Origin of the sequence: Burkholderia sp. BCC1208 (genome assembly GCF_902833095.1) — a bacterium.
GTDB lineage: Bacteria > Pseudomonadota > Gammaproteobacteria > Burkholderiales > Burkholderiaceae > Burkholderia.
Map to the genome: position 1 here is coordinate 800,668 of NZ_CADFDY010000001.1, position 111,883 is coordinate 912,550.

Genomic DNA, 111,883 nt, shown 5'->3' on the forward strand with positions numbered 1-111,883 from the left:
GATCGGCGAAGGTCAGCGATTCGAGGCGTTTCGCGAGGCGCAGCACCGGCTCGTTCGTGTAGCCGTTGCCGATGTGCCAGAGCTTGCGGCCTTGTTCGTCCAGCACCTTCAGCAGTTCCGGATGGCCGTGGCCGAGCGACGTCACGGCGATGCCGCACGCGAAATCCACGTACTCGCGGCCGGCCGTGTCCCACACGCGGGAGCCCTCTGCGCGATCCGGCACGAACGGGGCGGGGGAAAATACCGGCACCATCACTTCGTCGAATGTCTGGCGGGTCACGGTCGAGGTCGTCATGGTCGTTCCTTTCGGTTTCGTAAGAGGGTTCAACAGGATCAAGTTTAGGTAAGGGTGACGCAAGCGTCTTGCGGAATTGCGACGGGTTCTATCGGAAGGTTTTGGTTTTTGCCCTTCTCGGGGGGAGTTGCTGCCGCTTGGCGGTATTTTGGGGCTTTTGCTGGTTTGGCGGTCCGCTTGCGTTCTTCGCGAAATACCCGCGATCGTGTCGGTCTATTAGCGTCGCCCCTGCGCGGGGCAGCGGTCACTTTTCTTTGTCTTGCCAAAGAAAAGTAACCAAAAGAAAGGCGCCCGAAAACGCATGACCTCCCGGTGCCATCGCCACCAAAGTGGCCACCATCTAAGTGTCCGCGCCAGTCACGAACCCGGAGTGGTTCGAGCAATGGTTCCGACACCACTCACTACACCACGGAGCGGTATACCGCCCGCTAGCTCCATCCTCGCTTCGCTCGGCCGACAGGTCCATCCCCACCCATGCCGGCATCGCCCATTCTTGCAAGGAACCTTCTATGCTTTCGACACGGAGGAAATTTGCTGTGCCCGCAAGAAAATTGGGGGCCGCAAACACGTCGCTATCGCGAGAACACCGATGTCGAACGATCCGGCCACACAAATGTCGAGAGCAGAAAAAGTGCCTGGCAGTCGACTGATCGTGGAGAGGCGCGAACGCCCCGCCCGCTCGGAAGTACTTTGCAGCCGAGCGTAGCGAGGATGGAGCTAGCGGGCGGTATACCGCTCCGTGGTGTAGTGAGTGGTGTCGGAACCATTGCTCGAACCACTCCGGGTTCGTGACTGGCGCGGACACTTAGATGGTGGCCACTTTGGTGGCGATGGCACCGGGAGGTCATGCGTTTTCGGGCGCCTTTCTTTTGGTTACTTTTCTTTGGCAAGACAAAGAAAAGTGACCGCTGCCCCGCGCAGGGGCGACGCTAATAGACCGACACGATTACGGGCATTTCACGAAAACCGCAAGCACACCGCCAAACAAACCAAAACCAAAACCAAACCAAAACCAACCTCAATCCTTCCCCCGCTCGACGAGCGCCCCTCCCCGAGGTTCACTGCCCCCGCCGGTCTGCTTTTCGAGCCAGGCTCGCCGATCCTCCCGCGGCGTGACGCCGAACCTCTCCCGATAAGCATTAGAAAAATGCGCAGCAGAAGAAAACCCACAGGCGAGCGACACTTGAACGACGGACTTACTGGTCCGCTGCAACTGCGTCCTCGCCTTGAGCAACCGAAGATTGAGGTAATACTTGGAGGGCATCGCCCCGAGATACTGCCGAAAGAGCCGCTCCAACTGTCGGCGCGACACGCCGACCAACCCGGCGATCTCATCGGTCGTCAACGGATCCTCGACATTGGCCTCCATCAACAGCAACGCGTCATTCAACCGAGGATGCCGCTCGCCCGGCGCCGTAACGAAAGGAATCCGCTGCCGCTCCTCGCCGCTGCGCAGCGCCCCGACCCCCAACGCATCGGCAATCCGCTCCGCGAGGTCCGCCCCATGTTCCCGGCCAATCATGGCCAGCATGAAATCGACGGTCGCCTGCCCACCGGCACAGGTCGCCCGATCGCGATCGATCTCGAAGATCTGCTGCGTGACGATCGACCGCTCGAATTGCTCGGCAAACTGCTGATACGTCTCCCAGTTCACGCTCACGCGATACCCGGAAAGCTGCCCCGCCATCGCGAGCCACCACACGCCGTGGTGAATGCCGGTCACGACGGGCGTGCGCTGCCCGACCCGAGCGAGACTCGCGAGAAACAACCGGTAATCGGCAAACTGCTGGAACCGCTCCGACACGACGATCAACCAGTCGCACGCAATCGCATCGTTGAACGCCGCATCGGCATGCCATTGCGCGCCGCCCGCGAGCGGCACCGGTCGCCCGTCCCACGAACACACCTGCCAGCGGTACAAAAGCCGTCCGTCGATCTCGTTCGCGAGATTCAGCGCATCGACGATCGGACCCACACCCGACATCGACACGGGCGGCAATGCAACGATCGCCACCTGCATCGTGCGGGTGGCGCCTGCGGGACGGGACACCGGTACCACGGCTGAAACCTGCCCCGTCGCGTTACTTGAGGCTGCCCGACAGGAACTGCTTGAGCCGCTCGCTCTGCGGGCGCACCAGCACTTCCTTCGGATCGCCCTCTTCCTCGGTCCGCCCCTGATGCAGGAACATCACGTGGTTCGACACGTTGCGCGCGAATCCCATCTCGTGCGTGACGACGATCATCGTGCGGCCTTCCTCGGCCAGCTTCTGCATCACCTTCAGCACTTCGCCGACGAGTTCCGGGTCGAGCGCGGAGGTCGGCTCGTCGAACAGCATCACGTCCGGATGCATCGCGAGCGCGCGCGCAATCGCCACGCGCTGCTGCTGGCCGCCGGACAGATGCGACGGATACTGCTTCTCGACGCGCGGTGCGAGGCCGACTTTCTCGAGATACGCGCGCGCACGCTCCTCGGCGTCCTTCTTCGAAATGCCGAGCACGTGCACGGGCGCTTCCATCACGTTCTCGAGCACGTTCATGTGCGCCCACAAGTTGAAATGCTGGAACACCATCGCGAGCTTCGTGCGAATGCGCTGCAGCTGCTTGTGATCGGCGACTTCGAGCGCACCGGCGCGGTCGGTCTTCGTGCGCACGGCCTCGCCGTCGACGACGATCTGCCCCGCATTCGGCCGCTCGAGGAAATTGATGCAGCGCAGGAACGTGCTCTTGCCCGAACCGCTCGCGCCGATGATGCTGATGACGTCACCGGCCTTCGCGTTCAGCGACACGCCCTTGAGCACCTCGTTGTCGCCATAGCGCTTGTGGATGTCGAGCGCCGCAAGCTTGGTGGCAGCGCTCGTTTGAGTGATCTCGGCCAACTGGCTCTCCTCGAGTGAATTCAATGACGGGCGGCCGCGAGATACGCAAGCCAGTGGCGCTCCGCGCGGCGAAACGCCGCGACGAGTGCGAAAGATACCGCAAGATAGATCAGCGCGGCGATCCCGAACGACTGGAACGCCATGTAGGTCGCGGAATTGGCATCGCGCGCGACCTTCAGGATGTCCGGCACGGTCGCCGTGAACGCGACGGTCGTCGCGTGCAGCATCAGGATCACCTCGTTGCTGTACAGCGGCAGCGCGCGGCGCAGCGCCGACGGCAGGATCACGCGGCGGTACATCGTGAACGGCGTCATCCCGTACGCGCGCGCCGCCTCGACCTCGCCGTGCGGGATCGCCCTGATCGCACCGGCGAAGATCTCGGTGGTGTATGCGCAGGTATTCAGCGCGAACGCGAGAATCGCGCAATTGAACCCGCTGCGGAAAAACGCGTCGAGCAGCGAGTGCGAGCGCACGAACTCGAGGCTGTACATGCCCGTGTACATCAGCAGCAACTGCACGTAGAGCGGCGTGCCGCGGAACACGTACGTGTAGAACCGCACGGGCATCGACACCCACTTCTTCTTCGACACGCGCGCGACCGCGAGCGGCACCGCGCACACGAAGCCGAACGAAATCGACGCAACGAGCAGCCACAGCGTCACCGCGAGGCCGGACAGGCGCTGGCCGTCCCAGAAAAGGAACGCCTTGCCGAATTCCTGGAGGATCTCGATCATAGTTCTGCGTGCCGCACGCCCATGGAATAACGCTTCTCGAGCTGGATCAGCACGAGGTTGGAGACGGTCGTGATCGCGAGATAGATCAGCGCCGCGACGAGGATGAAGAAGAACATGTTGAACGTGCTCTTGCCGGCGTCCTGCGCGGCCTTCACGACGTCCGCGAGACCGATGATCGACACCAGCGCGGTCGCCTTCACGAGCACCTGCCAGTTGTTGCCGATGCCCGGCAGCGCGAAGCGCATCATCTGCGGAAACATGATTCGCGCGAACACGCGCGCGCCGCTCATCCCGTAAGCCGCGCCGGCTTCGAGCTGGCCGCGCGGCACCGACAGGAACGCGCCGCGAAACGTTTCGGTGAAGTACGCGCCGTAGATGAAGCCGAGCGTCAGCACGCCGGCCACGAATGGATCGATGTCGATCTGGTTCCAGCCGACGAGGTCGGTGAACTGGTTCAGCCAGATCTGGATGCTGTAGAACAGCAGCAGCATCAGCACGAGATCGGGCACCGAGCGGATCAGCGTCGTATAACCGGTCGCGATCGCTCGCAGCACCCGGTTGTGCGACAGCTTCGCCACCGCGCCGATCAGCCCCAGCGCCACCGCGGTGGCGAGCGACAGCACCGACAGCTCGATGGTCTGCACGGTGCCGGCCCAGAGGACAGGACCAAAGCCGTAAAGGAACACGCGCGTCTCCAGAATTGAATGAATGCCGACGCGTATGCGTGTCCCGCGCCGGGCTGACGCGGATAGTCGCAAGCGAAATTGATTGCCTCAAATCACCGTGCGCGCGGTTGCTGCGCCGCAGCAATTCGTCCCACCATTTGCGTGTACGGCCTACGCCACTGTTTCAAAAGGAAAAAAAACGCTCCCTGACAGTCTCATGACACGCCGGGAAGCGGGCTTTTTGCAATTTTCCGGTCGCTTTTTCGATATAGCCGCGAACTGGCCATCGAGCCGAATGGGCATGTGCGGCCCCACGCCACACAATCGCTCGCTCATGCCCGCCACGCGATGCACGCCGATTCGATGTCAGCCGCGGCGACGCCCCATTTTCGCATCTACAAAAACCTCTTGCCACCTCATGTTTTCGCATCCACAATTAGTCGAAATTCCGTTCATTTTCGACGATGCCAAGGATCTGTCGAACCGACTGAAACACGGCATATCGCTGCGAATGGCCGAATTCGCCGAGTGGGAAGCAGCGCGCGTGTGGCCGGACGTCCGTCGCGATTACGGCGAGGCGCGCTGGATCTGTCTGGTGCCGATCGGCACGCGCCTTCACACGGCGATCGTCGTCCCGCGCGGCCGCGCGCTGCGTATCGTCAGCCTGCGAAAAGCCAACAACCGAGAGATGATTCGATATGAAGAAGGCGGTTAAATTCATACGCAACACGCCCGAGGAAGAAGCAGCGATCGCACGCGGCATCGCCGCCGATCCGGATGCCCATGAACTCAGCGACGAAGAAATCGATGCGATGGAGCCGTTCGTCGAGGTCGTCGCGAAGAAGTTCGGGCGCCCGAAGCTCGAGCACCCGAAGGAGCAGGTCAGCATCCGCTACGACGCCGACATCCTCGCCGCGTTTCGGGCGGACGGCCCCGGCTGGCAGACGCGCATGAACGACGCGCTGCGCGACTGGCTGAAGAAGCGCCGCGCGTGAACGTCACCGCCCTTTCAGGATGTCGGAGCGCGAAGTCGTATAGACGAGCCCGTCCGGGCCGAAATGGACGTTGAAGAACGCGTCGGTGTTGACACCGTCCTCGAGCCAGCGCCAGCTCCAGACCGTCTCGGGCTTCAGCGGATATTGCGCGATGTCGCCGGGCTTGCCGAGCAGGCGTCGCACCTCGTCCTCGTTCATCCCCGGGCGCACTTTCGCGAAATTCTCGGCGGTCAGCACCTGCGTCGCGCCCGTGTAGCGCCCGTTCGCATCGAGGTCGACGAACCAGGTCTGGTTGCCCATCGGGCCGCGCGGATATTCGAGACGCTTCGAGCCGTCAGTGAACGTGCGCTCGGTCTCGGGCTTGCCCATCGTGCCGCGCACATCGGCCTCGGTCGATTCGCCGACCTTCAGCCCCTTCAGCAGCAGCGGCGCGGGCTTGATCGCGTTGAAGAAGTCCCTGATACGTTGCACGTTGAACTCGCCTTGCTTGTCGTCGCAGCCAGTCAGCACCAGCGCGGCGGCCAGCATCGTTACTGAAAGCAGCCGGAAACGGAAGATCATCGGAAGGAATGCGCGTGGAGAAAACACGCGGCAAGGATACCCGCGCGGCGCCAAAAGCGCGAGACGGGCCGTGCGGCCCGTCTCGTGTTCAATGCGTCGTTTCGGTTTCGGTCCGGGTTTCGGACGCCCGGTTCGCCGGCGGCGGCGTGCGCGGCCCGGCCGACGGCACGCCCAGACGGCGGCGCGTGCGCATCAGCTCGGCAAGCTGCCACGAGCCGAGCGCGAGGCAACCGAACAGCACCTCGCGCCCGCGCTTGACCACCGCGAGCGACAGCGCCGCCTCGCGGTCGACGCCGAACATCTGCGCGAGCAGTACGACGGTCGCTTCCTGCACGCCAAGCCCGCCCGGCACCATGAACGCCGCATGCCGCACCGCCTGCGTCATCGCCTCGATCGCGATCGCGCCGCCGATCGACACCGGATGGCCGAGCAGCGCGAGCGCCCAGTAGATCTCGAGCGCACCGAGCACGTAGCCGGCCAGTTGCCAGAAGAAGGTGCTGAACAGCAGGCCCGTGCGCGACATCAGCGAATCGATGTCGGCGTCGAGCCGGCGACCGTCGACGCCCTGCAGCAGCCGATGCGAATCGCCGAGCAGGCGGCCCGCGAAACGCTCGATCGCATGGAAGATACCGCCGCGCCGCATCAGCACCACGCCGAGCACCGGCAACGGCAGCGTCAGCAACAGCGCGAGGCCGATCGTGCCGCCGCCCATGTTGTCGGTCGTCGCGAGCAGCAGCACGAGGCCGAGCGCCGCGAACGCATACTGCACGACGATCGTCACGAGCACCTCGACGATCACCGACGCAGTCACACGGCTCGCGTCGGGCACCTGCCAGCGCGCGAGCCGGATGCCGACGATCTCGCCGCCGATCCCGACCACGGGCAGCAGCCGGTTCACGGCCTCGCGCACGGTCGCGATCCACCACAGGAACGGCAGCGAGCTGCGCCGGTCGAGCAGCAGGTGCCAACCGTACGCATCGAGCAGCAGCGGCAGCGCGTGGAACGGCACCAGCCACAGCAGCGCGTAGCCGGCGCGCGCGAGCATCTGCGACACGTCGCCGATGCCTTCGTGCAACCCCAGCGCGAGCAGGATGCCGATGCCGATCGGCCAGCCGAGCCACTTGATCCACTTGCTCATGACGGCTGCGCTCCCGGTGCGCGCGACGCGTGCGCGCCGCGCCGTGCCGCGGGCTCGCCGAACACGTCGGCAAAGCCGCCGGTCGCGACGCCCGCCGCCTTCAGCGCGGCGGCGACGCGCGGCGACAGCAGCGCATCCAGTTCGTCGGCGGGACGGTAGCCGGCCATCGTCGGCGTGATCGGGCCGTCGCCGGCTTCGGCCGGATGGCAGTAGATCTCGCCGACGCCCGGCGGGAGCTTCGCGAGCGCGTCGAGCAGCACGGCCTCGTCCATCGCGCCCGTATGCTCGATGCCGACCACGTAGTCGTTGTGCGCGAGCCCGGCCCGGTCGAGCCGCGCGCGCACCAGCGCGATCCACGGCTTGAGCAGCGCGGGCGCGCCGGTTTCGTACGGCAGCCGCACCGCGCGCAGCCCGTAGTCGCGGCCGATCTCGACGATCATCGACAGCACGGTCGGATGCAGATGGAAATGCTTGTGCGCGTTCACGTGGTCGAGCGGCAGGCCGCTCGCCGCGAACGCATCGAACTGCGCACGGATTTCGCGGCGCAGTTGCGCACGAACGTGCGGCAGGAAGAAGAAGCGACAGCCGTCCTTCGCCATCGCGTCGCCGAATCGCCCGTCGGGGCCGACGAGCGCGGGAATGTCATGCGCGGGCAGCGTGGCCGGCCCGTCCGCGAGCACCAGATGCAGGCCGACCGCGAGCGACGGCAGCCGCCGCGCGCGTTCGATCGCATCCTGCGCCGCGGGCGCACCCACCATCAGGCTGGCGGCGTTCAGCACGCCGTCGCGGTGCGCACGCTCGACCGCCGCGTTGACGCGCGGATGCAGCCCGAAGTCGTCCGCGGTGAAGATCAGCGCCCGCGCCGCCCGCTGCGTCGCCACGAATCAGGCCTCGTGCGCGCGCAGGAAGCGGAAGAACTCGACACCTTCGCGCAGGCGGCGCTTCATCATGTCCCAGCTCGTCAGCATCTCGCGCACGATCTCCCAGATCTTCGACGGACGGAAGTAGAACTGGCGATAGAACTGCTCGAGGTGGTGATAGATCTCGTCGCGCGACAGATGCGCGTAGCCGATCGCCGCGAGCTGCACGCCTTCCTTGCTCACCAGGTTGATGGTCTTGTTCTCTTCCATCCAGCCGTTTTCCACGGCCTGCTTGTAGAGCGTCGTGCCCGGATACGGGGCGGCGAGCGAGACCTGGATCGTGTGCGGATTGATTTCCTTCGCATACTCGATCGTCTTCTTGATGGTCTCCTGCGTCTCGCCCGGCAGGCCGAGAATGAAGGTGCCGTGGATCTTGATGCCGAGCTTCTTGCAGTCCGCGCTGAAGCGGCGCGCGAAATCGGTGCGCACGCCCTTCTTGATGTTCACGAGGATCTGGTCGTCGCCCGATTCGAAGCCGACCAGCAGCAGGCGCAGGCCGTTTTCCTTCATGATCTTCAGCGACTTGTACGGCACGTTGGCCTTCGCGTTGCACGACCACGTCATGCCGAGCTTGCCCAGGCCAACGGCGATGGCTTCGGCGCGCGGCAGGTCGTCGGTGAAGGTGTCGTCGTCGAACATCAGTTCCTTCACTTCCGGCATGTTGTCGCGGATCCACTTCGCTTCCGCGAGCACGTTCTCGACCGAGCGCGTGCGGTACCGATGGCCGCTGACCGTCTGCGGCCACAGGCAGAACGTGCAGCGCGACTTGCAGCCGCGGCCCGTGTAGATCGATACGTACGGATAGTTCAGGTAGCCGATGAAGTAGTTGTCGATCTTCAGGTCGCGCTTGTAGACGGGCGCGACGAACGGCAGTTCGTCCATGTTCTCGAGGATCGGACGCGCTTCGTTGTGCTCGATCGAGCCGTCCTTCGCGCGCCAGCTCAAGCCCTGGATCTCGGGGAACGGCTTGCCTTCGGCGATTTCCTTGCAGGTGTAGTCGAATTCCTCGCGACACACGAAATCGATCGCGTCGCTCGCCGTGAGCGAGTTGTGCGGATCGACCATCACCTTCGCGCCCACCATGCCGACCAGCATCGTCGGCTTCATCTTCTTGAGATCCTGCGCGAACATCGCATCGGTCGGGAACGACGGCGTGCTCGTGTGAATGATCACGAGATCGTAGTCGTTGGCGATTTTCAGCGTTTCGTCGACCGACAGGCCGTCGGCCGGTGCGTCGACGACGCGGCTGCCCGGCACGAGGGCGGCCGGCTGCGCGAGCCAGGTCGGATACCAGAAGGAACGGATTTCGCGCTTCGCCTGATAGCGCGAGCCGGCTCCGCCGTCGAAGCCGTCATACGAAGGGGCCTGCAAGAACAGCGTTTTCATGAATGCTCCGGTAGCCTGCATAGTTCGTTTCGTTACAACGAATCAGTCAAAAAACCGCGGCCGCCATGCCGGCGCCCGCCTCTCTGTCATGTCGCGCCGCGCGCCTTCGCCTGCGACGCGCTCGGCCCGCGGGCCGGTTCGATCGACGGCCCTAGCGGCCGTCCACTGCTTCCACGGCCGCCGTCGCGCGTTCGCCGCCGACGACCGTCATTCTCGCGCCGCGCCACACGACGTGCGTGCCGAACGCGGCCGCGAGCCACTCGAGCGCGAGCAGCGTGTCGCGCACCGCGACGAGCGGCAGGTCGCGCCAGAACGCGCGCCAGCCGTCCTCGCCGCGCGCATGCAGCACGAGCCGCCCGAATGCGCCGACCGCGGCCGCGCCGCCCGCCAGCCAGCCGGCGAAGGTGCCGTCGAGGCGCAATGCGAGCGCCGCGCCGATCGCGAGCCACGGCACGGTAAACGTAATGAACAGGAACGCGAAGCCGGCCGGGTTCAGCGAACGAATCGTGCGCAGCCAGCGCGTCTCGCGGTGCCAGAGCGGCCCGAACGACGGTTCGATCACGTCGGTCGCGACCTCGACCTCCGACAGCACGGTGCGCCGCCCGAGGCGGCGCGGCAGCTCGGCCAGCCAGAAATCGTCGGCCAGCTCGTCCTTCAGCGCGAAGAGACCGCCGATCCGGTCGAGCGTGTCGCGCGTGAGCGCGAGCGTCGCGCCGAAGCCGAAGCGGCTCGAGCGGCCGAGGTGCGTGATCCGCACCGACGGCGCGAACCAGGCATCGACGAACTGCGCGCCGATCCGCGTCCAGAAGCCGCCGACGCTGCGCGCATGATACAGGCACGTGACGACCCCGACCGACGCGTCGGCGAGCGGCGCCGTCACGCGCTCCAGATAGTCGGGCTGCACCGCGATGTCGCTGTCCGCGATCACGATGCGGCCGTATTTCGCGCGCGCGGCGAGATTGATCAAGTTGCTGACCTTCAGGTTCTTGCCATGCACGCGCGCGTCGATCACGAGCGTGATGTCGCACTCCGGATGATCGGCGCGCAGCCGCTCGACGATGGCGATAGCCGGATCGGCGGACGATGCGACGCCGAACAGCACCTCGTGGCGAGGATGGCGCTGCACGCAGAAGGTCGCGAGGTTTTCGTACAGGTGCGGCTCGGCGCCGCACAGCGGCTTGAGCACGCTGACCGGCTCGAAGCCGTCGCGCGCCGCCGTGCGCGGCGTGCGCGGCCGCGGCGCGAAGGCCGCGACGAGCGCATAGCCGGCCGCGGCCAGCGTGAACGCGATCAGGAGCCAGTCGAGCAGCGTTGCGGTGGGCGTCATGCGCGACGCCTCCGGGCGACCTGGGCGCCATGGCGAACGCTCGAACGTGATTGAGCGTGATGCGGTTTTCCGACAACGACGAACGCGGGCACGACCCGACTCCTTGTTCCAGCAGCGTCTGTAATGGGGAGGCACGACCCGTGGTTCGGGTTCGGCCATGCCCGGCTTCGCGTGGCGTATCCCCGCGCAGCGCCAGGACGGCATGCGGGAAGACTCGAATGGCTCCATCGGCACAACATGGGCAGGCGCCGGATTTTAGCAGTCCGCGCCGCCCTGCGCTCGGCGCTACGAGAAACGGACTAGTGCGATTCCGGCAAAGCTGAGCGGTCGACGAACCCGATCGGCCCGGCCACGTTCACGTTAGCGTAAGCACTTTGCAGGCGTATTGCAGTCTTGAAAATCAAACGTTTCGTGCAAATTTGTATGTCGATGCGGTTTCATTTCCAATCGCCGTAAAGTTTGGTAATTAATCAGCGATTAGATTGATTTTTGCAACGATCGCCGCAAGCAACCCTGCACCCCTGTAAGGCGCATGGGTATCCGTGCGCCGCCAGCACGTTCCGGAACCCTTTGGCAAAATCCTTGGCGTTTGTTGCGTAAGCGCATCACCACGCCACCCCGTTTCGAAGGTCTTCCGATGACACCTTTTTCCGTACTCGATCTCGCCCCCATTCCGGCCGGCGCCGACGCCTCGCAAGCGTTCCGTAATACCGTCGACCTCGCGCAGCACGCGGAGCGCTGGGGCTACCGGCGCTACTGGCTGGCCGAGCATCACAACATGCCGGGGATCGCGAGTGCGGCCACCTCGGTCGTGATCGGCCACGTCGCGGGCGCCACGCAGACGATCCGGGTCGGCTCGGGCGGCATCATGCTGCCGAACCATGCGCCGCTCGTGATCGCCGAGCAGTTCGGCACGCTCGCGTCGCTGTATCCGGGGCGCATCGACCTCGGCCTCGGCCGCGCGCCCGGCACCGACCAGACCACGTCGCGCGCGCTGCGCCGCGACCTGGTCGGCAGCGCGGACTCGTTTCCGGACGACGTCGCGGAGCTGCAGCGCTACTTCGCGGAGCCGGTACCCGGCCAGCGCGTGCGGGCGGTGCCCGGCGCAGGGCTCGACGTGCCGGTGTGGCTGCTCGGCTCCAGCCTGTTCAGCGCGCAGCTCGCGGCGATGCTCGGGCTGCCGTTCGCGTTCGCGTCGCACTTCGCGCCGGATTATTTGATGCGCGCGCTCGAGATCTATCGCGCGCAGTACCGGCCGTCCGCCGCATGGCCGAAGCCGCATGCGATGGTCGGCGTCAACGTGTTCGCGGCCGAGACCGACGACGAGGCACGGCGCCTGTTCACGTCGCTGCAGCAGCAGTTCATCAACCTGCGGCGCGGCACGCCGGGCAAGCTGCCGCCGCCCGTCGACGTGCTCGAGGCGAACGAACTCGAACTCGCGACCGTCGCGCACTCGCTGTCGTTCGCGGCAGTCGGCTCGCGCGACACGGTGCGCGACAAGCTGCGCGAGCGCATCGCGCAGACGGGTGCCGACGAGCTGATCGTCACCGCGCAGATCTACGATCACGCCGCGCGGCTGCGCTCGTTCGAGCTGACCGCGCAGATCCGCGACGAGCTCGCGAACGAGGCAAGCTGACGGCGCGGCCGCTCGCCGCCTGCCCCCGCATCACTGCGGGTGCACGGCCTCGAGCCCGTCGAGCAGCGCCTTGTGGAAGGCGTCCGGGTCCTGGATCTGCGGCGCGTGTCCGAGCGCCGGGAATTCGACGAGCTGCGCGCCGGGAATCGCGGCCTGCGTGCGCTTCGCGAGCTCCGGATAGCGGCCGAGCTTCGCGTGCACGTCGGGCGGCGCGACGTCCTTGCCGATCGCGGTCGTATCCTTGTCGCCGATCATCAGCAGCGTCGGCACGCGGATCGCGCCGAATTCGTAGACCACCGGCTGCGTGAGGATCATGTCGTAGATCAGCGCGGAGTTCCACGCGACCGCGTCGCGGCCGGCGCCGCGATACATCCCGGCGAGCATCTGCACCCAGCGCTCGTACGACGGCGACCACTTGCCCGCGTAGTACGTGCCCTGCTCGTAGCGGCGGATGCCGTCGGCCGTGGTCTTCAGTTCGCGCGCATACCAGTAGTCGACCGACAGCGGCGGCACGCCGAGCGCCTTCCAGTCCTCGAGGCCGATCGGGTTCACGAGCACGAGCTGGTCGGTCGCCTTCGGATACATCAGCGCGTAGCGGATCGCGAGCATCCCGCCCGTCGAGTGGCCCAGGATCGTCGCCGACTTCACGCCGACCGATTCGAGCAGCGCGTGCGTGTTGCGCGCGAGTTGCTGGAAGCTGTACTGGTAGCGCTCGGGCTTCGACGACTTGCAGAAGCCGATCTGGTCCGGCGCGATCACGCGATAGCCGGCGCGGCTCAGCACGCCGATCGTGTCCTCCCAGGTCGCCGCACAGAAGTTCTTGCCGTGCAGCAGCACGATGGTGCGGCCGTTCGGGTGGGCGGGCTGCACGTCAAGGTACGCCATCTCGAGGGTTTCGCGCTGCGACACGAACGCGTACTCGTGCACGGGCGCCGGATACGCGAACCCTTCCAGGCGCGGGCCGTACACGGGCCCGTCGTTGGCGACGGCCGTCGCGGCGATGGCCGCAAAGGGCATCGCGCATGCGGCGGCGGCACTCGCGCCGAGCACGGCGGCGCGCGCGACGGACAACATCTTGCAAATCGAAAGCATGGCGATCACGGTGATTGGGGACGCGCGCGGGCAGCCGGGCTGCAGCCGTGCTGCGTCGCGCCCCGCGATTCTACGCGCTCGCGTGACGACGGCGCGCAACACTCCGGGGCCGCGCGACTTCCGCGCGTATGACGAACTCGGGTATCGTGTGACGTGACCCTGAAACGCGTGCAGGCGAATTCCCATGAAAAACGTCCTCAGCATTCAGTCGCACGTCATCTACGGCCATGCCGGCAACAGTGCGGCCGTGTTCCCGATGCAGCGTCTCGGCATCAACGTCTGGCCGCTCAACACCGTCCAGCTGTCGAATCACATGCAGTACGGCCACTGGGCCGGCAGCGCGATCGATGCCGCGAAGATGGAACAGCTCGTCGACGGCGTGGCCGCCATCGGCGCGCTCAAGCGTTGCGACGCGGTGCTGTCCGGCTTCCTCGGCTCGCCGCCGCAGGCACGCGCGGCGGTCGAGATCGTGCGCTCGGTGAAAGCGATGAATCCGAACGCGTGGTACTTCTGCGATCCGGCGATGGGCCAGACGGGCGGCATCCGGCCCGAGCCCGGCGTCGAGGAATTCATCGTCCAGGAAGTGCCCGCGCTCGCGGACGGCATGTCGCCGAACCACACCGAACTGCAGAAGCTCGCCGGGCGGCGCATCGAGACCGTCGCCGAAGCCGTCGACGCGTGCCGGGCGCTGATCCGCCGCGGCCCGAAGATCATCCTCGTCAAGCACCTGCACGACCGCAACAGCCCGGCCGACCGTTTCAACATGCTCGCCGTCACCGAAACCGAAGCGTGGATCGGCCAGCGGCCGCTGTATGCGTTTCCGCGCCATCCGGTCGGCGTCGGCGACCTGACCAGCGCGATCTTCGTCGCGTGCCGGCTGCGCGGCGACTCGGTGCGCGCCGCGTTCGAGCACACGCTCGCGGCCGTGCATGCGGTCGTGAAGGCCACCTACGACGCCCGCCGCTACGAACTCGAACTCGTCGCCGCGCAGGACGAAATCGCGCGGCCGAGCGAATGGTTCGGCGCGTGGGTGACCGACGCCTGATGCCTGACGCCTGACGCGTGCGCATCGCCATCCTGGCCGCTGCCGTCCTCTGCCGTCCTCTGCCGTCCTCTGCCGTCCTGGCCTTCCCTCTCCCGCCCCGCTATTCCGCTATTCCGCTATTCCGCTATTCCGCTATTCCGCTATTCCGCTATCCCGCTGTCCCGCTGTCCCGCTGTCCCGCTGTCCCGCTGTCCCGCTGTCCCGCCGCTCCCCGCTCCTCCGGCGTGCCACGCGCCGCCCGCCCGGCCCGCCGCCGCTTCCTCGCAGTTCGTGCGGCGACGCACCGCCGGCCGCGATCCGATCCACGCGTGCAAACGTTTCCGGACTTCACATGAATGACACCGATTCCTCGCTATGCTCGCGGCGGCACGAACCGGCGCAGCCGCATCCTGCGACCCGGCGCGCGCCGTTCCCGCAGGTCCCGCCAATCGGCTCCCCCTTTAACGCACGATAACGACCATGACCCGATCGAACCGTCGTGACTTCCTGCGCGTCGCCGCCGGCACTGCCGGCGCCGCCGCGCTGAACCTGTTTCCGCCCGTGATCCGCGATGCACTCGCGATTCCCGCGAACCGCCGCACCGGCACGATCCGCGACATCGAACACATCGTGATCCTGATGCAGGAGAACCGTTCGTTCGACCACTACTTCGGCACGATGCGCGGTGTCCGTGGCTTCGGTGACCCGCGCCCGCTGCGTCTCGCGAACGGCAAGTCGGTGTTTCACCAGCCGGTCGGCCCGGCCGAACTGCTGCCGTTCCACCCGGGCGCCGACAAGCTCGGCCTGCAGTTCCTGCAGGATCTGCCGCACGGCTGGCAGGACATGCACGCCGCCTGGAACAAGGGCCGCTACGACCAGTGGGTGCCGAACAAGGGCACCACGACGATGGCGTACCTGAAGCGCGACGACATCCCGTTCCACTACCAGCTCGCCGACGCGTTCACGATCTGCGACGCCTACCACTGCGCGATCCCCAGCTCGACCGATCCGAACCGCTATTACATGTGGACGGGCTACGTCGGCAACGACGGCACGGGCGGCGGCCCGGTGCTCGGCAACGACGAAAAGGGCTACGGCTGGACCACCTATCCGGAAGTGCTCGAACAGGCCGGCGTGTCGTGGAAGATCTACCAGGACGTCGGCACGGGGCTCGACGCAAACGGCTCGTGGGGCTGGACGCAAAACCCGTACATCGGCAACTACGGCGACAACTCGCTGCTCTACTTCAACCAGTACCGCACCGCGCTGCCCGGCACGCCGCTGTATGACAAGGCGCGTACCGGCACCAACATCAGCGCCGGCGGCACGCTGTTCGACGTGCTGCAGCAGGACGTGAAGAACGGCACGCTGCCGCAGGTGTCGTGGATCTGCGCGCCGGAAGCGTATTCCGAGCATCCGAACTGGCCCGCCAACTACGGCGCGTGGTACATCGAGCAGGTGCTGAAGGCGCTCGTGTCGAATCCCGACGTGTGGAGCAAGACCGCGCTCTTCATCACGTATGACGAAAACGACGGCTTCTTCGACCACGTGCCGCCGCCGTTCGCGCCGCAGTCGCGCGACAACGGCCTGTCGACGGTCGCGACGACCAACGAGGCATTCCCCGGCGACGCATCGCACATGGCCGGCCCGTACGGCCTGGGGCCGCGCGTGCCGATGCTCGTCGTGTCGCCGTGGACCAAGGGCGGCTGGGTCTGCTCGCAGACTTTCGATCACACGTCGCTGCTGCAATTCATCGAGGCGCGGTTCGGCGCGCAGTATCCGGTCACGGCCGCCAACGTGTCGCCGTGGCGTCGCACGGTGTGCGGCGACCTGACGTCGGCATTCGAGTTCGCGACCGCGGACGCCGCATGGCCGACGCTGCCCGACACGAGCGGCTACGCGCCGCCCGACCGCGTGCGCCATCCCGACTACATCCCGGTCCCGCCGGCGCTGCAGAAGCTGCCGAAACAGGAGGCCGGGCTGCGTCCGGCGCGTGCGCTGCCGTACGAGTTGTTCGTGCACGGCCGCGTCGAAGCCGCGAACGGCCAGTTCCGGCTGACCTTCGCGAACACGGGCCGGGCAGGCGCGGCGTTCCAGGTCCAGTCGCGCAATCGCGTCGACGGCCCGTGGGCATACACGGTCGAAGCCGGCAAACGCGTCGCCGACACGTGGAGCGCCGCCGCGTCGCTCGGCCTGTACGACCTCGACGTGTACGGCCCGAACGGCTTCTACTGCCATTTCCGCGGCCCGTTCGCGACCGGCGTCGGCAGCGCGAACGTCAACCCCGAGGTGATCTACGGCTACGACGTCGCGAACGGCAACATCACGCTGCGCCTGATGAACCGCGGCCACAAGGCCGTGCGGCTCAAGGTCACGAACGCGTACGGCCACGGTCACGCGCGCACGTTCGACCTCGCGCCGGGCGCGCACGTCGACGATTACTGGGACCTGCGCGGCAGCCACGGCTGGTACGACCTGACCGTCAGCGACGGCCGGCTGCTGGGCTTCCTGCGCCGCTTCGCGGGCCACGTCGAAACGGGCCGCCCGAGCACCAGTGACCCGCTGATCCGCACGACCGCATCGCACGACGACGCGGAAGCCGCATCGGACGCCCTGTCCGACTGACGCCGACCCGACGCGGCGCGGCCCCGGTGGGCCGCGCCGCTGCGTTTGCCCCGCTCCGCCCCCCTTCCTCCCCCGCCTGTTCCGTTCGCGACGGGAAACTCCCGATACCGGCCGCCCGCGCACGCGCGGAAGCTATGCGCAAATCCGCATCGAATGCGCGGCAAATTTCCAAGACCCGTGCATATCGGCGACCTATATATCGAGGCAATCGGGGCTCTTCGCGGAGCCTGACGGGAGATGTTCCGAGGATCACGATGCCGACCTCCCCGCCCGATTCGGAGAAGCGGTCGAACCGCCCGCCCGTCGCACGCGCCCGGCCCGCCCGAACGCGTGCGGTACCCACTCGCAGGTGTCGAACAAGAGGAACAACATGAAATTCCGTCATTCCCTGCTGTCGGTGTCGATTGCATCCGCGCTTGCCCTCCTCTCGCAACAGGCCGCCCAGGCTGCCGACGCAACCGACGTGAAGGTCGGCTTCGCCGCGCCGCTCACGGGCGTGAACGCCGGCTACGGCAAGGATCTGCAAAACGGCGTACAGCTCGCGCTCGACGACGCGGTCGCGCAGAAGGTGCAGATCGCCGGCAAGCCTGCCCACTTCAATCTCGTCGTGCAGGACGACCAGGCCGACCCGCGCATCGGCGTGCAGGCCGCGCAGGCGCTGGTCGACCAGAACGTGTCGGTCGTGGTCGGTCACTTCAACTCGGGGACGACGATCCCGGCGTCGGTGGTCTACGACAAGGCCGGCGTTCCGGTGATCGACCCGGCCGCGACCAACCCGACGCTCACGTCGCGCGGGCTCGCGAACATGTTCATGGTGATCGCGACCGACGGCCAGAATGCCGGCAACGCGGGCAAGTACGCGGTCGACGTGACGAAGGCGAAGCGCATCGCGATCATCGACGACCGCACCGCGTTCGGCCAGGGCGAGGCCGACGAATTCGAGAAGGCCGTGAAAGCCGCCGGCGGCAACCTCATCGGGCGCGAGTTCACCAGCAACCAGGCGGTCGATTTCCGCGCGCAGATCACGAGCCTGAAGGGCAAGAACCCCGACCTGATCTTCTTCGGCGGCCTCGATTCGCTCGCCGCGAACTTCATCAAGCAGATGCGGCAGCTCGGGCTGAACGCGCAGTTCGTCGGCGGCGGCGGCGTGAAGGACAACGAGTTCATCAAGATCGCGGGGCCGGCCGCCGAAGGCGCGATGGCGTGGGAATACGGCCGGCCGCTCGACGAGTTGCCGCAGGGGAAGGATTTCGAGGCGCGCTTCAAGAAGCGCTTCGGCGTCGACGTGCTGTCGTATGCGCAATTCGGCTACGACGCCGCATGGGCGGCGATCAAGGCGATGCAGGCGGCCGGTTCGACCGACCCGAAGGCCTATCGCCCGGCGCTCAAGAAAATCGACTTCGAAGGCGTGACCGGCCGTATCTCGTTCGCGAACGACGGCTCGCTGAAGAGTGGGATGTCGACGCTGTACCAGGTGAAGAACGGTGCGTGGAAAACGATCGTGACGAAGGGAGGCTGATCGACGAGGCAGGCGGCCGGCGGCGTCAACGCCGTCTGGCCGCGGAGATCGAGATGGTCATACCGATCTTGTATGACGACTGATGTTGAAGCGATGCGGCCGGGCTCGCAGCCGCGCGAGCCCCACGACGCAACGGTCAGCCGGCTTCGGCCTCGGCTGCCTCGTGCGCGCGGCGCAGCCGCTCGCGGCTGTTCGTGAGGTGCGTGCGCATCGCGGCGCGGGCGGCTTCCGGGTCGTGGCGCGCGATCGCCTCGTAGATGTCCTCGTGCTCGTGGTTCAGCCGGCCGACGTAGCGCTCGAGGTCGTCGCCGGCAAAGCGCGCCGAATTCACCCGCGTGCGCGGGATGATCGAGGTGCCGAGCTGCGTCATGATGTCGACGAAATAGCGGTTGCCGGTGGATTGGGCGATCTGCAGGTGGAACTGGAAGTCGAGCTGCGCGGTGTCGCGGCCGCCGCCCGCGCCCGTCGCGATCGCGTCGAGCGCGCGCCGCAGCGCGGCGAGGTCGGTATCGTTCGCACGCTGCGCGGCGAGGCTCGCGCACTCGCTTTCGAGGCTGATGCGCAGCTCCAGCACCGCGAGCACGTCTCGCAGCGTCGTGATCGTCGCGGGATCGATGCCGAGCGTCTGGCGGCGCGACGGCTCCAGTACGAAGCTGCCGATGCCGTGGCGCGTCTCGACGAGGCCGCTCGCCTGCATCCGCGAGATCGCTTCGCGCACGACCGTGCGGCTCACGCCCTGCGCCGCCATGACTTCGGTTTCGGTCGGCAGCTTGTCGCCGGGACGCAGCGTGCCGTTTTCGATCTGCACGGTCAGCGCGTCGACGACATCTTGTGCGAGGCTGCGTGCGCGACGGCGCGGCGCTGCGGGAAGCGTAGGCACGGACATGTGGCCGGTTCCTTTTTGAATGATCGTAATGTGAGCCGAGGGTTTACGCGGGGTTTGAGCGAAAGCCGATGATTCATTATACTGCGTCACAAGTCATCCGACGACTGATGATCGGCGCACGGATCTCCTGTCGACTCAGGTCGGCTGTTCAGCACCGCCCGGTCCCGTGCGTGACGATCGACCTGCGTTCGCGTTCTGCGCTCCGCCGGCCGGTTGTCGCTCCCACCCCTCTTTCGGGTTGCGTCGACATGCGGGGCTTGCGCGCCGCGCACGTCGGTTGTCGAATGATCGCACCTCCCGCCGCGCGCGGCAAAGCTTTTGCCGCACGGCATCGCCCACTCTTTCGCCATCGCCGCCCATGAACGCCGTCACTGCCTCGCCTTCCCACGACACGCCGCGCATCGTCGACCTGCAAGCGATTCCGGTCGCCGGCCACGACAGCATGCTGCTCAACCTGAGCGGCGCGCACGGCCCGTTCTTCACTCGCAACCTCCTGATCCTGAAGGACAGCGCGGGCCGCACGGGCGTCGGCGAAGTGCCCGGCGGCGAAAGCATCCGCCGCACGCTCGACGACGCGCGCGCGCTCGTCGTCGGCCAGCCGGTTGGCAACTATCACGCGGTGCTCAACGATGTGCGGCGCACCTTCGCCGACCGCGACGCGAGCGGCCGCGGGCTGCAGACCTTCGACCTGCGCACGACGATCCACGCGGTCACCGCCCTCGAAGCCGCGCTGCTCGACCTGCTCGGCCAGCATCTGGGCGTACCGGTCGCCGCGCTGCTCGGCGAAGGCCAGCAGCGCGAGCGCGTCGAGATGCTCGGCTACCTGTTCTACGTCGGCGATCGCACGAAGACGGCGCTCCCCTATCGCGACGGCCGCGGCGCGACCGACGACTGGACGCGCGTGCGCGACGAAGCCGCGCTGACGCCCGAAGCCATCGTGCGGCTCGCCGAAGCCGCGCATGCGCGCTACGGCTTCAACGACTTCAAGCTGAAAGGCGGCGTATTCGACGGCGCAAGCGAGATCGAAGCCGTGACGGCGCTCGCGGAGCGCTTCCCCGACGCGCGCGTGACGCTCGATCCGAACGGCGCATGGTCGCTCGACGAGGCCGTGCGGCTGTGCCGCGACCAGCATCACGTGCTCGCGTATGCGGAAGATCCGTGCGGCGCGGAGAACGGATACTCGGGCCGCGAGGTGATGGCCGAATTCCGCCGCGCGACGGGGCTGCCGACGGCGACCAACATGATCGCGACCGACTGGCGGCAGATGGGCCATGCGGTGCAGTTGCACGCCGTCGACATCCCGCTCGCCGATCCGCACTTCTGGACGATGCAGGGGTCGGTGCGGGTCGCGCAGATGTGCCGCGACTGGGGCCTCACGTGGGGTTCGCATTCGAACAACCACTTCGACGTGTCGCTCGCGATGTTCACGCACGTCGCAGCCGCGGCGCCGGGCCAGGTCACCGCGATCGATACGCACTGGATCTGGCAGGACGGCGAACGGCTGACGCGCGAGCCGCTGAAGATCGAGAACGGGCTGGTGGAAGTGCCGAAGCGGCCGGGGCTCGGCATCGACATCGACATGGATGCGGTCGCGCTCGCACACGAGCTGTACAAGCAGCACGGCCTCGGCGCCCGCGACGACGCGGCGGCGATGCAGTATCTGATCCCGGGCTGGACGTTCAACAACAAGCGCCCCTGCCTCGTACGCTGAGCACAGCGCGAGCCGGGCGGCGAAACCGCCCGATCGGATGGGAATCGGCAGGCATGATGCGGTGCGTGGTCGGTCCGGCTGGCGCCGGGCTTGAAACGCCTCGCGGGTGGAACGGGATCCGGATGGTTGTCGCCATGCCGGACCTGAGTGGCCGCACTTGGCTGGGCAGCCCTAGTTGGGCGCCCTAGCCGGGCGCCCCTAGCCGGGCGCCCCTAGCCGGGCGCCCCTAGCCGGGCGCCCCTAGCCGGGCGCCCCTAGCCGGGCGCCCCTAACCGGGCGTCCCTAACCGGGCGTCCCTATCCCCCGCGCCATCCCCGACGCGGCGAACACGATGACGATCACCAGCAGCGCCTGCCAGTGGCCGATCCGCACATAGGTGCGCGCACGGCCGATATCGGGCATCTGCTGCCGCCGCGCGGCAACACGCCAGCGGATCAGCCCCAGCATCGGCGCGATCTCGAGCAGCAGGATCAGCACGAGCGCAGTCATCTTCAGGTGAAAGAGCGGTTCGTGCAGGTAGTACGCGGTCCCTTTCTCGAAACCGCCGAACGCGCGCGCAAGGCCCGTCGCGATCAGCACGAGCGCGGACAGTCCCCAGACCGCATCGGCCTTGAACACGCCGGGCAAATCTGCCGCCTGCGCCGATGCGACGAGCCGGCGCAACGCGCGGTTACGCCCCGCGATCGCGGCAAACGCGACGCCGAACGCACTCAGGTGAATGGCAGCCAGCAACCAACGGACGATCATCGCGCCTCCTTGTCGCCCGCAACCGCTGCGGGCCCTATCAGACGATCTGCTTGAGCGCCGCGTCGAGCGCGAGCACCGCGACCCGATCGCCTTCGGTCGCGAGCGGCGTGCGCATCACGATCTGCCGGTTATGGCCGACAGCCGCCGGCGAATCCCACAGCAGTTCCACCTTCGGTCGATTGAACAGGCTGCCGCGGCGCGGCGGCACGACCGCCGGCTGCGCGCCTTGCTCGCCCGCGGCGGGCGCCACGCGGCCGGGCCAGCGCACCGACAGTTCGCGCGCGTCGTACTGGCCCACCTTGCGGCTTTCCATCCAGACGATCGCGGTGCGCGTCAGCACGTCGAGCGAAATCGCATACCGGCCGACCGCGAAGCGGCGCGCGGCCACGTTGGTCCGCCACAGCGGCCGCGGCCGGCAGATCCATACGATCGCCGCGTACAGCGCCGGCGCGGCGACGAGCCAGCCGTTGGTCGCCGTCACCGCATGCAGCGCACGGCGCCAGCCGGCCGCCCACGTGAACGCGCCGATCGACCACACGGCGAACAGGAGACCGATCAGCGCGAACACGCGCAGCGCCTGGCGCAGCCACTGCGGCAGCGGATGGAACGGCCGCTCGGCCCGTGCGGCGGCGCCCGGCAGCGCGAGCAGCAGGAAGATCAGGATGAGATAGATGAATGCCCACGGCGACGACACCATCGCCGACAGCGACGAGCGATAACCCATCTGGGACATCGAGAACAGCCAGCGCGCGAGCAGCACGAGACCGATCGCGCGCAACGCGAAGATCACGCCGGCGCCGGGGGCCGGCGCTGCGCGCGTGGTTTTCGTTCTCGCCAAGACTGCTCTCCTCTGGATATTCGTACTGGGCCGGATTTCACGGCACGGCCATTATAGGGACATTACCGTCTGGACAGATGGCCGGATGGCGTGCCGGGCCGCTTCGGAGGCCGTTCGCAGCGCCGGGCGCGGCGAGAATACAACAGATCCGCGCCGCAGATGTGACAACGCCCCGCCGGAAAACCCGGACGGGGCGTCGTGACGGCCGCGCGCCGCCATGCGGCGGCGGCCCGCGATCAGCTTGCGTTGACTTCGCGGAGCACCGTGCGGCGCTTCTGGCGCAGCAGTTCCTCGTAGCCCTTCACGTAGTTCTGCGCCATCACCTTCGACGAGAAACGGGCTTCGAACGCGGCGCGAACCTTCTCGCGCGGCAGCGTATCGAGGCGCTTGAGCGCGGCGACGGCCGACAGCTCGTCTTCGACGACGAAGCCCGACACGCCGTTGTCGATCACTTCCGGCACCGAGCCGCGCTTGAACGCGATCACCGGCGTGCCGCAGGCCATCGCCTCGATCATCACCAGGCCGAAAGGCTCCGGCCAGTCGATCGGGAACAGCAGCGCGTGCGCGTTGCCGAGGAATTCGGCCTTTTCGGACTCGCTGATTTCGCCGATGTACTCGACGTGCGGCAGCGCGAACAGCGGCTTGATCTTCTCTTCGTAGTACGCGCGGTCGGCCTTGTCGAGCTTCGCGGCGATCTTGATCGGCAGGCCGGCCTGCTCGGCGATGCGGATCGCCGTGTCGACGCGCTTCTCCGGCGAGATGCGGCCGAGGAACGCGAGGTAGCTCGGCTTCACGTTCGGGATCGGCGTCAGCAGGTTTTCCGGCAGGCCGTGGTAGACGGTCGACAGCCAGTTCGCCTGCGGCAGCGGGATGCGCTGGTTGTCGGAGATCGACACGACCGGCACGTCGCTGAATGCATTGAAGATCGGCTGCAGTTCCGGCAGGTCGAGACGGCCGTGCATCGTCGTCAGATGCGGGACCGGCTGGCGCGAGAACAGCGAGAACGGGTAGTAATCGATGTGGCAGTGCAGGACGTCGAACTCTTCCGCGCGACGGCGCACCTGCTCGAGGAGCAGCATGTGCGGGGCCATCACGTCGCGGATCGTTGGGTCGAGGCGCAGCGCCTGCGGCCAGCACGCTTCGAGCTTCGCGGAAGTTTGCGAATCGCCGCTCGCGAAGAGCGTGACGTCATGCCCCATCTCGACAAGTGCTTCGGTGAGGTAGGACACCACCCGCTCGGTGCCGCCGTACAGTTTCGGGGGCACCGCTTCGTGCAACGGAGCGATTTGGGCGATTCGCATGCGTAACTCCTAAAAAATCGGCAAAAAACCAGGTATGGGTCGGCAACCTGCCGGCGGTCCGGGCTGGATGCATGTCGTCCGAACATCGGACGAATCAGCCTGCCGGGAGCGTCGAAACCCGCGCTGCTCAAGGAGCGTCGGCGACGCGACAGGCATAGAACGTTTGAAACGAAGACCCGTTGACAGGGGTTCGTAAAAAAACCTGGAATCGAACCCGGAGCCGATTATCTAGGGTTAATCCCGATACGGCGCGCGACATTTCAAACACTTTACTTTGTTACAAAGGCGCAACACTTTGCAACCCGCGGACTCGGGCGTCCGTTCTAGAGTGGAAGGCCCTTTTGGCGATCCTTGTCACCCGCAGCTGCCGGCAGCGTGATTCCGGTACACGAGGCAGGACGGGATGCCGGATTTTATCTCAAAATCGATCGCGAGCCTCTGGCCAAGGCAAGATTCGCGCAGCGCGACGCAGGCCTTGTTTACAATGCCGGATTATTCAGTCCGGGCGAACGCCGGCCTGCGATCCAGCCGCCACGCTCAATCACCGAATCACCGCACGGATATTTTGGACTCTCTCACCCCCGCCCAGCGCAACGCCCATAACGCGAAGCTGTCGAGCTACGCGCATCGGCCGATCGCGTTCCTGTTCCGCTACATCCGCCTCCACCCCGCCGCGCACCTGATCGTGCTCTGTAGCGTGCTGGCCGCCGTCGGCTGCGCGCTCGGCTCGCAATATGCGATCAAGCACCTGATCGACGTGCTGGCAACCGGACGCCATCACCCGGGCCCGCTGTGGAGCGCATTCGCGCTGCTCGTCGGGCTGATCGCGGCCGACAACCTGCTGTGGCGCGTCGGCGGCTGGGTCGCCGCGCACACGTTCGTCGCGGTTACCGGCGATCTGCGGCGCGACCTGTTCCAGTACCTGATCGGCCATTCGCCGACGTATTACTCGGAGAAGCAGCCGGGCACGCTCGCCAGCCGCATCACGGCCACGTCGAACGCGGTCTACACGTCGGAGAACACGATGGCGTGGAACGTGCTGCCGCCGTGCATCGCGGTGATGGGCGCGATCCTGATGATCATCGTCGTCAATCCGCTGATGGCGGCCGGCCTGCTCGGCTGCTCGGCCGTGCTGTCCGTGATCCTGTTCAAGCTCGCCGGCCGCGGCTCGGCGCGCCACCACGCGTTCGCGGCGAAGGCCGCGGCGGTCGACGGCGAGCTCGTCGACGTGATCGGCAACATGGGCCTCGTGCGCGCGTTCGGGATGACCCTGCGCGAACAGAAGCGCTTCGGCGCGACGGTCAAGGCCGAGATGGACGCACGTCAGCAGAGCCTGTTCTATCTCGAGAAGCTGCGGCTGCTGCATGCGGTGATCACCGCGATGCTGTCCGCCGGCCTGCTCGGATGGGCGCTGTGGCTGTGGGACCAGGGCCGCGCGACGTCGGGCGACATCGTGCTCGTCAGCTCGCTCGGTTTCACGATCCTGCACGGCACGCGCGATCTCGCGGTCGCGCTCGTCGACGTCACCCAGCACGTCGCACGCCTGTCCGAAGCAGTGAAGACGCTGCTCGAACCGCACGGAATGCCGGACAGCTCGGACGCGCAGCCGCTGTCGGCCACGGGCGGCCGCGTCGACTTCGAGCGCGTGACGTTCGCGTACCCGCACCGCCGCGCGATCCTCGACCACTTCGACCTTCATATCGAGCCGGGCCAGCGCGTCGGTCTGATCGGCAAGTCGGGCGCCGGCAAGTCGACCGTGCTCGCGCTGCTGCAGCGCTTCTACGACACGCAGGACGGCGTCGTGAAGGTCGACGGCCAGGACGTGAAGGGAATCACGCAGGACAGCCTGCGCCACGCGATCGCGCTGGTGCCGCAGGACATCTCGCTGCTGCACCGGACGATCTACGACAACATCGCGTACGGCCGCCCCGACGCGACCCGCGACGAAGTGCTCGCCGCCGCGCGCGACGCACGCTGCGCGGAGTTCATCGAGGCGATGCCGGAAGGCTATGACACGATCGTCGGCGACCGCGGCGTCAAGCTGTCGGGCGGCCAGCGCCAGCGCATCGCGATCGCGCGCGCGATCCTGAAGGATGCGCCGATCCTGCTGCTCGACGAAGCGACGTCGGCGCTCGACAGCGCGTCCGAGGAAGCGATCCAGAGCGCGCTCGACCGCCTGATGGTCGGCCGCACGGTGATCGCGATCGCGCACCGCCTGTCGACGCTGCGCAACTTCGACCGCATCATCGTGATGAACAACGGCAAGGTGATCGACGACGGCCCGCCCGACGTGCTGCGCAGCCGCCCGGGCCTGTATCGCGACCTGCTCGCGAAGCAGCACGGCCGCCATCATGCGCCCACCGACGGCAACACGCAGACCGGCGAACGCGTGGCCTGACGCGCCGGCATCGAGCCGACAAAAAAAGCCGCCGTGCTTCACGCACGGCGGCTTTTTCAATTGCAGCGGCGGCAATGGAGCGGATCAGACCTGCTGCAGATCGCGCAGGAAATTGTCCCGCCACACCGACACGTTGTTCTCGCGAAGCTGCGCGATCATGTCCGCGTAGCGCGCACGCCGCTCGGCGAGCGGCATCGTCAGCGCCTGCGACAGCGCATCGGCCATGCCGTCGATATCGATCGGATTGACGATCAGCGCACCCGTGAGCTCACGCGCGGCGCCCGCGAAGCGCGACAGCACCAGCACGCCCGGATCGTCCGGATTCTGCGCGGACACGTACTCCTTCGCGACGAGGTTCATCCCGTCGCGCAGCGGCGTCACGAAGCCCACGCGCGCGAGCCGGTACAGCGCGGCCAGCACCTGGCGGTCGTACTGACGGTGAATGTAGAGGATCGGCGCCCAGTCGAGCTCCGCGTAGCGCCCGTTGATACGCCCCGACTCCGCTTCCAGCTGCAGGCGGATGTCCTGGTATGCGCGCAGGTCCGCACGCGTCGACGGCGCGATCTGCAGGAACGACACGCGGTTGCGGATCGACGCCTGGTGCTCGAGCAGCTTCTCGAACGCACGGAATCGTTCGACGAGCCCCTTCGAATAATCGAGCCGGTCGACGCTCATGATCAGTTGCCGCCCGCGCAGCGACGTCGCGAGCGTACGCACCGCCTTGCCGTGCTCGCCCGCCTGCGCGAGCGACGCGATCTCGTCCGGATACACGCCGATCGGATAGGCGGCCGCGCGCAGCGTCTGGCCGAACGCGCGCACGCGCACCGTGGGTCCGTCGTGCTCGATCTCGCCGCCCCCCTCGAACTCGACGTAGTCGCAGAACGCGCGCAGATCGGGCTCGGTCTGGAAGCCGAGCAGATCGAACGCGCACAGCGACTCGACGAGCTCGCGGTGCGGCGGCACGTTGACGAGCACCTGCGCGGCCGGAAACGGGATGTGCAGGAAGAAGCCGATGCGGTTCTTCACGCCGGCGTCGCGCAGCGCGCGCGCGAACGGAATCAGGTGATAGTCGTGCACCCAGATCACGTCGTCGTCCTGCAGCAGCGGCACGAGCTGCTGCGCGAGCCAGACGTTGACGCGGCGATAGCCGTCGAATTCGTGGCGATCGTACTGGATCAGGTCCGCGCGGTAATGGAACGCGGGCCACAGCGTCGCATTCGAGAACCCGCGGTAATACTGGTCGTAATCGCGGCGCGACAGCCCGACGGTCGCGAACGTCACGGGCCCGCGCTCCTCGATGCGGATCTGCGGCTGCGGTGCGCCGGACGCGACCACTTCGCCGCTCCAGCCGAACCACATGCCACCGGTTTCCTTCAGCGCGTCATAGACGCCGATCGCGAGGCCGCCCGCCGCCGGTTCGCCTTCCGAAATCGGTGCGACGCGGTTTGAAACGATGATGAGCCGGCTCATGCGTGAGGCTGCCCCGCGCCGAGCCAGCATGCGATCCGCTCATGCAGTGCGTCGACCGAATCGAGCCGCATGCGCGCGGACGTCTCGCCCGCACCGACCTTGATCGACAGGCCGCCGCGCGCGTTGACCACCGCGAAGCCCTTCTCGTCGGTCAGGTCGTCGCCCGCGAACAGCGGCACGCGGCCCGCAAAGGGCGGCTCGTCGAGGAATGCGGCCAGCGCGCGGCCCTTGTCGACGCCCTTCGGCTTGATTTCGAACACCATCTTGCCGGGTTGCAGCACGTACGCATCCGCATAGTCGGCGACGAGGCGCTCGGCCGCTTCACGCGCCACCGCCTCGCGCTCGGGCGCATTGCGAAAGTGCAGCGCGACGGCCGCACCCTTGATCTCGAGCAGCATGCCCGGATGGCGGTCGACCACGCCCGCGAGCTCGCGCTCGATGCGCAGCAGGCGTTCGTCGTTGAAGCCGATGCGCTGCGTGTCGCCGTTCGCATCGCGGCGCTCCGCGCCGTGCAGGCCGGCGATCGGCATGCCGGGCATCTTCAGGAACGTGTCGAGGTTGTCGATGCCGCGCCCGGACACGATCGCGACCGCGCCGTGCGAACGGCGCGACAACTCGTCGAGCAGCGTCAGCAGCGACGGCGGAACGTGAATGCCGTCGGGCGTCGGCGCCAGCTCGACGAGCGTGCCGTCGAAGTCGAAGAAGAACGCGGTATCGGTCAGGGACAGGGAAGCCGGAACGGATTGCATCGATTCGATAATTTGAGGGGTGGCCGGCAAATGCCGGCCGCCGCTGCGCGAATGGAGTTGTGCGCATCTTACCGCGCCTGCGCCCCCGGATGGGCGAAACCGGGGCAGCGCGGACATCGCGCCGCCCGCCGCGTCAACTGCGACATATTGCCCCGCTCGTCCGTCCCGTACCGGTTTCGAAAGGACGCAGGCGCGCGAATTGCGCTACAGTCGCAACCGCTTGCCGCGCGACGCCGCCATACGGGCAATTTCGGACATTCCCGTAGAATGTTTTTTAATTTGGGGTTGCGCGTTCCATATGGAAACAGTCTCTAAGATGCCGTCTGCCCGTCCCACGCCGCACCGGCGCCTCTCCCGCCTCATCCGCACGGCCGCGGCCCTCGCCGCCGCCGTGGCGCTCGCCGCGTGCACGCACGACGAGCCGCGCTGGAACCTGACCAACGTCACCGGCCACCTGCCCGACCTGTCGTTCAAGCTGACGGGCGGCGACGGCCATCCCGTCGATGCCGATGCGTTTCGCGGCCGCGTCGCGCTCGTCTACTTCGGCTACACGCACTGCCCCGATGTCTGCCCCGAAACCCTGGCGCGGCTGATGGAAGTGCTGGCGAAGCTCGGTCCGCGGGCGGACGACGTGCGCATCCTGTTCGTATCGGTCGATCCCGCGCGCGACACGCCGCAGGCGATGCAGTCCTATGTCGCCGCCTTCGACGCCGCGCATGCGCGCGGCCTGACCGGCACCGACGGCCAGATCGAATCGCTCGCGAAGCGCTATCGCGTCGCTTACCAGATGGAAAAACGCGATCCGTCCGGCGGCTACGAGGTGACGCACAGCTCGGCCGTCTACATCTTCGACGCGACCGGCCGCGCGCGCCTGCTCGCGACCGATCGCGATTCGCCCGACGCCATCGCCGCCGATGTGCGCCGGATCATCGACACTGCCTCCACGACCTGAATTCCGCCATGAACACGAAAACGCCCCTCAAGACGTTCGCCCTCGTCGCCGCGCTGTGCGCCGGCGCCCACGCCTATGCCGCCGGGGCGATCAGCGCGCAGAACGCCTGGGTCCGCTGGCTGCCGAACAAGCTGCCCGCGGGCGGCTACGTGACGCTCGTGAACACCGGCGACAAGCCGATCGACCTCGTCGACGTCGACAGCCCCGACTACGGGATGGCGATGCTGCACCAGACGGTATCGAACGGCTCGACGCAGAAGATGGAGATGGTCGACAAGCTGACGATCCCCGCGCGCGGCAAGGTCGACATCGCGCCGGGCGGCTATCACTTCATGCTCGAGGAGCCGAAGCACGCGATCAAGCCGGGCGACACCGTGCACCTGCGCCTGAAGTTCTCCGACGGCGAAACGGTCGATGCGCCGTTCGCCGTGAAATCGCCGGCCCAGGCGAAGTGATGCACGCGCGATGAATCTCCTGTACTGGCTCGATCCGTGGGAACCGTCGCCGACCGTGGTCATCGCGGTGCTGGCGGCCGCCGTGCTGTTCGCGCGCGGCGCGAAGAAGGCGAAGGTGTCGCCGCTGCGGCAGTTCTCGTTCTGGTTCGGGCTGACGGCGCTCTACGTCGCGCTGCATACGCGGCTCGACTACTTCTTCGAGCACGAATTCTTCATGCACCGCGCGCAGCACCTCGTGCTGCATCACCTCGGGCCGTTCTTCATCGCGTTGTCCTATCCGGGCGCGGCGATCCGCGCGGGCATTCCGTTCCGCTGGCGGCAGCGCTTCGTGCGCCCCGCGCTCGCATGGGCGCCCGTGCGCGCGACGCTCGACGTGGTGTTCCATCCGGTCGTCGCGGTCGTGCTGTTCGTCGGGCTGATCTATTTCTGGCTGCTGTCGCCGATTCACTTCGTCGCGATGCTCGACTGGCGTCTCTATCGCGTGATGAACTGGAGCATGGTGATCGACGGGCTGCTGTTCTGGTGGCTCGTCGTCGATCCGCGTCCCGCGCCGCCCGCGCGGCTGTCGCCGGGCCGCCGGATCCTGATCGTCGTCGCGGCGATCCCGCCGCAGATCGCGCTCGGCGCGCTGATCTTCTTCACGCCGCACGAGCTGTATCCGATCTACTCGATCTGCGGCCGCGCGTTCACGTGGCTGAGCCCGCTGCGCGACCAGCAGATCGGTGGCCTGCTGCTGTGGATTCCCGGCTCGATGATGAGCGTGATCGGCGCACTGATCGCGCTGCGGCACTGGCTGCGGCTGTCCGCGCGCGGGCGCCTGATCGGCGAACGGGTCGCGCAGCGCGCGGACGAACCGCCCGTCGCACGCGGCGCGCACTGACGGCCGCGCAGCGCGGCGCGCGTCACGCGCGCGCGCTGCTCATCCAGACGTGCGGGATGCCGTCCTCGTCGTGCACGTCCGAACTCGGCGTGAAGCCGAATGCCCCGTAGAAACGCTGCAAGTGAGCCTGTGCATGCAGGCTCACCGGCGTATCCGGCCACTGCGCGCGGATATGCTCGAGCGCGCGCGACAGCAGCCCGTTGCCGAGCCCCGCGCCGCGAAACGCGGCGGTCGTCAGCACGCGACCGATGCGCACGTCGGTGTGCTGGGCGTCCGGCAGCAGCACGCGCAGATAGCCGGCCACGCGGCCGACCGGATCGAAGGCCGCCAAGTGCCACGCGGCCTGGTCCGCATCGTCGATGTCGCGATACACGCAGTTCTGTTCGACGACGAATACGGCGCTGCGCGCTTCGAGGATCGAATAGATTTCGCGCGCCGTCAGCGCGTCGAAGGATTTCCAGCGCCAGTCGAGATCGGCGGTGCTCGGGGATGCGGCGGGGGCGGATGCGTTCATGTGCGGTCCTGATTCGGGCGCGCCGACTAGCGCGCGGCAACCGTCGATTATGCCTCGAAGCGCGCATCGCGCGCGACCGCCTGCCCACGCGCGAAAAAAAGGCCCCGCATCGCGCGGGGCCTGCTCGTCATGCCGTCATGCCGTCATGCCGTCATGCAGTCATGCCGGCATCTGGCCGAAGCGGCCGCTGTTGAAGTCGTCGATCGCGGTACGAATCTCCGCTTGCGAGTTCATCACGAACGGACCGTAGCCGACGACCGGCTCGTCGATCGGCTCGCCGCTCAGGATCAGCAGCTTCGCGTCGCCGTTCGCTTCGATCTCGACGTCGCGGCCATCGCGGCCCAGTTGCACGAACTGCGCTTCGCGTGCCACCGTCTCGCCGTTCACCTGCACGGTGCCGCTCAGTACGACCACCGCGAGCGTACGCCCGTCGGCGACCGGGAACCGCGCATGGCCGCCCGCCACGAGCCGCACGTCCCACACGTCGATCGGCGTGTGCGTGCGGGCCGGGCCGCGCCGCCCGTCGAGTTCACCGGCGATGATCCGCGCCCGCCCCGCGCCGTCCGGCAGCTCGACCACCGGGATATCCGCGTTCAGCAGCGTCTGGTAGCCGGGCGCGCCCATCTTGTCCGCGGCGGGCAGGTTCACCCACAGCTGCACCATCTCGAGCGGGCCGCCCTGCTTCGTGAACGCCTCCGAATGGAATTCCTCGTGCAGAATCCCGCTCGCGGCCGTCATCCACTGCACGTCGCCCGGGCCGATCGTGCCGCCCGCGCCGGTCGAGTCGCGGTGCGCGACTTCGCCGTCATAGACGATCGTCACCGTTTCGAACCCGCGGTGCGGATGCTGGCCGACACCGCGCGGCGCGGTCGTCGGTTCGAACGTCGCCGGGCCCGCGTAGTCGAGCAGCAGGAACGGGCTCAGATGCGTGCCATGAGACTGGTAGCTGAACATCGAACGCACCGGGAAACCGTCGCCGACCCAATGACCGCGCGGCGCACTGTACACACCCTGGATCTTCTTCATGGCCCTTCTCCATATTGCGGCGAAACCCGTGTTTCGCATCCTTGAATGACAATATAGAGATGGAACGATCGATCCGGTAGACTGCCGAAATCGCACTCAGCGTTCCATTTCATGAACGATAAAGCGCGGGATCTGAACGATCTCTACTACTTCGTGCAGGTCGTCGAACACGGCGGCTTCGCGCCGGCCGGGCGCGCGCTGGACATGCCGAAATCGAAGCTGAGCCGCCGCATCGCGCTGCTCGAGGCGCGGCTCGGGATGCGGCTGATCCAGCGCTCGACGCGCCGCTTCACGGTCACCGACGTCGGCCAGACCTATTACGCGCATTGCCGCGCGATGCTCGTCGAGGCCGACGCCGCCGACGAGGCGATCGCGCTGCTGCACGAGGAGCCGCGCGGCATCGTGCGTGTCAGTTGCCCGATCGTGCTGCTCGATTCGCTGGTCGGCACGATGATCGCCGCGTTCATGGCCGCGTGCCCGCGCGTCGAGATCCACCTGGAAGCCACGAACCGGCGCGTCGACGTGGTCGGCGAAGGGATCGACGTCGCGATCCGCGTGCGCCCGCCGCCGCTCGAGGACAGCGATCTCGCGCTGCGCGTGCTCGCCGAGCGCGGCCAGTGCCTCGTCGCGAGTCCCACGCTGCTGCGCGAGCACGGTGTACCGGCCGTTCCCGCCGATCTCGCGCGCCTGCCGAGCCTCGATCACGGCGTGCCGCAGTCCACGCACGTGTGGCGGCTGCGCGGGCCCGACGGCGCGCACGCGGAAATCCATCACCAGCCGCGCTTCGTGACGGGCGGCATGCTCGCGCTGCGCGCGGCGGCCGTCGCAAGCGTCGGCGTCGTGCAATTGCCGACGATGATGGTGCGCGATGAGGTTTCGCGCGGTGAACTGGTCACGGTGCTGCCCGACTGGGCGCCCCGCCGCGAAATCGTGCATGCGGTGTTCGCGTCGCGTCGCGGCCTGCTGCCCGCGGTACGGGCGCTGCTCGACTTTCTGGCCGAGCGGTTCGCCGAACTCGAACCCGACTGAGCGCGCCGCATCGCGCACGACCACGCGCTGCAGACCGCGCGCGCGTGCCGTAGACTGCGGTACGCGCAGTGCGCATTTTTCAACCCCTATCGCTTTCCCGCCATGTTCACGCTGTCCAACGACTCTACCGCCTCCAAGGCCGATCAATACGCGACGCTCGTCGAGCAGGCACGCGCGCTCGTCGAATCCGAACGCGACCTGACCGCGAACGCGGCGAATTTCTCCGCGCTCGTCTATCACTCGCTCGATCGCCTGAACTGGGCGGGCTTCTACTTCTTCGACGGCACCGAGCTCGTGGTCGGGCCGTTCCAGGGCAAGCCCGCGTGCGTGCGGATCGCGCTCGGCAAGGGTGTGTGCGGCACCGCCGCGCAGACGCGCGAGACGCAGGTCGTGCGCGACGTGCACGACTTCCCCGGCCATATCGCGTGCGATGCGGCGTCGGAATCGGAAATCGTCGTGCCGCTGGTGGCCGGCGACGGCACGCTAATCGGCGTATGGGACGTCGACAGCCCGGTCGCCGCGCGCTTCGACGACGAAGACCGCCGGGGCATGGAAGCGCTGTGCCGCGTGTTCGTCGAACACGCGTGGCAGAAGGCGCGCGGTTAAGCGTCGCGCCACAGCGCCGGCCGTCCCAAGCGAAACGGGCCCCGTGAAGGGGCCCGTTTCATCGCAACACCGCGCCGCCGCATGCAGCGCACTGCCGCCGTCAGGCCGCGTGCGTGCCGGAAAGCGCCGCGAACGCCTGCGGCTTCGCGTCCTCGGTCAGCACCTCGAAGCCCGTTTCCGTCACCACGACCATGTGCTCCCATTGCGCGGACAGCGAATGGTCCTTCGTGACGACCGTCCAGCCGTCGGCCAGCACGTGCGTATCGCGCTTGCCCGCGTTCAGCATCGGCTCGATCGTGAAGATCATTCCCGGCCGCAGCGGCAGGCCGGTACCCGGGCGACCGTAATGCAGCACTTGCGGTTCGTCGTGATAGACGTCGCCGATGCCGTGCCCGCAATACTCGCGTACCACGCTGAACCCTTCGCGATGGGCGACCTGCTGAATCGCATAGCCGACGTCGCCGAGCGTCGCGCCGGGGCGCACCGCGCGGATGCCGGCATGCATCGCCTCGTAGGTCGCCGCGACGAGCCGCCGTGCGAGTTCGTTCGGTTCGCCGACGAAATACATGCGGCTCGTATCGCCGAACCAGCTGTCCTTGATCACCGCGATATCGAGGTTCACGATGTCGCCGTCGCGCATCGGCCGCGACGTCGGAATGCCGTGGCAGACCACATGGTTGACCGACGTGCACAGCGTCTTCGGATAGCCGTGGTAGCCGATGTTCGCGGGAATCGCGCCCAGCTCGTCGACGATGTATTCGCGGCAGCGCGCATCCAGCTCGTCGGTGGTGACGCCCGGCTTCACGTGCTCCGTGATCATCGTCAGCACCTGCGACGCGAGCTTCGCGGCTTCGCGCGACTTGGCGATTTCCGCGGCGCCGCGGATCGGGATTTCGCGTTTCGCCATTACGCCACCTGCTCGATGTGCTGCGCGACCGGTTCCGCCGGCCCCACGTCGCCGCCACGCGCCTCTGCCTCGATCAACATCTTGCAGATGTCGCCGTAGGACAGCGCCGGATTGAGTTCCGCCAGCATCCCGACGCGCAGCCAGTGTTCGGCCTGCGCGTTGATCGAACGGCTCAGCGCCGTGCTCGTCGAGCGCAGCCGTTCATGCATGTGCTCGGAAATCTTGATGATGCCCATATATCCCCAATTAAACGAAACGTAGCTGTTTCGTATATTACGCCGTGCACGACGACGGGGCAAGCCGGTGTGTGCTGCGTCTCGTCCGATCGCACCCGGGAAATACCGTTGACATTGAATTCCAGTTTGCTGGAAAATAAATCCATCATGAAAGAATCAGCGACTACCACGACCGACGACACCGGTATCAACGAGCGCATTGCCCGGCGCGTGCGCGAGCTGCGCACCGTTCGAGGCTACACGCTCGATGCGCTGGCCGCGCGTTCCGGCGTCAGCCGTTCGATGATCTCGCTCATCGAACGCGCGTCGGCCAGCCCGACGGCCGTCGTGCTCGACAAGCTCGCGGCCGGCCTCGGCGTGTCGCTGGCCGGGCTGTTCGGCGGCGACCGGGACGACGCGCCCGCGCAGCCGCTGGCCCGCCGCGCGCAGCAGGCTGAATGGCGCGACCCGGCGTCCGGCTATGTGCGGCGCAACCTGTCGCCGGCCGGCTGGCCGTCGCCGATTCAGCTCGTCGAGGTCGATTTCCCGCCCGGCGCGCGCGTCGCGTATGACAGCGGCGGCCGCGAAAGCGCACTGCATCAGCAGGTGTGGATCATCAGCGGGCGCGTCGACGTCACGTTGGGCGATGCGCTTCACGAACTGCGCGAAGGTGACTGCCTGGCCATGCGGCTCGACCAGCCGCTGATCTTCAGCAATCCGTCGTCGCATGCCGCACGCTATGTCGTCGCGATTTGCGATGCATCCGCCGCCGCCGTGCGGAGCGCGTGATGCGCGCGTCGCGTGCGCAACCGATTTAGAGCCAACAGGAAGGAACCCGTATGAACTCCCCGACACAGCGCGACGACGTGCGCCTGATCGATTGCAGCGAGGCCGAACACGCAGCCGCGATTCTCGAAATCCTGAACGACGCGATCGCGAACTCGACGGCGCTGTACGACTACCGGCCGCGACCGCCGGAAGCGATGGTCGCGTGGTTCGCGACGAAGCGCGCGGGCGGCTTTCCGGTCTTCGGCGCCGTCGACGCGGCGGGCACACTGCTCGGCTTCGCGAGCTGGGGTACGTTCCGCGCGTTCCCGGCGTTCAAGTACACGGTCGAACACAGTGTGTACGTGCGCAACGATCAGCGCGGTCGCGGGCTCGGCGAACTGCTGCTGCGCGAGGTGGTGCGGCGTGCGCGCGAAGCGCAGGTACACGTGCTGGTCGGCTGCATCGACGCGACCAATGCCGGAAGCATCGCACTGCATACGAAACTGGGATTCGTGCACTCGGGCACGATCGCCGAGGCGGGATTCAAGTTCGGTCGCTGGCTCGATGCGGCGTTCTATCAGTTGAAGCTCGAGACGCCGGCGCAGCCGGTGGATGGGTGATTGCTTTGCGGGCGGCGCATGCATCGGGTGTGCGACGGCCGTAAAGCGATGCGGAAAAAGAAAAAGCCCTGATTTCTCAGGGCTTTTTCTCTTCTTACTTGGAGGCGCGAGCCGGAGTCGAACCGGCCTAAACGGCTTTGCAGGCCGCTGCATAACCGCTTTGCTATCGCGCCAAAAGCGGACTGTCCGGATGCCGTGAGGCAAGCGACAGATTTTTATTCGAGGACCGGAAGTCCATCAAATAAAAAGGGAAGCGTGGCTTCCCCATTACCTGGAGCGGGAGACGAGTCTCGAACTCGCGACCTCAACCTTGGCAAGGTTGCGCTCTACCAACTGAGCTACTCCCGCATTGTCCTGCATCTGCAGCGCTTCGCCGTACCACACGCTGCCAGAAAAATCTGGAGCGGGAGACGAGTCTCGAACTCGCGACCTCAACCTTGGCAAGGTTGCGCTCTACCAACTGAGCTACTCCCGCATATGTCCTGCACCCGCAGCGCTTTGCCGTACCACACGCTGCCAGAAAAAATCTGGAGCGGGAGACGAGTCTCGAACTCGCGACCTCAACCTTGGCAAGGTTGCGCTCTACCAACTGAGCTACTCCCGCGTATTGCTACGCTACTACCTCCCCGTCACACATTTACTTCGTCGTGCAGCGGAGAAGCGAGATTATGTCGAAGGCACATTCGTGTGTCAAGGGCTTTTCCAGCCTTTTTACAAAAACGCCCCCACATGCGACGCGGATCACGCGCCGCCGCGCTCGCGAATCTGCGGCCATGCGAGCTTCATGTAGTACAGCATCGACCAGATGGTCAGCACCGCGGCGAGATACATCAGCCACTCGCCCCACACGCGCGTATCGATCGTCACGACGCCGAGCGGCAGCGGCCCGTAGAACAGCAGCATCGGAATCGCGACCATCTGGCACGCGGTCTTGAATTTGCCAAGCTGGTTCACCGCGACGCTCTTCGATGCGCCGATCTGCGCCATCCATTCGCGCAGCGCCGAAATCGCGATCTCGCGACCGACGATCACGAGCGCGATCGCCGCGTCGACCCGCGAAATCTGCACGAGAATCAGCAGCGCGGCCGTCACCATCAGCTTGTCCGCCACCGGGTCGAGAAACGCGCCGAACGACGACGTCTGGTTCCACTTGCGGGCGAGGAAGCCGTCGAACCAGTCGGTCAGCGCCGCAAGGATGAAGATCGCCGCCGCCGCGAGATTGCGGTGCGCGCCGCCCATCACCGTGTCCGGCAGATAGAACACGCCGACGACGAGCGGAATCAGCACGATCCGTACCCACGTCAGGAAAATCGGGAAATTGAACGGCATGGCATGCGGGACAGTAAAGGATTCGCAATTGTGCCGTGTCGACCGGCCTGCCACAAGAACGCTGGCAATGCAGCCGGCCGCACGGGCTCGTCAATGAAGCTGCTTGTAGATCTGCTCGGCGAGCGCGTGCGAAATGCCTTCGACGCTCGCCAGTTCCTCGACACTCGCGGCCACCACGCCGCGCAACCCGCCGAAGCGCGCGAGCAGCCGCTGCCGGCGCTTCGCGCCGATGCCCTCGAGTTCCTCGAGCCGCGACGTCTGGCGCGCCTTCGCCCGCTTCGCCCGCATGCCGGTGATCGCGAAACGGTGCGCCTCGTCGCGGATCTGCGCGACGAGCATCAACGCGGCGCTCTCCTTGCCGAGTTCGAGCGGCGCGCGACCGTCCGCGAACACCAGCGTCTCGAGGCCCACCTTGCGCCCCTCGCCTTTCGCGACGCCGACCAGCATCGATGTGTCGAGGCCGAGCTCGGTGAACACCTGCCGCGCGATCTCGACCTGCCCCTTGCCGCCGTCGATCAGCACGATGTTCGGCAGCAGGCTCGATGCCTCGGCCTGGCGCGTCGACTCGCCGTCGATGCCGGCCGCTTCGTCGGCGGCCGCCGCCTGCGCGGCCTGTTCCACCATCTTCTCGTAGCGGCGCGTGAGCACCTGCCGCATCGCCGCGTAATCGTCGCCCGGCGTGATGCCCGTAATGTTGTAGCGGCGATATTCGCTCGATTGCATCTTGTGATGGTGATAGACGACGCACGACGCCTGCGTCGCCTCGCCCATCGTATGGCTGATGTCGAAGCATTCGATCCGCAGCGTCGCGAGATCGTCGCTGTCGTAGCTGAGTGTATCCGCCAGCGCACGCGTGCGCGCCTGTTGCGAGCCCTGCTCGGACAGCAGCCGCGCGAGCGCGAGCCGCGCATTCTGCTCGGCCATCGACAGCCACGCGCGCCGCTGCCCCTGCGGCTGCCGCACGAGCGACACCTTGTGGCCGGCCTGCTCGGACAGCAATTCCAGCAGGTCGCGACTCGCGGGCGCATGACTGACGACGAGCACGGGCGGTACGCGGTTGCCGAGATAGTGCTGCGCGATGAACGCATCGAGCACCTCGGCCTCTACCGACGCCGACGCCGACGCCGTGCCGCGCGCGCCGCCGGACTCTTCCACCGGCTGATCGGGCACCGTGTCGGGCGTCGCATCGACCGCCTCCGCCGGCTCGGCCTCTTCACCGAGACCGCCTTCGGCGAGCGTCAGGGCGCTTTCGACGTGTGTCGGGAAATACGCTTTGTCCCCGAGGTGCCGTCCACCGCGCACCATCGCGAGGTTCACGCACACGCGGCCGCCCTGCGCGACGACGGCCAGGACGTCGACGTCGCTGTCGCCGCCGACCTCGATCGCCTGCTGGTGCAGCACCGTCGCGAGCGAGCTCATCTGGTTGCGCACGGCCGCCGCCTGCTCGAATTTCAGTTCGGCCGCGAACGCGTGCATCTTCTGCTCGAGCTCCTTCATCACTTCGGACTGCCGGCCGAGCAGGAACCGCGCGGCGTTCGACACGTCGACCGCGTAATCCTCGTCGGAGATCGCGCCGACGCACGGCGCCGTGCAGCGTCCGATCTGGTGCAGCAGGCACGGCCGCGTGCGGTTGTTGAAGACCGAATCCTCGCAGGTGCGCAACTGGAACACGCGCTGCAGGATCTGGATGCTCTCCCGCACGGCCCACGCGCTCGGGAACGGCCCGAAATACTGGTTCTGCTTGTCGACCGAGCCGCGGTAGTAGGCCATCCGCGGAAAGCGGTGCGCGGTGAGCTTCAGGTACGGATACGATTTGTCGTCGCGAAACAGGATGTTGTAACGCGGCGCGAGCGCCTTGATCAGGTTGTTCTCGAGCAGCAGCGCTTCGGCTTCCGAGCGCGTGACGGTCGTTTCGATGCGCGCGATGCGCGTGACCATCATCGCGATGCGTGGCGACAGTTGCGTCTTCGTGAAATAGCTCGACACGCGCTTTTTCAGGTCGCGCGCCTTGCCGACGTAGAGGACGGCGCCCGCCGTGTCGTAATAGCGATAGACACCCGGCATGTGCGGCAACTGCGCAAGGATCTTCTTCGGTTCGAACGGAATATCGGAGGCTTCTGGGGATGTCATGCGTGATCCGGGCGCCTTGTAACGCGGAACGGGTCTATTAGAATCGCCAGTTTAGAGCATTCACCGACCCGCTTCGATGCCACGCCTTTCCGCTGCCCCCTTCTCCGCCGTGCCGCTCGCGCCGGGCGAACCGATCGCCTGCGACCTCTTCTGCACGGTGATCGACAATTTCGGCGACATCGGCGTGTGCTGGCGCGTCGCGCGCCAGCTCGCGCACGAGCACGGCTGGCAGGTCCGCCTGTTCGTCGACGACCTGCAGACGTTCGCGCGCCTGCTGCCGCAGATCGATCCCGACGCGGCGCGGCAGACGGTCGACGCGATCGTGATCGAGCACTGGCATGCGGAAGTCGGCGACGCGCTGGACATCGCCGATGTCGTGATCGAGGCGTTCGCGTGCGAGCTGCCCGGCGCGTATCTCGCGGCGATGGCGCGGCGCGCGCGGCGGCCCGTGTGGATCAACCTCGAATACCTGAGCGCCGAGGACTGGGTCGCCGATTTCCATTTGCGGCCGTCGCCGCATCCGCGCTACCCGCTGCTGAAGACGTTCTTCTTCCCGGGCCTGTCGGCCGGCACGGGCGGCGTGCCGAAGGAGCGCGATCTCGACGCGCGCCGTACGGCTTTCGACACCGATCCGGCAGCGCGCACCGCGTGGTGGCAGCGCGCGACCGGCGGTGCGCCGCCGGCGCCCGGCACGACGGTCGTCAGCCTGTTCGCGTACGAGAACCCGGCCGTCGACGCACTGCTCGCGCAGTGGCGCGACGGCCCGTCGCCGGTCGTCGCGCTCGTGCCGGCCGGGCGTCTGTCGCCCGCCGTCGCGCGTTTTTTCGGGGTCGAATCGTTCGCCGCCGGCGTACGAGCGCGCAGCGGCAACCTCACCGCCCATGGCCTCGCGTTCGTTCCGCAGGCCGACTACGACCCGCTGCTGTGGATCGCCGATTTCAATTTCGTGCGCGGCGAGGATTCGTTCGTCCGCGCGCAGTGGGCGCGCAAGCCGTTCGCGTGGCACATCTACCCGCAGGCCGACGACGTGCACCTGCCGAAGCTCGACGCCGCGCTCGCGCACCTGTCGGCCGGTCTCGCCGATGCACCGCGGGCGGCGCTGGAGCGGTTCTGGCATGCATGGAACGGCGCCGGCACGCCCGACTGGGCCGATTTGTGGCAGCACCGCGCCGCGCTGGACGCCAATGCGACCCGCTGGGCCGACACGCTCGCGGCCGTCGGCGATCTCGCCGGAAAGCTGGCGGAATACGCAAAATCTCAGTTAAAATAAGCGGTTATCCGACGGCTGACCATGCAAGCGCTCGCGTTTGAGCTTTGGGGCGCCTGCCGGAACGCATCTGCTTGGCGCCTCACCCGTTGTGCACCGCTCAGGCACCTATTTATTTGATTTGATCAGGACAGTTTTTTATGAAAACCGCACAGGAACTCCGCGTAGGCAACGTCGTGCAGATCGGCAGCGAGGCATGGGTCATCGCAAAGGCGGAATACAACAAGTCGGGTCGTAACTCGGCCGTCGTCAAGATGAAGATGAAGAACCTGCTGTCGAACGCAGGTCAGGAATCGGTCTACAAGGCTGACGACAAGTTCGAAGTCGTCGTGCTCGACCGCAAGGAAGTGACGTACTCGTACTTCGCCGATCCGATGTACGTGTTCATGGACGCCGACTACAACCAGTACGAAGTCGAAGCCGAAATGATGGGCGAAGCGCTGAACTACCTCGAAGACGGCATGGCTTGCGAAGTCGTGTTCTACAACGAGAAGGCCATCTCGGTCGAACTGCCGACGGTCCTCGTTCGCGAAATCACCTACACGGAACCGGCCGTCAAGGGCGACACGTCGTCGGGCAAGGTGCTGAAGAACGCGAAGCTGGCGACCGGCTTCGAACTGCAAGTGCCGCTGTTCTGCAACACCGGCGACAAGATCGAAATCGATACGCGCACGAACGAATACCGCAGCCGCGCGTAATCGTCAGCGATAGCCGCATCGAACAAAGCGCCCTTCGGGGCGCTTTTTGTTTGTCCGGCGCCAACAGCTGCCACAAGTTGGAGCCATAAGCAGCACAAAAGCCACCGGTAAAGATATTCAATTTGTATCATCGGTAACTGTTTTATAGCGGCGGAGAAATAATGCGCGTGGCGCGTTCGGCGGGGCATAAAATCAATCTTTAATCCGACATGCGGCTGCGGTCCGCTGGCCGACAGCCCGCCTCTCTTGACTCGACTCGCGTCCACCATGCCACACGCCCTGATTGTCGAAGACGATCCCAACAGCCTGTCAGGCCTCACCGCACTGCTCGCCGCAGACGGCTTCTCGGTCGACACGGCCACGTCGCTCGCCGAAGCGCGCACGGCGCTCGGCCGCTCGATTCCCGACGTCGTGCTCGTCGACCTGAACCTGCCGGACGGCAGCGGGTTCGACCTGCTCCAGCACCTGCCGCAGCAACAGCCGAACGGCTCGCTGCCGGTGATCGTGCTGACGGGCAACGCGACGGTCGAGAGCGCCATCGAGGGCCTGCGCCACGGTATCTGGGACTACCTGCTGAAGCCGATCAACATTCCGCGCCTGCGCAGCCTGCTCGCGCGGATTCCCCGCCCGTACGAACTGATCGACGAAGTGCAGTCGCTGCGTGCGTCGCTGCGCCATCTCGGCCGCTTCGGCGCGCTGGTGGGCCGCAGCGACGCGATGCAGCACGTGTACGACATGATCGAGCACAACGCCCGCACCGAGACGGCCGTGCTGTTCTCGGGCGAGGCCGGCACCGGCAAGAAGCTGGCGGCGCGCACGCTGCACGAACTGAGCCGGCGCCGCAAGGGGCCGTTCGTCTCGTTCGACTGCCGCATGCTCGCGCAGGCCGGCCGGCACGGCGCCTCGCTCGACAGCGTGCTGTTCGGCCATGAACGCGGTGCGTTCGACGGCGCCGAGCGCCGCGAATCGGGCCTGTTCGAGCAGGCCGGCGGCGGCACGCTGTTCCTCGACGAAATCACCGCGCTGCCGCTCGTGCTGCAGGAAGCACTGCTGCACGCGCTCGATTCGCAGAACTTCATGCGGATCGGCGGCACGAGCTCGATCACCAGCGATTTCCGGCTGATCGCGGCCACGCGCCGTCCGGCGCGCGAGGCGGTGGCGAACGGCACGCTGCGCGAGGATCTGTGGCTGCGCCTCGACGCGGCATCGATCACGATGCCGCCGCTGCGCGAGCGCGACGGCGACGCGCTCGCGATCGCGGACGCGCAGATCGACGAACTGAACCGCGAAGCGCGCGCAACCGGCCGCAGCACGACCGACAAGCGGGCGGCGCCGGGCTTCGTGCGCGAATGCCTGTCCTACGAATGGCCGGGCAACGTGCGCGAGCTGCAGGAACGCGTGCGCTTCGCGTACGACGCGTCGGGCGACTTCATCGAGACGCTGCGCGCGGGCGAGGCCAGCTTCTCCGCCGGCGCCGCGCTGAACGGCAGCAGTGTGCAGATCAAGGTCGGCACGCCGCTGTCCGATGTCGAGGATCTGCTGATCCGCGCGACGCTCGACGCGGTCGGCGGTACGCGCCACCGTGCGGCCACGCTGCTCGGCATCAGCCCGAAGACGCTGTACAACAAGCTGCAGCGGATGAAGGTGAACTAAACGGGCGGCCCTGAATACGGGCGCTGGTCGGATTCGACCGTTAGTTGCGTCCAATTCCGTTCCAGCGACTACCCGAATCGGGCTGTCGCAATCCGTAAAAAAGCCGCGCTTGTTGCGCGGCTTTTCGTTTGGAGCGACCGAAACGGCGCGACTCGCGCCGTCCCCGCCCGCTTACGCCAGCGCGCTGCTCAACAGCGCCTGCGCCTGCAGATACTCGGGCTGCGCGACCAGCTTCTCCCACTTGAGCGCCTTGCCACGCGCTCGCATTCGCTTGATGCGTCGCACCGACTCGGCCGAGGCCCGCGCCTTCAATCCGTTCAGCACGACTTCGGCCGCGTCCGGCTGGTTGCAGACGAGCACCATGTCGCAACCGGCGGCGAGCGCGGCATCGGCTGCCTGCGTGAGCGTGCCGCCTTCGCGAGCCGCTTCCATCGACAGGTCGTCGCTGAAGATCGCGCCCGTGAAGCCGAGCTTCCCGCGCAGGATGTCCTGCAACCATACGCGCGAGAATCCGGCCGGCCGCTTGTCGACCTGCGTGTAGATCACGTGCGCCGGAATCACCGCGGCCAGCGACAGCCCGAGCCAGTCGTACGGCGCGACGTCCTGCTCGAGGATCGCCTCGAGCGTGCGGTCGTCGGTCGGCAGCGCGACGTGCGAATCGGCCTCCGCGAAGCCGTGCCCGGGGAAATGCTTGCCGCAGTTCGCCATGCCCGCGAGCGACAGCCCGTGGTTCAGACTCTTCGCGAGCAGCGTGACGACGCGCGGGTCGCTATGGAACGCGCGATCGCCGATCACCTTCGAGTGCCCGTAGTCGAGATCGAGCACGGGCGTGAAGCTCATGTCGATCCCGCACGCGCGCAATTCGGCAGCCAGGATGTAGCCGACGGCGGTCGCGACCTTCGTCGCGAGCAGCACGTCGCGATCCCACAGTTCGCCGAGGCGGCGCATCGCGGGCAGCACCGTGAAGCCGTCGGTGCGGAACCGCTGCACACGCCCGCCTTCGTGATCGACGGCGATCAGGATGTCTTCGCGCACCGCGCGGATCGAGTCGGTCAGCGCGGTCAGTTGCGCACGATTCTGGAAGTGCCGCGCGAACAGGATCACGCCGCCGGTATTCGGATGCGCGAGGCGCCGCGCATCGTCGCGCGACAGGGTCGTGCCGACGACGTCGAGCATGACCGGGCCGGGAGTCGTTTTCATCGAATCGGGAATTCCGTCAGGAGGAGGTTCGGGAAACAGGTGCGGGGGCAGGCGCGGCGTCCGTTTCGGCGACCACGAACGACACCGCGTAGTCGCGTTCGTCGCTGACCGTCACGCGCGCCGTGATGCCGCGCGCGGCCAGCCATTCGGCCAGCTCGCCCGATGCGACCACGTACGGCTCGCCGCTTGGATGGTTGAGCGTCTGCAGTGCGCGCCACGTCATCGGCCAGTGCATGCCGAGCCCGATCGCCTTCGAGAACGCTTCCTTCGCGGAGAAGCGCGTCGCGAGAAACGCGATGCCGCGCGCCTCGGAGCGGGCGCGCCGGGCGTGGAACACGCGCAGTTCGTCGGGGCCGAGCACTTTCTCGGCAAACCGGCCGCCCGTGCGTTCGAGCACGGCCGCGACGCGGCTCACCTGCGCGATGTCGGTACCGATGCCGTAGATCGCCATGTCAGTCTCCGCCGGGGCGGCCCGGCGAGGCCGGGTCAAGTGTGTCGCAAACGGCGTGCGGGGCGTGGCGGCATCGCATCGTCAGCGCGCGCCGCCATGCAGCGCGGCGACGCGTGCGGCCACCATGATCGCCTTCATCTCGCGTACCGCATTGTCCCAGCCCGCGAAGATGGCATGCGCGACGATCGCGTGACCGATGTTCAGTTCGACGATGCCGTCGATCGCGGCAATCTGCTGCACGTTCGTGTAGTGCAGCCCGTGCCCCGCATTGACCTTCAGGCCAAGCTGCGCGCCGGCCTGCACGCCCGCGACGATACGCTCGTATTCGCGCTGCTGCTCCGCTTCGTCGTGCGCTTCGGCGTAGCGGCCCGTATGCAACTCGATCACCGGCGCGCCCGCTTCGTGCGCGGCGCGGATCTGCGCGTCGTCCGGGTCGATGAACAGCGACACGCGCACGCCCACGTCGGCGAGTTGCTTGCACGCCGCGCGCACGGCCTCGAAGTGGCCGGCGACGTCGAGACCGCCTTCGGTCGTCAGTTCCGCGCGCTTCTCCGGCACGAGGCACGCATCGTGCGGACGCACTTCGCACGCGATGTCGAGCATCTCGGCCGTCACCGCGCATTCGAGGTTCATGCGCGTCTTCAGCAGCGGGCGCAGTTCGCGCACGTCGGCGTCGACGATGTGACGACGATCCTCGCGCAGGTGCAGCGTGATCGCGTCCGCACCCGCCTCTTCGGCGGCGAGCGCCGCGCGGATCGGATCGGGATAGCGCGTGCCGCGCACATTGCGCAGCGTCGCGACGTGGTCGATGTTCACGCCGAGGTCGATGGCGGTGGGCGTTGTCAGGAAGAAGCTCATAGGTTTTGCAGGTCGATCAGGATCTGGCGCGTGGCGAGCGGCGTACCGCCGAGATAGGTGTTCAGCAGGAAGCGCATCAGCGTCTTGCTCTGCGCAACCGTCTGGGCTCGATGGTAATCGTCCTGCTCCATGTCGAGCAACGTCTGCCCGGTGACGACCGGCCAGTGCGACGGCACGTCGTCGTCCGCATTGCGCACGCCGCGCTCGGGATCGAACACGTACCGGCGCTCGGGTTCGACCGCGCGGCGCGCGGCCGTGCGGTTCAGCGCCATCGCATAGCCGGTCTCGCGCAGCAGCACGCGCTCGAACGAGCGCAGCACCTGCACCGCCGGCTCGCCGTGCGCGAGGCGCGTGAGGGTCAGCACGTAATGATTGAACAGCGGCGGCTGGGGATCCTCGCGCGCGCAGAATTTCACGAGCAGCTCGTTCGCGTAGAAACCGCACAACAGCCCGTCGCCGCCGAGCGGCAGCATCCCGCCGACCCACTCGGCGCCCGTCAGCGTGCGCACCTCGGATTTGCCGGACCACGACAGCAGCAGCGGCTGGAAGGTCTGCAATACGCCGCGCAACGCGGAGTGCGGGCGCTTTGCGCCCTTCGCGACGAGCGCGAGCCGGCCGTGATCGCGCGTCAGCACGTCGACGATCAGGCTCGTTTCCCGGTATGGATAGCTGTGCAGCACGAACGCCGGCTGTTCGGCGACGCGGAAATCGGACGTGCGAGACGTCGCGCGCCGCGCCTTGCGCGGCGGTTCGGGCGGTGCCGGCAGCGGCGCGTCGTTCGCGCCGGCCGTCACCGCGTCTTCGGTCGACGTCAGCGCGTCATTCGTACCCATAGGCACGCAGCCCCGCCTCGTTGTCGGCCCAACCGCTCTTCACCTTCACGAAGGTCTCGAGGTACACGGGGCCGTCGAACAGCTTCTCCATGTCCATCCGCGCCTCGGTGCTGATCTGCTTGAGCTTCTCGCCCTTCTTGCCGATCACCATCGCCTTGTGCGAATCGCGCTCGACGAGGATCGTCGCGAAGATGCGCTTCAGGCGGCCCTCCTCCTCGAACTTGTCGATCAGCACGGTGCTCGTGTACGGCAGTTCGTCGCCGGTCCAGCGGAATACCTTCTCGCGCAGGATTTCGGCCGCGAGAAAGCGCGAGCTGCGGTCGGTCAGTTCGTCCTCGCCGTAGATCGGCTCGCCTTCCGGCAGGTACGGCTTGATCGTGTCCAGCAGGCGCTTGATGTCTTCCGGCCGCTGCGCCGACAGCGGCACGAGCTCGGTGAATTCGCGCAGTCCGCTCACCTTCTGCATGAACGGGAACAGCGACGCCTTGTCGTTCACGCGGTCGATCTTGTTCGCGATCAGCAGCGTCGGCATGCCGGGCGGGATCAGGTCGAGCACCTTCTGGTCGTCGGGCCCGAAGCGGCCGGCCTCGATCACGAACAGGATCACGTCGACCGACGTCAGCGTCGACGTGACCGCGCGGTTCAGCGAACGGTTCAGCGCGGTGCTGTGACGGGTCTGGAAGCCGGGCGTGTCGACGAACACGAATTGCGCGTCGTCGAACGTGTTGATGCCGGTGATCCGGTGGCGGGTCGTCTGCGCCTTGCGCGACGTGATGCTGATCTTCTGGCCGACGAGTGCGTTCATCAACGTCGACTTGCCGACGTTCGGGCGGCCCACGATCGCGATCATGCCGCAACGGAAACCGGTAGGAGCGGGAGTGTTCATATCGTTTGGGAGACAGGTTCGGAAACGGCCGCGCGGCGCGCGGCACGATCGATGGGCAATTCAGTGGTCGGCATCGGCCACGCGCGCCTGCGCGGCGGCAAGACTCGCGCCGCCTGGCGGCGTCTCGGCGTCGGGCGCCGCGGCATCGCGTGCGCGCGCCGGCGGGCGCGCGGCGGAGTCGGTACTCGCGGAGGGCTTGTCGGCCGACGACGATGCCGAATCGGCTGCGTGGCCGGCCGGCTTGTCGGCTGCGCGCGGCGCGGCCTCGGCGGGTTTTTCCGCAGCCTTGTCGGGCCGCTCGGCCGGTTTGTCGGCAATCTTGTCGGTGGCCGGCTTCGCCGCCCGCTCGCCCTTGTCCGCTGCCGGCTCGACATGCGCCGCGCGAATCGCGGCCATCGGCGCGACGGCCGGCTCGGCGCCCGCGGCCGTAGCCGCAGCGGTCGCAGCCGGCACCGCGCCAGCCGCCCTGGCCTCGCGCGCCGCCGCACGCTCCTTCCGCTCCGGCGAGCGCAGGTCGAGCGCTTCCTGCACGCCCTTCACGCCCGGCACGATCTCGGGTTCGACGTGCTTGGACCCGCGTGCGTTTTTCGAGCGCTTCGGCTTCGCGGCCAGCATCGGCGCGGCCGCCATCACTTCGTCGAGCGCCTTCTTCGCGGCGGCCTGCTCGGCCGCGCGCCGGCTGGCGCCGGAACCCGATACCTTCACGTCCAGCTTCGGCACCGTGCACTCGACCTCGAACTGCTGATTGTGCGCCGCACCATGCGTCGCGACGACCGTATAGGTCGGCAGCGCGATCTTGTGCCCCTGCAGGTATTCCTGCAGCAGCGTCTTCGCGTCCTTGCCGAGCGTGCGCGGATCGATGTGGTCGAGAATCGGGATATAGAGCCGCTTGATGACCCCTTGGGCGGCTTCGAAGCCGCCATCGAGGAACACGGCCCCGATGATGGCTTCGAACGCGTCCGCAAGGATCGACGGGCGACGGAATCCCCCGCTGCGCAACTCGCCCTCGCCCAGCCGCAGGCCGTCCGAGATATTCAGGGCCTGAGCAATTTCATACAGCGACTGCTGTTTGACGAGGTTGGCGCGTACGCGCGACAGGTCACCTTCGTCCAGCTTGCTGAAACGCTGGAACAAAAGGGCGGCCACCGCGCAATTCAGAACGGAATCGCCGAGAAACTCGAGCCGTTCGTTGTGCGTGGCGCTGTGACTGCGATGGGTCAAAGCCTGGCGCAACAATTCCGCATTGCGAAATTCGTAGCGCAGCCGGCTTTCCAACTGGGATAGGGGCATGTACAGGAGTATAACGCGGGCGCCCGGTCGGGCCGAAACGGCACGGCCGGACACGAAAAGGCGTGACGAGGCGGTGTTACCGCCGGTTCTTAAAGTAGTTCGACAATACGCGACGCGGCCCGTGCGTCGCGTATTGCGTGTGAAGCGAATGCGGTCAGTTGAAGGAACCGATGCGCTTCAGGTCGCTGAAGTTCATCCAGATGAAGAACGCGCGGCCGACGATGTTCTGGTCCGGCACGAAACCCCAGTAGCGGCTGTCCGCGCTGTTGTCGCGGTTGTCGCCCATCATGAAGTAGTGACCGGGCGGCACCTTGCAGATCACGCCGCGGCTGTTGTACGTGCAGTTGTCGCGATACGGATAGTCGTATGCGCCCATCACGAACGGCGGCACGGCCGGGTTGTTGAGGATCGCGTTCTTCTTGTTGCCGATCGTTTCCTCGAACTGCTTCGCGTAATTCTGGCGCTCGTCGTCGAAGAAATCGGGCAGCGGCGCTTCGGGCACCGGCTGGCCGTTGATCGTGAGTTGCTTGTCCTGGTACGCGACCGTGTCGCCCGGCAGGCCGATCACGCGCTTGATGTAGTCGACCGACTCGTCCTTCGGATAACGGAACACGACGACGTCGCCGCGCGACAGCGGGCTGCCCTGCGTGATCTTCGTGTTCGTGACCGGCAGCCGCAGCCCGTACTCGAACTTGTTGACGAGGATGAAGTCGCCGACGAGCAGCGTCGGCACCATCGAGCCCGACGGAATCTTGAACGGCTCGACGACGAACGAACGCACGACGAACACGGCCAGGATCACCGGGAAGAAGCTCGCCGTGTACTCGAGCCACCACGGCTGGCGCAGCTTTTCGTCACGCAGCTTCGAACGCGTCTGCACGGCGTTTTCGTCCGCGAAACGCTTGTCGATGCGCGCCTGCTGGCGATCGAACTCCTCGATCGCCGAGTCGGCCGCCTTGCGACGCCGCGGCAGGAACACCAGTTTGTCCAGCACCCACGCTACGCCCGTCACGACGACGAGCACAAAAAGAATCAGCGCAAAATTCATAAAAGGATCAGTCCTGTTATTTGTCTTCGACGCGCAAGATCGCGAGGAACGCCTCCTGCGGGATCTCGACCGACCCCACCTGCTTCATGCGCTTCTTACCCGCCTTCTGCTTTTCGAGCAGCTTCTTCTTCCGCGTGATGTCGCCGCCGTAGCACTTCGCCAGCACGTTCTTGCGCAGCGCCTTGATGTTCTCGCGCGCGATGATGTGCGCGCCGATCGTGGCCTGGATCGCCACGTCGTACATCTGGCGCGGAATGATCTCGCGCATCTTCGCGGCCACTTCGCGGCCGCGGTACTGCGACTGCGAACGGTGGACGATGACCGACAGCGCATCGACCTTGTCGCCGTTGATCAGCATGTCGACCTTCACGACGTCGGCCGTACGGTATTCCTTGAACTCGTAGTCCATGGAAGCGTAGCCGCGCGACACCGACTTCAGCCGATCGAAGAAATCGAGCACGATCTCGGCCATCGGAATCTCGTAGGTCAGTTGAACCTGTCGGCCGTGGTACTGCATGTTGATCTGCGAGCCGCGCTTCTGCTCGCACAGCGTGATCACCGAGCCGACGTAGTCCTGCGGCATGTACAGGTTCACCGTGACGATCGGCTCGCGGATCTCCTCGATCTTCGGCGGCTCCGGCATCTTCGCCGGATTCTCGACCTTGATGATCGAGCCGCCGCTCATCACGACCTCGTAGACGACCGTCGGCGCGGTCGTGATGAGATCCATGTCGAACTCGCGCTCGAGCCGCTCCTGCACGATTTCCATGTGCAGCAGGCCGAGGAAGCCGCAGCGGAAGCCGAAGCCGAGTGCCTGCGACACTTCCGGCTCGTACTGCAGCGATGCGTCGTTGAGCTTCAGCTTTTCGAGCGATTCGCGCAGCGCGTCGTACTGGTTCGCCTCGACCGGATAGAGCCCCGCGAACACCTGCGGCTTCACTTCCTTGAAGCCCGGCAGCGCCTCGGCGGCAGCCTTGGCCGCGTGCGTGACGGTATCGCCGACCTTCGCGGCCGTCAGCTCCTTGATGCCGGCGATGATGAAGCCCACCTGCCCGGCCGACAGCGATTCGAGATTGCGCGACTTCGGCGTGAACACGCCGACGTGCTCGACCGGATACTGCGCACCGGTCGCCATCATCTTGATCTTGTCCTTCGGGCGCAGCGTGCCGTTGACGATGCGCACCAGCATCACGACGCCGACGTAGTTGTCGAACCACGAATCGATGATGAGCGCCTGTAGCGGCGCGGCCGGATCGCCCTTCGGCGGCGGCACTTTCGCGATCAGCGCTTCGAGCACGTCCTCGACGCCGAGGCCCGTCTTCGCGCTGCAGCGCGTCGCGTCGGCCGCATCGATGCCGATTACGTCCTCGATCTCCTCGATCGCGTTCTCGGGGTTCGCGGCCGGCAGGTCGATCTTGTTCAGCACGGGCACGACCTCGACGCCGAGCTCGATCGCCGTGTAGCAGTTCGCGACCGTCTGCGCCTCGACGCCCTGGCTGGCGTCGACGACCAGCAGCGCGCCTTCGCACGCGGACAGCGAACGGCTGACCTCGTACGAAAAGTCGACGTGCCCCGGCGTGTCGATCAGGTTCAGGTTGTAGACCTTGCCGTCGCGCGCGCGATAGGACAACGCGGCAGTCTGCGCCTTGATCGTGATGCCGCGCTCGCGCTCGATATCCATCGAGTCGAGCACCTGCGCCTCCATTTCACGGTCGGCGAGGCCGCCGCATACCTGGATGATGCGATCCGCGAGCGTCGACTTGCCATGGTCGATGTGGGCGATGATCGAGAAATTGCGAATATGATCCATTCAGTGCCGATCAAGCGAAAAAGGCGCGCTCACGACTGCGGAGCACGCCTTGTAAGTCGGTGAAAAAACGGCTTATTTTAGCCGAAAAGGCTTACGCCGGGCGGGATTTCGGACGCCCCGTCACGCGGGGGCCCGACGGAGCCGCCCGCCGGATCATGCCCCGTGCGAAGCGGCGCCGGCCGGCGGGGACCAGGTTCAGCCCCGAGCCGCCAGCGCGTCGCGCACCCGCGCGTCGTCGAACCGGTGGCGGCACACTTCCGCGCCGTCCAGCAGCAGCACGGGCACGTCCTCGTCGTAACGCGCGACGAGCGCCGCGTCGGTGTCGATGTCGACATAGTCGACCGCGACGCCGAATTCGGCCGCCACCGGCGCCAGTGCGTCGCGCATGTCGTCGCACAGGTGGCACCAGCCGCGGCCGTAGAGCGTGAACATCGGCGCGTTACTTCTGGCGCGGCCGCACGGGCACGAACTGCGTGTTGTCGCCACGCCGCACGAGCACCGCGACCGCCTTCTGCGGATCGAGCTGCGCGGTCACGTCGGCGAACTGCTTCGCGTTCGTGATGTCGGTGTCGCCCACACGCAGCACGATGTCGCCGCGCTGCAGGCCTGCACGGGCGGCCGGGCCGTCGACGCCGTCGATCTGCACGCCGTTCTTCAACTTCAGCGTCTTCATCTGCTCCGCCGTCAGGTCGCTGACCGTCAGGCCGAGCGAATTGGTCTGGCGCGGCTTCTGCGGCGCGTTCTTGCGCTGCTCGGCCTTCGCCGTCGACTCGGTCGGCGTCTCGGCGATCGTGATCGGCAGATCGCGTGCCTGACCCTTGCGCCATACGCTGACCGTCGCCTTCGTGCCGGGCTTCGTGTCGCCGACCATGCGCGGCAGATCCGACGCCGCCTCGACCGGACGGCCGTTGAACTTCAGGATAATGTCGCCCGGCTGGATGCCGGCCTTGTCGGCCGGGCCGCCCGGCTCGACGCTGCTGACGAGTGCGCCTTCGGCCTTCGGCAGCCCGATCGAGTCGGCCACGTCCTTCGTCACCTCGCCGATCGCCACCGCGATCCGGCCGCGCGTGACCTTGCCCGTCGCCTTCAGCTGGTCGGCCACGCGCATCGCCTCGTCGATCGGAATCGCGAACGAAATGCCCATGAAGCCGCCGGTCCGGCTGTAGATCTGCGAGTTGATGCCGATCACCTCGCCCTGCATGTTGATCAGCGGGCCGCCCGAGTTGCCGGGGTTCACGGCGACGTCGGTCTGGATGAACGGCAGGTAGTCGCCCGTGTTGCGGCTCTTCGAGCTGACGATGCCGGCCGTGACCGTGTTGTCGAGGCCGAACGGCGAGCCGATCGCGACGACCCACTCGCCGACGCGCACCTTGTTCGAATCGCCGATCGCGACGACCGGCAGGTTCGACGCCTGGATCTTGACGACCGCGACGTCGGTGCGATCGTCGACGCCGATCAGCTTCGCCTTGAATTCGCGCTTGTCGGTCAGCGTCACGTAGATGGTGTCCGCATCGTCGACGACGTGCGCATTGGTCATCACGTAACCGTCGGCCGACACGATGAAGCCCGAGCCGACGCCGCGGTTCTGCTCGGTGTCGGGCGGATTGTCCGGCGCCGGCGCATTCTTCGGGTTGCTGCCGTTGCCACCGTTGCCGCCGTTGCCGGGCGCCTGCGGCAGCGGAATGCCGAAGAAGCGCCGGAAGAATTCCGACATGTCGCCGTTGTCGAAGCCCGGCGGGAGCATGCCGCGCGGGCCGCTCGTCGGCACGTTGGCGGTGGTCCGGATGTTCACGACGGCCGGCCCGACCTTTTCGACCAGATCGGCAAAGTCGGGCAGGCTGGCAGCGGGAGCCGTCACTGCGAATGCGGTATGCGGCACGAGCGGCAGGCAGGCAGACAGCGCCGCCGCCGCGAGCCATTTGCGCAGCGTGAGTTTCATCATGTCGGGAGCCGTAGCGTTACTTGGAAGCCTTGTATTCTATGGCAGACGCGAACTGCTGCAACGTAGCCGGCGGCACTTCGCCGAGCACGGTGATCCAGTAGTCGCCGCGGCGCTTCACGAGAACGTGCGTCGCGCCGGTGCTGCCCGCGCCTTCCTTGCGCGTATTCTTTTCGGCCGGCTCGATGAAAACCGAGATCGTCGCGAGGCCGTCGGTGAAGACGGCCTGATCGACCGGGATCGGCGGATCGCCCGCGTCGCGCGCGGCCATCGGCCGGCGCACTTCACGGATCTTCTGGAAGCCGGCGACGCTCGGCGCAAGCTGCCAGCCCTGCGCCTCCATGTCGACCGTCGCGACCGGCGGGCGCACGACCGTCCAGCCGCTCAGGTTGCGCATGCCGGCTGCAATCGCGGCCTTGTCGCCGCTTGCGCCGCCCGTCTGCAATTGCGAGAACGCGATCTGTTCGAGCACGTGATCGTTCGCGTCGAGCGTCTGCGAACGCAGCAACAGCCCCGTGCGCGCATCGGCCCACAGCTTGTACGTGAAACGGTACGCATCCTTCGGCACGAGCTCGACGACCTGCGCGTCGATTCCGGCCACACGGTCCTTGCCGAGCGACTTCGCGTCGTACACGGACATCACGTGCTCGCCGCTCGCGCCGAGCAGCGCGGGGAACGAGTCGCGCGTCTGACGGCGCTCGACCACGCACAGCTTGCGCTCGGGCACGAACGTGTACAGCTCGTCGTTGTGCCGCAGCAGCTTGCGCGGCTTGCCGTCGAGCGTCTCGATCCGCTCGAACTCGCCGTCGCGGGACGACACGTGCGCGATGCGCGACGACTGCACATACCCGCCGCGCTGGTAGACGAACGTACCTTCGTAGCTCTGTTGCTGCGCCGCCTGCTGCACGCGGTCGAGCCAGTCTGCGGCGCCCTTGCGGGTCGCGACGGGATCGTCCGGTTGCTGGGCGCTGGCGGGAAGGGATTGAACGGACAACAGGGCGGCTGCGCAAAGCAGGAGGGCCGGCAGCCGCTTCCATCCGGAGATGGCGTGATTCAACTGCAATGTCCGCATCGGGTTTATTGGCCTGGCGTGGTGGTCACGGCGGCGCGGATCAGCGGCATCGGACCCGTGACGACGGGCTGCTGGGCGAATTGCTGGTGCGCTTCAAGGTATTGGTCGAGGCTGGCGTCGCGAATGATGTTGACGTCCTGCAGACCCGGCTGGGCCGATGCCTGCGCAACCGTCACGCGCTGCAGGTTGCCGTTCTGCGGCGCGCCGACCGATGCGACCTGGACGGCGCCCGGGGCACCGGCCGTCTGCATCTGCGGGACGACGATCCACGTCAGCGTGGCGGCCGCGGCGGCCACCGCGAACGCGGGCACGACGCGGCGGCGCAGCGACAGCAGCTTGCCTGCGACCGGCGCGGCCGCCGGCGCCAGCAGATGCGGCTCGCTTTCGAGCGCAGCCGACATGCGCGCGGTGAACGCGACGCTCAGCGCGGGCGGCAGCGCGAGCTCGTCCGAGCGCAGCGCATCGCCGATCAGGTGGTAATGGGCCCACACGGCGCGATCCGCGCGGTCGAGCTCAGCCAGAAACTGCCCGTGATCCGGGCCATCGAACATTTCGCCGTCGACCAGCGCGGAAAGGCGCTCGCCGCGCGAGCACGCTTGCGATTGCGTATTGACCGACCCCATGATGCTCCCCATCTTGCACACCCCGTCGTGAATTCACGACTCTATCCGTAACTAGACCCCGACCCGCGTCGTTCCGCCCGTCGCGCTTACCAGCGCTTGCCTTCGGGCGTATCGAGCAGCGGACGCAATTTGGCAGCGATTGCCTCGCGCGCGCGGAAGATTCGCGACCGGACCGTCCCGATCGGACAGCCCATCATTTCCGCGATCTCTTCGTAGCTCAGGCCCTCGATCTCGCGCAGCGTGATTGCCTGGCGCAGTTCTTCGGGCAGCAGAGCCATTGCAGCGTTGACCGTTTCGGCAATCTGCTTGCTCATCAACATCGACTCAGGCGTGTTGATATCCCTTAGTTGGTCTGCGTCGGAGAAAGTTTCCGCTTCCTCCGCATCGGCCTCGGTCGAGGTCGGCGCCCGGCGGCCTTGCGTCGCAAGGTAGTTCTTCGCCGTGTTCACGGCAATTCGGTACAACCACGTATAGAACGCCGATTCGCCGCGGAATTGCGGCAGCGCACGATACGCCTTGATGAACGCGTCCTGGGCCACATCCTCGACCTCGGCGGGATCCCGCACGAGGCGCGAAATCAACCGAATGATCTTGCGGTGGTATTTGGAGACCAGGAGTTCGAACGCCGCCTTGTCGCCCTTCTGTACGCGCTCGACCAGAGCCTGATCGATTTCTTTTTCACTCACCTGACAAATCCGTTAACTAGGGATGCAACGCGGAGCGTTATTGTAGCGTTCCGGCGCCGGACGCTGGTTACGGCCGGTAACCGCGCGGCCGTCATGCCCGCCCCGCCGCGCCTGCCGTCCTCGCCAGCACCGACAGCGCGCTGAACGATGCGGCATCGAGCGCATCGGCCGGAATCAGCAGCGGCCGGGCCCGCCGGACGCCCTGCCCGACCGACAGCACCAGCAGCAGGCTGCTCCAGTGCGCGTGGCCCGTCACCCGGCCGCGGGCCAGCAACCGCCCGGTGCGGCCAAACGCCGCAATCTCCCCGAACGCATCGATCCGCAGCTCGGCCGGCAGCCGGCGGGCGCAGGCCCGTGCCGCCCATACGGCCAGCAGTGCCGCCGTCGCGGCCGACACCCCCGTGCCGGCGGCAGCGCCCGCGCGCGGCGCCCAGAACAGATACGCCGACGCGGCAGCCGACGCGACGAACGCGGCCAGCACGAGATACGACACGGCCGAGGCCCGCAACGCAAAGCGCTGCGGACGCCCGGCCGGAGCATCGAATGGACTCGTCAAGTGATTCGACGTCAGACGCGCTTGAACACCAGCGTGCCGTTGGTACCGCCGAAGCCGAAGTTGTTCTTCACGGCAACGTCGATCTTCATGTCACGCGCGGTGTTCGCGCAGTAATCGAGATCGCACTCGGGGTCCTGGTTGAAGATGTTGATGGTCGGCGGCGACACGTTGTTGTGCAGCGCCAGCACCGAGAACACCGATTCGAGGCCGCCCGCGCCACCCAGCAGGTGGCCCGTCATCGACTTCGTCGAGTTCACGACGAGCTTGTACGCGTGCTCGCCGAAGGCCGCCTTCACCGCGTCGGACTCGTTCTTGTCGCCCAGCGGCGTCGACGTGCCGTGCGCGTTCAGGTACTGGACCTCGTCCGCGTTCAGGCCGGCGTCGCGCAGCGCCGCGACCATGCAGCGGCGCGGACCGTCCATGTTCGGCGCGGTCATGTGGTACGCGTCGCCCGTCATGCCGAAGCCCGCGACTTCCGCGTAGATCTTCGCGCCGCGCGCCTTCGCCGCCTCGTACTCTTCGAGCACCATCACACCCGAGCCCTCGCCCAGCACGAAGCCGTCGCGGTCCTTGTCCCACGGACGCGACGCGGCAGCCGGATCGTCGTTGCGGGTCGACAGCGCGCGCGCTGCCGCGAAACCGCCGATGCCGAGCGGCGACACCGTCGATTCGGCGCCGCCCGCGACCATCACGTCGGCGTCGCCGGCCTGGATCAGGCGCGCGGCGAGGCCGATGCTGTGCAGGCCGGTCGTGCAGGCCGTCACGGCCGCGAGGTTGGGGCCCTTCAGGCCGAACATGATGCTCAGGTGACCCGAGATCATGTTGATGATCGAACCCGGCACGAAGAACGGCGAAATCCGGCGCGCGCCGCGATCGACGTAGGTCTGGTGCGTATCTTCGATCATCGGCAGGCCGCCGATGCCGGAGCCGACCAGCACGCCGATGCGTTCCGCGTTGGCTTCGTTCACTTCCAGCCCGCTGTCCCGGATGGCCTGGACGCCGGCGGCGATGCCGTAATGGATGAACGTATCCATGTTCCGGGCTTCCTTCGCCGGGATGTATTCCTCGGCGCTGAAACCCTTCACTTCGCCCGCGAAATGGCAGGCGAGGTTCGACGCATCGAACTTCGTGACGGTGGCGATACCGGACTTGCCGGCGACGAGATTGGCCCAGCCGTCGGCAACATTATTGCCAACAGGCGAAATCAGCCCCAGGCCTGTAACGACAACACGACGGCGGCTCACGGTAACCTCTTTTCCATTATTGGATGACAAAAACAAAAGCCACAGTGGCCACAGGAACCAGCCCTGCGAGCCCTGTGGCTGTTAGTCCATCCGGCGCGAAGCCGGCAGGATGGCGCGTCAATCGCGAAGATCGCGGCGACGTGGCGGACAAGCGCGAAAGGCGCTTACGCCTTGACGTTTGCGCGAGCGTAGTCGATCGCTTGCTGAACGGTCGTGATCTTCTCTGCTTCTTCGTCCGGGATTTCCATGCCGAACTCGTCTTCGAGCGCCATCACCAGTTCGACCGTGTCGAGCGAGTCGGCGCCCAGGTCGTTCACGAACGAAGCTTCGTTCTTGATCTCGGCTTCCGCGACGCCCAGTTGTTCAGCGACGATCTTCTTGACACGTTGTTCGATGTTGTCCATTACCCCTCCGAGGGAAAGTTCAGATTTACAAGTGCGCGCATTTTATCAGGTTTGCTGACGCCAAAACGCGCGTTGGCTTGATGGTCGATCAAGCGCCGATCCGCCTGAAAAACGGGATACGGCGCGGATGGTAAACGAAAATCGTTACGACATGTACATGCCGCCGTTCACGTGCAGCGTCGTGCCGGTGATGTAACCGGCCTGCGGCGATGCGAGGAACGCGACGGCATGGGCGATGTCCTCCGGGCTGCCGAGGCGGCCGAGCGGAATCTGGGTCTTGAGCGCGGCCTGCTGTTCTTCCGGCAGCGTCTTCGTCATGTCGGTGTCGATGAAGCCCGGCGCCACGCAGTTCACCGTGATGCCGCGGCTGCCGATTTCGCGCGCGAGCGCACGCGTCATGCCCGCGACGCCGGCCTTCGCGGCCGCGTAGTTGACCTGACCCGGATTGCCGGCCGAGCCGACCACCGACGTGATGTTGATGATACGGCCGCCGCGCGCCTTCATCATCGGGCGCAGCACCGCACGCGACAGACGGAACACCGACTTCAGGTTGGTGTCGATCACCGCGTCCCAGTCCTCGTCCTTCATCCGCATCGCGAGCTGGTCCTGCGTGATGCCCGCGTTGTTGACGAGCACGTTCAGCGCGCCGAATTCCTTCACGGTCGCGTCGATCAGCGCCTCGGCGGCGGCTGCGTCGTTGACGTTCAGCACCGCACCGCGGCCCGTGACGCCCGCTTCCGCGAACGCCGCGGTGATCGCGGCGGCGCCCGATTCGCTCGTCGCCGTGCCGATCACCGTCGCGCCCAGGCGCGCGAGCTCGAGCGCGATCGAACGGCCGATGCCGCGCGACGCGCCGGTCACGATCGCCACCTGTTTATCGAGAGTCTTGTCCATGAATCGAATATCCGTTGCTTGGGAAAAGGCGCCGCGTCAGGCGGTCACCAGCTTGAGCGCTTCGTCGAGCGAAGCCGGATCGAACACCGACGCACCCGTCAGGTTGGCGTCGATGCGCTTCGTCAGGCCGGCGAGCACCTTGCCCGGACCGCATTCGATCACGTGCGTGACGCCCGTGCCCGCGATGTGCCGCACGCACTCGACCCAGCGCACCGGGCCCGCGGCCTGGCGCACCAGCGCATCCTTGATCGCGGCCGGATCGCCGACCACGGCGACGTCGATGTTGTTGATGACCGGAATCTGCGGCGCCTTCACGTCGACGTTCGCGAGATAGTCGCGCAATTGGTCCGACGCCGGCTTGAGCAGCGACGAATGGAACGGCGCCGACACCGGCAGCGGCAGCGCACGCTTCGCGCCCTTCGCCTTCGCGATTTCGCACGCCTTTTCGACCGCGGCCTTGCTGCCTGCGATCACGACCTGCGCGGGCGCATTGAAGTTCACCGCTTCGACGACGCCCGCTTCCGCGGCTTCGGCGCACACCGCGCGCACCGTGTCGTCGTCGAGGCCCAGGATCGCGGCCATGCCGCCCTGGCCGACCGGCACGGCCGTCTGCATCGCCTGCGCGCGAAAGCGCACGAGCGGCACCGCGTCCTTGAACGCGAGCGCGCCGACCGCGACGAGCGCCGTGTATTCACCGAGGCTGTGGCCGGCGACGATCGACGGCGCCGGACCGCCTGCCTGCTGCCACGCGCGGTAGCACGCGTACGCCGCGGTCAGCATCACGGGCTGCGTGTTGGTGGTCAGATTCAGCTCTTCGGCCGGACCTTCGGCGATCAGCTTGCCGAGATCCTGATTGAGTGCATCGGACGCTTCCTGGAGCGTCTCGCGTACAACGGCCAGATCGGCGAATGCGTTGAGCATGCCGATCGTCTGCGAGCCCTGCCCCGGAAAAACGAATGCAAATTTCATATCGTCCCCAATTGAATCGATTCGGACGGCGCGCACGAACGGCGCGCCGACGGGATCCGCGCGCGGCAATCGCGCGCTGCGGATCAGAAGCGGAAGACCGACGCGCCCCAGGTGAAGCCGCCGCCGACGCCTTCGATCAGCACGTGCTGGCCACGCTGGATGCGGCCGTCGCGCACCGCGACGTCGAGCGCCAGCGGGATCGACGCGGCCGACGTATTGCCGTGCTGGTCGACCGTCACGACCATGCGCTCCTGCGGCAGGCCGAGCTTGCGGCAGGTACTGGTCATGATGCGGATGTTGGCCTGGTGCGGAATCAGCCAGTCGATTTGCTCGGGCGCGAGATTCGCCTTCGCGAGCGCTTCGATCGCGACCTTTTCGAGCACGTTGACCGCGAGCTTGAACACGGCCTGCCCGTCCATGTGCAGGAACGCGCTGCCGTCGATCACGCCGCGATTGACGTTGCCCGGCGTGCACAGGATGTTCGAGTAGCTGCCGTCCGCGTGCAGCGCGCTGCCGAGCACGCCCGGCTCTTCCGATGCGGACAGGATCACCGCGCCCGCGCCGTCGCCGAACAGCACGCAGGTCGTGCGGTCCTTGAAGTCGAGAATGCGCGAGAACGTCTCCGCGCCGATCACGAGCGCCGTACGGTGCTGGCCGCTGCGGATGAAGCTGTCGGCCGTCGCCATCGCATACGCGAAGCCCGAACACACGGCCTGCACGTCGAATGCCGCACCGCCGTTCTTGATGCCGAGCTTGTTCTGCAGCAGGCACGCGGTGCTCGGGAACACGAAATCGGGGGTCGAAGTCGCGACGATGATCAGGTCGATCGACTGCGGATCGATACCGGCCGCTTCGATCGCACGACGCGACGCCTCGAGCGCGAGATCGCTCGTCGTGACGTCGGGTGCGGCGAAATGGCGCGCATGGATGCCCGTGCGCGCCACGATCCATTCATCGCTCGTCTCGATGCCTTCCTTCGCGAGACGATCGGTCAACTGCTGGTTGGTGACGCGGTCGGGCGGCAGGTAGCTGCCCGTGCCGAGCACGCGGGAATAGAGAGTCGATTGGGCCATTTATGCTTTAGAGGATTGCGCAGCGGAAGGTTCGGCGTGATGGCCTGCGGCCGGGCTTGCATGGCCCGCGCCGCCCGCGTCGTGCTCGCCATCGCCGAGCGACACTGAATTATCCGCCATCGCGCGCGTGAGGCGCTCCAGCACCCCGTTTTTGACGGCATCATACCCGCGTTTGATCGCCCACTCAAACGCGTAGGCGTCGGCCGAACCGTGGCTCTTGATCACGAGGCTCTTCAGCCCCAGCAGCGCAGCGCCGTTGTACTGGCGGTGGTCGACGCGCTTCTTGAAACGCATCAGCACGGGCAGCGCGAGCAGCGCCATCAGCTTCGACATCAGCGAACGGCCGAACTCCTCGCGGATGATGTCCGACAGCATCTGCGCGAGCCCTTCGGACGTCTTCAGCGCGACGTTGCCGACGAAGCCGTCGCAGACGATCACGTCGACGGTGCCCTTGTAGATGTCGTTGCCTTCCACGTTGCCGCGGAAATTGAGCGTGCTGGCGCGCAGCAGCTCGCCTGCGCGCTTGATCGTCTCGTTGCCCTTGATGACCTCTTCGCCGATGTTCAGCAGGCCGATCGTCGGGCGCTCCTTGCCTTCGAGGGCGGCCACGAGCGCGTGCCCCATCTCCGCGAACTGCAGCAGATGCTGCGGCTCGCAGTCGACGTTCGCGCCGAGGTCCAGCATCATCGTGTAGCCGGTCGGGTTCGGCAGCGCGAACGCGATCGCGGGCCGCTCGATGCCGGGCAGCGTCTTGAGTACGTAACGGGAAACGGCCATCAGCGCGCCGGTGTTGCCGGCCGAAATGCAGGCCTGCGCCGCGCCTTCCTTGACGTGGTTGAGCGCCACGCGCATCGAAGAATCCTTCTTCTTGCGCAGCGCCACTTCGACAGGGTCGTCCATCGCCACGATTTCGGTGGCGGGCACGATGGTCAACGCGGGATCGTCGAGGGCTTTCAGCTTCTTCAGCTGAGCGCGAATCGCGCTTTCGATGCCGACGAGCATCAGGTGCGCATCGGGATGCGCGCGGACGAACTTGACTGCCGCGGGAACGGTCACGGACGGGCCGTGGTCGCCTCCCATGCAATCGATTGTGAGCTTTACGGTCATGGAATGCGACGAATTTCAGGCACAAAAAAGCGGCAGTTGAATGCCGCCTTTTTGTTGAGCCAGGAAAGTGTCAAGCGAACCAGTTGTCACGCGAACGGCGAACGTAGCGCGCAACGCGTGACTTGACGCTTAGTCGTTCTTCGTCTTGACGACTTTCTTGCCGCGATAGTAGCCGTTCGGGCTGACGTGGTGACGCAGGTGCACTTCACCCGTGCTCGGCTCGACTGCCAGCGGCGCTGCCGTCAGGAAATCGTGCGAACGATGCATGCCGCGCTTCGACGGCGACTTCTTGTTTTGCTGGACTGCCATGACTAACTCCTAAATAATTTTCCGGATTCTAACACAGCCCGATCCGGCGCTTAACTACCCTGGCCCAAAGCCCTTACGCCTTCCCGCGCCACAACTGCTTAATGTTTCTTGGTGCCGTCACCGTCCTTCTTCAACGCTTGCAGCGCTGCGAACGGATTCGGCCGTTTGCCTTCGTCCCCGGCTTCGTCGGACTCCTCGTCCGCCTCTTCCACGGGACCGCTCGCGCCCGACACGAGGCTTTCGTGAACTGCCGGGCAAACCTCGTGCTTGGGCACGAGCGGCAACGAAAGCAGCAATTCCTCTTCGATCAAGTCGACGAGATCGAACTGGCGTGAGCCCACGATCACATCGGCTTCATCGTCGTCGAGCGGAAATTCCTCGGCTTCTTCTTCGGTCGCGACGACCCGGTACGTCATGTCGACGTCGAACGTCTGGTCGTACGGCGTCACGCAGCGCTGGCACGTGAGCCACGCATGGCCGTGCACCGCGAGGCGCAGATACGGCTGCTGCCCGTCGGCGCCGTCGTCCTGCAACTCCTTCTGCGTGAACCCTTCCGCCTGCCACGTGAAGACCGTGTCGCGATCCGGCGCGTCCGTCGGCACTTCGTTTAACATGCGCGGCAGCTGCGAGAGGCGCACCGCCCCGGCTGCCTGCCGCCCGCTGCGGGCGAACTCGAACAGGTCGACCGCATGCGGATCGAGGGCCGCTGCAGGTTTGCCAGAAGAAGTGTTCATGTGCGCTCCTGCCTACAGGCTGACTTGCGGGATCCGGCTTGGCACCGCTCGCGTACGGCTCATCGAAGGATGACGTACTTTACTTCCGAAGACCCGGCAGGCGCCACCACAACGAAAGCCTGCCGACGAAAAGCGGGAAAGCATACCTGTTTTACCTTTTGCGGTCAATCACTTAAGCTTGCGTCCGCGCAACGCCGCGCCCCACCTGACGATTCACCGACCCAACCGACCATGCCGGATACCGTTTGCCGCCCGCCGCGGCTGATTCTTGCCTCCAGTTCCCGCTATCGCCGCGCGCTCCTCGAGCGCCTCGGCGTACCGTTCGACGTCGTGTCGCCCGACCTCGACGAAACCCCGCTCGCCGGCGAAACGCCGGCCGCGACCGCGCTGCGTCTCGCCGGCGCGAAAGCGCGCGCCGTGGCCGCGACGATCGACGCGCCGGACGGCGTCCTCGTGATCGGGTCGGACCAGGTCGCGACCTTCGACGGGCACCAGATCGGCAAGCCTGGCACGCATGAGCGCGCGCTTGCGCAACTCGTGTCGATGCAGGGCCGTGAAGTCGAATTCCACACCGCACTCTGCCTGTACGACAGCCGTACGGACGATGCGCAGATCGAGGACATCGTCACGCACGTGCGCTTCCGTTCGCTGCCCGAAGCCGAGCTCGACGCCTACCTGCGCGCGGAAACGCCGTACGACGTGGCCGGCAGCGCGAAATCCGAAGGGCTCGGCATCGCCCTGCTCGACGCGATCGATTCGGACGACCCGACCGCGCTCGTCGGCCTGCCGCTGATCGCCCTCACGCGGATGCTGCGCGCCGCCGACTACCCGCTGTTTGCAATCACCCGAGGAGACCGCGCATGACCGCCGGCACGCTTTATCTTGTCCCGAACACGCTCGGCGAAGGCGACGAATCGATGCTCGCCGCCGTGCTGCCCGCCGCCGTGCAGGCGCGCGCCGGCACGCTCGGCTATTACATCGGCGAAAACGCGAAAACGACCCGCGCGTTTCTGAAGAAGATCGGCACGACGCGCCCGATCCAGGAAATCGAGATCAGCGAACTGAACGTCAATACGCCGGGCGGCGCCATCGACCGGCTGCTCGCGCCCGTACTGGCCGGCGCGGACGCCGGCCTCGTGTCGGAGGCCGGCTGTCCTGCCGTCGCCGACCCCGGCGCGCTGCTGGTGCGCCGCGCGCACGAGCGCGGCGTGAAGGTCGTGCCGCTGGTCGGGCCGAGTTCGATCCTGCTCGCGCTGATGGCGTCGGGCCTGAACGGCCAGAGTTTCGCGTTCAATGGCTACCTGCCGGTCGATGCGGCCGCGCGCGCGAAGCGTCTGCGCGAACTCGAGCAACTGTCGCGCAAGGCGCGCCAGACGCAGATCTTCATCGAAACGCCGTACCGAAATCACGCGATGCTCGACACGCTGGTCGCGACCTGCGCGCCGTCGACGCAGATCTGCGTCGCGGCCGACCTGACCCTCCCGACCGAGACGATCGCGAGCCGCACGGTGATGGACTGGAAAAAGGCGCCTGCGCCGAATCTGCACAAGCGCCCCGCGATCTTCCTGCTGCTCGCGAACTGATGCCGCGACCGGCGATCGGCTGACCGATGAAAGTGAAAGGCGGGCCATTTCGGCCCACCGATTACTGCCGTCGTCGGTCAGCCGTCAGCGCAGGCTGACCGACGCGCCGCCGGCCGTCAGCGCCTTCATCGCGGCGCCCCCGACGGCCGCGCCGAACTTGCGCGCGACCCGATTCGTCAGGCTTTCCTTCACCGTGTAGTCGACCAGATCCGGCGCCTTCAGCACGTCGCGCGCGACCGTGTCGGTCGTGCCGTAGCCGTCGGCGAGCCCGAGCTCGACGCTCTTCTCGCCGGTCCAGAACAGGCCCGAGAACATGTCGGGCGTCTCGTGCAGCCGCTTGCCGCGGCCATCCTTCACGGCCTTGATGAACTGCGCATGCACCTGGTCGAGCAGCGCCTGCGCGTGCGCGTCCATCTTCGGCGTTTCCGGCGAGAACGGATCGTAGAAGCCCTTGTTTTCGCCCGACGTATGCAGGCGCCGCTCGACCCCGAGCTTGCCCATCAGCCCGGTGAAGCCGAACCCGTCCATCAGCACGCCGATCGACCCGACGATGCTCGCCTTGTCGACGAAGATCTTGTCGGCCGCGGACGCGATGTAATAGCCGCCCGACGCGCACATGTCGGTCACGACGACGTACAGCGGCTTGTCCGGATACTTGCCGCGCAACCGCCGGATCTCGTCGTAGACCATGCCGGCCTGCACCGGACTGCCGCCCGGGCTGTTGATCCGCAGCACGACGCCGGCCGTGCCATCGTCGTCGAACGCGGCGTCGAGCGCCGTGTTGATGTCGTCGGCGTTCGCGTTGACGCCGGCCGCGATCTCGCCGTCGATCGTCACGAGCGCCGTATGCCGCCCGCTCGACGAGAACTTCGAATCGCTCGAGAAATCGATCAGCGCGAACGCGAGCAGCACGAACACGCCGAGAAACGCGAAGCGGAAGAAGATCTTCCAGCGCCGTGCCGCGCGCTGCTCCTTGACGGCCGCGAGCGCGATCCGCTCGAGCGCCGCGCGCTCCCAGCTCGGTTCACGGTTGTCGGGACGGGAGGAGGAATCCGGGGAATTCGGTTGGTCGGCCATGCAGTGGTGTCGTCAGTCGGTCGTGGCGGGAGTGGCGGGAGTGGCAGGATGCAGATCGGCATCGGGCACCCAGAATACCGCACGGCCGTCGGGCGTGTCGCGCTCGTCGACCTCGACCGGGCGCAGGCGGCCGCCGCGGCACGGGCCGCCGACGCACTTGCCGGTATCCGGTGCATAGATCGCGCCGTGCGTCGCGCACATCAGATAGAGGCCCGACGACTCGAAGAACTGCCCTTCGGCCCAGTCGAGCTCCATCGGCACGTGCGCGCAGCGGTTCAGGTAGCCGTAGGCGCGGCCGTCGTAGCGCACGAAGAACACGACGGCCTGCTCGCCGCGCAGCGTCGCGTCGACGCGCACGCCGGCGCCGCCGTCGGTCAGCGCGTCCGATGCGCACACACGCACGGCCTGCGGCGCCGCGCTCACGCGTGCTCCCGCAGCCATGCGGCCAGCGCGCCGACGTCCGGCGCGACGAAGCGCGGCGTGAGCGCCGCCAGCGCATCGGCCGTGTGCGCGCCGTACGCCACGCCCACGCCGGCCGCGCCGGCACTGGCGGCCATCTGCAGGTCGTGCGTGGTGTCGCCGATCATCACGGTGCGCGACAGATCCTGCCCCAATTCGCGCGACAACTCGTGCAGCATCGCCGGATGCGGCTTCGAGAACGTTTCGTCCGCGCAGCGCGTCGCATCGAACCAGCTCGTCAGCTTCGACTGGTCGAGCACGCGGTTCAGCCCGACGCGCCCCTTGCCGGTCGCCACGGCGAGCAGGTAGCCCGTGTCGCGCAGCTCGGCGAGCAGCTCGCGCACGCCGGCGAACAGCGCGATGCGCTGGTCGTCGAGCAGATAGTGATAGCGGTAGCGCTCGGCGAGCCGCGTGTAGTCGGACGGATCGAGGGTCGGAGCGGCGATCTGCAACGCATCGCGCAGGCCGAGGCCGATCACGTAACGGGAAGCCTCGTCGGACGGCGTGGGCAGGCCGAGATCGCGGCAAGCGGCCTGGATGCTGTGCGCGATGTGCGCAGTCGAATCCATCAGCGTGCCGTCCCAGTCGAAGACGATCAGGTCAAATTGCTGTCGAGCCATGCGGTTCAGGCGGTATCGCGCAATGCGCTGAGTTGATCGAGAAAGCGCCTGCATTCGGCGGGCAGCGGCGCATCGAACTGCAGCGCCTCGCCGGTCAGCGGATGAGCGAGCCGCAGCCGGTGCGCATGCAGGAACATCCGTTTCAGCGACGGCTGCGCGTTCGCGCGCGCCAGCGCCTTGTTCAGTGCGAAATCGCCGTACTTGGCGTCGCCGGCGATCGGCAGGCCGAGATGCGCGAGGTGCACCCGGATCTGATGGGTCCGACCCGTTTTGAGTTCCGCTTCGACGAGCACATAGTCGGACCAGCGGTCGACGAGGTTGAACACCGTATGCGACGCCAGCCCGTCGTCCTGCACGCGCACGCGGCGCTCCCCTTCCGGGGTCGAATACTTGAATAGCGGCGCCTTCACCGCGCGGCGCCGGCCCCAGTCGGGCTGCCATTCGCCGTGAGCGCACGCGAAGTAGCGCTTGTCCATCCGGTTCTCGCGGATCTGCTCGTGCAGGCCCACCAGCGCCGTGCGCTTCTTCGCGAGCATCAGGATTCCGGACGTCTCGCGGTCGAGCCGGTGCACCAGTTCGAGGAATTTCGCACGCGGGCGCGCCTGGCGCATCTGCTCGATCACGCCGAACGCGACGCCGCTGCCCCCGTGGACCGCGACCCCGGCCGGCTTGTCGATGACGAGCATCGCGTCGTCCTCGTACAGCACGTCGAAATTCGCGGGCGGCACGACCGGCGTGTCGGCGCGCGCGAGGTCGGCCGCCGCCACGCGCACCGGCGGCACGCGAACGAGGTCGCCCAGCGCCAGGCGGTACTGCGCGTCGATCCGGCCCTTGTTGACGCGCACTTCGCCGCTGCGGAGGATCCGGTAAATATGGCTTTTCGGCACGCCTTTACAGACGCGCAACAGAAAATTGTCGATCCGCTGACCGGCCGAGTTTTCGTCGATCTCGATCATCGATACCTGGCCGCTTGCGACCGAATTCTGGGATATTTTGCCTAACTCATTCATACTGAATATAATTTTGCCCAGCCTGACGTTGTGGGTGGCCTGATCGGCCGGCCCCGGCTGAATTGGGCAAGGCGCAAGCGCAAACTGCTATTTTACTTGCGCCGGGGGTCCGCTGCTCGCCCCTAATCAAAGAGAAGCAGCAAGTTGCACGCACGGCGCCGCCCGTCGGCAAGGATCGCGCCCACAGGCGGATTCGGTCGGCAAGGCGCCGCGGTAACGGAAAGTTGGTTGAAAAGAATTTGATCGGTAGCCCGACGGCGCGAAGTGTGTCCGCAGGCTGCCGGTTGCGAAAATTACGGCGTTGCGCCTGATTTGGCCCCGCGAAGCGTGCGGGGCTTGGCGACGTCAAACCAGGGAAGTACACCCCAAGCGGGAAAGTCGGGCTGGATTCGATACTCCCCGCTGCGGCCCAAGCCGCAGCATCTGCCGCCCGTCGGCGCGCGCGACGCATTGCGCGCGCCCGTGGCAATGCCCGGATCAGGCTTAGCGCGCTTTTGCAGCGTGCGGTGTGTGAACGCCGTGCTTTGAAGCCGTATTCGCAGGTGCCCTATGGCCGCCGGCCCCGTCTTTCGGGCCCAAGCGCCTCTTCAGGCAATTCTCCCCGCCAGCGTTCCCGCTCCAGCGTGCTCGTGACAACACAACAAGGTGCGGCCTGTCGTCGTTCCCGCCCTCGCGCCTGACAACCGCGAGGCGTCGGCAGCGGAGCCGCCTGGAGTCGTTCATGAAACGCATGCTGTTCAATGCGACGCAGCAGGAGGAGCTGCGCGTCGCCATCGTCGATGGGCAAAAGCTCATCGACATCGACATCGAAACCGCCGGGCGCGAACAGCGCAAAGGCAATATCTACAAAGGTGTCATCACCCGTATCGAGCCGTCGCTCGAAGCGTGCTTCGTCAACTACGGCGAAGACCGCCACGGCTTCCTGCCGTTCAAGGAAGTCGCCCGCCAGTACTTCAAGGATGGCATCGACATGCGCTCCGCGCGCATTCAGGATGCCCTGCGCGAAGGCCAGGAGCTGATCGTCCAGGTCGAGAAGGAAGAGCGTGGCAACAAGGGCGCCGCCCTCACCACCTTCATCTCGCTCGCCGGCCGTTACCTCGTGTTGATGCCGAACAACCCGCGCGGCGGCGGCGTGTCGCGCCGGATCGAAGGCGACGAGCGCCAGGAACTGCGCGAAACGATGGCGCAACTGCAGATTCCGGACGGCATGAGCATGATCGCCCGTACCGCGGGCATCGGCCGCAGCGCCGAGGAACTGCAGTGGGACCTGAACTACCTGCTGCAACTGTGGCGCGCGATCGAGGCCGCCTCGCAAAGCGGCAACGCCGGCCAGCCTATGCTGATCTATCTGGAATCGAGCCTCGTGATCCGCGCGATCCGGGACTATTTCCAGCCCGATATCGGCGAAATCCTGATCGACACGAACGAAATCCATGATCAGGCCCGTGCCTTCATGGACATCGTGATGCCGGACAACGTCGCGAAAGTGAAGCGCTATCACGACGACGTGCCGCTGTTCTCCCGCTTCCAGATCGAGCACCAGATCGAAACCGCGTACTCGCGCACGGTCCCGCTGCCGTCCGGCGGCGCGATCGTGATCGACCACACCGAAGCGCTCGTCGCGATCGACGTGAACTCGGCCCGCGCGACCAAGGGCGCGGACATCGAGGAAACGGCCACCCGCACGAACCTCGAGGCGGCCGACGAAGTCGCCCGCCAGCTGCGGCTGCGCGACCTCGGCGGCCTGATCGTGATCGATTTCATCGACATGGAATCGGCGAAGAGCCAGCGTGAAGTCGAGCAACGCCTGAAGGACGCGCTCAAGCACGACCGTGCGCGCGTCCAGATGGGCAAGATCTCCCGCTTCGGCCTGATGGAGCTGTCGCGCCAGCGCCTGCGTCCGGCGCTGTCGGAAGGCAGCCACGTGACGTGCCCGCGCTGCAACGGCACCGGCCACATCCGCGATACCGAATCGTCCGCGCTGCAGGTCCTGCGGATCATTCAGGAAGAAGCGATGAAGGAAAACACCGCGGCGATCCACTGCCAGGTGCCGGTCGAGGTGACCGCCTTCCTGCTGAACGAAAAGCGTCAGGAAATCAACAAGATCGAGTCGCGCTTCAAGGTCGGCATCGTGCTGATCCCGAACAAGCACCTCGATACGCCGCACTACAAGCTCGAGCGCCTGCGTCACGACGACGCACGCCTCGACGATCCGCGCGCGTCCTGGAAGATGGCCGAGGAAGCAGCCCGCGAGCTCGAGTCGGAAACCGGCTACAGCAAGCGTGCGGCCGAAGTGAAGCCGAAGCAGGAAGCCGCGGTCAAGGGCATCACGCCCGAGCGTCCGGCGCCGAGCGCGCCGCAGCGTCCGGTCGAGCCGGTTGCGGCACCCGCGCCCGCCCCCGTCGCCGCGGCAAGCGGTGGCTTCATCGGCTGGCTGAAAGGTCTGTTCGGCGTATCGCAGGCACCGGCGCCCGCACCGGTCGCACCGGCCCCGGCGAAGGAGCAGGCAGCCCGTCCGGCTCGCGAGCGCACCGAAAAGACCGAGCAGCGCGGCGGCGATCGCAATCGCAACCGCCGCAGCGGCGCCCAGCAGGCGCAGGGCGGCCGCGACCACGCAGCCGCAGGCCGTGGCCAGCCGCAGCGCCAGGAACGCGAAGGCAAGGAAGTGCGCGAACCGCGTGAAGGCCGTGAGCCGCGCGAGGGTCGTGAACTGCGTGAAGGCCGGGAAAACCGCGAAGGTCGCGAAAACCGTGAGGGTCGCGAGGGCCGTGGCACGCGCGAACCGCGCGAAGGTCGCGAGCCGCGTGAAGGCCGTGAGCCGCGCGAACCGCGCGAAAACCGCGAACCGCGCGAGCGTGTCGAGCAGCCGGAAGGCGTCGAAGCCACCGGCCGTGGCGAGCGCCAGGAGCGCGGCGAGCGTCGCGAGCGCGGCGAACGCCGCAAGCCGACCCAGCATGCGGCCACGCTCGAAACCGTCACTCGCGGCGAAAACCATCCGGAATCGGAAACCGACAAGGCTGTTGCGGAAGCCCTGCCCGGCGCGGAACTGGGAGCCGATGCGGAAGCCAGCGCACGTGACGGCGAAGAACGTCGCCGTCGCCGTCGCGGCCGCCGCGGCGGTCGTCGCGAGCGCGAGGAAGATGGCGCAGTCGACCAGACCGAGCAAGGCGCCGAAGGCGAAAGCGAAGTCGCAGCGCAAGCCGTAACGCCGAACGCGCCGGTCGCAGCCGAACCGGCCCACACGGCCGCACCGGCAGTCGTCGCAGCCGTGGCAAGTGCGGTCGCCGTGGAAGCCGTCGCCGAGCAGCATGCCGCACCGGCCGCTGTCGAAGCGCAGCCGGCGCCGGCACATGCCGAAGCGGCTCCGGCCGCCCCGGTCGAGCCCGCCGTCGCCGTTCAGGCAGCAGAACCGGCACCGGTCGCACCGGCAGTCGAGGAAGCGGGTCCGGCGCCGGTCGCGGTGTCGCCGACCGATGCGTTCGAAGTGCCGGCAGCCGCTCCGGCCGCTGTCGAGGCTCCGCAAGCCGCGCCCGTCGAGCCGGCCGCACCGGCCGTCGCGATCGAAGCCGCTCCGGCGGCGATCGAGGCGCCTGTCGAGGCAGCACCGGCCGAGGCCGTCGCTGCACCGGCACCGGCCCCGGCTCCCGCCCCCGCGCAACCGGCAGCCGCGCCCGCTTCGGCGAGCCTGGATGTCGTGCTGGAGCAGGCCGGTCTCGTCTGGGTGAACACGGACGCCGACAAGTTCGCGGCCGCGCAGGAAGCCGCGTCGCGACTCCCGCGCCCGGCCCGCGTGCCGCGCGAACGCAAGGTGCTGCCGCCGGCCGATACGGCCCCGATGCAGCAGGTCGAAACGACGCACCACTGAACGGCGCATCGCACGACCAGGAAAAGCCCGCCTCCGGCGGGCTTTTTTTATGTCCGCGCTGCGGGTTTCCGCCCACCGGCCCCGCCGGCCGGTTGCGGCTAAAATAGCAGTCTGGTTCGCACTTCTTCCAACATGTCCCGACGCATCATTCCTCTCGCCAACGTCAGCGGGATGCCGGACGTCTCCGGCGTCGCGCATGCCCCCGACGGCACGCTGGCCGACACGTTCGCCAGGCCGCTGCGCGACCTGCGCATTTCGGTGACGGATCGCTGCAATTTCCGCTGCGTGTACTGCATGCCGCGCGCGGTCTTCGACAAGGACTACCCGTTCCTGCCGCACAGCGCGCTGCTCACGCACGAGGAAATCGAGCGCGTGGCGCGCGTCTTCGTCGCCCACGGCGTCGAGAAGATCCGCATCACGGGCGGCGAGCCGCTGCTGCGCAAGAACCTCGAATTCCTGATCGAGCGGCTCGCGCGTCTGACGACGCACGCCGGCCGCCCGCTCGACCTGACGCTGACGACCAACGGCTCGCTGCTCGCGCGCAAGGCGCGCGCGCTGAAGGACGCCGGGCTCACGCGCGTCACGGTCAGCCTCGATGCGCTCGACGATACGCTGTTCAAGCGCATGAACGATGCCGAGTTCGCGAGCGCCGACGTGCTCGACGGCATCTTCGCCGCGCAGGCCGCGGGCCTCGCGCCGGTCAAGGTCAACATGGTCGTGAAGCGCGGCACCAACGACAGCGAGATCCTGCCGATGGCCGAGCGGTTCCGCGGCACCGGCGTGATCCTGCGTTTCATCGAATACATGGATGTCGGCACGTCGAACGGCTGGAACATGACCGAGGTGCTGCCGTCGGCGGAGGTCGTCGCGCGTATCGCCGAACGTTTCCCGCTCGTGCCGCTCGAGCCTCACACGGCGGCAGAAACCGCGCAGCGCTGGGGCTATGCGGACGGCAGCGGCGAGATCGGCGTGATCTCGAGCGTCACGCAGGCCTTCTGCGGCGATTGCACGCGCGCGCGGCTGTCGACCGAAGGCAAGCTGTACCTGTGCCTGTTCGCGTCGACGGGCCACGACCTGCGCGCGCTCGTGCGCGGCGGCGCGAGCGATGCCGATATCGCGACCGCGATCGCCCGCATCTGGCAGGCACGCACCGACCGCTATTCGCAGCTGCGCGGCAGCGCATCGTCCGACGCCGCGCCCGACGGCGCCGGCAAGCGCGTCGAGATGTCGTATATCGGCGGCTGACGCACGCCGCTCTTCGCGCCCACGCACGATGCCCGCTCCCGCCACTCCGTCGATCGCCGGCCTGCTGCTCGCAGGCGGGCGCGCCACCCGCATGGATGGCGTCGACAAGGGCCTGCAACTGCTCGACGGTACGCCGCTCGCGCTGCACGTGCTGCGCCGGCTGTCGCCGCAGGTCGACGAGACGCTGATCAGCGCGAATCGCCATGCCGATCGCTATGCCGAACTCGGTGCGCCGTTCGACGCACGCATCGTCGCCGACGAAACGCCCGACTTCCCCGGGCCGCTCGCGGGCCTGCTTGCCGGCATGCGCGCGGCGCGCGCGCCGCTGCTCGCGTGCTCGCCATGCGATACGCCCTATCTGCCTGCCGACCTCGTCGCGCGGCTGCATGCGGCGCTCGACGCGCAGCAGGCCGACATCGCGATGGCGATCACCGTCGACGCGCAGCAGATGCGCTCGCCGCAGCCGACGTTCGCGCTGCTGCGCACGTCGCTGGCCGACGACCTGGCCGCCCGGCTCGCGGCCGGCGACCGCAAGGTGCGTGCGTGGTACGCACGCCACACGACGGTCGAAGTCGAGTTTCGCGACGAGCGTGCGTTTTACAATGCCAACTCCTGGCAGGAACTCGCCGCGCTGGCCCGTCGCTGACGGCGCCGTGCCGTTCCCGCCCGGCGCCCGCCACACGCGAAACCCGCGCCCAGGCACCCTCCTCGCGCCACCGGCCACGAACCCGATACGCCTCGCGGCGCAGTCCGACTGATGATCACGCAATCCTCGCCCGCTTCCCGAACCGCACCCGACCCCGATGCCCCGCTGTCGCTCGCCGACGCGCAGGCGCTCGCGTGCCGTTTCGCTGCGCCGGTCGACGCGTGCGACACGGTGACGCTCCGTGATGCGCTCGACCGCGTGCTCGCGGCCGATGTGAGCGCGCCGTTCGACATTCCCGCGTACGACAACTCGGCAATGGACGGTTATGCGTTCGACGGCGGCAGCGCGGCACTCGCGTCGGCGCAGGGCGAGGTCGCGATGACGATCGCCGGCACCGCGTTCGCCGGCCATCCGTTCGACGGCGCCGTGGCGGCCCGTGCATGCGTGCGCATCATGACGGGCGCGCCGATGCCGGCCGGATGCGACACGGTGATTCCGCAGGAACGCGTGCGCGTCGATGGCGACACGATCCACTTCGCCGCGCACGCCGTCGCGCGCGGCGCGAACTGCCGCAAGGCCGGCGAGGATCTCGCGCGCGGCGCCTGCGCGCTCGCCGCGGGCCGTACCCTGCGGCCATCGGATCTCGGCCTGCTCGCGTCGTTCGGCGTCACCGACGTCACGGTGCGCCGGCGCGTGCGCGTCGCCGTGTTCTCGACTGGCGACGAGCTGCGCGAGCCCGGCGAACCGCTCGGCCGCGGCGCGCTGTACGACAGCAATCGCGGAATGCTGATCGCGATGCTCGAACAGCTGCACGTGGACACGATCGATCTCGGGATCGTCCGCGACGACCCCGCCGCGCTCGAAGGCGCATTGCGCGAGGCCATCGCCGCGCAGGCCGATGCGGTCATCACGTCGGGCGGCGTGTCGGTCGGCGAGGCCGACTTCACGCGCGACGTGATGGCGCGGCTCGGCGACGTGACGTTCGCCAGTCTCGCGCTGCGGCCCGGCCGGCCGCTCGCGTGCGGCACGCTCGCACGCGAAGGGGACAGCGCCGGCCACGCGCTGTTCTTCGGGCTGCCCGGCAATCCGGTCGCATCCGCCGTGACGTTTTACGCGATCGTGCGCCCCGCACTGCTGACGCTGGCCGGCGCACGGACGCCGCCGCCGGCCATGTACACGGCGCTCAGCACGCAACCGTTGAAGACGCGTCCCGGTCGCACCGAATACCTGCGCGGCATCGCGACGCGCGCCGCCGACGGCCAATGGCACGTCGCGCCGGCCGGATCGCAAAGCTCCGCGTCGCTGAGCGGTCTTGCAGCCGCCAACTGTTTCATCGTCCTGGGTCACGATACCGCGGCAGTCGACGCGGGCGCCCCGGTCGACATCCTGCCGCTCGACGGCCTGATCTGAATTCCAATCGGTATATCACTACGGGGGCAATCCGCACATGAAGAAACAAATCTCGTCGATCGCCGCGGGGCAGACCGCCAAGGCGCTGATCCTCGTCTACCTGACGTTCAGCGTGCCGATCGTGCTGCTCGGCATTCTCGTCGCCTATATCCGCTACGGGATGGTCGAGTTGAGCACGATCCTGAGCGCGCTGCTGCTGAACGCGATCCTCGGTTTCGTGCTGCTGTGGATCGCGTGCCATGCGTACAACTGGGTCGCGTCGCGCTTCGGCGGCATCGAGATCGTGCTGTCCGATCCGCCGGAGGAAGCGTGAGCGGCGCGCCGCTGATCCGCGCGGCCGACACGCGCGACGTCGGCGCGATCCTCGCGCTGATGCGCGAGCTGGCCGAATTCGAGAAGCTCACGCACCTGTTCGTCGCGACCGAAGCCGATCTCGCCGACGCGCTGTTCGGCGAGCACCCTGCCGCCGAGGCACGGGTGGCCGAGCAGGACGGCGCGATCGTCGCGTATGCGCTGTTCTTCCACAACTATTCGACGTTCCTCGGCCGCCGCGGGCTCTATCTCGAGGATCTGTACGTGCAGCCGTCGCAGCGCGGCACGGGCCTGGGCACCGCGATGCTGCGTCATCTCGCGGCGCTCGCCGTCGAGCGCCGTTGCGCGCGCTTCGAATGGTCGGTCCTCGACTGGAACCAGCCGGCGATCGATTTCTACGAGAAGATGGGCGCAACCGTGCTGCCGGAATGGCGCATCGTTCGCGTGACGGGCGACGCGCTGGACACGCTCGCCGCGCATTGAGCGCGAGCCGGCCGCGCCGGCGATCGCTGCAAAGGAAAACGGGCGCCGCGGCGCCCGTTTTTTCCGTCCGGCGGCTGCCGGCAGCGCGCATCACGCGTCGTCCGCATCGGCGCCTTCGGCCCCTTCCGCGCCGAGCAGGCCGGCCGCCGCATCGCCCGGCAGCGCCTCGACCTGCTTCAGCTTGCGGCTCATCACGCGCGTGCGCTGCTCGGCAGACTCGATCGAGCGCGTGACCGTTTCGAGCTGCGCCTTCGTGCGTGCGAGCACGTCGCCGAACTTGCCGAACTCGGTCTTGACCGCGCCGAGCACCTGCCACACCTCGCTCGAGCGCTGCTCGATCGCGAGCGTGCGGAACCCCATCTGCAGGCTGTTCAGCAGCGCGGTGAGCGTGGTCGGCCCGGCGACCGTCACGCGATAGTCGCGCTGCAGCAGGTCGGTCAGCCCCGGGCGGCGCAGGATCTCCGCATAGAGCCCCTCGGTCGGCAGGAACAGCAGCGCGAAATCGGTCGTGTGCGGCGGCGCGACGTACTTCTCGGCGATCGTGCGCGCTTCCATCCGCACCCGTGCCTCGAGCGCACGCGCCGCCTCCTCGACCGCCACCGCATCGGCGCGTTCCTGCGCGTCGATCAATCGCTCGTAGTCCTCGCGCGGGAATTTCGCGTCGATCGGCAGCCACACCGGCGGCGCGTCGCCCGTGCCGGCAGCGCGGCCCGGCAGCCGGATCGCGAATTCGACGCGCTCGGTACTCTTCGGCACCGTCGCGACGTTCTTCGCGTACTGGTCGGACGTCAGCACCTGTTCCAGCAGCGCCTCGAGCTGCACTTCGCCCCAGGTGCCGCGCGTCTTCACGTTGGTCAGCACCTTCTTCAGGTCGCCGACGCCGGCCGCGAGCGTCTGCATCTCGCCGAGCCCGCGATGCACCTGTTCGAGCCGGTCCGACACGAGCTTGAACGATTCGCCGAGCCGCTGCTCGAGCGTCGCGTGCAGTTTCTCGTCGACGGTGCGGCGCATCTCCTCGAGCTTCGCCGCGTTGTTCGTCTCGATTTCCTTCAGCCGCTGTTCGAGCGTCGCACGCACTTCGCCGATCCGGCGGTCGTTCGCCTCGGTCAGTTGCGTGAGCTGTCGGTTCAACGTATCGCCGAACAGCCGCAGCGCGCTCGTCTGTTCCTCGCGCGCCTGCTGGGCCTGGCGCTGCACGCTCTCGCGCATCGCATCGAACTGCTGCGCATTGCCGGCGACGAGCTTGCCGAGCTGCTGCGCGAACCCCTCGATCTGGTTGTTCTGCACGGTCGCCACGCTCGTCAGTTGCGCGGCGAGCGTCTGCTGCAACTGGGCAAAGCTGCCGGCCAGCTCGGTACGCGACCCGCGTGCGTTTTCGACGATCTCGCCGCGCAATTCGCGTTCGAGCCGCTCGACCGCGCGCGCCTGCGCATGCGCGGCATCCTCGATCTGGTCGCCGAGCACGGCCGCGTCGTCGTGGCGGCCGCCGCCGCGCACGAGCGCGACGATCGCCACCGCGAGCGCGACGGCCAGCACGACGACCGCAGCAAGCAACAACGTCATCGTCATGCGCGCGGCTTCCCGATCACGTCAGGGTTGATCGGATTCGGCGGCTGCCCCGCACGCGGCCCCTCGCCCAGCGCGGCGATCAGGTTGTCGGCGGCGAGATTCGCCATCGCGCGGCGGGTCTTTTCGGTCGCGCTCGCGATATGCGGCGTCAGCACGACGTTCGGCACCTCGAGCAGCGCCGGATGCACGCTCGGCTCGCCCTCGTACACGTCGAGGCCGGCCGCGGCGATCGTCCCGTCGCGCAGTGCGGCGGCCAGTGCCGCATCGTCGACGATCCCGCCGCGCGCGATGTTGGTCAGCGTCGCCGTGGGTTTCATCTTCGCGAGCTCGGCCGCGCCGATCGTGTGATGGTTCTCTTTCGTGTACGGCAGCACGAGCACGACATGATCGGCGCGCGCGAGCAGCGCATCCTTCGACACGTATTCGGCATTCAGCTCGGCTTCGATCTCGGGCGCGACCCGCGACCGGTTGTGATAGATCACCTGCATCCCGAAGCCGCGCGCGCGGCGCGCGAGCGCCTGGCCGATGCGGCCCATCCCGACGACGCCGAGCGTCGAGCCATGGATGTCGGTGCCCAGGAAGCCGTCGTACGCCCACTTTTGCCAGTGACCGGCGCGCAGCCAGTGTTCGGATTCGGCGATCCGGCGCGCGGCGGCCATCATCAGCGCCCAGCCGAAATCGGCGGTCGACTCGTTCAGCACGTCGGGCGTGTTGGTACCGAGTACGTTCGCCGCGTTGAATGCGGCCATGTCGAAGTTGTTGTAGCCGACCGCCATGTTCGCCACGACGCGCAGGCGCGGCGCGGCCGCGAGCGTTGCCGCGCCGACCGGGTCGCCGGCCGTCAGCGCGCCGTCCTTGTCGGCCAGACGCGCGGCGAGCGCGTCGGGCGCGAGCGCGTCGCCGTCGTTCCAGTCGACTTCGAAATACTGCTTGAGCCGTTCGATCACGTCCGGAAAGATCGGACGCGCGACCAGGATCTTCTGCATCGCCATCTCCGCATGCCGCGGACGGGTCGTGGCGCCGTGCGCCGCCGGGACCGCCCGCTCGGGGTTGAAAATCGTCAGCTTACGCCGGGAAGAAAAGCCACGACGTCAGCAGGAATACCGGTATCAGCACGACGAGCGCCCAGCCGAGGTACGCGAAGAAGCTCGGCATCTTCACGCCGCGAGATTCGGCGATCGCCTTCACCATGAAGTTCGGCGCGTTGCCGATATAGCTGTTCGCGCCCATGAACACCGCGCCGGCGGAAATGGCGGCGAGCGTCGACGCGCCGGTCGTCATCAACGCCTGCGCATCGCCGCCGGCGAGGTTGAAGAACACGAGATAGGTCGGCGCATTGTCGAGGAACGACGACAGGATGCCCGTCGCCCAGAAGTACATCGCGTCGATCGGCTTGCCGTCGGGCCCCGTGACGAGATGGACGATCTGCGCGAACGCGCCGTCCGCACCCGCGCGCAGGATCACGATCACCGGCGCGATCGTCACGAAGATGCCGGCGAACAGCTTCGCGACTTCCTCGATCGGCGCCCAGTTGAACGCGTTGCCCTCGCGCGCGGAACGCGGCGTCAGCGCGAGCGACGCGAGCGTCACCACCACGAGCGCGACGTCGCGCACGAGATTCTGCAACGCCACGTGCGTGCCCCACACGTCGAACGAAATGCCCGGCTTCCACACGCCGCTCATCAGCACGAGCGCGATCACGGCCGCCAGCAGCACGAAGTTGATCTTGCCGTCGATCGACAGCGCCGCGCCGTCGGGCGTCGGATCGAGCGCGGCCGGCCGCTCCTCGCCGCCCTTCCGGTAGAAGTACGTATCGAGCGCGAAGAACAGCGTCAGCAGCACCACGCAGATGAACAGCATCGGCAGCGCGAGATGCGTGGTCGTCCAGAAGAAGCTCACGCCGTTCAGGAAGCCGAGGAACAGCGGCGGATCGCCGAGCGGCGACAGCGATCCGCCCGCGTTCGCGACGAGGAAGATGAAGAAGATCACGACGTGCACGACGTGCTTGCGGTTGTCGTTGGCGCGCAGGAGCGGCCGGATCAACAGCATCGCGGCGCCCGTCGTGCCCATCACGCTCGCGAGCAGCGTGCCGAGCGCGAGAATCGCGGTATTCAGTTTCGGCGAACCATGCAGATTGCCGTTCACGCAGATGCCGCCCGCGACCGTATAGAGCGCGGTGAGCAGCACGATGAACGGAATGTATTCCTCGAGCAGCGCATGCACGAGCGTGCCGAACGCGGTGCCGGCGCCGAACGCGACCGCGAACGGCACCAGGAACACGATCGCCCAGCCGGCGGCGATCTTGCCGAAGTGGTGATGCCAGAACACGGGCGCGACGAGCGGGAACAGCGCGATGGACAGCAGGATCCCGGCGAACGGGATACCCCAGAGCGCGGACAGCGTGGCACCGTCGAGCGTGGCGGCCGATGCGAGCGCGGGAGCGGCGCCAAGCGCGATTCCCGACGCCATGCCCGCCCAGGCGGCGTGTCGTTTCATGCGGAACTTCCTTGTGCGAGTGAGGGTGAATGCAGCGGGCGCGTCATGCGCCCCGTACGACGATCGCATGCACGCGGTATGGGCCGTGTGCACCCAGAATGATCGTTTGCTCGATGTCGCCCGTGCGCGACGGGCCCGACACGAAATTGACCGCGCGCGGCAGTTCGCCGCGCTCCGCGCGAATCAGTGCGAACGCGTCTTCATGACCGGCGACGATGCGCGACGCCGGCACGATCGCGATGTGGGTTTCCGGCAGCAGGCCGGCCGATGCATAAGTGTCGGGGCCGGACAGCAATACCAGCGACCCCGTTTCGGCGGTCGCGCAAAAGCAGCCGGTCAGGCCGACGAGATCGCCGTCACGCGGCTTGCGGCACTCGACCGACAGGCCGGCGGCGGCCCAGTCGAGATCGGCCAGCGTGCGCCACGCGACGGCCTGCGTCGGCAGACCGTGAGCGGCAAGATAGCGAGCGGCGGCGGCGGGCGCATCGGCGAGCGTCGCGACTTCGTCGACCGTGGTCGACAGGCGCCCCGCTTCGTCGACGAAAGCGGCGACGAGGTCGGCCGGCGCCGGCGGGCGCGGGCCTTGCGGATGACGGGCGAGATAGTCGGCGACGCCGTCGCGCTCCGCTGCCTCGGGTTCGGCCGCGCGCCCCTGCGCCGCGCGAATGCGCGCGAGGATCTGGCGACGGGCAGCGGAAGTGTCCATGAACGGTCCTCGTGACGTTGGCGTGCAATACGTCGGATTATACCGGCCACCCCTGCTGCCACACCCTCGGCCGAACGGCCAGCGCCTACTTCGACGCGTCTTCCTCGACCGGCTGCGCGATGCCGAACACCTGGCGCAGGTACGCGAGATACGCCTTGTCGTCGCACATGCTCTTGCCCGGCGAATCCGACAGCTTCGCGACCGGCTGGCCGTTGCAGCGAACCATCTTGATCACGATCTGCAGCGGCACGTAGCCGAGATCGTTGGTGAGGTTGGTGCCCACGCCGAACGCAAGCTTGCAGCGGCCGCGGAACCGTTCGTACAGCTGCATGACCTTCGGAATGTCGAGCGCGTCCGAGAACACGAGCACCTTGGTGCGCGGGTCGCACCGGTTCGTCTCGTAATGGCGCAGCATCCGCTCGCCCCAGTCGAAAGGATCGCCCGAATCGTGGCGCGCGCCGTCGAACAGCTTGCAGAAATACATGTCGAAGTCGTTCAGGAACGCGTCCATGCCGTAGACGTCCGACAGCGCGATCCCGAGGTCGCCGCGATATTCCTTCGCCCACATCTCGAAGCCGTAGATCTGCGAATCGCGCAGCCGCGGGCCGAGCGCCTGGCACGCCTGCAGGTATTCGTGCGCCATCGTGCCGAGCGGCGTGATGTCGTGCTTCATCGCGTACAGCACGTTGCTCGTGCCCGCGAACTGCGGGCCGAGCCCGTCGCGCAGCGTGAGCGCGACTTCCTCGTGCCAGACCTTCGAGAAGCGCCGGCGCGTGCCGTAGTCGGCGATCTTGCAGTCGGCGAATTCGGGTTTCGCGCCGAGCAGCTTGATCTTCTCGCGCAACCTTTCGCGGCCTTCGCGATAGTCGGGCTCGCGCTGCGTGTTGCGGAAATAGACTTCGTTGACGATCGCGAGCACCGGGATCTCGAACAGGATCGTATGCAGCCACGGCCCCTCGATCACGATGTCGATCTCGCCGTTGCCCTTCGGCGACGGCGTGATCGAGATGTACTTCTCGTTCAGGTGGAACAGCGCGAGGAAGTCGACGAAGTCGCTCTTGATGAAGCGCATGCGCCGCAGGTAGTCGAGTTCGACGTCGGAAAAGCGCAGCGAGCACAGGCCGCGCACCTCGTCGCGAATCTCGTCGATGTACGGCACGAGATCGACGCCGGGCGTGCGGCACCGGAAACGGTATTCGACGTTTGCAGCGGGAAAGTGATGCAGGACGACCTGCATCATCGTGAACTTGTAGAGATCCGTGTCGAGCAGCGAAGTGATGATCATGATGACGGCAGCGCCAATATCGTGACCGGGCCCCGACGCACCGCGCCGCCCGGTCTGTCGGTCATGTTACCCGAATGCGGGCCGGACCATCGTGAAACCGCCCCGCCGCGATGCCGCATCGCGCTCGTGCCAGGCGCGCCGGTATCCGCGTTGCGCACCCCCATAAACTAATCACGAAACGATATAAGCCGGATAGCCGACCACGTCATGCGGGTTTTGCGCTTCAGTTACAATGCCGCTTTTGGCGCAAACGCCACCCCCATATATACCGCCGAGCAGGAGCGTTTTAATGACTCACGTTGTGACCGAAGGCTGCATCAAGTGCAAATACACGGATTGCGTGGATGTGTGCCCGGTGGATTGCTTCCGTGAAGGTCCCAACTTTCTCGCCATCGATCCGGACGAGTGCATCGACTGCGCCGTGTGCGTCGCCGAATGCCCGACCAATGCGATCTATGCCGAAGAAGACGTTCCGGGCGACCAGCAGCAGTTCACCGAGCTGAACGCCGAGCTGGCGAAGAACTGGCCGTCGATCACGAAGACCAAGCCGGCACCGGCCGACGCGGACGAGTGGAAGGACGTGCAGGACAAGCTGCACCTGCTCGAGCGCTGATCGCACGGCGGCGACTGCAAAAAAATTTATGCGTCGCGGCTCCAAGGTATTGACAGGTTAGCGAACGCTCCATACAATCTCGTTTCTCTGCTGTTGTTGTTTGTTCCCCGATAGCTCAGTCGGTAGAGCGCCGGACTGTTAATCCGTAGGTCCCTGGTTCGAGCCCAGGTCGGGGAGCCAAAAACGCAAAGGCCCGTTGAAAGTGGACGGGTTTTTTGTTGGACCAGACCAGACAACACGCAGATGTACCGATTTATTCCCCGATAGCTCAGTCGGTAGAGCGCCGGACTGTTAATCCGTAGGTCCCTGGTTCGAGCCCAGGTCGGGGAGCCAAATAGCAAAGGCCCGTCATTCGACGGGCCTTTTGTTTTTCCGGTCGCCGTTCTGCCCTTCTGCTTTTCGTGGGGCGGCCATGCGCATGCTAGAGTCTCTGTCCCGCATTCGCATCCGGTTCCGTCGATGAAGCATCGCCTCCCGCGCTCCGCCCCCCTCGCCCTCCTGCTCTCCGCATTCGCCGCCGCACCGTTCGCGCACGCGGAGGAAGTCGGCAGCGTCAATACCCATTTCCGCGTCACGGGCTCCGATCGCGTGGTCGTCGAGGCCTATGACGATCCGGTCGTCAACGGCGTGACCTGCTACGTGTCGCGCGCCCGCACCGGCGGGATCAAGGGCACGCTCGGCGTCGCCGAAGATCCGAGCGAAGCATCGATCGCCTGTCGGCAGGTCGGCCCGATCAGCTTCAAGGAACCGCTCAAGCAGCAGACCGACGTGTTCAGCGAACGCATGTCGTTCATCTTCAAGACGCTGCACGTCGTGCGCGTGGTCGACAAGAAACGCAACACGATCGTCTACCTGACCTACAGCGACCGCATCGTCAGCGGCAGCCCGAAGAACGCCGTCACCGCGGTGCCGATGCCGGCCGGCACGACGATTCCGGTCAAGTAAGCCCGCACCCGCCGGGCGCGCGAGCGATACACTGTCGGTTCGACCGCTCCCGTCGCACGATCATGCCCGCCACCCGCCTTCCCGATTCCGCGCGCTACTGGCGCACGCCGCTCGTGCCGGACGCGGATCTCCTCACGGCCACCTATCGCGATCACACGTTCGCGCCCCACTGGCACGACGCGTACACGATCCCCGTGATTCTCGAAGGCGCGGAACGCTTCACCTATTGCGGCACCGGCCATGTCGCCGAAACGGGCACCGTGCCCGTGATCAATCCCGGCGAAGTCCATACGGGGTCGCGCGCCGCCGACGAGGGCTGGTGCTATCGCGTCAGCTACATGCCGGTCGAATTCATCCGCGAACTCGCCAGTTCGATCGCGGGCCGCCCGCAGGATGCGCCGTGGTTTGCCCCCGACGTGATTCGCGACGCCGATCTCGCGGCCCGGCTCACGCTCGCGCACCGGATGCTGGAAGCCGGTAGCGAGCGCGCCCTGTCGTCGCAGGCGCCGGGGTCGCCAGCCCACGCGCCCGCGGCCGGCGACCCGGTGGCCGGTGCTCCCGCCACCGGCGTGCCGCGCATCTACGATCCGCTCGCCGCCGAAACCGCGATGCTCGACGCGCTGTCGACGCTGATCGCGCGCCACGCCGACGTGCGGCCGCAGCCGGCGCCGCTCGCGGCCGACGAACCGCGCGTCGATGCGATGCGCGAGCGGCTCGCCGCCGACCTGACGTGCACGGTGACGCTCGACGACGTCGCGCAGGCGGCCGGCCTGTCGCCGTTTCACGCGGCGCGCCTGTTCACCCGTACGGCCGGCATGCCGCCGCATGCGTGGCGCAACCAGCTGCGGCTGCAGCGTGCACTGGCGCCGCTGCGCGCGGGCGTGCCCGTCGCCGATGTCGCGGCAGCCAGCGGCTTCGTCGACCAGAGCCACTTCACGCGACATTTCAAACGGATGTTCGGCGTGCCGCCCGGGCGCTGGCAGGCAAGCTGACGCGCGGCTTCCCGCAGCCGCCGGCCGCGCCGCGACCCGCGCCGGCCGACATGCGAACCGGCACCGCTCCCGCAGGCGCAAGAACATACAAGCCGGCTCGCCGCCGGCCCGCTATCCTCCACGTCATGGAGGAGCGCTTCTTGAATACGACACCCGCATCGCCCCCGCGCCGCCCGCTCAACGAATGGCTCGACGGCGCACGCGACACGATTCCGATGATGATCGGCGCGGCGCCGTTCGGCGTGATTTTCGGCACGCTCGTCGGCGGCGGCCCGCTCGCCGCATGGCACGGCGCGCTGATGTCGCTCGCGGTGTTCGCGGGCTCCGCGCAGTTCATCGCGCTCGGCCTGATCGCCGGCAGCGCGGGTTTCGCCGTCGTGCTCGCCACGACCCTGATCGTGAATCTGCGCCATCTGCTGTACAGCGCGACGCTCGCGCCCTATGTCGCACACCTGCCGCTGCGCTGGCGCGCGACGCTCGGCGCGTTGATGACCGACGAGGTGTTCGCGGTCGCCTACGGGCACTACCGGCACTACCCGCCCGGTACGATCGGCCCCCACTACTTTTTCGGCTCCGGGCTCGCGATGTACCTGAACTGGCAGGTCTGGACGCTCGCGGGCATCGGCTTCGGCACTGCATTCCCGGGCCTGCAGTCGCTCGGTCTCGATTTCGCGATGGCGGCGACCTTCATCGCGATCGTCGTCCCGCAGCTCGGCACGCTGCGCTACTTCTCGGCGGCCGCCACGGCCGGCACGCTTGCGTACTTCTGGCAGGGCTGGCCGTACAAGCTCGGGCTGCTCGGCGCGGTCGCCGCCGGCGTCGCGATCGGCGTCGTGCTCACGCTGCTGCACGACCGCACGAGCGCCGGCTCCCGCTCGGAGGCTGCATCGTGAGTTACGCGCTGCTGATCCTCGGAATGGCCGTCATCACGTATGCGATCCGCTCGACACTGTTCTTGTTCGGCGAACGGCTGACCTTCCCGCCGCTCGTGCGGACCGCGCTCGGCTTCGTGCCGGTCACCGTGCTGACCGCGATCATCGTACCGATGACGGTCTCGCCGCACGGCGGCTCGGCCGAGCTGACCTGGCGGAACCCGCAGCTCGTCGGCGCGCTCGCGGCCGTGCTCGTGTCGGCCGCGACCCGCCGCCCGCTCGTGACGATCGCCGCCGGGCTCGTGGTGTTCTTCCTGTGGCAAGGGGTCGTACTGCCGCACTGGCTGCCCGCCTGAGCGCGGGCTCCGTCGCGCGCGCTCAAGTTTTCGCCCGGTGCGCCGATATAGGAGATGAAGACCCGCCACCGGCCCCGGCGCGCATCGGTCAGTCGACGCTGCGCCCCGTCCCCGGTGCGCCGTGCCGGCGCCGGCTTGCGCGGGCCGCCATCGAGACGATTCATGGGCCAGATCACCCTTTCCCTCAAGGACGACACGCTCGAGTCCCTGCGCAAGGACTACGATGCGTTCGTCCGCGTGTCGCTGAAACTCGACCCGCAATTCGCGACGCCGTCGTTCGAGGATTTCCTGCGCGCGAAGCTGCTCGACAACATGGTGCCGCTGACCGAGCACGCCGTGCAGCGGATGCTGCAGGGCGGCCAGTACGCGTGGGCCAAGCGCGCGCTCGACAAGGAATTTCCGGACGTCGTCGCGATCCTGATGCGGCAGGCCGGCGAATTCGGCTTCGGCTTCGCGTCGCGCTCCGAATGGACCCCCGACGAACTCGCGAAGGCATGCCGCGACTGGGCGAAGGCGATCGTCGCCGAAGCACAGGGCGACCCGTCGCTGATCGACCCGCTCGCGTCGCAGATCAAGAGCGCGGCGCAGGACATCCAGACGCTCGAGGAACTGATGCAAACGCCTGCGTGGCGGCTCGCGGAATCGCTGCGGCAGCGGATCTACGAGGCCAAGCTCGCGTGCGAGATGAGCGTCGGCAGCACCGCGCGCGACAAGCTCGGCGAACTGCGCGGGCTGCTGCGGCTCGGGCTCGCGCACGGCTCGTTCCAGAAGCAGGAAGCGCAACAGATCATGGAATACCTGCGGCTGCTGAAGCCGGAGATCTTCGTCGAGGAACCGTACGACGTCTTCGCGCGCCTCGCCGCGTGGCTTCGCGGCGTGTTCACGCCGGCCGCCATACGGCCGGCCCAGGGACAGGGGCAAGGTCAGCGCCGGCCCTGATCGCGCGCTCGTCCCGCACATCGTATTCCCCCACGAAAACGGCCCGGTCGCGCGAAGCGAACCGGGCCGCCTGACGATCGCCGTCGCGACGCGCCGTTCGAGGCGAGCGTCGCGACGGCGTCGGGCACCGCTTACTGCGTGGCGCCCTGGGCCGATGCACCGCCCTGCGCGCCGACCGATGCGCCGCCTTCGGTCGCCTCGTCGGCCTTCGCCTTGGCCGAGCCCGCATGGCCCTTGGCCGACTTCGCCGCATGCTTCGTGTGCTTCTTGGCCGAATGGACGGCCGACGACGTCGTATCCTTCGCGCCATCGGCTGCCGCGCCGACTGCATCGGTCGCACCGCTCGTTGCATTGCCCGACATGTTCGCACCGGCACCGCCCTGCGTGCCCGCACCGACACCTGCCGCCGGCGTTTGCGCCTGTACGCCGGCACCGGCTGCGCCTTGCGCCGTCGTGCCCGTCTGGGCGAATGCGGCCGAAGTGGCGAACGCCGTCAGCGCGGCACCGATCAGGATCGTATGAATCTTGGACATGGCAATTCTCCTCGAGAAGTTGTGCGCCCGGGCCGCAGCGATGCGGTCCGTCGCGTCCCCGCCGCAACACGCAGCAGGTACGACAGAAGACCGGCGGCCCGCACGGCCGGTTCGCGCATCTCTCAGACTGTTACCCACCGTTTCATTTGCTGACGAATCGCTCACAGTCCTTTACATCCGCCGCCGGCCGCCCGCGCTCGCGTGCGGGCGCGCGGTGCCGTATGATGCGGAGCGTTTCCTCCCGCGCGTTGCGCACCTTCCTCGTCATGCCCAATCTGGATTTCACGCTGACCGGCGAATACGTCGAGCTGCACAACCTTCTCAAGATCACCGGCCTCGCGGACAGCGGCGGCACCGCGAAGCTGATCGTCGCGTCCGGCGCCGTGAAAGTCGACGGCGCGATCGAGCTTCGCAAGACCTGCAAGATCCGCGCGGGCCAGGTCGTGCTGCTCGGCGACACGCGCATCGCGGTACGCGAGGCCTAGCGCCCGCGGGGTTCCCCCTGCCCGCGACATGGCCATCGGCGCACGCGTTCGACACGGTACGAATAAAGCCGTAAGCTAACCGTCTCTCAAAATAAATACATATAGCGCGGGCCCGCACCCGCGCGAGCGCCCATTCCATGTCGCATTCCGGTCTTACGAGGACGGCCGCCGCGCCGCCGTCCCTGTCCAGTCATGCCGCCGATACCGCGCGCCTCGCCGCGCCGCTCGCGATCGCGCAACTTTCCCAGATGGCGATGAGCGTCACCGACACGGTGCTGCTCGGTTCGCTCGGCCCCGATTCGCTCGCGGCGGGCGGGCTCGGCGCGAACTACTTCTTCGTCATCGTCACCATTCTGCAAGGCGTGCTGTCGTCGGTCAGCGTGAGCGTCGCGCATGCGCGCGGCGCCCAGGCCGAGGACCGCGTGCCGCACATCTACTGGACGGGCTTCGCGCTGTCCGTGCTGCTCGCGATTCCGGCGATCGTCGCGCTGTCGCTCGCCGAACCGATCCTGCTGATGTTCCACGAGCCGCCGCTGCTCGCGCATCACGTCGGCGAATACACGGGCATCCTGCGCTTCGCGGCGCTCGGCAGTCTGATCGGCGTCGGCCTGATGCGCGCGTTCCTGCCGGCGATCGGCGCGGCACGCCGGCTCTTGTGGGTATCGATCGGCGGCGTCGGCGTCAACGGCGTGCTGAACTACGGGCTGATCCACGGCGCATTCGGGCTGCCGCGCCTCGGCTTTCTCGGTTCGGCCGTCGCGACGACGATCACGATCTGGCTCACCGCGCTCGCGCTGATCTGGCTGCTGCACGGCCGGCAGCGCTTCCGCCATTTCGTGACCGCGGCGCGCCCGAAGCTGCCGGTGATGGGCGAATTGATCGGCATCGGCTGGCCGGTCGCAATCACGTACGGGGTCGAATCGACGCTGTTCCTCGGCACCGGCCTGACGGTCGGCGTGCTGGGCGCGACGTCGCTCGCCGCGCACCAGATCGCGCTGAACGTCGCGTCGGTGTCGTTCATGGTGCCGCTCGCGATCGGCCAGGCGGCCAATGTTCGCGTCGGCTACTGGATCGGCGCGGGCTCGCCCCTCGCCGCGCGGCACGCGGGCTTCGTCGCGCTCGCGCTCGGCGTCGGCTTCATGTCGCTGTCGGGCCTCGTGATGATCGTCGCGCCGCATACGATCGTCGGCCTGTACCTGCACCTCGACGACCCGGCCAACGCGGCCACGGTGTCGCTCGCCGCGTCGCTGCTCGGCATCGCCGCGGTGTTCCAGATCGTCGACGGCATGCAGACCGTCGCGTCGGGTGCGCTGCGCGGCCTGAAGGACACGCGCATCCCGATGCTCGCCGCGACCTTCGGCTACTGGGGCATCGGCTTCCCGACCGGCTACTGGTTCGCGTTCCACGCGGGCCTGGGCGCGCGCGGCCTGTGGTGGGGGCTCGCGGCCGGGCTCGCGAGTGTCGCCGCGCTGATGGCATGGCGCTTTCACCGCAAGACCACCTCGCTCATCGCGACGGCGCGCTAAGGCCTGTTCACGCTGATAACGGGCTTGCGCCGGCCCCGGAACGAATTTCTCCAAACAGGGGAACGTGCGCTAGGCGCGACACGACGCAAAATCGCGGCCGGCGCTATGCTTGTCGGTCGAACCCATCGAGACGCCGCGCAAGCGGCGCGGCTGCCCCACGATACGTCTGACGCCGCGCGACGACGCGCGGCCTTTCCCCTTTTCAGGAGGAGTGCATCATGAATGAAGCAGTTCGGATGGAACGCGACACGTTCGGCGAGATCGCCGTGCCGGCCGACCGGCTCTGGGGCGCGCAGACCGAGCGCTCGCTGCAGAATTTCCGGATCTCGACCGAGAAACAGTCGCCCGAGCTGATCCACGCGCTGGCGATCGTCAAGCGCGCCGCGGCGGCCGTCAACCAGTCGCTCGGCGTGCTCGCCGACGACAAGGCGCACGCGATCATCGAAGCCGCCGACGAGATCATCGCCGGCAAGCATCCGCGCGAATTCCCGCTCGCGGTGTGGCAGACGGGCTCCGGCACGCAGACCAATATGAACCTCAACGAGGTGATCGCGAACCGCGCGAGCGAGCTGCTGGGCGGCGAGCGCGGCGAAGCGCGCAAGGTTCATCCGAACGACGACGTGAACCGCGGCCAGTCGTCGAACGACGTGTTCCCGACCGCGATGCACGTCGCGGCCGCGTATGCGATCGTCAATCACCTGCTGCCGGCGTTGCGCACACTGCGCGCGACGCTCGACGCGAAGTCGAAGGCGTTCGCCGACATCGTGAAGATCGGCCGCACGCACCTGCAGGACGCCACGCCGCTCACGCTCGGCCAGGAATTCTCCGGCTACGTCGCGCAGCTCGACCAGGGCATCCGTCACGTCGAATCGACGCTGCCGCACCTGTACGAACTCGCGCTCGGCGGCACCGCGGTCGGCACGGGGCTGAACGCGCATCCGGAGTTCGCGGTGCGCGTGGCCGACGAGATCGGCCGGCTCGCGAAGCTGCCGTTCGTGACGGCGCCGAGCAAGTTCGAGGTGATGGCCGCCGCCGACGCACTGGTCTTCGCGCACGGCGCGCTGAAGACGGTCGCGGCCAGCCTGATGAAGATCGCGAACGACGTGCGCTGGCTCGCGAGCGGGCCGCGCTGCGGGCTCGGCGAGCTGTCGATTCCGGAAAACGAGCCGGGCAGCTCGATCATGCCGGGCAAGGTGAACCCGACGCAGTCGGAAGCCGTGACGATGCTGTGCTGCCAGGTGTTCGGCAACGACGTCGCGGTCAACGTCGGCGGCGCGAGCGGCAATTTCGAGTTGAACGTGTTCCGGCCGATGATCGCGCACAACGTGCTGCAGTCGGTACGCCTCCTCGCCGACGGCGCGCAGAGCTTCAACGATCACTGTGCGGTGGGCATCGAGCCGAACCGCTCGCGGATCGACCTGCTGCTGAACGAATCGCTGATGCTCGTGACGGCGCTCAATCCGCACATCGGCTACGACAAGTCCGCGCAGATCGCGAAGAAGGCGCACAAGGAAGGCACGACGCTGAAGGCGGCCGCGCTCGCGCTCGGCTACCTGACGGAGGCGGAATTCGATGCATGGGTGCGCCCCGAGCAGATGATCGGGACGCCGTAACGACAGGACGACGGGCGCGGCGCGGGAGCGCGGCGCCCGCGGCACTCAGACAGCGCCCTTCGCGACTTCTTCCGGCTTCATCTCGACGATCTTGTCGAGCGCGGCCCGCACGTCGGCCGCGTATTTCGCCAGCACCCGCTGCTCGTCGGTTTCGGGCACGAACGGCGGCACCGGCACCGGGTTGCCGTTCTCGTCGACCGCGACGAACACGACGAGGCAATCGGTCGTCTGGCGCAGCACGCCGCCCTTGGGATCGCCGGCGTGCACCGACACATGGATGTGCATGCTGGTACGGCCCGTCGCGACGACACGCGCCTTCAGCTCGACCAGATTGCCCACCAGGATCGGACGCTGGAAACGGATGTTGCCGACGCTGACCGTCACGCAATAGCGGCTCGACCAGACGGCCGCGCACGCATACGCGACCTCGTCGATCCACTTCATCAGCGCGCCGCCATGTACCTTGCCGCCGAAGTTCACGGACGAAGGCTCGGCAAGGAAGCGGAATACGGTTTCGGTGCGGTCGAGGGCGGCCGGCACAGGGGACGGTTGGGGCATTGTTGTGGCTCCAGGCGGCAGGGGCGCTGTAATCGGGCCATTATACGTTGCACTGCGGCAACGCGCCGCGGCAAGCCCCGTGTGGCGGGGCTCCGGCGGCCACGCCGGCGCGCGGGCGGATCGACGCCGGTCAGCGTCGCACCGTGACGCCCTGGTCGATCGTCCCGTACATCTCGATACTGCCGCCGCGCTCGCCGGTCGCGCCCGCGCCGCCCTGCGCACAGGCCGCACACACGAGCGCGGCCGCCAACACACAGAAAATCGTCTTCATCGTTGCATCGCATCCCATGCGGCGGCCCGCTGCCGCCGCGTCCGGCCATTCTACGCGTGGCCTGCAACGGCCTGCGGTCCGGTCCGCGCAGGGGCGCCGCCGCTGCATCCGACATTTCATCCGGGAGCGAAACATCGAATGCGCGCACGGACTACACTGCTCCTCATCCTGCTCGACGAGAGACACGACGATGACCGATCAAGACGACCACCATTTTCCGGGCCTGAGCCGCATCGGCGCGCTGATCGCCGATCCCGGCCGCGCCGCGATGCTGTGGGTGCTGATGGATGGCAGCGCGCGACCGGCCGGCGAACTGACGATGATCGCGGGGCTGTCGCCGTCCGCGGCCAGCGCGCACCTCTCGCGCCTGACCGAAGGCGGCCTGCTCGCCCTCGACGTGCGCGGCCGACACCGCTACTACCGCATCGCGTCGGCCGACATCGCGGCCTCGCTCGAAGCGCTGGCGAACGTCGCCCGCGCGGCCGCGCCGCATCGCCCGGTCCCGCCGCCGTCGCGCACGGTCCCGGCCGAACTGCGCTATGCACGCACCTGCTACGACCACATGGCCGGCGAGCTCGCGGTGCGTATCTTCGACGGCCTCACCGCGCGCCGCTGGCTGGTCGCGAACGGCGATGCGATCGAGACCACCGAGTTCGGCACGCAGGCGCTCGCGCAATGGGGCATCGACGTCGCGAAGCAACGCACGCGCCGGCGCCGCTTCGCGTGCGGCTGTCTCGACTGGAGCGAGCGGCGCTCGCATCTCGGCGGCGCACTGGGCGCGGCGCTGCTCGAAAGCTTCTGCGCGCAAGGCTGGATCGAGCGCGCTGCCCGACCGCGCGTGCTGCGCGTCACGGTGCCCGGACAGCAGGTTTTCGACGAGTGGCTTACGTCCGCTTGACGCCGGCATTGCAGCTGCACGACAACGGCGCGCGACGGACAGGTTTTGTTACATCGCGTGCCATTCGACTTACAAAACACCGTGCCTTGAAACAGGCCAAGCGGATATTGTGAACTCGACGGCACGAATCGACGCGCCGCGATCACAACGATGACGCTCACCATGGCCACCCAGTTCACGCTCAAACGCGCCGCCCGCTACACGCTGCTCGCGTTCGTCGCGCTGGCGGCGCTGCCGCCCGCCTTCGCGCAATCGGCCGATGCGCCGCCGAATATGGCCGCGGCACGGCAACCGGGCGGCGATCCGCCCGGCCGCGTCGCGCGGCTCAACTACCTGTCGGGCGCCGTGACGACCGAACCGGCCGGCACCGATACCTGGTCGTACGCGGCGGTGAACCGGCCGCTGACGACCGGCGATCAGCTCTGGAACGATGCCGGCGCGCGCTCGGAACTGCACATCGGTTCGACCGCGGTGCGGCTCGGCGAATCGACGAGTCTGTCGGTGCTGAACCTCGACGACACGACGACGCAATTGAAGGTGGGGCTCGGCACCGTGTCGACGCACGTGCGCGACTTGCCGGCCGGAGGATCGTACGAAATCGACACGCCGAACCTCGCGCTCGGCATCGCCGGCCCCGGCGACTATCGCGTCGATGTCGCGCCGAACGGCGCGAGCACGACGGTGACGGTACGTAGCGGGAGCGCGACCGTCTACGGCAGCAACGGGCAGTATCCGCTGTCGCCGGGGCAGCAGGTGGTGTTCACCGGCACCGACCTGCAGGTCGCGCAGCAATCGGCCGCACCGGGCCCCGACGCGCTCGACCAGTGGGCCGCCAGCCGCGACGCGGCCGAAGCGCGCTCGGTGTCGGCCCGCTACGTGTCCCGCGACATTCCTGGCTACCAGGATCTCGACGCGAATGGCACGTGGCGCGAAACCCCGAATTACGGCGCGGTATGGGTGCCGAACGACACGCCGGCCGATTGGGCGCCGTATCACGACGGCCACTGGATCTGGCAGGCGCCGTGGGGCTGGACCTGGGTCGACGACGCGCCGTGGGGCTTCGCGCCGTATCACTACGGCCGCTGGGCGTACGTGGACGACAACTGGGCATGGGTACCCGGCCCGATGGTCGTCAGCCAGCCGCCCGCCTATGCGCCGGCACTCGTCGCGTTCGTGGGCGGCGGGGGCGGCGGCGGTTCCGACTGGAGCGTCGCGCTCACGGTAGGCGGCGTCGCCGCGGCCGGCTGCGCATGGTTCGCGCTTGGCCCGGGCGAACCGTGGCATCCGGGCTGGGGCGGCTGGAGCCCGCACTACTACGACCGCGTCAACCGCAACATCGTGGTGAACAACGTCAACGTGAACAAGACGGTGAACGTGACGAACATCACCAATATCACCAACATCAACAAGACGTACGTGAACTTCCGTGCGCCGCACGCGATCACGGCCGTGCCGGCCTCCGCGTTCGTGCACGGACAGCCGGTCGCGCACTTCTCGCAGCACGTCGATCCGCAGCAATGGCGCAACGCGCACGTCACGCCGGGCACGCCCGGCATCGCGCCGGTGCGCCAGAGCTTCACCGGCGGGCTGCGCAATGCCAGCTACCGTCCACCGGCGGCGATCGCGCAGCACCCGTACGTCGCGACGCGCAATCCGGCCGTGCCGCCCGCGTATCGCGATCAGGCCGCCGCCCACCTCGCGCAGCAAGGCGGGCGCGTACCGGGTGCCGGCGCGCCCGTCGTGAAGACGAACGTGCTGGCCGACTATACGGCTCGTCCGGTCCGCGTTCCGGGCAAGCCGCCGGGCAGCGGCGCATGGGCGATGCACAACGTGCAGCTCGTGAATCCGCACGGCCCCGTCGTGCAGCCGACTCGCGCGCCGCACGAAGGCCAGCCGGCCGGCGAGCAGGCCGCGCGGCCGGGCGCGCCGACGCCGGGCATGCCGAATGGCGCGCGGCCGCCGAACGGCGAAAACCCGAACGCACCGCGTTTGGCCAACGGCGGCACGCCGCCGGCACCCGGCAACCCGATGCCGCATCAGGCGTTCGCGCCCGGCAACGGCGTCCCGCATCCGCCGGGCGCGAACAACGTGCCGGCAGGGACCGCCGACGCGCACGCGGCCAACGCGCCGTCGCCCGCATGGATGCAGCCGCACACGCCGATGGCGCGTCAACGCCCCGATTCGCCCACCGCACTGCACGCGGCAGGAGAGAATGCGCTGCCACCCGTGCGCAGCGCCGCGGCGGCGCATCCGGACGGCGTGCCGGCACCGCAAGGCGTACAGCCCGGCGGCCGCAACGAAGCGCCGCGCGCGCTGCCGCAACCGCCGATCGGCAATACCGCGCAGATTCAGCAACCGCGTCCGCGCCCCGATTTCCAGGCGCCGGCCCGACATGCACAGCCGCAGCCGCAACCGGAACGGGCCGCCCCCGCGCCGCAACCGCGCCCTGACTTCGCTCAACCGGCGCCGCATCGCGAGGTCGCGCCGCCGCGCGTGAACGAGTACCGTCCGCCGGCGCCCGCGGTGCACGACATGCCGCGCCCGCAGCCACAGGCGCCGCATATTGAGCCGCGACCGCAGCCGGCGCCGCGCATGGAGCCGCGCCCGTCGATGCCCGCTCCCCGGATGGAACCACGGCCGCAGCCAGCCCCGCACGTCGAGGCGCCGCATCCGAGTAACCCGCCGCCGCAGGGCGGCCGCGAGGAACGGCATCGCCAGTAAGTGCAGCAAAGATGAAACAAAAAGGCTCGACCGGCCAATACCGGTCGAGCCTTTTTTGCGAGGTGCGGATCGATGAAACCGGCCGGCCCCGGCCGCGCGATCAGACCGCCATCGGCGCGGTCAGCGGCTCGTGGTGGCGGTAGCCGACGAGCGAGAAATCGGACGGCTCGACCAGCTCCAGCCATTCGGGCGCATAGACGCCCGTCTTCGCGTACTCGGGCACGCGCTCGGCAATCTCGAGCCGCGGGCTTTCGTACGGCTCGCGCGTGAGCTGCTGCTGCAGCATGTCGAGCTGGTTCTCGTAGATGTGGGCGTCGCCGATGAAATACGTGAACCAGCGCGGCGTGTAGCCCGTCAGCCGGCCGACGAGCGACAGCAGCGCTGCCCCTTCCGTCAGGTTGAACGGCGTGCCGAGGCCGACGTCGTTGCTGCGGATGTACAAGCACAGCGAGATCTCGCGCTTCGTCGCGTTCGGCAGGAACTGGTACAGCAGATGGCACGCGGGCAGCGCGATCTGGTCGAGCACGGCCGGATTCCACGCGTGAAACAGGATGCGGCGATCGGACGGGTTTTCCATGATCGTGTCCAGGCACTGGCGCAGCTGGTCGATCGCCTTGTACAGCAGCACCTTCGGCGCGCCGTCTTCGTCGAAACGCGTGACGATCCGGAAGCCGCGGCGCGTCGCATCGGCGATCTGCGCGTCGGCGCTCGCATCGAGCACCTTGTAGCCCGGCCACTGGCGCCATTGCACGCCGTACACGTCGCCGAGATCGTCGACGCCCTGGCGATACGGGTTCGCGAGCCATTGCGCGTTCTCGTTCGCGTTCGCATCCCACACCTTGCAGCCGAGCGCGCGGAAATCGGCCGCGCTGCGCGACGCGCGCAGAAAGCCGACCAGCTCGCCGATCGCGGACTTGAACGCGAGCTTCTTGGTCGTCACGGCCGGGAAGCCTTGCTGCAGGTCGAAGCGCAGCATCGCGCCCGGCATGCTGATGGTGCGGATCCCCGTGCGGTTCTCCTGCCAGGCGCCGGTATCGAGAATGGTACGAACGAGATCGAGATACTGTTTCATGCGGGTTCCTTCGGCCGCGAGGGGCGACCGTACCCGCCGATTTTAGCAAGCGTGGCGCGGAAGCTCCGGCAACGGCGCCGAAAACCCTGCCAGCGTGTCGCTGCGATCGCGCATGCCGTGCGCGCACATCAGCCGGTAGAGCGTGACGCGCGACACGCCGAGTTCGCGCGCGGCATCCGCAAAACGGCCGCGATGGCGCAGCAGCGCCTGCTCGATCGCTTGCCGTTCGGCCGCCTCGCGCGCCTCCAGCAGCGACACCGGCGCGAGCGCCGCATAGTCGTTCAGTTCGAGATCGGCCGCGGTGATCATCCGGCCTTCCGACATGACGATCGCGCGGCGCACGCGGTTGATCAGCTCGCGCACGTTGCCCGGCCACGAATAGCCGTACAGCGACGCGACCGCATCCGGGGAAAAGCCGCGCAGGCGACGATGCGCATCGCCCTTGAAGCGCTCGAGCATGTGGCGCGCGAGCACCTCGATGTCCTTGCCGCGCGCGCGCAGCGGCGGCTCCTCGATCTTCAGCACGCACAGCCGATGAAACAGGTCCTCGCGGAAGCGCCCTTCGCGCAGCGCCGCTTCCATGTCCACGTGCGTCGCGCAGATCACGCGTACGTCGACCGGCACCGACACGTGCGCGCCGAGCCGCTCGATCTTGCCTTCCTGCAGGAAGCGCAACAGGCTCGCCTGGCTTTCGAGCGGCAGATCGCCGATCTCGTCGAGAAACAGCGTGCCGCCGTTGGCGGCCTCGACGCGGCCGATCTTGCGCTGGTTCGCGCCGGTGAACGCGCCGCGTTCATAGCCGAACAGTTCGGCCTGCAGCAGCGTCGACGGTATCGCCCCGCAATTGATCGCGATGAACGGCGCCTGCGTGCGCGACGAACGCTCGTGAATCGCGACCGCCGTCAACTCCTTGCCCGTGCCCGACTCGCCGGAGATGAACACCGGTGCGTCGGTCGCCGCGACACGGCGGATCGTCTTGAAGAGCCCGAGCATCGCGTCGCAGGTGCCGACCATCTCGCCTTCGCTGCGCCCGGCGCCGACGGGCGGCGCAACGGGATCGGTCAGTGCGACCATGCCGTGCGCATGGCCGACGGTCTCGACGATCCGCGTCGTTTCGTACGGCATCGTCACGTAGTCGAAGCAATAGTCGCGAATCAGATGGCGCAGCGTCGCGTCCTGCAACTGGCCGCGCCGCGTCGCCGCGATCCAGCCGATGTGCTGGATGCTCAGGCAGGATTCGAGTTCGCGCAGGTCCGACGGCTTGAAGCCCGGCGAGAAATCGAGCAGGCCGGCGGTTGCCACGCCGTGCTGCACGACGCGCCGCACATCGCGCACCGTCTCGGCCAAATCGACGCGCCAGCCGCATTCGTCGAAATGGCCGCGCAACGCGTCGTTCGGTTCGCGCGAATAGTAGATCACGTGCCGCTGATCGGTTCCCATATGCTCACCCCGTTCATCAACCGTCTAACGATTGGCGCACACGTCAGATCGCGTGCAAAAGGATCGAATCGGGTCAGCCAGAGGTGGCTCGATTCGCCATGCCGATGCGCGGCAACGACACACAGCCTCGCATGATGGCGCTTATCTCGCGTCCAGTAATTTTGTGATCAAGACAACCTGGTTATAGGCACCGAATACGACAAACCCGTTTCAGTGCCGACGGCGATACGGCCGAATCGCCCACGAGGTCGATGCAGATCAATCATCTGCACATAGCACATGCGCAGGAAGGGTTTCGTCATCGACACACGCGCCGATTGTCATCCTTGAAGTGTGTCGATTGAATCAGCAGTATTCCCGAGCCCCATCGTTTCAGGCCTGAAACATTTTCAAGCGTTTTCGGTCACCATTCGCAACGCTCGAGCGCGAATCGCAATGGCGGCAACGGTCCCGGTACGGTGGCATGTATTTCGCTGAACACGTACACGATCGGAGACAGTCGCCATGCGAAAACCTCTTTTACTTTCTTTCGTGCCGATGATGCTCGTGCTCTCGGCGGCCGGCCCGCCTGCTCCGGCATGCGCGGACGAAGGCACGCAGGCGGCTCGCGCCATATTGCTCGCCGAAAACACGCCGGGCACGCAGCACGGCAACGGGTTCGGTATCGTGACCGTGTCGGCGCCGCAACCGCTGCCAGCCGCCAAAGCCTCCGTGACGCTGTGGGACGAGATCCCGTCGCCGCCCCAGTTGCCGATGCCGCTGCCGGCGCCGCAACCGGGCGACATCCGGCATGCGATGGAAGGCAACGTGCGAGGCAATACGCACCCCTGAGCATTCGCCGCTTCAATTCAATCAGGATGACGTATTGAACTGACGAGCCGGTCGAACGGGATGCCATCGAGCGGAACCGGTATCGCCGATCTCGCGACATAAAACGTTTTTGTGCTCCGTCCCCCGGCGGGCACGCTTTTTATTCGGACGGCCGTCGCGACGCGGGGCATCACGCGTCGCGACGCACGACGCCGGAAACGTCGATGCCCATGGGGCGGCCGGAATCCGGCGCACGCCGCCGTTCCGGTAAAATCGGCCCCATTCCGTTTTCCCTCTTCCCCGACCTTCATGACGACGTTGACCCTGATCGTCGCGCGTGCCCGCAACGGCATCATCGGCCGCGACAACCAGTTGCCCTGGAAACTTCCCGAGGATCTCGCGTTCTTCAAGCGCACGACGATGGGCGCGCCGATCGTGATGGGCCGCAAGACCCACGAATCGATCGGCCGGCCGCTGCCCGGCCGCCGCAATATCGTCGTCACGCGCGACGCCGCACGCCGTTTCGACGGCTGCGATACGGTCACGTCGCTCGCCGACGCACTGGCGCTCGCCGCGCGCGACGGGGCGCCGGAGGCATTCCTGATCGGCGGTGCGCAACTCTACGCGGAAGGTCTCACGCTCGCCGACAAGCTGGTCGTCACCGAGATCGACGCCGACTTCGACGGCGACGCCTCGTTCCCGGCGCCCGACGCCGCGCACTGGCAGGAGATCTCGCGCGATGCGCATCAGGCTGCCGCGCCGAACACGTTCGGCTATGCGTTCGTCGTCTACACACGCAAGCGCGGCTGACGTCTTCTTCCGCACGATGAAAAAAGCCCGACCGGCTCGCGCCGGTCGGGCTTTGCGTTTCCTGGCGGCCTGCGCCGCGTGCGGCTTACTGCCCTGCGATCGTCATCTGCTCGATCAGCACCGAGCCGGTTTCCTTCGTCCCGCGCACGATCGAATCCGCACCGATCGCGACGATATGGCGGAACATCTCCTGCAGCGTGCTGGCAACGGTGATTTCCTCGACCGGATACTGGATCACGCCGTTCTCCACCCAGAAACCGGCCGCGCCGCGCGAATAGTCGCCCGTCACGTAATTCACGCCCTGCCCCATCAGCTCGGTCAGCAGCAGGCCCGTGCCGAGCTTCTTCAGCATCGCGTCGAAGTCGTCGTCCGCCCGCGTGCTCGAGCTGCGCAGCGCGAGGTTGTGCGAACCGCCCGCGTTGCCGGTGGTTTGCGTGCCGAGCTTGCGTGCCGAATAGGTCGACAGGAAATAGCCTTCGACGACACCATCCTTCACGACGCTGCGCGCACGCGTGCGCACGCCCTCCTCGTCGAACGGCGCGCTGCCCATCGCACGCGGCACGTGCGGATCCTCGACGATCTGGATATGCGGCGCGAACACCGGCTTGCCGAGGCTGTCGACGAGGAACGACGTCTTGCGATACAGCGCGCCGCCGCTCACGGCCTGCACGAATGCGCCGAGCAGCCCGGCCGCGAGCGGCGCCTCGAACAGCACGGGCACCTTGCGCGTGTCGAGACGGCGCGCGCCCATCCGCGCGAGCGCACGTTCGGCCGCGTAACGGCCCACCGCTTCAGGCGCGGCGAGATCGATCGCGCTGCGCTTCGACGAATACCAGTCGTCGCGCTGCATGTGGCGGCCGCTGCCCGCGATCGGCGCGCATGCGATGTAGTGGCGCGAGTACGGATAGCCGGCAAGGAAGCCGCGCGACGTCGCGAGCACGAACTGCGAGTGCTGCGCCGACACGCTCGCGCCTTCCGAATTGCGAATTTGCGGGCTGACCGCAAACGCGGCGTCTTCCGCGCGGCGGGCCAGCTCGACGGCGTCGTCGGCCGTCAGCGCCCACGGGTGGTACAGATCGAGGTCGCGCGGGTCGGTTTCGAGCAGTTCGGCTTCGGCGAGGCCAGCCGCTTCGTCCTCGGCCGTGAAGCGTGCGATGTTGTAGGCGGCGGCGACGGTATCCTTGATCGCGGCCGGCGAGAAGTCCGATGTGCTCGCGTTGCCGCGCTTCTTGCCGATGAACACGGTGACGCCGACCATCTTGTCGCGGTTGTGCTCGATCGTTTCGACTTCGCCGCGGCGCACCGACACCGACAGGCCGTCGCCCTCGGAGATTTCGGTCGCGGCGTCCGTCGCGCCGAGCGCCTTCGCATGGCGAAGGATGTCCGATGCGATTTCTTTGAGCTGGTCCTGCGTGTGCGGGAAATAGCGCGCTTGTACGTCGAGATTGGCTGCCATCGTCTTGGTATCCGGTGGCGGGCGGGCGCCCGCATGGTCAAAATGTTGCGTATCCCGCGATCATAGCAAGGTCCGGGGCCGGGCACAGACAAGCTTGGGGTATCCGCGCCGCGATACAATGCGGCCCATGACACGCAAAACCCGAATCCAGCCGATCGAGCATGCCGTCGAAGCCGACGACAACGGCTACGATCGCCCCAGCAAATCCCAGTTGAAGCGCGAGATGCACGAGTTGCAGGTGCTCGGCCAGGCGCTCGTCGACCTGCCGAAAGACGCACTGAAGCGCATGCCGATGCCTGAAAGTCTCTCGGACGCCGTGCGCGAGGCGCGCCGGATCACCGATCACGAAGGCAAGCGCCGCCAGCTCCAGTACGTCGGCCGCGTGATGCGCACGCTGACCGACGACGAAACGGCCGCGCTGCGCACCGCGCTCGACGCGCAACGCGGCGTGAACAAGGCCGCGACGGCCCGCCTGCACTGGATCGAGCGCACGCGCGACCAGTTGCTCGCCAACGACGACGCGCTGACCGAATTCCTGCGCCAGCACCCGGACGCCGACATCCAGGAAGGCCGCACGCTGATCCGCAACGCGCGCAAGGAAGCCCAGCAAGGCAAGCCGCCGCGCTATTTCCGCGAGCTGTTCCAGTGGATCAAGACCGCGAGCGGCACGCCCGGCGGCGATGACGAAGCGGCCGACGACGCCGAAGACGACCATGACGACGAAGCGTAATCATCCGGACGAGCTCGTGGTCGGCCTCGTGTCGATCAGCGACCGCGCGAGTACGGGCGTCTACGAGGACAAGGGCATTCCGGCGCTCCAGGAATGGCTCGCCGGCGCACTCGTCTCGCCGTGGCGCGCCGAAACGCGCCTGATCCAGGACGACGCGCCGACGATTTCGGCCACGCTGGCCGAACTGGTCGACGTCGCCGGCTGCGACCTCGTGCTGACGACGGGCGGCACCGGTCCCGCACGCCGCGACGTGACGCCGGAAGCCACGCTGGCCGTGGCGACGAAGGAAATGCCGGGATTCGGCGAACAGATGCGGCAGATCAGCCTGAATTTCGTGCCGACCGCGATCCTTTCGCGGCAGGTCGCGGTGATCCGCGAAACGGCCGACCATGCGGCGCTGATCATCAACCTGCCCGGCCAGCCGAAGTCGATCCGCGAAACGCTGGAAGGGCTGCGCGATGCCGACGGCAAGTCGACCGTGCCCGGCATCTTCGCCGCGGTGCCCTACTGCATCGACCTGATCGGCGGCCCGTATATCGAGACCGACGCCGCGGTGGTGGCGGCGTTCCGGCCGAAAAGCGCCCGGCGCTGAACGTGGGTCGAGCGCCGCGCGCGTGCCGGTCCGCTCAGGCGGCCGGCACGGAATCGCCTGCCGGCGCCGATGCGGCCGGAATCAGGAAATGCTCGCGATAGTATTTCAGCTCGTCGATCGACTCGTGGATGTCGGCGAGCGCGGTGTGCATCGCCCGCTTCTGGAAACCCTTGTAGATGGCCGGCTGCCAGCGGCGGCACAGCTCCTTGAGCGTGCTGACGTCGAGATTGCGGTAGTGGAAGAACCGCTCGAATTCCGGCATCCAGCGCGCCATGAAGCGGCGGTCCTGGCAAATCGAGTTGCCGCACATCGGCGACTTGCCCGGCGACACGTACTGCGCGAGGAACGCCTGCAGTTGCGCGGCGGCTTGCGCCTCGGTCACGGTCGATGCGCGCACGCGCTCGATCAGCCCCGAGCGGCCGTGCGTCGACTTGTTCCAGTCGTCCATCTTCGCGAGCGTCTCGTCGCTCTGGTGAATCGCGAACACCGGGCCCTCGACGGCAACGTCGAGCGTGGAATTGGTCACGACGACCGCGATCTCGATGATGCGGTCGTTATCCGGGTCGAGGCCCGTCATCTCCATGTCGAGCCAGACGAGGTTCAACTCGTTGCGCACGAGCGCGGGCTGGCTGGCGGAAGCGGCGGTGTCGGTCATGATTCATCCTGGAAAATGGCGGACCGGGCGCGCCGATGCGGCGCTGCCCGGGCGGCCGGCATCGCATCAGCGGGGCCGGTCCGCAAGAACATATAATTCTCGCATAGAACCCTTTGGCGCCTTCGATGTCACCCTTTTCGTTCACCCTGCTGTTCGCGATCGCCGTACTCGCGATGGTCGTCACCAAGCTGTGGCTCGCGTCGCGGCAGATCCGCTTCGTCGCCGCGCACCGCAACGGCGTGCCCGCGCAATTCAGCGCCACCATCCCGCTGACCGCCCACCAGCGCGCGGCGGACTACACGGTCGAGCGCACCCGGCTGACGATGCTCGAGATCGTCGTCAGCGCGGCCGTGCTGGTCGGCCTCACGCTGCTCGGCGGCGTCGGCGCGCTCGACACGCTGCTGACCGGCTGGCTCGGCCGCGGCTACGGGCAGCAGGTCGCGCTGGTCGCCGCGGTGCTCGTGATCACGGGCGTGATCGACGTCCCGTTCGAGTATTACCGCCAGTTCGGGATCGAGCAGCGTTTCGGCTTCAACCGGATGACGAAGCGGCTGTTCTTCACCGACATGCTGAAGAATTCGCTGCTCGGCGCCGCGCTCGGCCTGCCGCTGCTGTTCGTCGTGCTGTGGCTGATGAACCAGGCCGGCAGCCTGTGGTGGCTGTGGGCCTGGATCGTGTGGGTCGCGTTCCAGATGCTCGTGCTGCTGATCTACCCGACCTTCATCGCGCCGCTCTTCAACAAGTTCGAGCCGCTGAAGGACGACGCGCTGCGCTCGCGCATCGAGTCGCTGATGAAGCGCTGCGGCTTCGCGGCGAAGGGCCTGTTCGTCATGGACGGCAGCCGCCGCTCGGCGCACGGCAACGCGTACTTCACGGGCTTCGGCGCGTCCAAGCGGATCGTGTTCTTCGACACGCTGCTCGCGCGCCTGTCCGGCCAGGAGATCGAAGCCGTGCTCGCGCACGAGCTCGGCCACTTCAAGCGCCGCCACGTGATGAAGCGGATGCTCGTGTCGTTCGTGCTGAGCCTCGTGCTGCTCGCGCTGCTCGGCTGGCTCGCCCAACGCACGTGGTTCTATACGGGGCTCGGCGTCACGCCGTCGCTCGACACCAGCAACGCGGGCGCCGCGCTCATCCTGTTCTTCCTCGCGATTCCGGTATTCCTGTTCTTCGCGACGCCGTTCAGCAGCCTCACGTCGCGCAAGCACGAATTCGAGGCCGACGCGTTCGCGGCCAGCCAGACCGACGCGCAGGATCTCGTCAGCGCGCTCGTGAAACTCTATGAAGACAACGCGTCGACGCTGACGCCCGACCCCGTCTACACGGCCTTCTACTACTCGCATCCGCCTGCGTCGCAGCGGATCGACCGCCTGCTGCAGCACGCATGAGCCGGCCGACCTCCCGCAAGCCGGCCCCGCGCGCATCGGGCGCGCAACGGGCCGAAGGCCGCGTGATCGCGGCGCACGGCCGCCACTACATCGTCGCCCCCGACGACGGCGGCCTGATGCTGCAATGCTTCCCGCGCGGCAAGAAGAGCGACATCGCGGTCGGCGACCGCGTCGCGTACGAATTCGCGTCGGCCGACCAGGGCGTGATCGTGGAGATCGGCGAACGGCGCAACCTGCTGTACCGCTCCGACCAGTTCAAGTCGAAGCTGTTCGCGGCGAACCTCGACCAGTTGCTGATCGTGCTCGCGACCGAGCCCTATTTCAGCGAGGATCTGCTCGGCCGTGCGCTGATCGCCGCCGAAGCGAACGAGCTGAAGCCGCTCGTCGTGCTGAACAAGATCGACGTGGAGGCCGCGCTGCCGGTCGCGCGCGAACGCCTCGCGCCGTACCGCGCGCTCGGCTACGAGGTGCTCGAGCTGTCGGTGAAAGGCGCGCCGGACGACGCGCGCGCGCAACTGATGCCGCACCTCGCCGGACATTCGACGATCCTGCTCGGCCAGTCGGGGATGGGCAAGTCGACGCTCGTGAACCTGCTCGTGCCCGACGCCGAAGCCGCGACCCGCGAGATTTCGGCCGCGCTCAACAGCGGCCGCCACACGACGACGTTCACGCGGCTGTACCCGCTGGAAGGCGGCGGTGCGCTGATCGATTCGCCGGGCTTCCAGGAATTCGGCCTCTACCATCTGACCGAAGGCCGCCTCGAGCGCGCGTTTCCGGAATTCCGGCCACTGCTAGCAGACTGCCGTTTCTATAATTGTCATCATCTGCACGAGCCGGGCTGCGCGATCCTCGAGGCCGTCGCCGACGGCCGCATCGCGCCGTCCCGGCACGCGCTGTACGCGCAGCTCGTGCACGAGGCGAGCCAGGTCGTCCGCTGATCGCGCGACGTGTGCGACGGCCGGCCGGCGTCAGGCAGGCCGGCCTTCATCGACAGGAGCGGCGATGCGTTTCAAGGCACCCGATCTCGCGACTGCGCAGCATTGGGCCAACGTGCTCCAGGTGGCCGGTATCGGTTGCGAGCTGCACAACTGCTACGCGACCGGTGCGCTCGGCGGCCTGCCCGCCGATGCATGCACGCCCGAACTGTGGCTCGAAGACGAACGCGACGACGCGCTCGCGCGCCGGCTCCTCGATGCCGCGTCGCACGGCCCGTCGGCCGGCGCGGCGCCCTGGCGCTGCCGGCAGTGCGGCGAAGCGCTCGAAGCGCAATTCACCGCCTGCTGGCAATGCGGCGCCGTGCGCGACCCGCGCGACGACTGAACGCACTGCGTCGACGCAGAAACGAAAAGGCCGGCAACAAGCCGGCCTTTTCGTTTCATCGGGCGCCGGGCTGGCGCGTCACGATACCCAGACCGCCAGCGTGAGCATCAACAGCAGGATCATCCACAGGATCACCGCTCGCCACACGAGGCCCACCGCCGACTGCAGCGTGCGCGGCGTGCAATCGTCACCGACCGTCAACGGACCGCTGTCGCCGACCGCCAGCGCATCGAGGCTCGATGGCTCCGCGAGCGGCCCGGCGAGACGCGCGCCGAGCGCCCCGCTGCCGGCGGCCAGCAGCACGCCGTCGTTCGGGTCGGGCCACTGGCGCGTATGGTTGCGCCACGCGTAGATCGCATCCTCGAAATTGCCGACGATCGCGAATCCGAGCGCCGTCAGCCGGGACGGAATCCAGTCGATCACGAAGAACGCGCGCTGCGCGAACGTCGAGAAGGCAGCCGTGCGGTCGTCGCCCGGCGTCGACCAGCTGCGCGCAAGGTATTCGGAAATCCGGTACAGCACCGCGCCAGCCGGGCCGACCGGCAGCACGTACCAGAAGAACACGCCGAAGACGTGACGATGCGATGCGACGACCGCGTGGATCAGCGTATGACGGACAATTTCGCCGACCGGCATGTCGACCGTGTCGATACCCGTCCACTCGTGCAGGATTTCGCGCGCGCGCGGCACGTCGTCGTTGTTGAGCGCGAGATGGATATCGGTGAAGTAGTGGCTGAACTGGCGGAAGCCGAGCGTGAAATACACGACGGCGACGTTCCACAGGAACGCGAGCACGAAGCTCACCTTGTACAGCAGGAAATAGATCAGCGCGACGATCAGCACCCACGGCAGCACGACCGCGAGCCAGGCGAGGAGCCCGTGCTTCTGCTTGCCGGCGTCGAGGCCATGTGCGACGGTTTCCGCATGAAACTGGAACAGTGCGAACACCGGATTGCTCGGCGACAACGCGCGGACCTGTTCGATGATGAGAGCGAGGAGAACCGAAAAGAAAGTCATGCGTGGCGCCGTCTTCGGAGTTATGTCATTTTTTGCATAACGATAGCACAGCGTCAGCCGCGCATGGCTGCCGGCGCGGTCGCCGGGCAGCCGGGCGGGCGCGCCGGCCGGCGCGCCCGCCTAGCCGGCAGCCAAGAAGCGATACAGATTGCGAAACATGGCGGCAGTTGCGCCCCAGATGAAGTAATGCCCGTCCGGTTTGTCATTCGGGTAGGGCATGGCAAAAAAACGACGCTCGCCGCCTTCCCAGCGGAACACGCGCACCTGATGGTTCGCGGGATTCATCACGAACGCGAGCGGCACCTCGAAGATCTCGGCGACTTCGAACGTGTCGGCCTGCACGGTGAACGGCGGATGCACGAGGCTGACCACCGGCGTCACGCAGAAACCCGTGCCGGTCAGATAGTCGGGCAGCGCACCGAGAATCTCGACGCGTTCGGCGGCGAGCCCGATCTCCTCCTTCGCCTCGCGCAACGCGGTGGCGGTCGCGTCGCGGTCGAACGGCTCACGACGACCGCCGGGAAAGCTGATCTGTCCGGCGTGGTCGTTCAGGTGATCGGCGCGCTGCGTCAGCAGTACGGTGAGGCCCGACTCGCGGACGACGAGCGGCACGAGGACGGCCGCGCTACGTGGATCGACGCCTTCCTGCAGCCTCGCCTCGCCGGGCTCGACGCTCCATTCGAGCGTGCGCGCGAACCGTTCGCGCAGGCCGGACGGCGTCATCAGCCGGGAATCGATGACCGGCAGGCCGGCACCGGTGCCTTCGACCGGCAATACTTCGGGATCGATGATGGGGCGGCGATTCAATGGGGCTCTCGGGTTCGTGTCGTATCGAGCATATTGTCGCGCCAGAATGAAAAAAGCACCCGGTCGGGTGCTTTTTCCTTACAGCTCTTACTCTTGGGAAGCTGCTGCGGCGCGATCCTTCGACACCAGCTTTTCCTTGATACGAGCCGACTTGCCCGAACGCTCGCGCAGGTAGTACAGCTTCGCACGACGCACATCACCGCGACGCTTCACGACGATGCTTGCCAGCAGCGGCGAGTACGTCTGGAACGTACGCTCGACGCCTTCGCCCGACGAGATCTTGCGGACGATGAAGTTCGAGTTCAGACCACGATTGCGAATCGCGATCACGACGCCTTCGTAAGCCTGAACGCGCTTGCGGGTACCTTCAACCACATTCACGTTCACGATCACCGTGTCGCCCGGGGCGAAATCGGGGATCGTCTTGCCGGCGAGCGCGCGCTCGATTTCTTCCTGCTCAAGTTTTGCGATCAGATTCATTACTGACTCCTTATGCCATCGTGTCGGCGTTTACACCCGCCTGCTTCCAGGCCCGGCCCCGATAGAGGATGGATTCACATCAGGCGCCGCACACGCATGTACGGCACCGCCAATTCCCGCTCGCGCAGCCGCCTCAGGAGGCGTCCTTCGCTTCGCGTGCGAGGTTCGCGAGCCACGCCTCGTCGGCGCGGCTCAACAACTTCTCGCGGCGCGCCCGGACGATCAGGTCCGGCCGCTTCCGCAACGTATTCCTCAATGCTTCCTGGCGCCGCCACCGCTCGATCTCGGCATGATGCCCGCCGAGCAGCACGTCCGGCACGCGCACGCCGTCGTATTCCTCGGGGCGCGTGTAGTGCGGACAATCGAGCAGGCCATCGGCGAAGCTGTCCTGCACGGCCGACAGCGAATCGTTCAGCACGCCGGGCAGCAACCGCACGACCGCATCCATCATCGCCATCGCCGGCAGTTCGCCGCCCGACAGCACGAAATCGCCGAGGCTGATTTCCTCGTCGACGCAACGGTCGAGCAGGCGCTGATCGATCGCTTCGTAACGACCGCACAGCACGACGACGCCGGGCTCCTGCGCCATGCGCACCGCACGATCATGCGTGAGCGGCGCGCCTTGCGGCGACATCATCACGACGCGCGTGCTCGCGATACCCTGCTCCGCCTGCGCCGCTTTCGCGGCGTCGATCGCAGCTTCGAGCGGCCTGGCCAGCATCACCATGCCCGGACCGCCGCCGTACGGACGATCGTCGACCGTGCGGTAGTTGTCCGTCGTGAAATCACGCGGGTTCCAGGTGCGCAGCCCGAAGCGCCCCTGCTTGACGGCCCGGCTGGTGATTCCCCAGTCGGTCAGTGCGCGGAACATCTCGGGAAAGAGCGTGACGACGTCGAACTGCACCGCGCTCTCGGTAACCTGGTTCATTTCAGTAATCGGCTTCCCAGTCGACGACGATGCGACGCGCCGCCTGATCCACCGTTTTGACGTAGACGCCGACGAACGGAATCAACCGCTCGTCGGTGGTCGGCTGACCGTCTTTGCCGGTTGCCGGATATTCGACACGCATGATCGAATGCACGCCGTTGTCGATCATCCCGCTCACCTTCCCGAGCGCCACCGATTGCTCGTTGACGACTTCGAGACCGATCAGGTCGACCCAATAGAATTCGTCCGCGGCCAGTGCCGGGAAATCTTCCCGGCGCACGAACACGCGAAAGCCGCGCATGGACAGCGCAGCATCGCGGTCGCTGACGCCCGCGGGTTGCGCAACGACAGTGTCGCTGTGCGTCTTCGACTGCATGATGCGGACGGAAAGCCGCTCCGCACCGCGTTCCAGCCACCAGCGACGCGCGTTGAGCAGCGCGTCGCCACCGCGACCGGCATCGGCATGCGTCGCCACCTTGACCCAGCCCTTCAGACCGTAGGCGTCGACCACCGCCCCGACCTCGACGGCATCGTCGGGCCAGGCTTGCGTCGCTTCGGGACTGCCTTGTTCGGCAGCCTGACCGGCGTTCGCGACCGTGTCGCGCTCGACCGGCTTGCGGACGAATGCGCCGAACGACGCACGCCCGCGCCTTGCATTACCGGAATCGTGACCCGCCATCAATGCACCTCACAGCCGGCACGACCGGCACACCGTGCCATGTTAGGCAGCCGGTTGCGCCTTTTGCGCTTCCTTCACGAGACGCTGGACGGTCGGCGACAGTTGCGCGCCAACACCTTGCCAGTACGTCAGGCGATCCTGAGCGATACGCAGCGATTCGCCCTTCGTGGCGACCGGGTTGTAGAAGCCGACGCGCTCGATGAAGCGGCCGTCACGACGGTTGCGCGAATCGGTAGCAACGATGTTGTAGAACGGGCGCTTCTTCGAGCCGCCACGAGCCAGACGGATGATAACCATATGATGTCCTTCGGAAAACCGGGTTCGAAACTACTGAAACATGCGATTATAGCCGGAAACCAGAGGTACAACAAACACTTACGCGTAAAAATCCGCGGACGGCCCGTCCGCCGGGCCTACAATCGTCGTGTCCAGACCTGCTCCCGACCGTCATGCCGCACCTTCACGCCACCCCGATGCGCCGCGTGCAGCGCCAATTGGCGGCGCTGCTTGCCGGCCTTGCCTGCGTCGCCCGGCTTGCGTCCGCGCCGGCGTTTGCCGCGTCGCTGCCGGTGAACGAACTCGTCGTGCCGCCCGGCTTCCATGTGAGCGTGCTGACCGACGCCGTACCGGCCGCACGCGAAATGGCGTGGTCGCCGCGCGGCATCCTGTATGTCGGCACGCGGGAGGGCCGCGTCCATGCGTTCGCGATGCAAGAGGGCCGGATCACCGCGCACCACGTAATCGCGTCCGGGCTCGACATGCCCGTCGGCGTCGCCTATCGCGACGGCGCCCTCTATATATCCGCCGTCTCGCGCATCCTGCGTCTCGACCACATCGACGACCGGCTCGCCAGACCACCCGCGCCCATCATCGTGACCGATGCGCTGCCGACCGACCACCATCACGGCTGGAAATTCATCGCGTTCGGCCCCGACGGCAAACTGTACGTGCCGGTTGGCGCGCCGTGCAACGCCTGCCTCGCCGATCGCGGCCGCTACGCGATCATCGCGCGGATGAACGCCGACGGCGGCGGGCGTGAAGTGGTCGCTCGCGGCATACGCAATACGGTCGGCTTTGCGTGGCACCCTGATTCGGGCGAGCTGTGGTTCACCGACAACGGGCGCGACCTGATGGGCGACGACGTACCCGACGACAAGCTGAACCGCGCGCCGCGCACCGGCCTCGACTTCGGCTTCCCATACTGCCACGGCGGCGATACGCCCGACCCCGAATTCGGCGGCGCCGACGCTTGCCGCCATTATGTGCCGCCCGTCCTGAAACTCGGCGCGCACGTCGCGGCACTCGGGATGCGCTTCTATACCGGGCCGATGTTTCCGGCGCCGTATCGCAATAATGTCTTCATTGCCGAACACGGCTCATGGAATCGCAGCACGAAGGTCGGCTACCGCGTGATGCGCGTGGTCGCATCGGCGGACGGCAGCCACGCACGCCAGACCCCGTTCGTGACCGGCTGGTTGCGGCCCGACGGCACCGTATGGGGACGTCCGGCCGATGTATTGCCGCTGCCGGACGGCTCGCTGCTCGTCAGCGACGATTACGCGGGCGCGATCTACCGCGTGACCTATGCGGCACCTTGACGCAGGCGAGGGGTGACCGGGCCCGACCGGGCATCGTAGAATGCGTGCCGGGCCGCGCGCCCGCGCCGGCCTGCCGGCCCCGCCCATG

112 protein-coding genes and 6 tRNA genes (1 of these 118 cut by a window edge) are annotated in these 111,883 nt (G+C 67.2%); 47 read left to right on the forward strand and 71 right to left on the reverse strand.

Going from position 1 to position 111,883, the window contains the following annotated elements; all coding sequences use genetic code 11:
* The 5 genes from HWX09_RS03550 to hisQ form a co-directional block, all read right to left on the reverse strand.
* On the reverse strand, positions 1-295 hold the start of the coding sequence (locus HWX09_RS03550; RefSeq protein ID WP_027783981.1) for an aspartate aminotransferase family protein. The gene continues 938 nt to the left of window position 1, outside the view; 295 of the gene's 1,233 nt are visible here — the first part of the coding sequence; it begins with the start codon at positions 293-295; its stop codon lies off the left edge, out of view.
* A 1,018-nt stretch (positions 296-1,313) separates the two neighbouring features.
* On the reverse strand, positions 1,314-2,354 hold the full coding sequence (locus HWX09_RS03555; RefSeq protein WP_027783980.1) for a GlxA family transcriptional regulator: 1,041 nt from the start codon (positions 2,352-2,354) through the stop codon (positions 1,314-1,316).
* A 22-nt stretch (positions 2,355-2,376) separates the two neighbouring features.
* Entirely contained in the window at positions 2,377-3,171 is a 795-nt protein-coding gene (locus tag HWX09_RS03560; protein WP_027783979.1) for an ABC transporter ATP-binding protein, read from the reverse strand.
* 20 nt (positions 3,172-3,191) lie between these two features.
* Positions 3,192-3,905: an ABC transporter permease gene (locus HWX09_RS03565; protein WP_027783978.1), complete on the reverse strand. Its 714-nt coding sequence runs from the start codon at positions 3,903-3,905 to the stop codon at positions 3,192-3,194.
* Complete coding sequence (gene hisQ / locus HWX09_RS03570) at positions 3,902-4,591, reverse strand: histidine ABC transporter permease HisQ (protein WP_006488734.1); 690 nt, start codon at positions 4,589-4,591, stop codon at positions 3,902-3,904. Before hisQ ends, HWX09_RS03565 begins: the two co-directional genes overlap by 4 nt.
* An 82-nt stretch (positions 4,592-4,673) precedes the next feature.
* Here hisQ and HWX09_RS33945 point away from each other — a divergent pair, with 82 nt between their 5' ends.
* Positions 4,674-5,285 carry a BrnT family toxin gene (locus HWX09_RS33945; protein ID WP_329601543.1) on the forward strand — a complete coding sequence of 204 codons (612 nt, stop codon included), beginning with the start codon at positions 4,674-4,676 and terminating at the stop codon, positions 5,283-5,285.
* Positions 5,269-5,565: a BrnA antitoxin family protein gene (locus tag HWX09_RS03580; RefSeq protein WP_027783976.1), complete on the forward strand. Its 297-nt coding sequence runs from the start codon at positions 5,269-5,271 to the stop codon at positions 5,563-5,565. The genes HWX09_RS33945 and HWX09_RS03580 overlap by 17 nt, the downstream gene beginning before the upstream one ends.
* Positions 5,566-5,568: 3 nt before the next feature.
* On the opposite strand, the gene HWX09_RS03585 is transcribed toward HWX09_RS03580, so the two are convergent.
* The 5 genes from HWX09_RS03585 to hpnI all read right to left on the reverse strand — a co-directional run bounded on the left by HWX09_RS03585 (position 5,569) and on the right by hpnI (position 10,897).
* Positions 5,569-6,126, reverse strand: a complete 558-nt coding sequence (locus HWX09_RS03585) for a hypothetical protein (RefSeq protein WP_027783975.1) — start codon at positions 6,124-6,126, stop codon at positions 5,569-5,571.
* A gap of 88 nt (positions 6,127-6,214) precedes the next feature.
* Positions 6,215-7,264: a lysylphosphatidylglycerol synthase domain-containing protein gene (locus HWX09_RS03590; RefSeq protein ID WP_027783974.1), complete on the reverse strand. Its 1,050-nt coding sequence runs from the start codon at positions 7,262-7,264 to the stop codon at positions 6,215-6,217.
* On the reverse strand, positions 7,261-8,145 hold the full coding sequence (gene hpnK, locus HWX09_RS03595) for a hopanoid biosynthesis-associated protein HpnK (RefSeq protein ID WP_027783973.1): 885 nt from the start codon (positions 8,143-8,145) through the stop codon (positions 7,261-7,263). The genes HWX09_RS03590 and hpnK overlap by 4 nt, the downstream gene beginning before the upstream one ends.
* A 3-nt stretch (positions 8,146-8,148) precedes the next feature.
* Complete coding sequence (gene hpnJ, locus HWX09_RS03600; RefSeq protein WP_027783972.1) at positions 8,149-9,570, reverse strand: hopanoid biosynthesis associated radical SAM protein HpnJ; 1,422 nt, start codon at positions 9,568-9,570, stop codon at positions 8,149-8,151.
* A 151-nt stretch (positions 9,571-9,721) separates the two neighbouring features.
* The gene (gene hpnI, locus HWX09_RS03605; RefSeq protein WP_027783971.1) at positions 9,722-10,897 is read right to left on the reverse strand and encodes a bacteriohopanetetrol glucosamine biosynthesis glycosyltransferase HpnI; all 1,176 of its coding nucleotides are present in this window, start codon (positions 10,895-10,897) and stop codon (positions 9,722-9,724) included.
* A 637-nt stretch (positions 10,898-11,534) separates the two neighbouring features.
* On the opposite strand from hpnI, the gene HWX09_RS03610 reads away from it, so the two are divergent.
* A complete protein-coding gene (locus HWX09_RS03610) occupies positions 11,535-12,533 on the forward strand; it encodes an LLM class flavin-dependent oxidoreductase (RefSeq protein WP_027783970.1) in 999 nt (332 codons plus the stop codon).
* 30 nt (positions 12,534-12,563) lie between these two features.
* Here HWX09_RS03610 and HWX09_RS03615 read toward each other — a convergent pair whose 3' ends face one another.
* Positions 12,564-13,625 carry an alpha/beta hydrolase gene (locus tag HWX09_RS03615; protein WP_027783969.1) on the reverse strand — a complete coding sequence of 354 codons (1,062 nt, stop codon included), beginning with the start codon at positions 13,623-13,625 and terminating at the stop codon, positions 12,564-12,566.
* 184 nt (positions 13,626-13,809) lie between these two features.
* Here HWX09_RS03615 and pdxY point away from each other — a divergent pair, with 184 nt between their 5' ends.
* The 3 genes from pdxY (at position 13,810) to HWX09_RS03630 (ending at position 18,793) form a co-directional block, all read left to right on the forward strand.
* Entirely contained in the window at positions 13,810-14,670 is an 861-nt protein-coding gene (pdxY, locus tag HWX09_RS03620) for a pyridoxal kinase PdxY (protein WP_027783968.1), read from the forward strand.
* Positions 14,671-15,129: 459 nt separating this feature from the next.
* Complete coding sequence (locus HWX09_RS03625; protein ID WP_027783967.1) at positions 15,130-17,274, forward strand: phospholipase C, phosphocholine-specific; 2,145 nt, start codon at positions 15,130-15,132, stop codon at positions 17,272-17,274.
* Between the two features lie 370 nt (positions 17,275-17,644).
* Positions 17,645-18,793 carry a branched-chain amino acid ABC transporter substrate-binding protein gene (locus HWX09_RS03630; protein ID WP_027783966.1) on the forward strand — a complete coding sequence of 383 codons (1,149 nt, stop codon included), beginning with the start codon at positions 17,645-17,647 and terminating at the stop codon, positions 18,791-18,793.
* 136 nt (positions 18,794-18,929) lie between these two features.
* On the opposite strand, the gene HWX09_RS03635 is transcribed toward HWX09_RS03630, so the two are convergent.
* Complete coding sequence (locus HWX09_RS03635) at positions 18,930-19,679, reverse strand: FadR/GntR family transcriptional regulator (protein ID WP_027783965.1); 750 nt, start codon at positions 19,677-19,679, stop codon at positions 18,930-18,932.
* Positions 19,680-20,037: 358 nt separating this feature from the next.
* Between HWX09_RS03635 and gudD the strand changes: the two genes are divergently transcribed.
* Complete coding sequence (gene gudD, locus HWX09_RS03640) at positions 20,038-21,390, forward strand: glucarate dehydratase (RefSeq protein ID WP_027783964.1); 1,353 nt, start codon at positions 20,038-20,040, stop codon at positions 21,388-21,390.
* Positions 21,391-21,672: 282 nt separating this feature from the next.
* On the opposite strand, the gene HWX09_RS03645 is transcribed toward gudD, so the two are convergent.
* The 3 genes from HWX09_RS03645 to HWX09_RS03655 form a co-directional block, all read right to left on the reverse strand.
* Positions 21,673-22,137, reverse strand: a complete 465-nt coding sequence (locus HWX09_RS03645) for a DUF2214 family protein (RefSeq protein WP_027783963.1) — start codon at positions 22,135-22,137, stop codon at positions 21,673-21,675.
* Between the two features lie 37 nt (positions 22,138-22,174).
* On the reverse strand, positions 22,175-22,975 hold the full coding sequence (locus tag HWX09_RS03650) for a hypothetical protein (protein WP_027783962.1): 801 nt from the start codon (positions 22,973-22,975) through the stop codon (positions 22,175-22,177).
* A gap of 236 nt (positions 22,976-23,211) precedes the next feature.
* Positions 23,212-24,276 (reverse strand): glycosyltransferase family 4 protein, encoded by a 1,065-nt coding sequence (locus HWX09_RS03655; RefSeq protein ID WP_027783961.1) that lies wholly within the window; start codon positions 24,274-24,276, stop codon positions 23,212-23,214.
* Positions 24,277-24,841: 565 nt separating this feature from the next.
* Between HWX09_RS03655 and HWX09_RS03660 the strand changes: the two genes are divergently transcribed.
* Complete coding sequence (locus tag HWX09_RS03660) at positions 24,842-26,674, forward strand: ABC transporter ATP-binding protein (protein WP_027783960.1); 1,833 nt, start codon at positions 24,842-24,844, stop codon at positions 26,672-26,674.
* Between the two features lie 84 nt (positions 26,675-26,758).
* On the opposite strand, the gene otsA is transcribed toward HWX09_RS03660, so the two are convergent.
* Positions 26,759-28,144, reverse strand: coding sequence for an alpha,alpha-trehalose-phosphate synthase (UDP-forming) (otsA, locus tag HWX09_RS03665; RefSeq protein ID WP_027783959.1), 1,386 nt, complete (start codon positions 28,142-28,144; stop codon positions 26,759-26,761).
* Positions 28,141-28,893 carry a trehalose-phosphatase gene (gene otsB, locus HWX09_RS03670; RefSeq protein WP_027783958.1) on the reverse strand — a complete coding sequence of 251 codons (753 nt, stop codon included), beginning with the start codon at positions 28,891-28,893 and terminating at the stop codon, positions 28,141-28,143. Before otsB ends, otsA begins: the two co-directional genes overlap by 4 nt.
* 316 nt (positions 28,894-29,209) lie before the next feature.
* Between otsB and HWX09_RS03675 the strand changes: the two genes are divergently transcribed.
* Genes HWX09_RS03675 through HWX09_RS03685 form a run of 3 tightly spaced genes read left to right on the forward strand, consistent with a single transcriptional unit; the run spans position 29,210 to position 31,180 of the window.
* Complete coding sequence (locus tag HWX09_RS03675; protein WP_027783957.1) at positions 29,210-29,845, forward strand: SCO family protein; 636 nt, start codon at positions 29,210-29,212, stop codon at positions 29,843-29,845.
* Between the two features lie 8 nt (positions 29,846-29,853).
* A complete protein-coding gene (locus tag HWX09_RS03680; protein ID WP_027783956.1) occupies positions 29,854-30,300 on the forward strand; it encodes a copper chaperone PCu(A)C in 447 nt (148 codons plus the stop codon).
* Positions 30,301-30,310: 10 nt separating this feature from the next.
* Entirely contained in the window at positions 30,311-31,180 is an 870-nt protein-coding gene (locus HWX09_RS03685; protein ID WP_027783955.1) for a cytochrome c oxidase assembly protein, read from the forward strand.
* A gap of 22 nt (positions 31,181-31,202) precedes the next feature.
* On the opposite strand, the gene HWX09_RS03690 is transcribed toward HWX09_RS03685, so the two are convergent.
* Together HWX09_RS03690 and HWX09_RS03695 are read right to left on the reverse strand one after the other, a co-directional pair.
* A complete protein-coding gene (locus HWX09_RS03690) occupies positions 31,203-31,694 on the reverse strand; it encodes a GNAT family N-acetyltransferase (RefSeq protein WP_027783954.1) in 492 nt (163 codons plus the stop codon).
* Between the two features lie 159 nt (positions 31,695-31,853).
* Entirely contained in the window at positions 31,854-32,720 is an 867-nt protein-coding gene (locus tag HWX09_RS03695) for a pirin family protein (RefSeq protein ID WP_027783953.1), read from the reverse strand.
* Between the two features lie 111 nt (positions 32,721-32,831).
* On the opposite strand from HWX09_RS03695, the gene HWX09_RS03700 reads away from it, so the two are divergent.
* Both HWX09_RS03700 and HWX09_RS03705 read left to right on the forward strand, forming a co-directional pair.
* Complete coding sequence (locus tag HWX09_RS03700) at positions 32,832-33,749, forward strand: LysR family transcriptional regulator (RefSeq protein ID WP_027783952.1); 918 nt, start codon at positions 32,832-32,834, stop codon at positions 33,747-33,749.
* 102 nt (positions 33,750-33,851) lie between these two features.
* Positions 33,852-34,355, forward strand: coding sequence for a GAF domain-containing protein (locus HWX09_RS03705; protein ID WP_027783951.1), 504 nt, complete (start codon positions 33,852-33,854; stop codon positions 34,353-34,355).
* Between the two features lie 100 nt (positions 34,356-34,455).
* Here HWX09_RS03705 and map read toward each other — a convergent pair whose 3' ends face one another.
* The gene (map, locus tag HWX09_RS03710) at positions 34,456-35,262 is read right to left on the reverse strand and encodes a type I methionyl aminopeptidase (protein ID WP_027783950.1); all 807 of its coding nucleotides are present in this window, start codon (positions 35,260-35,262) and stop codon (positions 34,456-34,458) included.
* Positions 35,262-35,498 (reverse strand): ParD-like family protein, encoded by a 237-nt coding sequence (locus tag HWX09_RS03715; protein WP_027783949.1) that lies wholly within the window; start codon positions 35,496-35,498, stop codon positions 35,262-35,264. Before HWX09_RS03715 ends, map begins: the two co-directional genes overlap by 1 nt.
* Positions 35,499-35,645: 147 nt before the next feature.
* Here HWX09_RS03715 and HWX09_RS03720 point away from each other — a divergent pair, with 147 nt between their 5' ends.
* On the forward strand, positions 35,646-36,266 hold the full coding sequence (locus HWX09_RS03720) for a helix-turn-helix domain-containing protein (RefSeq protein ID WP_027783948.1): 621 nt from the start codon (positions 35,646-35,648) through the stop codon (positions 36,264-36,266).
* Between the two features lie 50 nt (positions 36,267-36,316).
* Positions 36,317-36,865: a GNAT family N-acetyltransferase gene (locus HWX09_RS03725; protein WP_027783947.1), complete on the forward strand. Its 549-nt coding sequence runs from the start codon at positions 36,317-36,319 to the stop codon at positions 36,863-36,865.
* A 99-nt stretch (positions 36,866-36,964) separates the two neighbouring features.
* Here the strand turns inward: HWX09_RS03725 and HWX09_RS03730 are convergent.
* From HWX09_RS03730 to uvrC, 6 genes are all read right to left on the reverse strand, one after another.
* A tRNA-Cys gene (locus HWX09_RS03730) sits at positions 36,965-37,038 on the reverse strand.
* Positions 37,039-37,137: 99 nt separating this feature from the next.
* A tRNA-Gly gene (locus tag HWX09_RS03735) sits at positions 37,138-37,213 on the reverse strand.
* Between the two features lie 51 nt (positions 37,214-37,264).
* Positions 37,265-37,340, reverse strand: a tRNA-Gly gene (locus tag HWX09_RS03740).
* A gap of 53 nt (positions 37,341-37,393) precedes the next feature.
* Positions 37,394-37,469, reverse strand: a tRNA-Gly gene (locus tag HWX09_RS03745).
* A 137-nt stretch (positions 37,470-37,606) separates the two neighbouring features.
* Positions 37,607-38,194, reverse strand: a complete 588-nt coding sequence (gene pgsA / locus HWX09_RS03750; protein ID WP_011544951.1) for a CDP-diacylglycerol--glycerol-3-phosphate 3-phosphatidyltransferase — start codon at positions 38,192-38,194, stop codon at positions 37,607-37,609.
* 90 nt (positions 38,195-38,284) lie between these two features.
* Positions 38,285-40,324 carry an excinuclease ABC subunit UvrC gene (gene uvrC, locus HWX09_RS03755; RefSeq protein WP_027783946.1) on the reverse strand — a complete coding sequence of 680 codons (2,040 nt, stop codon included), beginning with the start codon at positions 40,322-40,324 and terminating at the stop codon, positions 38,285-38,287.
* A 76-nt stretch (positions 40,325-40,400) separates the two neighbouring features.
* Here uvrC and earP point away from each other — a divergent pair, with 76 nt between their 5' ends.
* The 3 genes from earP to HWX09_RS03770 all read left to right on the forward strand — a co-directional run bounded on the left by earP (position 40,401) and on the right by HWX09_RS03770 (position 43,942).
* On the forward strand, positions 40,401-41,594 hold the full coding sequence (gene earP / locus HWX09_RS03760) for an elongation factor P maturation arginine rhamnosyltransferase EarP (RefSeq protein ID WP_027783945.1): 1,194 nt from the start codon (positions 40,401-40,403) through the stop codon (positions 41,592-41,594).
* A gap of 137 nt (positions 41,595-41,731) precedes the next feature.
* Entirely contained in the window at positions 41,732-42,289 is a 558-nt protein-coding gene (gene efp, locus HWX09_RS03765; RefSeq protein WP_006476487.1) for an elongation factor P, read from the forward strand.
* A gap of 267 nt (positions 42,290-42,556) precedes the next feature.
* A complete protein-coding gene (locus HWX09_RS03770) occupies positions 42,557-43,942 on the forward strand; it encodes a sigma-54 dependent transcriptional regulator (protein WP_006497719.1) in 1,386 nt (461 codons plus the stop codon).
* A gap of 171 nt (positions 43,943-44,113) precedes the next feature.
* Here the strand turns inward: HWX09_RS03770 and nagZ are convergent, their stop codons facing one another.
* The 22 genes from nagZ to HWX09_RS03880 all read right to left on the reverse strand — a co-directional run bounded on the left by nagZ (position 44,114) and on the right by HWX09_RS03880 (position 63,928).
* Positions 44,114-45,142: a beta-N-acetylhexosaminidase gene (gene nagZ / locus HWX09_RS03775; RefSeq protein WP_027783944.1), complete on the reverse strand. Its 1,029-nt coding sequence runs from the start codon at positions 45,140-45,142 to the stop codon at positions 44,114-44,116.
* Between the two features lie 16 nt (positions 45,143-45,158).
* Positions 45,159-45,593: a holo-ACP synthase gene (acpS, locus tag HWX09_RS03780; RefSeq protein ID WP_027783943.1), complete on the reverse strand. Its 435-nt coding sequence runs from the start codon at positions 45,591-45,593 to the stop codon at positions 45,159-45,161.
* Between the two features lie 81 nt (positions 45,594-45,674).
* Positions 45,675-46,451, reverse strand: coding sequence for a pyridoxine 5'-phosphate synthase (gene pdxJ, locus HWX09_RS03785; RefSeq protein ID WP_027783942.1), 777 nt, complete (start codon positions 46,449-46,451; stop codon positions 45,675-45,677).
* Positions 46,448-47,284, reverse strand: a complete 837-nt coding sequence (gene recO / locus HWX09_RS03790) for a DNA repair protein RecO (RefSeq protein ID WP_027783941.1) — start codon at positions 47,282-47,284, stop codon at positions 46,448-46,450. Before recO ends, pdxJ begins: the two co-directional genes overlap by 4 nt.
* Positions 47,271-48,170, reverse strand: coding sequence for a GTPase Era (era, locus tag HWX09_RS03795; RefSeq protein ID WP_027783940.1), 900 nt, complete (start codon positions 48,168-48,170; stop codon positions 47,271-47,273). Before era ends, recO begins: the two co-directional genes overlap by 14 nt.
* A gap of 60 nt (positions 48,171-48,230) precedes the next feature.
* The gene (rnc, locus tag HWX09_RS03800) at positions 48,231-49,460 is read right to left on the reverse strand and encodes a ribonuclease III (RefSeq protein WP_027783939.1); all 1,230 of its coding nucleotides are present in this window, start codon (positions 49,458-49,460) and stop codon (positions 48,231-48,233) included.
* Positions 49,461-49,614: 154 nt separating this feature from the next.
* Positions 49,615-50,508 carry a signal peptidase I gene (lepB, locus tag HWX09_RS03805; RefSeq protein ID WP_027783938.1) on the reverse strand — a complete coding sequence of 298 codons (894 nt, stop codon included), beginning with the start codon at positions 50,506-50,508 and terminating at the stop codon, positions 49,615-49,617.
* 16 nt (positions 50,509-50,524) lie between these two features.
* Positions 50,525-52,318, reverse strand: coding sequence for a translation elongation factor 4 (lepA, locus tag HWX09_RS03810; RefSeq protein ID WP_027783937.1), 1,794 nt, complete (start codon positions 52,316-52,318; stop codon positions 50,525-50,527).
* Between the two features lie 195 nt (positions 52,319-52,513).
* Entirely contained in the window at positions 52,514-52,750 is a 237-nt protein-coding gene (locus tag HWX09_RS03815; RefSeq protein ID WP_027783936.1) for a glutaredoxin family protein, read from the reverse strand.
* Positions 52,751-52,757: 7 nt separating this feature from the next.
* On the reverse strand, positions 52,758-54,260 hold the full coding sequence (locus tag HWX09_RS03820; protein ID WP_027783935.1) for a DegQ family serine endoprotease: 1,503 nt from the start codon (positions 54,258-54,260) through the stop codon (positions 52,758-52,760).
* A gap of 16 nt (positions 54,261-54,276) precedes the next feature.
* Entirely contained in the window at positions 54,277-55,329 is a 1,053-nt protein-coding gene (locus HWX09_RS03825) for a MucB/RseB C-terminal domain-containing protein (protein ID WP_027783934.1), read from the reverse strand.
* Positions 55,330-55,334: 5 nt separating this feature from the next.
* Positions 55,335-55,952 (reverse strand): RseA family anti-sigma factor, encoded by a 618-nt coding sequence (locus HWX09_RS03830; protein WP_027783933.1) that lies wholly within the window; start codon positions 55,950-55,952, stop codon positions 55,335-55,337.
* Positions 55,953-56,038: 86 nt separating this feature from the next.
* The gene (gene rpoE / locus HWX09_RS03835) at positions 56,039-56,638 is read right to left on the reverse strand and encodes an RNA polymerase sigma factor RpoE (protein ID WP_006490873.1); all 600 of its coding nucleotides are present in this window, start codon (positions 56,636-56,638) and stop codon (positions 56,039-56,041) included.
* Between the two features lie 91 nt (positions 56,639-56,729).
* Positions 56,730-57,194 (reverse strand): hypothetical protein, encoded by a 465-nt coding sequence (locus HWX09_RS03840; protein WP_027783932.1) that lies wholly within the window; start codon positions 57,192-57,194, stop codon positions 56,730-56,732.
* Positions 57,195-57,205: 11 nt separating this feature from the next.
* Complete coding sequence (fabF, locus tag HWX09_RS03845; RefSeq protein WP_027783931.1) at positions 57,206-58,438, reverse strand: beta-ketoacyl-ACP synthase II; 1,233 nt, start codon at positions 58,436-58,438, stop codon at positions 57,206-57,208.
* Positions 58,439-58,602: 164 nt separating this feature from the next.
* Positions 58,603-58,842 carry an acyl carrier protein gene (gene acpP / locus HWX09_RS03850; RefSeq protein ID WP_004197638.1) on the reverse strand — a complete coding sequence of 80 codons (240 nt, stop codon included), beginning with the start codon at positions 58,840-58,842 and terminating at the stop codon, positions 58,603-58,605.
* Positions 58,843-58,986: 144 nt separating this feature from the next.
* Positions 58,987-59,736, reverse strand: a complete 750-nt coding sequence (gene fabG / locus HWX09_RS03855; RefSeq protein WP_006476504.1) for a 3-oxoacyl-ACP reductase FabG — start codon at positions 59,734-59,736, stop codon at positions 58,987-58,989.
* A gap of 36 nt (positions 59,737-59,772) precedes the next feature.
* A complete protein-coding gene (fabD, locus tag HWX09_RS03860; protein WP_027783930.1) occupies positions 59,773-60,705 on the reverse strand; it encodes an ACP S-malonyltransferase in 933 nt (310 codons plus the stop codon).
* Between the two features lie 83 nt (positions 60,706-60,788).
* The gene (locus HWX09_RS03865) at positions 60,789-61,778 is read right to left on the reverse strand and encodes a beta-ketoacyl-ACP synthase III (RefSeq protein WP_027783929.1); all 990 of its coding nucleotides are present in this window, start codon (positions 61,776-61,778) and stop codon (positions 60,789-60,791) included.
* Positions 61,779-62,885 (reverse strand): phosphate acyltransferase PlsX, encoded by a 1,107-nt coding sequence (gene plsX, locus HWX09_RS03870; protein WP_027783928.1) that lies wholly within the window; start codon positions 62,883-62,885, stop codon positions 61,779-61,781.
* A gap of 129 nt (positions 62,886-63,014) precedes the next feature.
* Entirely contained in the window at positions 63,015-63,194 is a 180-nt protein-coding gene (gene rpmF / locus HWX09_RS03875; RefSeq protein WP_006051932.1) for a 50S ribosomal protein L32, read from the reverse strand.
* Between the two features lie 98 nt (positions 63,195-63,292).
* Positions 63,293-63,928 (reverse strand): DUF177 domain-containing protein, encoded by a 636-nt coding sequence (locus HWX09_RS03880; protein WP_027783927.1) that lies wholly within the window; start codon positions 63,926-63,928, stop codon positions 63,293-63,295.
* 231 nt (positions 63,929-64,159) lie between these two features.
* On the opposite strand from HWX09_RS03880, the gene HWX09_RS03885 reads away from it, so the two are divergent.
* Both HWX09_RS03885 and HWX09_RS03890 read left to right on the forward strand, forming a co-directional pair.
* The gene (locus HWX09_RS03885; protein WP_027783926.1) at positions 64,160-64,792 is read left to right on the forward strand and encodes a Maf-like protein; all 633 of its coding nucleotides are present in this window, start codon (positions 64,160-64,162) and stop codon (positions 64,790-64,792) included.
* Complete coding sequence (locus tag HWX09_RS03890) at positions 64,789-65,511, forward strand: SAM-dependent methyltransferase (protein ID WP_027783925.1); 723 nt, start codon at positions 64,789-64,791, stop codon at positions 65,509-65,511. Before HWX09_RS03885 ends, HWX09_RS03890 begins: the two co-directional genes overlap by 4 nt.
* Positions 65,512-65,595: 84 nt before the next feature.
* On the opposite strand, the gene HWX09_RS03895 is transcribed toward HWX09_RS03890, so the two are convergent.
* From HWX09_RS03895 to HWX09_RS03910, 4 genes are read right to left on the reverse strand one after another with little or no spacing between them, the layout of a single operon-like run.
* A complete protein-coding gene (locus HWX09_RS03895) occupies positions 65,596-66,588 on the reverse strand; it encodes a S49 family peptidase (protein ID WP_027783924.1) in 993 nt (330 codons plus the stop codon).
* Between the two features lie 12 nt (positions 66,589-66,600).
* The gene (locus HWX09_RS03900; protein WP_027783923.1) at positions 66,601-67,011 is read right to left on the reverse strand and encodes a Rieske 2Fe-2S domain-containing protein; all 411 of its coding nucleotides are present in this window, start codon (positions 67,009-67,011) and stop codon (positions 66,601-66,603) included.
* Complete coding sequence (locus tag HWX09_RS03905) at positions 67,008-67,667, reverse strand: HAD-IA family hydrolase (RefSeq protein ID WP_027783922.1); 660 nt, start codon at positions 67,665-67,667, stop codon at positions 67,008-67,010. Before HWX09_RS03905 ends, HWX09_RS03900 begins: the two co-directional genes overlap by 4 nt.
* Positions 67,668-67,672: 5 nt before the next feature.
* Positions 67,673-68,677 carry an RluA family pseudouridine synthase gene (locus HWX09_RS03910; protein ID WP_027783921.1) on the reverse strand — a complete coding sequence of 335 codons (1,005 nt, stop codon included), beginning with the start codon at positions 68,675-68,677 and terminating at the stop codon, positions 67,673-67,675.
* A 721-nt stretch (positions 68,678-69,398) separates the two neighbouring features.
* Between HWX09_RS03910 and HWX09_RS03915 the strand changes: the two genes are divergently transcribed.
* The 6 genes from HWX09_RS03915 (at position 69,399) to HWX09_RS03940 (ending at position 76,638) form a co-directional block, all read left to right on the forward strand.
* Positions 69,399-72,542, forward strand: a complete 3,144-nt coding sequence (locus HWX09_RS03915; RefSeq protein ID WP_027783920.1) for an Rne/Rng family ribonuclease — start codon at positions 69,399-69,401, stop codon at positions 72,540-72,542.
* 132 nt (positions 72,543-72,674) lie between these two features.
* On the forward strand, positions 72,675-73,787 hold the full coding sequence (gene moaA, locus HWX09_RS03920) for a GTP 3',8-cyclase MoaA (protein WP_027783919.1): 1,113 nt from the start codon (positions 72,675-72,677) through the stop codon (positions 73,785-73,787).
* Positions 73,788-73,815: 28 nt separating this feature from the next.
* Positions 73,816-74,433 carry a molybdenum cofactor guanylyltransferase MobA gene (mobA, locus tag HWX09_RS03925; RefSeq protein ID WP_027783918.1) on the forward strand — a complete coding sequence of 206 codons (618 nt, stop codon included), beginning with the start codon at positions 73,816-73,818 and terminating at the stop codon, positions 74,431-74,433.
* Positions 74,434-74,544: 111 nt separating this feature from the next.
* Positions 74,545-75,843, forward strand: a complete 1,299-nt coding sequence (gene glp / locus HWX09_RS03930) for a gephyrin-like molybdotransferase Glp (RefSeq protein WP_027783917.1) — start codon at positions 74,545-74,547, stop codon at positions 75,841-75,843.
* 37 nt (positions 75,844-75,880) lie between these two features.
* Positions 75,881-76,156, forward strand: a complete 276-nt coding sequence (locus HWX09_RS03935; protein WP_006476519.1) for a hypothetical protein — start codon at positions 75,881-75,883, stop codon at positions 76,154-76,156.
* On the forward strand, positions 76,153-76,638 hold the full coding sequence (locus tag HWX09_RS03940) for a GNAT family N-acetyltransferase (protein ID WP_027783916.1): 486 nt from the start codon (positions 76,153-76,155) through the stop codon (positions 76,636-76,638). Before HWX09_RS03935 ends, HWX09_RS03940 begins: the two co-directional genes overlap by 4 nt.
* Before the next feature lie 90 nt (positions 76,639-76,728).
* Here the strand turns inward: HWX09_RS03940 and rmuC are convergent, their stop codons facing one another.
* From rmuC to pncB, 5 genes are all read right to left on the reverse strand, one after another.
* Positions 76,729-78,207: a DNA recombination protein RmuC gene (gene rmuC / locus HWX09_RS03945; RefSeq protein ID WP_027783915.1), complete on the reverse strand. Its 1,479-nt coding sequence runs from the start codon at positions 78,205-78,207 to the stop codon at positions 76,729-76,731.
* Positions 78,204-79,193: a D-glycerate dehydrogenase gene (locus tag HWX09_RS03950; protein ID WP_027783914.1), complete on the reverse strand. Its 990-nt coding sequence runs from the start codon at positions 79,191-79,193 to the stop codon at positions 78,204-78,206. Before HWX09_RS03950 ends, rmuC begins: the two co-directional genes overlap by 4 nt.
* 79 nt (positions 79,194-79,272) lie before the next feature.
* On the reverse strand, positions 79,273-80,703 hold the full coding sequence (locus tag HWX09_RS03955) for a sodium:proton antiporter (RefSeq protein ID WP_027783913.1): 1,431 nt from the start codon (positions 80,701-80,703) through the stop codon (positions 79,273-79,275).
* A 43-nt stretch (positions 80,704-80,746) separates the two neighbouring features.
* Positions 80,747-81,409, reverse strand: a complete 663-nt coding sequence (locus HWX09_RS03960) for a lactate utilization protein C (protein WP_027783912.1) — start codon at positions 81,407-81,409, stop codon at positions 80,747-80,749.
* Between the two features lie 85 nt (positions 81,410-81,494).
* Positions 81,495-82,694 carry a nicotinate phosphoribosyltransferase gene (gene pncB / locus HWX09_RS03965; RefSeq protein ID WP_027783911.1) on the reverse strand — a complete coding sequence of 400 codons (1,200 nt, stop codon included), beginning with the start codon at positions 82,692-82,694 and terminating at the stop codon, positions 81,495-81,497.
* A 289-nt stretch (positions 82,695-82,983) separates the two neighbouring features.
* Here pncB and fdxA point away from each other — a divergent pair, with 289 nt between their 5' ends.
* From fdxA to HWX09_RS04005, 8 genes are all read left to right on the forward strand, one after another.
* Entirely contained in the window at positions 82,984-83,307 is a 324-nt protein-coding gene (gene fdxA / locus HWX09_RS03970; protein WP_011544919.1) for a ferredoxin FdxA, read from the forward strand.
* 104 nt (positions 83,308-83,411) lie between these two features.
* Positions 83,412-83,487, forward strand: a tRNA-Asn gene (locus tag HWX09_RS03975).
* A gap of 77 nt (positions 83,488-83,564) precedes the next feature.
* Positions 83,565-83,640 (forward strand) — tRNA-Asn (locus HWX09_RS03980).
* Between the two features lie 126 nt (positions 83,641-83,766).
* On the forward strand, positions 83,767-84,252 hold the full coding sequence (locus tag HWX09_RS03985) for a CreA family protein (RefSeq protein WP_027783910.1): 486 nt from the start codon (positions 83,767-83,769) through the stop codon (positions 84,250-84,252).
* A gap of 62 nt (positions 84,253-84,314) precedes the next feature.
* Positions 84,315-85,244: an AraC family transcriptional regulator gene (locus HWX09_RS03990; protein WP_027783909.1), complete on the forward strand. Its 930-nt coding sequence runs from the start codon at positions 84,315-84,317 to the stop codon at positions 85,242-85,244.
* Positions 85,245-85,369: 125 nt separating this feature from the next.
* Complete coding sequence (locus tag HWX09_RS03995; protein ID WP_027783908.1) at positions 85,370-86,137, forward strand: AzlC family ABC transporter permease; 768 nt, start codon at positions 85,370-85,372, stop codon at positions 86,135-86,137.
* Positions 86,134-86,472 carry an AzlD domain-containing protein gene (locus tag HWX09_RS04000; RefSeq protein ID WP_027783907.1) on the forward strand — a complete coding sequence of 113 codons (339 nt, stop codon included), beginning with the start codon at positions 86,134-86,136 and terminating at the stop codon, positions 86,470-86,472. Before HWX09_RS03995 ends, HWX09_RS04000 begins: the two co-directional genes overlap by 4 nt.
* Positions 86,473-86,634: 162 nt before the next feature.
* Positions 86,635-87,411, forward strand: a complete 777-nt coding sequence (locus HWX09_RS04005) for a DUF4088 family protein (protein WP_027783906.1) — start codon at positions 86,635-86,637, stop codon at positions 87,409-87,411.
* 131 nt (positions 87,412-87,542) lie between these two features.
* Here HWX09_RS04005 and HWX09_RS04010 read toward each other — a convergent pair whose 3' ends face one another.
* Complete coding sequence (locus HWX09_RS04010; RefSeq protein WP_027783905.1) at positions 87,543-87,944, reverse strand: hypothetical protein; 402 nt, start codon at positions 87,942-87,944, stop codon at positions 87,543-87,545.
* 266 nt (positions 87,945-88,210) lie between these two features.
* Between HWX09_RS04010 and HWX09_RS04015 the strand changes: the two genes are divergently transcribed.
* The 3 genes from HWX09_RS04015 to fumC all read left to right on the forward strand — a co-directional run bounded on the left by HWX09_RS04015 (position 88,211) and on the right by fumC (position 91,568).
* Positions 88,211-88,429: an RNA-binding S4 domain-containing protein gene (locus HWX09_RS04015; RefSeq protein WP_027783904.1), complete on the forward strand. Its 219-nt coding sequence runs from the start codon at positions 88,211-88,213 to the stop codon at positions 88,427-88,429.
* 137 nt (positions 88,430-88,566) lie between these two features.
* Positions 88,567-89,955 (forward strand): multidrug efflux MATE transporter NorM, encoded by a 1,389-nt coding sequence (gene norM, locus HWX09_RS04020; protein ID WP_027783903.1) that lies wholly within the window; start codon positions 88,567-88,569, stop codon positions 89,953-89,955.
* Between the two features lie 218 nt (positions 89,956-90,173).
* Positions 90,174-91,568 (forward strand): class II fumarate hydratase, encoded by a 1,395-nt coding sequence (gene fumC, locus HWX09_RS04025; protein WP_027783902.1) that lies wholly within the window; start codon positions 90,174-90,176, stop codon positions 91,566-91,568.
* A 45-nt stretch (positions 91,569-91,613) separates the two neighbouring features.
* On the opposite strand, the gene HWX09_RS04030 is transcribed toward fumC, so the two are convergent.
* Together HWX09_RS04030 and HWX09_RS04035 are read right to left on the reverse strand one after the other, a co-directional pair.
* On the reverse strand, positions 91,614-92,126 hold the full coding sequence (locus HWX09_RS04030; RefSeq protein ID WP_027783901.1) for an acyl-CoA thioesterase: 513 nt from the start codon (positions 92,124-92,126) through the stop codon (positions 91,614-91,616).
* A gap of 130 nt (positions 92,127-92,256) precedes the next feature.
* Positions 92,257-92,397, reverse strand: coding sequence for a hypothetical protein (locus HWX09_RS04035; protein ID WP_175888556.1), 141 nt, complete (start codon positions 92,395-92,397; stop codon positions 92,257-92,259).
* Positions 92,398-92,587: 190 nt separating this feature from the next.
* Between HWX09_RS04035 and HWX09_RS04040 the strand changes: the two genes are divergently transcribed.
* Positions 92,588-93,295, forward strand: coding sequence for a helix-turn-helix transcriptional regulator (locus HWX09_RS04040; protein ID WP_027783900.1), 708 nt, complete (start codon positions 92,588-92,590; stop codon positions 93,293-93,295).
* 150 nt (positions 93,296-93,445) lie between these two features.
* A complete protein-coding gene (locus HWX09_RS04045; RefSeq protein WP_027783899.1) occupies positions 93,446-96,016 on the forward strand; it encodes a DUF6600 domain-containing protein in 2,571 nt (856 codons plus the stop codon).
* Between the two features lie 100 nt (positions 96,017-96,116).
* On the opposite strand, the gene HWX09_RS04050 is transcribed toward HWX09_RS04045, so the two are convergent.
* Together HWX09_RS04050 and HWX09_RS04055 are read right to left on the reverse strand one after the other, a co-directional pair.
* On the reverse strand, positions 96,117-97,088 hold the full coding sequence (locus tag HWX09_RS04050) for a thymidylate synthase (protein ID WP_027783898.1): 972 nt from the start codon (positions 97,086-97,088) through the stop codon (positions 96,117-96,119).
* Between the two features lie 42 nt (positions 97,089-97,130).
* Positions 97,131-98,528, reverse strand: a complete 1,398-nt coding sequence (locus HWX09_RS04055; RefSeq protein WP_027783897.1) for a sigma-54 dependent transcriptional regulator — start codon at positions 98,526-98,528, stop codon at positions 97,131-97,133.
* Positions 98,529-99,032: 504 nt separating this feature from the next.
* On the opposite strand from HWX09_RS04055, the gene HWX09_RS04060 reads away from it, so the two are divergent.
* Together HWX09_RS04060 and HWX09_RS04065 are read left to right on the forward strand one after the other, a co-directional pair.
* The gene (locus tag HWX09_RS04060) at positions 99,033-99,359 is read left to right on the forward strand and encodes a hypothetical protein (protein ID WP_027783896.1); all 327 of its coding nucleotides are present in this window, start codon (positions 99,033-99,035) and stop codon (positions 99,357-99,359) included.
* Between the two features lie 288 nt (positions 99,360-99,647).
* Positions 99,648-100,148 (forward strand): dihydrofolate reductase, encoded by a 501-nt coding sequence (locus tag HWX09_RS04065; protein WP_027783895.1) that lies wholly within the window; start codon positions 99,648-99,650, stop codon positions 100,146-100,148.
* An 85-nt stretch (positions 100,149-100,233) separates the two neighbouring features.
* Here the strand turns inward: HWX09_RS04065 and pmbA are convergent, their stop codons facing one another.
* Positions 100,234-101,604, reverse strand: coding sequence for a metalloprotease PmbA (gene pmbA / locus HWX09_RS04070; protein WP_027783894.1), 1,371 nt, complete (start codon positions 101,602-101,604; stop codon positions 100,234-100,236).
* Between the two features lie 127 nt (positions 101,605-101,731).
* On the opposite strand from pmbA, the gene yjgA reads away from it, so the two are divergent.
* Complete coding sequence (yjgA, locus tag HWX09_RS04075; RefSeq protein ID WP_279610177.1) at positions 101,732-102,334, forward strand: ribosome biogenesis factor YjgA; 603 nt, start codon at positions 101,732-101,734, stop codon at positions 102,332-102,334.
* Entirely contained in the window at positions 102,318-102,926 is a 609-nt protein-coding gene (mog, locus tag HWX09_RS04080) for a molybdopterin adenylyltransferase (protein ID WP_080681382.1), read from the forward strand. Before yjgA ends, mog begins: the two co-directional genes overlap by 17 nt.
* 34 nt (positions 102,927-102,960) lie before the next feature.
* Here the strand turns inward: mog and orn are convergent, their stop codons facing one another.
* Positions 102,961-103,581 carry an oligoribonuclease gene (orn, locus tag HWX09_RS04085; RefSeq protein WP_027783891.1) on the reverse strand — a complete coding sequence of 207 codons (621 nt, stop codon included), beginning with the start codon at positions 103,579-103,581 and terminating at the stop codon, positions 102,961-102,963.
* Positions 103,582-103,706: 125 nt separating this feature from the next.
* Here orn and HWX09_RS04090 point away from each other — a divergent pair, with 125 nt between their 5' ends.
* From HWX09_RS04090 to HWX09_RS04100, 3 genes are all read left to right on the forward strand, one after another.
* A complete protein-coding gene (locus tag HWX09_RS04090) occupies positions 103,707-104,966 on the forward strand; it encodes a M48 family metallopeptidase (protein ID WP_027783890.1) in 1,260 nt (419 codons plus the stop codon).
* Positions 104,963-105,904: a ribosome small subunit-dependent GTPase A gene (gene rsgA / locus HWX09_RS04095; protein ID WP_027783889.1), complete on the forward strand. Its 942-nt coding sequence runs from the start codon at positions 104,963-104,965 to the stop codon at positions 105,902-105,904. Before HWX09_RS04090 ends, rsgA begins: the two co-directional genes overlap by 4 nt.
* Positions 105,905-105,968: 64 nt before the next feature.
* Entirely contained in the window at positions 105,969-106,286 is a 318-nt protein-coding gene (locus HWX09_RS04100) for a hypothetical protein (protein WP_027783888.1), read from the forward strand.
* A gap of 78 nt (positions 106,287-106,364) precedes the next feature.
* Here HWX09_RS04100 and HWX09_RS04105 read toward each other — a convergent pair whose 3' ends face one another.
* The 6 genes from HWX09_RS04105 to rpsP all read right to left on the reverse strand — a co-directional run bounded on the left by HWX09_RS04105 (position 106,365) and on the right by rpsP (position 110,494).
* Complete coding sequence (locus HWX09_RS04105) at positions 106,365-107,303, reverse strand: CobD/CbiB family protein (RefSeq protein WP_027783887.1); 939 nt, start codon at positions 107,301-107,303, stop codon at positions 106,365-106,367.
* Between the two features lie 120 nt (positions 107,304-107,423).
* On the reverse strand, positions 107,424-108,110 hold the full coding sequence (locus HWX09_RS04110; RefSeq protein WP_027783886.1) for a CoA pyrophosphatase: 687 nt from the start codon (positions 108,108-108,110) through the stop codon (positions 107,424-107,426).
* Between the two features lie 87 nt (positions 108,111-108,197).
* Positions 108,198-108,590: a 50S ribosomal protein L19 gene (gene rplS / locus HWX09_RS04115; RefSeq protein ID WP_027783885.1), complete on the reverse strand. Its 393-nt coding sequence runs from the start codon at positions 108,588-108,590 to the stop codon at positions 108,198-108,200.
* A gap of 133 nt (positions 108,591-108,723) precedes the next feature.
* Positions 108,724-109,518 carry a tRNA (guanosine(37)-N1)-methyltransferase TrmD gene (trmD, locus tag HWX09_RS04120; protein WP_027783884.1) on the reverse strand — a complete coding sequence of 265 codons (795 nt, stop codon included), beginning with the start codon at positions 109,516-109,518 and terminating at the stop codon, positions 108,724-108,726.
* A gap of 1 nt (position 109,519) precedes the next feature.
* On the reverse strand, positions 109,520-110,197 hold the full coding sequence (gene rimM, locus HWX09_RS04125; protein ID WP_027783883.1) for a ribosome maturation factor RimM: 678 nt from the start codon (positions 110,195-110,197) through the stop codon (positions 109,520-109,522).
* A 42-nt stretch (positions 110,198-110,239) separates the two neighbouring features.
* Positions 110,240-110,494, reverse strand: coding sequence for a 30S ribosomal protein S16 (rpsP, locus tag HWX09_RS04130; RefSeq protein WP_006476550.1), 255 nt, complete (start codon positions 110,492-110,494; stop codon positions 110,240-110,242).
* A 152-nt stretch (positions 110,495-110,646) separates the two neighbouring features.
* Between rpsP and HWX09_RS04135 the strand changes: the two genes are divergently transcribed.
* Positions 110,647-111,795: a PQQ-dependent sugar dehydrogenase gene (locus tag HWX09_RS04135; RefSeq protein WP_027783882.1), complete on the forward strand. Its 1,149-nt coding sequence runs from the start codon at positions 110,647-110,649 to the stop codon at positions 111,793-111,795.
* Positions 111,796-111,883 lie beyond the last annotated feature (88 nt).

Coding starts and splice junctions, on each gene's coding strand:
- HWX09_RS03565 (WP_027783978.1), bottom strand. CDS start 3,905: ATGATCGAGATCCTCCAGGAATTCGGCAAGGCGTTCCTTTTCTGGGAC.
- HWX09_RS03580 (WP_027783976.1), top strand. CDS start 5,269: ATGAAGAAGGCGGTTAAATTCATACGCAACACGCCCGAGGAAGAAGCA.
- HWX09_RS03585 (WP_027783975.1), bottom strand. CDS start 6,126: ATGATCTTCCGTTTCCGGCTGCTTTCAGTAACGATGCTGGCCGCCGCG.
- HWX09_RS03590 (WP_027783974.1), bottom strand. CDS start 7,264: ATGAGCAAGTGGATCAAGTGGCTCGGCTGGCCGATCGGCATCGGCATC.
- hpnJ (WP_027783972.1), bottom strand. CDS start 9,570: ATGAAAACGCTGTTCTTGCAGGCCCCTTCGTATGACGGCTTCGACGGC.
- hpnI (WP_027783971.1), bottom strand. CDS start 10,897: ATGACGCCCACCGCAACGCTGCTCGACTGGCTCCTGATCGCGTTCACG.
- HWX09_RS03610 (WP_027783970.1), top strand. CDS start 11,535: ATGACACCTTTTTCCGTACTCGATCTCGCCCCCATTCCGGCCGGCGCC.
- HWX09_RS03615 (WP_027783969.1), bottom strand. CDS start 13,625: ATGCTTTCGATTTGCAAGATGTTGTCCGTCGCGCGCGCCGCCGTGCTC.
- pdxY (WP_027783968.1), top strand. CDS start 13,810: ATGAAAAACGTCCTCAGCATTCAGTCGCACGTCATCTACGGCCATGCC.
- HWX09_RS03625 (WP_027783967.1), top strand. CDS start 15,130: ATGACCCGATCGAACCGTCGTGACTTCCTGCGCGTCGCCGCCGGCACT.
- HWX09_RS03630 (WP_027783966.1), top strand. CDS start 17,645: ATGAAATTCCGTCATTCCCTGCTGTCGGTGTCGATTGCATCCGCGCTT.
- HWX09_RS03635 (WP_027783965.1), bottom strand. CDS start 19,679: ATGTCCGTGCCTACGCTTCCCGCAGCGCCGCGCCGTCGCGCACGCAGC.
- gudD (WP_027783964.1), top strand. CDS start 20,038: ATGAACGCCGTCACTGCCTCGCCTTCCCACGACACGCCGCGCATCGTC.
- HWX09_RS03645 (WP_027783963.1), bottom strand. CDS start 22,137: ATGATCGTCCGTTGGTTGCTGGCTGCCATTCACCTGAGTGCGTTCGGC.
- HWX09_RS03655 (WP_027783961.1), bottom strand. CDS start 24,276: ATGCGAATCGCCCAAATCGCTCCGTTGCACGAAGCGGTGCCCCCGAAA.
- otsA (WP_027783959.1), bottom strand. CDS start 28,144: ATGAGCCGGCTCATCATCGTTTCAAACCGCGTCGCACCGATTTCGGAA.
- otsB (WP_027783958.1), bottom strand. CDS start 28,893: ATGCAATCCGTTCCGGCTTCCCTGTCCCTGACCGATACCGCGTTCTTC.
- HWX09_RS03675 (WP_027783957.1), top strand. CDS start 29,210: ATGCCGTCTGCCCGTCCCACGCCGCACCGGCGCCTCTCCCGCCTCATC.
- HWX09_RS03680 (WP_027783956.1), top strand. CDS start 29,854: ATGAACACGAAAACGCCCCTCAAGACGTTCGCCCTCGTCGCCGCGCTG.
- HWX09_RS03685 (WP_027783955.1), top strand. CDS start 30,311: ATGAATCTCCTGTACTGGCTCGATCCGTGGGAACCGTCGCCGACCGTG.
- HWX09_RS03690 (WP_027783954.1), bottom strand. CDS start 31,694: ATGAACGCATCCGCCCCCGCCGCATCCCCGAGCACCGCCGATCTCGAC.
- HWX09_RS03695 (WP_027783953.1), bottom strand. CDS start 32,720: ATGAAGAAGATCCAGGGTGTGTACAGTGCGCCGCGCGGTCATTGGGTC.
- HWX09_RS03700 (WP_027783952.1), top strand. CDS start 32,832: ATGAACGATAAAGCGCGGGATCTGAACGATCTCTACTACTTCGTGCAG.
- HWX09_RS03705 (WP_027783951.1), top strand. CDS start 33,852: ATGTTCACGCTGTCCAACGACTCTACCGCCTCCAAGGCCGATCAATAC.
- map (WP_027783950.1), bottom strand. CDS start 35,262: ATGGCGAAACGCGAAATCCCGATCCGCGGCGCCGCGGAAATCGCCAAG.
- HWX09_RS03715 (WP_027783949.1), bottom strand. CDS start 35,498: ATGGGCATCATCAAGATTTCCGAGCACATGCATGAACGGCTGCGCTCG.
- HWX09_RS03720 (WP_027783948.1), top strand. CDS start 35,646: ATGAAAGAATCAGCGACTACCACGACCGACGACACCGGTATCAACGAG.
- HWX09_RS03725 (WP_027783947.1), top strand. CDS start 36,317: ATGAACTCCCCGACACAGCGCGACGACGTGCGCCTGATCGATTGCAGC.
- pgsA (WP_011544951.1), bottom strand. CDS start 38,194: ATGCCGTTCAATTTCCCGATTTTCCTGACGTGGGTACGGATCGTGCTG.
- uvrC (WP_027783946.1), bottom strand. CDS start 40,324: ATGACATCCCCAGAAGCCTCCGATATTCCGTTCGAACCGAAGAAGATC.
- earP (WP_027783945.1), top strand. CDS start 40,401: ATGCCACGCCTTTCCGCTGCCCCCTTCTCCGCCGTGCCGCTCGCGCCG.
- efp (WP_006476487.1), top strand. CDS start 41,732: ATGAAAACCGCACAGGAACTCCGCGTAGGCAACGTCGTGCAGATCGGC.
- HWX09_RS03770 (WP_006497719.1), top strand. CDS start 42,557: ATGCCACACGCCCTGATTGTCGAAGACGATCCCAACAGCCTGTCAGGC.
- nagZ (WP_027783944.1), bottom strand. CDS start 45,142: ATGAAAACGACTCCCGGCCCGGTCATGCTCGACGTCGTCGGCACGACC.
- acpS (WP_027783943.1), bottom strand. CDS start 45,593: ATGGCGATCTACGGCATCGGTACCGACATCGCGCAGGTGAGCCGCGTC.
- pdxJ (WP_027783942.1), bottom strand. CDS start 46,451: ATGAGCTTCTTCCTGACAACGCCCACCGCCATCGACCTCGGCGTGAAC.
- recO (WP_027783941.1), bottom strand. CDS start 47,284: ATGGGTACGAATGACGCGCTGACGTCGACCGAAGACGCGGTGACGGCC.
- era (WP_027783940.1), bottom strand. CDS start 48,170: ATGAACACTCCCGCTCCTACCGGTTTCCGTTGCGGCATGATCGCGATC.
- rnc (WP_027783939.1), bottom strand. CDS start 49,460: ATGCCCCTATCCCAGTTGGAAAGCCGGCTGCGCTACGAATTTCGCAAT.
- lepB (WP_027783938.1), bottom strand. CDS start 50,508: ATGAATTTTGCGCTGATTCTTTTTGTGCTCGTCGTCGTGACGGGCGTA.
- lepA (WP_027783937.1), bottom strand. CDS start 52,318: ATGGATCATATTCGCAATTTCTCGATCATCGCCCACATCGACCATGGC.
- HWX09_RS03815 (WP_027783936.1), bottom strand. CDS start 52,750: ATGTTCACGCTCTACGGCCGCGGCTGGTGCCACCTGTGCGACGACATG.
- HWX09_RS03820 (WP_027783935.1), bottom strand. CDS start 54,260: ATGATGAAACTCACGCTGCGCAAATGGCTCGCGGCGGCGGCGCTGTCT.
- HWX09_RS03825 (WP_027783934.1), bottom strand. CDS start 55,329: ATGCGGACATTGCAGTTGAATCACGCCATCTCCGGATGGAAGCGGCTG.
- HWX09_RS03830 (WP_027783933.1), bottom strand. CDS start 55,952: ATGGGGTCGGTCAATACGCAATCGCAAGCGTGCTCGCGCGGCGAGCGC.
- acpP (WP_004197638.1), bottom strand. CDS start 58,842: ATGGACAACATCGAACAACGTGTCAAGAAGATCGTCGCTGAACAACTG.
- fabG (WP_006476504.1), bottom strand. CDS start 59,736: ATGGACAAGACTCTCGATAAACAGGTGGCGATCGTGACCGGCGCGTCG.
- fabD (WP_027783930.1), bottom strand. CDS start 60,705: ATGAAATTTGCATTCGTTTTTCCGGGGCAGGGCTCGCAGACGATCGGC.
- HWX09_RS03865 (WP_027783929.1), bottom strand. CDS start 61,778: ATGGCCCAATCGACTCTCTATTCCCGCGTGCTCGGCACGGGCAGCTAC.
- plsX (WP_027783928.1), bottom strand. CDS start 62,885: ATGACCGTAAAGCTCACAATCGATTGCATGGGAGGCGACCACGGCCCG.
- rpmF (WP_006051932.1), bottom strand. CDS start 63,194: ATGGCAGTCCAGCAAAACAAGAAGTCGCCGTCGAAGCGCGGCATGCAT.
- HWX09_RS03880 (WP_027783927.1), bottom strand. CDS start 63,928: ATGAACACTTCTTCTGGCAAACCTGCAGCGGCCCTCGATCCGCATGCG.
- HWX09_RS03885 (WP_027783926.1), top strand. CDS start 64,160: ATGCCGGATACCGTTTGCCGCCCGCCGCGGCTGATTCTTGCCTCCAGT.
- HWX09_RS03890 (WP_027783925.1), top strand. CDS start 64,789: ATGACCGCCGGCACGCTTTATCTTGTCCCGAACACGCTCGGCGAAGGC.
- HWX09_RS03895 (WP_027783924.1), bottom strand. CDS start 66,588: ATGGCCGACCAACCGAATTCCCCGGATTCCTCCTCCCGTCCCGACAAC.
- HWX09_RS03905 (WP_027783922.1), bottom strand. CDS start 67,667: ATGGCTCGACAGCAATTTGACCTGATCGTCTTCGACTGGGACGGCACG.
- HWX09_RS03910 (WP_027783921.1), bottom strand. CDS start 68,677: ATGAATGAGTTAGGCAAAATATCCCAGAATTCGGTCGCAAGCGGCCAG.
- HWX09_RS03915 (WP_027783920.1), top strand. CDS start 69,399: ATGAAACGCATGCTGTTCAATGCGACGCAGCAGGAGGAGCTGCGCGTC.
- moaA (WP_027783919.1), top strand. CDS start 72,675: ATGTCCCGACGCATCATTCCTCTCGCCAACGTCAGCGGGATGCCGGAC.
- mobA (WP_027783918.1), top strand. CDS start 73,816: ATGCCCGCTCCCGCCACTCCGTCGATCGCCGGCCTGCTGCTCGCAGGC.
- glp (WP_027783917.1), top strand. CDS start 74,545: ATGATCACGCAATCCTCGCCCGCTTCCCGAACCGCACCCGACCCCGAT.
- HWX09_RS03935 (WP_006476519.1), top strand. CDS start 75,881: ATGAAGAAACAAATCTCGTCGATCGCCGCGGGGCAGACCGCCAAGGCG.
- rmuC (WP_027783915.1), bottom strand. CDS start 78,207: ATGACGATGACGTTGTTGCTTGCTGCGGTCGTCGTGCTGGCCGTCGCG.
- HWX09_RS03950 (WP_027783914.1), bottom strand. CDS start 79,193: ATGCAGAAGATCCTGGTCGCGCGTCCGATCTTTCCGGACGTGATCGAA.
- HWX09_RS03955 (WP_027783913.1), bottom strand. CDS start 80,703: ATGAAACGACACGCCGCCTGGGCGGGCATGGCGTCGGGAATCGCGCTT.
- HWX09_RS03960 (WP_027783912.1), bottom strand. CDS start 81,409: ATGGACACTTCCGCTGCCCGTCGCCAGATCCTCGCGCGCATTCGCGCG.
- pncB (WP_027783911.1), bottom strand. CDS start 82,694: ATGATCATCACTTCGCTGCTCGACACGGATCTCTACAAGTTCACGATG.
- fdxA (WP_011544919.1), top strand. CDS start 82,984: ATGACTCACGTTGTGACCGAAGGCTGCATCAAGTGCAAATACACGGAT.
- HWX09_RS03985 (WP_027783910.1), top strand. CDS start 83,767: ATGAAGCATCGCCTCCCGCGCTCCGCCCCCCTCGCCCTCCTGCTCTCC.
- HWX09_RS03990 (WP_027783909.1), top strand. CDS start 84,315: ATGCCCGCCACCCGCCTTCCCGATTCCGCGCGCTACTGGCGCACGCCG.
- HWX09_RS03995 (WP_027783908.1), top strand. CDS start 85,370: ATGGAGGAGCGCTTCTTGAATACGACACCCGCATCGCCCCCGCGCCGC.
- HWX09_RS04005 (WP_027783906.1), top strand. CDS start 86,635: ATGGGCCAGATCACCCTTTCCCTCAAGGACGACACGCTCGAGTCCCTG.
- HWX09_RS04010 (WP_027783905.1), bottom strand. CDS start 87,944: ATGTCCAAGATTCATACGATCCTGATCGGTGCCGCGCTGACGGCGTTC.
- HWX09_RS04015 (WP_027783904.1), top strand. CDS start 88,211: ATGCCCAATCTGGATTTCACGCTGACCGGCGAATACGTCGAGCTGCAC.
- norM (WP_027783903.1), top strand. CDS start 88,567: ATGTCGCATTCCGGTCTTACGAGGACGGCCGCCGCGCCGCCGTCCCTG.
- fumC (WP_027783902.1), top strand. CDS start 90,174: ATGAATGAAGCAGTTCGGATGGAACGCGACACGTTCGGCGAGATCGCC.
- HWX09_RS04030 (WP_027783901.1), bottom strand. CDS start 92,126: ATGCCCCAACCGTCCCCTGTGCCGGCCGCCCTCGACCGCACCGAAACC.
- HWX09_RS04035 (WP_175888556.1), bottom strand. CDS start 92,397: ATGAAGACGATTTTCTGTGTGTTGGCGGCCGCGCTCGTGTGTGCGGCC.
- HWX09_RS04040 (WP_027783900.1), top strand. CDS start 92,588: ATGACCGATCAAGACGACCACCATTTTCCGGGCCTGAGCCGCATCGGC.
- HWX09_RS04045 (WP_027783899.1), top strand. CDS start 93,446: ATGACGCTCACCATGGCCACCCAGTTCACGCTCAAACGCGCCGCCCGC.
- HWX09_RS04050 (WP_027783898.1), bottom strand. CDS start 97,088: ATGAAACAGTATCTCGATCTCGTTCGTACCATTCTCGATACCGGCGCC.
- HWX09_RS04055 (WP_027783897.1), bottom strand. CDS start 98,528: ATGGGAACCGATCAGCGGCACGTGATCTACTATTCGCGCGAACCGAAC.
- HWX09_RS04060 (WP_027783896.1), top strand. CDS start 99,033: ATGCGAAAACCTCTTTTACTTTCTTTCGTGCCGATGATGCTCGTGCTC.
- HWX09_RS04065 (WP_027783895.1), top strand. CDS start 99,648: ATGACGACGTTGACCCTGATCGTCGCGCGTGCCCGCAACGGCATCATC.
- pmbA (WP_027783894.1), bottom strand. CDS start 101,604: ATGGCAGCCAATCTCGACGTACAAGCGCGCTATTTCCCGCACACGCAG.
- yjgA (WP_279610177.1), top strand. CDS start 101,732: ATGACACGCAAAACCCGAATCCAGCCGATCGAGCATGCCGTCGAAGCC.
- mog (WP_080681382.1), top strand. CDS start 102,318: ATGACGACGAAGCGTAATCATCCGGACGAGCTCGTGGTCGGCCTCGTG.
- orn (WP_027783891.1), bottom strand. CDS start 103,581: ATGACCGACACCGCCGCTTCCGCCAGCCAGCCCGCGCTCGTGCGCAAC.
- HWX09_RS04090 (WP_027783890.1), top strand. CDS start 103,707: ATGTCACCCTTTTCGTTCACCCTGCTGTTCGCGATCGCCGTACTCGCG.
- rsgA (WP_027783889.1), top strand. CDS start 104,963: ATGAGCCGGCCGACCTCCCGCAAGCCGGCCCCGCGCGCATCGGGCGCG.
- HWX09_RS04100 (WP_027783888.1), top strand. CDS start 105,969: ATGCGTTTCAAGGCACCCGATCTCGCGACTGCGCAGCATTGGGCCAAC.
- HWX09_RS04105 (WP_027783887.1), bottom strand. CDS start 107,303: ATGACTTTCTTTTCGGTTCTCCTCGCTCTCATCATCGAACAGGTCCGC.
- rplS (WP_027783885.1), bottom strand. CDS start 108,590: ATGAATCTGATCGCAAAACTTGAGCAGGAAGAAATCGAGCGCGCGCTC.
- trmD (WP_027783884.1), bottom strand. CDS start 109,518: ATGAACCAGGTTACCGAGAGCGCGGTGCAGTTCGACGTCGTCACGCTC.
- rimM (WP_027783883.1), bottom strand. CDS start 110,197: ATGGCGGGTCACGATTCCGGTAATGCAAGGCGCGGGCGTGCGTCGTTC.
- rpsP (WP_006476550.1), bottom strand. CDS start 110,494: ATGGTTATCATCCGTCTGGCTCGTGGCGGCTCGAAGAAGCGCCCGTTC.
- HWX09_RS04135 (WP_027783882.1), top strand. CDS start 110,647: ATGCCGCACCTTCACGCCACCCCGATGCGCCGCGTGCAGCGCCAATTG.